Source organism: Streptomyces sp. NPDC034086, from assembly GCF_055575515.1.
Map to the genome: position 1 here is coordinate 1 of NZ_JBVISM010000008.1, position 114,170 is coordinate 114,170.

The window sequence follows — 114,170 nt, forward strand, 5'->3', positions numbered from 1 at the left end:
ACGCCCGGTTACATTCCGAACCCGGAAGCTAAGCCTTTCAGCGCCGATGGTACTGCAGGGGGGACCCTGTGGGAGAGTAGGACGCCGCCGAACAATCATTGTGGGAAAGCCCCGCACCTTCTGGTGCGGGGCTTTTCTGCGTTCAGGGCCCGTGTCGAGCGTCCAGCGGTCGGCGGTGACGACGTCGCGAAGGCATACGGCACCTTCTTGCGGTAGCGGATGCCGTCGGGTCCCTCCGAGGGCTCGCTGTGAACCGTCACGGTCTTCTTGTCTGGGGGGTGCCCGACCAGCCTGTCCAGCCGTGTCACCGAACACCACCGGAGGCTACAGGCGGCCGGCGGCCTTCAGGGCGAGGTAGGTGTCCGCCAGGGCGGGGGCGAGGGTGTCCGGGGTGGCGTCGACGACGTGGACGCCGTGGCGGGTGAGCTGCTCCGCCGTGCGGCGGCGCTGGGACTGGGTCCGGGTGGCGGCCGCGGCCTCGTAGACGGCGTCCAGGGAGCCGCGGGAGGCGGCCATCGCGGCGATGTGGGGGTCCGCCACCGAGGCCAGGACGACCGTGTGGCGCTGCGTGAGCCGGGGGAGGAGCGGCAGCAGGCCCTCCTCGACGGGGGCCGCGTCGAGGCTCGTCAGGAGGACCACCAGGGAACGGCGCGGGGCGCTGCGGAGGATGGTGGAGACCAGGGTGCGGGAGTCCGTCTCGACGAGCTCCGGTTCGAGGCCGGCCATGGCGTTCACGAAGGCCGGGAGGGTGTCGGCGGCGGAGCGTCCCTGGACCTGGGCGCGGGGCCGGCGGTCGTGGGCCAGCAGGTCGACGCGGTCGCCGGCGCGGGTCGCCAGCGCGGCCAGGAGCAGGGCGGCGTCCATGGCGGAGTCCAGGCGGGGTGCGTCGCCGACGCGTCCGGCCGAGGTGCGGCCGGTGTCGAGGCAGATCAGGATGTGGCGGTCGCGCTCGGGGCGCCAGGTGCGGACGGTGACCTCTCGCCGGCGGGCGGTGGCGCGCCAGTCGATGGAGCGGGTGTCGTCGCCGGGGACGTAGTCGCGCAGGCTGTCGAACTCGGTGCCCTCACCGCGGGTCAGCAGGCTCGTGCGGCCGTCGAGTTCGCGCAGGCGCGCGAGGCGGGACGGGAGGTGCTTGCGGCTGGTGAACGGCGGCAGGACGCGGACGGTCCAGGGGACGTCGTGGGAGCCCTGGCGGGCCCACAGTCCGAGCGGGCCGTACGAGCGGACGGTGACGAGCGCGGCCTTGCGGTCGCCGCGCCGGGTGGGGCGCAGGCGGGTCGTGAGGCGGCGGCGTTCCCCCGCGGGGACGGTCAGCGCGTGGCGGGAGGCGGTGGTTTCGGTGCCGGGGTGCCAGCTGCTGGGGGGCCAGGCATCGCGGAGCCGGGCGCGCAGCGGGCGGGTGCCGGGGTTGGTGACGGTGAGGTGGACGTCGGCGGTGTCGCCGAGGCGGACCGTGGTGGCACCCGTTCGGGTGAGCCGCAGGCGGCGTACGGGGGCGGCGAGGGCGCAGTCGACGGCGCAGGCCAGGCCGATGGTGCCGTTGACGGCGAGGAGGCCCGTCCAGCTCGGTTCGAGGATGCCGACGGGGAGGCTGCCGAGTGCCGCGAGCAGGGCGGCGCGTCCGGTGAGGGCCATCAGCGGGGGACGGGGACGTGGGTGAGGATCGCGGAGATGACCGCGTCGGGGGTGACGCCCTCCATCTCGGCTTCCGGGCGCAGCTGCACGCGGTGGCGCAGGGTGGGCAGGGCGAGGGCCTTCACGTCGTCGGGGGTGACGTAGTCGCGGCCGGTGAGCCAGGCCCAGGCGCGGGAGGTGGCCAGGAGGGCGGTCGCGCCGCGGGGGGACACGCCGAGGGTCAGGGAGGGCGATTCGCGGGTGGCGCGGCAGATGTCGACGACGTAGGCGGTGATCTCGGGGGAGACGGTGGTCTCCTCGACGGCCCTGCGGGCGGCTTCGAGCTCCTGGGCGCCGGCGACGGGGCGGATGCCCGCGGCGTGCAGGTCGCGCGGGTCGAAGCCGGCGGCGTGCCGGGTCAGGACGCCGATCTCGTCCTCGCGGGACGGCAGGGGGACGGTCAGTTTGAGGAGGAAGCGGTCCAGCTGGGCTTCCGGGAGGGGGTACGTGCCCTCGTACTCGACCGGGTTCATGGTGGCGGCGACGAGGAAGGGTTCGGGGAGCCGGCGCGGGGTGCCGTCGACGGTGACCTGGCGTTCTTCCATGGCCTCGAGGAGCGAGGACTGCGTCTTGGGAGGCGTGCGGTTGATCTCGTCGGCGAGGAGGAGGTTGGTGAAGACGGGGCCGTCCTGGAAGGAGAACCCGGCGGTGCGGGCGTCGTAGACGAGGGAGCCGGTGACGTCGCTCGGCATCAGGTCGGGGGTGAACTGGACGCGCTTGGTGTCGAGTGCCAGGGAGGCGGCGAGGGCGCGGACGAGGAGGGTCTTGGCGACGCCGGGGACGCCTTCGAGGAGGACGTGGCCGCGGCACAGGAGTGCGACGACGAGGCCGGTGACGGCGGAGTCCTGGCCGACCACGGCCTTCGCGATCTCGGTGCGGAGCGCTTCCAGGGAGGAGCGGGCGCTGTCCGTGGTGGCCGTCATGAGGTGCGGACCTCTCTTTCGAGGGCGTCGAGGTGGTCGGCGAGCGCGACGAGTGCCGCGTCGTCTGCGGGGGTGGTGCCGAAGAGGGTGGTGGCCGGGTCGGGTCCGGCCGTGCGGGTCAGGCGGGCGCCCACGGCAGGGACCAGGGCCGCCGGGTCGTGGGCCTGGGCGGGCGGTACGCCGACCAGCGCGGCGAGGCGTTCGCGGGCGGCGGCGCGGAGCACACTGGCGGCGCGGTCGCGGGCGGAGGCCTTGCGGTAGAGGCGGGCGCGGCCCTCGGTGGTCTCGGAGGCGCGGATGGCGACGGGCAGGTTCTCGGTGACGAGGGGGCCGAGGCGGCGGGCGCGCCAGAGCGCGGCGAGGACGGCGGCGACGAACAGCTGCAGCAGTGCCCAGAGCCAGCCGGAGGGGACGAGGTCGAGGAGGCTCTTCTCCTCGGCGGGGCCCTCGGCGGGCATGTCCGCGAGGGTGGGCAGGTACCAGACGAGGTCGGGGCGGGAGCCGAGGAGCTGGAGGGCGAGGGAGGCGTTGCCCTCGTCGGCGAGGTGCTGGTTGAGCAGGATCCGCTCGGAGCCGAGGAGGACGGTGTCGCCGCCCCGGGTGGTGCCGGGGAGCACGAGGAGGGTGGGGTGGCCGTTGCTGGGGTAGCAGGCGGTGGGTCCGGGCAGGCCGGTGCCGTAGCTGAGGCCGCCGCCGGTGCCGGCGCGGCCGGCGGTGGTGGCGGCGGGCAGGGCGCAGGCGGGGTCGAGGTCGTCGGCGTGGGCGGAGGACTCGGCGCGGGTGGCGGGGGCCAGGTCGGGGAGGCCGGCGCCGCTGGGGGCGATGAGGACGGTGCGGCCGCCGGAGAGGTCCATGGCGGAGCGGACGGCGCGTCGCTGGGGTTCGCCGAGCAGGTCGGGGTCGGCGATGAGCAGGGTGGTGCCGGGGCCGGCCGCGGCGGCGGCGTCGGCCGCGCTGGTGACCACGCGGGTGGTGACGCCGCGCTCCTCGAGGAGCTGGGCGATGGCGCGGCTGCCGTCGCGGTCGGCGGAGCGCGGGTCGAGGCGGCCGTGGTGGTCGCCGGCCTGGAGTCCGGCGAGGAGGACGGCGGCGGTGAGGAGGATGCCGAGGGCGAGGAGCGGTACGCGGGCGCGGGCCCAGAGCTGGGCGCCGCTGAGGGCGGTGGAGGTCCGCCCGTCGCCCCGGCCGGGCCCGTACGGGGTGGCGGGGGCCGGGGTGGGGCGCGTGGGGCCGGTCATGCGCTGGGTCCCGTCAGGAGCGGCTTGGCGCGTTCCAGGGCGAGGTCGAGGGTGCGCAGGCGGGCGTAGGTGTCGGGGCCGGCGGTGCGGCCGCCGTAGGTGACGTCGTCGAAGGCGCGTGCGGCGGAGCGCAGGGCGGCGGCGTGCTCGGGGAGGGAGAGCGCGGCTTCTGCGGCGGCTTCGTCGGCGGTGCGGCCGGGGCGGGGGTCGAGGAGGGTGCGTTCCTCGAGGGAGCGGACGACGGCGCGCATGCGTTCCTGGACGGCTTCGTTCCAGCGGCCGGCCGCGGCGTGGGCGTCGGCGGCGGCGCGGTGGTCGCGGGCGCCGCGCGGGCCTTCGTCGAAGAGGGTGCCGGGGCTGGTGGCGGTGCGGCGGGGGGTGCCGAGCCGCCACCAGAGGGCGGCGACGAGGAGGACGAGCACCACGGCGAGGGCGAGGAGGCCGGCCCGGCCGCCGGGGGTGACTCCGGAGGCGCCGTCGAGGAGGTCCCCGAGCCACTCCCAGAAGCGGTCCAGGGCGCGCTCGACCAGCCCGGGCTCCTCCTGGTGGTAGGCGGGCTCGGCCAGCTCGCGTTCGGCCGCCTCGCGGGCGGCTTCGCGCGGGGTGGTCAGCGGTGGTGTCTCGGCGGCCGGCGGCAGGACCGCGGTGCCGGTGGTGATGAGTCCCCCCGTGCTCATCGGCGGGTCAGCCTCCGGGCCGGTCGGCGGGGCCGGCGGCGCCGTAGCCCTCCAGACCGGCGGCGCGGGCGAGCTCCAGGTCGAGGGCCTCGCGGCGGATGCGCTGGTCGATGTAGAGGAGGGTGGTGACGCCGGTCTGCATGGGCACGGTGACGGCGGCGCCGACGACCGCGCCGATCGCGCTGATGATCAGGAAGGTCCAGCTGGGTGCGGCGGAGCCGTTGAAGAGGCTGGTGAGGCCTTCGGGGGCGGCGAGGAGGGCGACGCCCACGAAGGGCGTCACGATCACCATGGCGGTGATGGTGCGGATCAGCCAGATCAGCAGGCTGATGCCGAAGATCCGCCACCAGGCGCCCTTGACCAGCTTCGTGGACCGCTTGAGGGCGGCGACCGCCGAGCCGCGTTCCAGCATCAGCGCGGGCGGGGCCAGCGCGAAGGTCACGTAGAACCAGGCCAGCAGCACGAAGCCGAAGGGGACGCCGAGGGCGGTCAGCAGGGCGCTGCCCGCGAGGATGCCGGGGAGCGTCGGGAGCAGGACGGCGGCGACGGAGCCGAGGAGCAGCAGGCCGATCAGGGCGAGCATGCGGGGGGCGAGCGGGCGTACGGCCTTCAGGGTGCCGGAGAGGGTGGAGGCCTGGCCGAGGACGGCGCGGCTCACGACGGGTGCCAGCAGGGCGGTGATCAGGAGCAGGCCGAGGATCTCCAGGAAGTACTGGAGGGCGTAGAACAGGGCGGTGTTGCCCATGACCTCGGCGGCCTGGGACCGGGTGAGGTCCTCGTCGGCGACGGGGAGGCCGTCCAGCCAGGCGCGCTGGACGAGGAGCAGGACGATCTGGGTGAGGGCGGCGACGACCAGGCTGACGGAGAGCACGGGGCGCCAGTGGCCGCGCAGGGTGCTGACCGCGCCGTCCAGGATCTCGCCGAGGCCCAGGGGGCGCAGCGGGATCACGCCGGGCTTGGCGGCGGGCGGGGTGCTGTCCCAGCCGCCCGGGTACGGGTACGGGTTGCCGGTCCGCGAAGCCCAGCCGGGGTTCTGCGGCTGCTGGGGGGCCGGGGCGGGCTGCGGGGCGGGGCCGGGCGCGGGGCTCGACCACTGGCCGGGCGGCGGCTGGGTGGCGGACCACTTGCTGCCGGCGGCACTGCCCTCGCCGGGCGCGGTGCCCCCGCCGGCGCCGGTCCCGGACGGCTCAGCGGTGCCGGACGGCTGGGCGGCCGGCCGGTCGGCGTCGGAGCCCTGGCCGTCGGACGGGGATCCGGGCGCGGCCCAGCCCGGAGAGTCGTTCATCGTCGCTCCTTCACGTGCACCTGCCGTGGCGGGCGCGCTGGTCGGCTGCCATCGTGCCATGGGGGCGCTGCGCGGGGACCGGCCGTCCCCGGATCCCGCGCCGGCCGCCCTTCAATTGTCGCGCGGATCCGGGGCAGACTGGTCGCCCTGATCTCCACGCAGGTCCGGGGGGCGATTTCCAGCCCTTCTGGCTGTGGGACAGCTCACCGCCGGGTAACGATTAGCTAATGGGATGATGTCAACCATGAAGGGACGCGTCCTTGTCGTCGACGACGACACCGCGCTGGCCGAGATGCTCGGCATTGTGCTGCGTGGAGAAGGTTTTGAGCCGTCGTTCGTAGCGGACGGCGACAAGGCACTGGCTGCCTTCCGGGAGGCCAAGCCGGACCTCGTGCTGCTCGACCTCATGCTGCCCGGACGGGACGGCATAGAGGTGTGCAGGCTGATCCGGGCCGAATCGGGCGTGCCTATTGTCATGCTCACCGCCAAGAGTGACACGGTGGACGTGGTGGTCGGCCTGGAGTCCGGTGCCGACGACTACATCGTCAAGCCGTTCAAGCCGAAGGAGCTGGTGGCCCGTATCCGGGCGCGTCTGCGCCGGTCGGAGGAGCCCGCGCCCGAGCAGCTCGCCATCGGTGACCTGGTCATCGACGTGGCGGGGCACTCGGTCAAGCGCGACGGCGCCTCCATCGCGCTGACCCCGCTCGAGTTCGACCTGCTGGTCGCCCTCGCCCGCAAGCCCTGGCAGGTCTTCACCCGCGAGGTGCTGCTGGAGCAGGTCTGGGGTTACCGGCACGCGGCGGACACCCGCCTGGTCAACGTGCACGTGCAGCGCCTGCGCTCGAAGGTCGAGAAGGACCCGGAGCGCCCCGAGATCGTCGTGACGGTGCGCGGTGTCGGCTACAAGGCCGGACCCAGCTGACGTGCAGCCCGGCAAGGCCCGGGGCGGCTCCCGCTGGGGAGCCCTGCGGGGCGCCCGGCTGCTCCAGGACGGAGCACCCGGCGGCCCGCTCCTGCGGCTGTGCGTACGCCTCGTACGCCGGCCGCTGCTTCCGGCTGTCCGGATCTGGCGGCGCAACATCCAGCTCCGGGTGGTCGCCGCCACCCTGCTGATGTCGCTCGCCGTGGTCCTCGCGCTCGGCTTCGTCGTCATCGCCCAGGTCTCCAAGGGACTCCTCGACGCCAAGGAGGAGGCCGCCCAGAGCCAGGCCGCCGGAGGGTTCGCGGTCGCACAGGAGAAGGCCAACACCCCCTTCGCCGTCGACGGGCCCGACGCCACCGACAACAAGGTCGGCAGGGACGCCAGCACCTGGATGAACTCGCTCGTCAAACAGCTCGCCAGCGGCGGCCAGACCGCCTTCGAGGTGGTCGCGCTCGGCGCCGGCACCGGTGAGCAGGCCGCACCGGGCGCCCAGGGCGTCAAGGGCGCCCGCGCCTCCGGGAACGTCGACCCGACCGCGAGCGTCCCGCCGGCGCTGCGCCGCTCCGTCAACCACGCCACCGGCACTTTCAAGACGTTCTGGCAGATCCGCTACACCGCCGGGGCCGGGGAGAAGCCCCCGGCGCCCGCGCTGGTCATCGGCAAGCGGCTCACCGACATCAACGGGGACCCGTACGACCTGTACTACCTCTTCCCGCTGACCCAGGAGGAGGAGTCCCTCAACCTGGTCAAGGTCACCATCGCCACGGCCGGCGTGTTCGTCGTCGTGCTGCTCGGCGCCATCGCCTGGCTCGTGGTGCGCCAGGTCGTCACCCCGGTACGGATGGCCGCCGGGATCGCCGAGCGGCTCTCGGCCGGACGGCTCCAGGAACGGATGAAGGTCACCGGCGAGGACGACATCGCCCGCCTGGGCGAGGCCTTCAACAAGATGGCCCAGAACCTCCAGAACAAGATCCAGCAGCTGGAGGACCTGTCCCGGCTGCAGCGCCGCTTCGTCTCGGACGTCTCGCACGAGCTGCGCACCCCGCTCACGACGGTACGCATGGCCGCCGACGTCATCCACGACGCCCGGGTCGACTTCGACCCGGTCACCGCGCGCTCCGCCGAGCTGCTCGCCGGACAGCTCGACCGGTTCGAGTCACTGCTCTCCGACCTGCTGGAGATCAGCCGCTTCGACGCGGGCGCCGCCGACCTCCAGGCCGAGCCCATCGACCTGCGGGACGTCGTACGCCGCGTCATCGACGGCGCCGAACCGCTCGCGGAGCACAAGAACACCCGGATCCGGGTCCTCGGCGACACCCAGCCCGTCATCGCCGAGGCCGACCCCCGGCGCGTGGAGCGGGTGCTGCGCAACCTCGTGGTCAACGCCGTCGAGCACGGCGAGGGCCGCGACGTGGTGGTCCGGCTGGCCTCGGCCGGCGGGGCCGTCGCCGTCGCCGTCCGCGACTACGGGGTCGGGCTCAAGCCCGGCGAGGCCACCCGCGTCTTCAACCGCTTCTGGCGGGCCGACCCCGCGCGGGCGCGCACGACCGGCGGCACCGGCCTCGGCCTGTCCATCGCCGTCGAGGACGCCCGCCTGCACGGCGGCTGGCTCCAGGCCTGGGGCGAGCCCGGCGGCGGCTCCCAGTTCCGCCTGACCCTGCCCCGGACCGCCGACGAGCCCCTGCGCGGATCCCCGATCCCGCTGGAGCCCGAGGACTCCCGGGCCAACCGCGCCAAGGCCGCCGCCGGCGGCCCCGGACGCGCGGGCGGGCCCGGCACGCAGCCCGACGGGCGCGCCGAGCGCCCCGACCGCGACCCGATACCGCCCAGGCCGGCGGTCGCCACCGCCCAGCCGGTGCCCGCCGACCCCACGGCGCTGCCCGGCAACGGCTCCCGGGTCGTGGCCAGACCCGCAGATCAGAGCGCAGCACAGGAGGATGGATCCGGTGGAGGACGCTGAGCGCGCGTCGGCAGGCGTACGGGGCCGCGTACGGGGCGGGCGGGCCGGGACGGCCCGGCAGCACCGGGGCGCCCTGGTCGCGCTGGCCCTGGGGGCCGTCGGACTGCTCACCGGCGGCTGCGCCTCCATGCCCGACCGGGGCGAGATCCGCAGGGTGGAGGCCTCCCAGGGCGTCGACTCGCAGGTCCGCGTCTTCGGCGTGCCGCCGGCCGACAAGGCCAGCCCGGCCGAGATCGTCGACGGCTTCCTGGAGGCCATGACCAGCGACGACCCGCAGCTGGCGACCGCCCGCAAGTACCTCACCCAGGACGCGGCGGAGAACTGGCGTCCCGGCTCGGCCGTCACCGTGCTCTCCGCGGGTCTCAGCCGGCGCCCCGCCCCGGGGGACAAGGAGCCCGAGGAACCGCGCTGGAAGATCTACGGCAAGAAGCTGGCGACCGTGGACGAGCGCAGCGCGTACCAGCCGGAGACCGGCGGCGGAAGCTACGAGGAGTACCTCCAGCTGGTCCAGGTCAACAAGCAGTGGCGGATCGCGACCCCGCCCAGCGGCCTCGTCCTGAGCGAGTCCGACTTCCAGCGCATCTACAAGCCCGTCAACAAGTACTACTTCGCCGGGAACTCGCTCGTCACCGACCCGGTGTACGTGCGCCAGCGCACCGACCCCGACTCCCGCCGTGACCCGACCACGCAGACGGTCCAGTCCCTGCTGGCCGGGCCCTCCAAGTGGCTCGGCCCGGTCGTCTCCACCGCCTTCCCCACCGGCAGCGAACTGCGCGAGGGCACCAAGTCCCTCTCGTACGACGGCCAGAACACGCTGCGCGTCCCGCTCAACAGCATCGCCGCGAACGTCGCGCAGCCGCAGTGCCAGAAGATGGCCACCCAGATCCTCTACACCGTCCGGGACCTGACGAGCTCCAAGCTGGACCGGGTCGAACTGCTGCGCCCCGACGGCAAGGCGTCGGCGTGCTGGGTCACCGGCTCGGCGGCCGCCGGCATCGCCAACCGCCCGCCGGCGCCCGAGCACCAGTACTACGTCGACAAGGACGACAGGCTCGTGCGGCTCCTGCTCGTCGCCGACAGCGAGGAACAGCAGCAGGACAAGCCGGAGCCCGCCCCCGGCCCGCTGGCCACCGCCGCCGGTTTCAAGGTGGGGTCGGCGGCCGTGACGTACGACGAGAAGCGTGCCGCGGTCGTCTCCCGGGACGGGCACAACCTGTTCGTGGTGACCCTGACGACGGCGGGCCCCATGCCGCAGCAGCCGCTGCTGTCCAGCAGGTCCGGGAAGCTCACCGCGCCGAGCTGGGACGCGCGGGGCGACCTGTGGATCGCGGACCTGGACCCGCAGAGCCAGGGCCTGTGGCGGGTGCCGGGCGGTACCGGCACCCCGCAGAAGGTGGACGTCGCCGGGCTCGACGGCGGCCGGATCAGCGGGCTGAAGGCCTCCTCCGACGGGGTGCGCATCGCGCTGCTCGTGGAGAAGGAGGGCAGCCGCAAGAACCTGTTCATCGGGCGGATCGAGCGGCCCGAGGGCAAGGGGGACTCCTCGCGGGTCTCGGTGCGCGAGCTGCGCCCGGCCGCCCCCCAGATGGCGGAGGTGACGGCGATGAGCTGGGCGCCGCACGGCCGGTTGCTGGTGGTGGGCCGCGAGAGCGGCGGCGTCGACCAGGCCCGCTACATGCTGGCCGACGGGTCGATGGTCGCCGCGAGCCTGCCCGGGGCCACGGGACTGAGCGCGATCGCGGCCTCGGAGGACGAGGGCAGGCCCGTGGTCGCCGCCTCCAGCGAGGACGGCATCGTGTGGCTGCCGTCGGGCGCCCAGTGGCGCACCGTGGCGGCGGGCGCCCGGGCCCCGGTGTACCCGGGCTGACGTCCGGGGCGGCCCCCCGGCCCCCGGCCCCCGGCCGCCGCGGCGGCCGTCCACAGGGGTCGCGGGCCCGCGCGCGGCCCGTCAGGGTGGACGGGTGCGGGAGTGGTGGCGGGAGCTGGCCGGGCTGGTCCTGCCGGCGGAGTGCGCCGGCTGCGGGGCAGGGTGCGCGGTGCTGTGCGGGGCGTGCCGGTACGCCCTGAGCGGGCCGGACGCGGGGCCGGTGCGTCCGGCGGCGCGCCGGGAGGGCCCGGCGGGCCTGCCCCCGGTGTACGCGGCCGCCCGGTACGAGGGGGCCGTACGGGCGGTCGTACTGGCCCACAAGGAGCGCGGGGCGCTGCCCCTGGCGGGCCCCCTCGGGACCGCCCTCGCGGCCGCGGTGGCCCGTACGGGGGGCGGCGGGGCGGAGCTCGTCCTGGTGCCGGTGCCGTCGGCGCGGCGGGCGGTGCGGGCGCGCGGGCACGACCCGGCGCGGCGGATCGCCCTGGCCGCGTCCGCGCGGCTGCGCCGGGCGGGGGTGCCGGCGCGGGTGGCGCCCGTACTGCGGCTGCGGCGGGCCGTCGCCGACCAGGCGGGTCTGGGGGCGCGGGAGCGGCAGGAGAACCTGGCGGGCGCCCTGGAGGTCCGTCCGGGCGGGGCCGCGCTGACGGCCGGTGCTCGGATCGTCCTCGTGGACGACGTGATCACCACCGGAGCGACGCTCGCGGAGGCGGCCCGGGCGCTGCGCGCGGCGGGGCCGCGGGCGGACGCGGCGGCCGTGGTGGCGGCGCCCGCGCGGTCCTTCCCGGAGGGCGCGGGCGGCCGCGGCCCGGACGGCGACCCGGACAGAGCACAAACGCGTGAATAGATTTGGAACCCCTGGGGAATGCGCATCGTTGCAGGTAGTAAGAGGGAACACCCACCTGATCGGAGGTACGTTCCGGTAGCGGGTGCCGAGAACCGCCTTTGAGAGATATGTTCGGTTGTGAGGAACTGGCGATCCTTCGGCCCCGGGTATCGGAGCACCAGTCCGTCTGTTTATTGGAATCTTCGTGTCAGTACCTGCGAGGGGGGCTCTCTCTACTCCGAAGTCGGTGGGATGTAGATCTTGCCGACGGGGGAGTGAGGAGGTGAAAGTCGCCAAGTCCGAGGCTCCGGTGTTCACCGGAGCCTGGTGCGAAAGGGAGACGCTTCGCCGCTGGTGGCGGAGGTCTCCGGGAACGGAGTTCTGCGTGGACATCGTCGTCAAGGGCCGCAAGACCGAGGTGCCCGAGCGGTTCCGCAAGCACGTGGCCGAGAAGCTGAATCCGGAGCGGATCCAGAAGCTCGACGCCAAGGTGATCAGCTTGGACGTCGAGGTGTCCAAGGAGCACAACCCGCGCCAGGCCGACCGTTCCGACCGCGTGGAGATCACCCTGCACTCGCGGGGACCGGTGATCCGTGCCGAGGCCGCCGCCGCCGACCCGTACGCGGCGCTCGACCTGGCACAGGACAAGCTGGAGGCCCGGCTGCGCAAGCAGCACGACAAGCGCTTCACCCGCCGTGGCACCGGACGGCTCTCGGCGGCCGAGGTCGCCGACCGCGTGCCGGGCGTCGCCACCCTCAACAGCAACGGCGAGCCGGTCTACGAGGACATGGAGGAAGGGGTCCCGGTCAAGCGGATCGGCTCCCTCGAGGTCCAGGGCGAAGGCCCGCTCATCGTCCGGGAGAAGACCCACGCGGCCCGGCCGATGTCGCTCGACCAGGCCCTGTACGAAATGGAACTGGTCGGCCACGACTTCTATCTGTTCGTCGACTCCGAGACAAAGATGCCCAGCGTCGTCTACCGGCGTCACGCCTACGACTACGGCGTGATCCACGTCGACCCCGACGGCGCGTCGAGTTCGGAACCCTCCGGAGCGGGCGCGGGCGGCGCGCTCGGAGGCTGAAATCCATCCTTGCCCCCGCGGAACGCAGGGCGTTCCGCGGGGGCACCCGTATGACTCGTATGAGCCATACGGATTTCGCCAGAACCCCGACCCGCAGCGCGGGCATGGAATCATGTCGGGCAGTCAACCGGCGGCCGACCCCGCCGGGTTGGCCCAGCAGCTCAGCACATGCAGGGGGAGGAACGATGGCGGACAGCTTCGGGCCGGCGCGCGGTGACGACGACGGCGCCGGCTGCCGTGGCGCGCAGGACCCGGCCGGTGAGCCGATCCGGGTGCTCGTGGTCGACGACCACGCCCTCTTCCGGCGCGGACTGGAGATCGTCCTCGCCCAGGAGGAGGACATCCAGGTCGTCGGCGAGGCCGGGGACGGGGCGGAGGCCGTGGACAAGGCCGCCGACCTGCTGCCGGACATCGTGCTGATGGACGTGCGGATGCCGCGCCGCGGCGGGATCGAGGCCTGCACCTCGATCAAGGAGGTCGCCCCCTCCGCGAAGATCATCATGCTGACGATCAGCGACGAGGAGGCGGACCTCTACGACGCCATCAAGGCGGGCGCCACCGGCTACCTGCTCAAGGAGATCTCGACGGACGAGGTCGCCACGGCGATCCGGGCGGTCGCCGACGGGCAGTCGCAGATCAGCCCCTCCATGGCGTCGAAGCTGCTCACCGAGTTCAAGTCGATGATCCAGCGCACCGACGAACGGCGGCTGGTCCCGGCACCGCGGCTGACCGACCGGGAGCTGGAGGTCCTCAAGCTGGTGGCCACGGGGATGAACAACCGGGACATCGCCAAACAGCTGTTCATCTCCGAGAACACCGTGAAGAACCACGTGCGCAACATCCTGGAGAAGCTCCAGCTGCACTCCCGGATGGAGGCCGTCGTGTACGCGATGCGGGAGAAGATCCTCGAGATCCGCTAGCCGCTCGGGACGGCCGTCAGGGCCGCCGGGCGCTCAGTTCCGCCGAGACGGCCGCCGCCTCCCGGGCGTCCTGGGCGCGCTCCACCCGTACCTCCTCGCACCCCACCCACCGGGCCGCCTCCCACAGGGCCTCGGCCATCGCGCCCGCCGCCCCGGGCGTGGTCAGCGAGAGCTGCCGGGCCACCAGCGTGCGGCCCTCCCGGCCCGGGTCGACGCGCCCCTGGAGCCGGCCGCCGGCCAGCAGCGGCATCGCGAAGTACCCGTGTATCCGCTTCGGCTTGGGGACGTACGCCTCCAGGCGGTGGGTGAACCCGAAGATCCGCTCGGTGCGGGGGCGGTCCCACACCAGCGAGTCGAACGGGGACAGCAGCGTCGTACGGTGGCGGCCGCGCGGGACGGTGGCCAGCGCCGCGGGATCCGCCCAGGCGGGCCGGCCCCAGCCCTCCACCGTCACCGGCACCAGCCCCGAGTCCGCGATCACCGCGTCGACCTGCTCCCCCTTGAGGCGGTGGTAGTCCGCGATGTCGGCGCGGGTGCCCACCCCCAGGGACCGCCCGGCCAGCGCGACCAGGCGGCGCAGGCATTCGCGGTCGTCCAGGTCGTCATGGAAGAGGGCGTCCGGCACGGCCCGCTCGGCCAGGTCGTAGACACGCTTCCAGCCGCGCCGCTCGCAGCAGACCACCTCACCGGTGTCGAGCAGCCACTCCACGGCGATCTTGGTCTCGGACCACTCGAACCACTCGCCGCCGTTCTTCGCGCCGCCCAGCTCGGTGGAGGTCAGCGGGCCGTCGGTCTTCAGCCGGTCCAGGACCGCCCGCGTCGAGCGCTCCTTGTCCTGGAGCACGTGCCAGCGGTGGCCGCGCGCCCGCCGCGCCCGGCGGCGGAACGCGAAGTGCGGCCATTCCTCGATCGGCAGGACGCACGCCGCGTGCGACCAGTACTCGAAGGCGTGGCTGTCGCTCCAGTACGCCTTCTCCACCGCCTCCCGGCCCACCGCGCCCAGGCGCGCGTACGGGATCAGCTCGTGCGAGCGGGCCAGGACCGAGATGGTGTCCAGCTGCACGGCGCCCAGGTGGCGCAGCACCCCCCGGACGCCGCCCCGGCGGTCGGGCGCCCCGAGGAACCCCTGCGCGCGCAGGGCGATCCGGCGCGCCTCGTCAGCGGACAGCGAGAGCATCGTCATGCCGCGAGCCTAGGGGGCGGTACTGACAGCCGGCAGGTAGGGGAGGCGGGAGGGCAGGCCGAGGTCGCCGGGCAGCAGGGCGCCGACCCAGCAGTCGCGCAGGGTGCCGCGCAGGTCGAGCGCGGCGCGCAGGGTGCCCTCGACGCGGAAACCGGCCTTCTCCGCGACGGCCCGCGAGGCCGCGTTGCCCACGGCGGCGCGCCACTCCAGCCGGCCGGCGCCGACCTCGGTGAACAGCCAGCGGGCGACCCCGCCGAGCGCCTCGGTCATGTAGCCGCGGCCGCGGTGCTCCCGGGCGACCCAGTAGCCGACCTCGTACGCCTGGGGGCCGCGCACGTGCACGCCGACGGCGGCGACCAGCGGGCCCCGCGCCCCGAGCCGCACCGCGAAGCCGTACTCGCGGTCCTCGCGCCAGCCGCCGGGGGAGAGCTCGTCGACCCACGCCCGCGCATGCGCCCGCTCGTACGGGGACGGCACCACCGTCCAGCGCTGGATGTCGGGGTCCTGGCAGGCGGCGTACACCTCCTCCGCGTCGTCGGGGGCGAAGGGCCTCAGCAGGAGGCGTTCGGTGGTCAGCGTGACGGGCTCCATGAACGGAGTGTGGCGCAGCGGAGTAACCCGGGCGAGGGGTTTTCGTTCGCACCGGCACCGAATGCGGCCCCCGTACGTTCTCATTCCGGGCGCCCGTGCCCTGCGGACACGGCGGACCTCCCGACGCGACCACGTCCTCGCTTACGATGGCCGTTGCGGTGGGGCCCACCTGCCGTGCCCGGCTACGTAAAGTGCCCAGGCCCGACCGGCAAGGAGACCAGCCTCAGTGTCCGTCTTCAACAAGCTCATGCGTGCAGGCGAAGGCAAGATCCTGCGCAAACTGCACCGCATCGCGGACCAGGTCAACTCCATCGAAGAGGACTTCGTCAACCTCTCCGACGCCGAGTTGCGCGCACTCACGGACGAGTACAAGCAGCGCTACCAGGACGGCGAGAGCCTCGACGACCTGCTGCCGGAAGCCTTCGCGACGGTCCGCGAGGCCGCCAAGCGCGTCCTGGGCCAGCGGCACTACGACGTGCAGATCATGGGTGGCGCGGCGCTGCACCTCGGCTACGTCGCCGAGATGAAGACCGGTGAGGGCAAGACCCTCGTCGGCACCCTGCCCGCCTACCTCAACGCCCTCTCGGGCAAGGGCGTCCACCTGATCACGGTGAACGACTACCTCGCCGAGCGCGACTCCGAGATGATGGGCCGGGTCCACAAGTTCCTCGGTCTGAACGTCGGCTGCATCCTGGCCAACATGTCGCCGGCCCAGCGCCGCGAGCAGTACGACTGCGACATCACGTACGGCACGAACAACGAGTTCGGCTTCGACTACCTGCGCGACAACATGGCGTGGTCGAAGGACGAGCTGGTGCAGCGCGGCCACAACTTCGCCGTGGTCGACGAGGTCGACTCGATCCTCGTCGACGAGGCCCGCACCCCGCTGATCATCTCCGGCCCCGCCGACCAGGCCACCAAGTGGTACGCCGACTTCGCCAAGCTGGTCACCCGCCTGACCAAGGGCGAGGCGGGCAACCCGCTCAAGGGCATCGAGGAGACCGGCGACTACGAGGTCGACGAGAAGAAGCGCACCGTCGCCATCCACGAGGCCGGTGTCGCCAAGGTCGAGGACTGGCTCGGCATCGACAACCTCTACGAGTCGGTGAACACGCCGCTCGTCGGCTACCTCAACAACGCGATCAAGGCCAAGGAACTCTTCAAGGCCGACAAGGACTACGTCGTCATCGACGGCGAGGTCATGATCGTCGACGAGCACACCGGCCGCATCCTCGCCGGCCGCCGCTACAACGAGGGCATGCACCAGGCGATCGAGGCGAAGGAAGGGGTGGACATCAAGGACGAGAACCAGACCCTCGCCACGATCACCCTCCAGAACTTCTTCCGCCTCTACTCGAAGCTGTCCGGCATGACCGGTACGGCCATGACCGAGGCCGCCGAGTTCCACCAGATCTACAAGCTCGGCGTCGTCCCGATCCCCACCAACCGGTCGATGCAGCGCAAGGACCAGCCCGACCTCATCTACCGCACCGAGGTCGCCAAGTTCGCCGCCGTCGTCGACGACATCGCGGAGAAGCACGAGAAGGGGCAGCCGATCCTCGTCGGCACCACCTCGGTCGAGAAGTCCGAGTACCTCTCGCAGCAGCTCTCCAAGCGCGGCATCCCGCACGAGGTGCTCAACGCCAAGCAGCACGAGCGCGAGGCCCAGATCGTCGCCCAGGCCGGCCGCCGCGGCGCCGTCACGGTCGCCACGAACATGGCCGGCCGCGGTACCGACATCAAGCTCGGCGGCAACCCGGACGACCTCGCCGAGGCGGAGCTGCGCCAGCGCGGCCTCGACCCGGAGGAGCACATCGAGGAGTGGGCGCACGCCCTGCCCGAGGCGCTCGCCAGGGCCGAGGCGGCCGTGAAGGCCGAGTTCGAGGAGGTCAAGGAGCTCGGCGGGCTGTACGTGCTGGGCACCGAGCGCCACGAGTCGCGCCGCATCGACAACCAGCTCCGCGGCCGCTCCGGCCGCCAGGGCGACCCGGGCGAGTCCCGCTTCTACCTGTCGCTCGGCGACGACCTGATGCGCCTCTTCAAGGCGCAGATGGTCGAGCGCGTCATGTCCATGGCCAACGTGCCGGACGACGTCCCGATCGAGAACAAGATGGTGACGCGCGCGATCGCGTCCGCCCAGTCGCAGGTCGAGACCCAGAACTTCGAGACCCGCAAGAACGTCCTCAAGTACGACGAGGTCCTCAACAGCCAGCGCGAGGTCATCTACGGCGAGCGCCGCCGCGTCCTGGAGGGCGAGGACCTGCACGAGCAGGTGCGCTTCTTCATGGACGACACCATCGACGCGTACATCGCGGCCGAGACGGTCGAGGGCTTCGCCGAGGAGTGGGACCTGGACCGGCTGTGGGGCGCCTTCAAGCAGCTCTACCCGATCAAGGTCACGGTGGAGGAGCTGGAGGAGGCGGCCGGCGACCGTGCGGGCATCACCGCCGAGTTCATCGCCGAGTCCGTCAAGGACGACATCCACGAGCAGTACGAGGCCCGCGAGAAGACCCTCGGCTCCGAGGTCATGCGCGAGCTGGAGCGGCGCGTCGTGCTGTCGGTGCTCGACCGCAAGTGGCGCGAGCACCTCTACGAGATGGACTACCTGCAGGAAGGCATCGGCCTGCGGGCGATGGCCCAGAAGGACCCGCTGGTCGAGTACCAGCGGGAGGGCTTCGACATGTTCAACGCCATGATGGAAGGCATCAAGGAGGAGTCCGTCGGCTACCTGTTCAACCTGGAGGTCCAGGTCGAGCAGCAGGTCGAGGAGCTCCCGGTGCAGGCCGCGGCGCCGTCCATGGTGAAGGAGCCGGTCCCGGCGGCACGCCCGGAGATCCGCGCCAAGGGCCTGGAGGCCCCGCAGCGCCCGGACCGGCTGCACTTCTCCGCCCCGACGGTCGACGGCGAGGGCGGCGTGATCGAGGGCGACTTCGACGCGGACGCCGCGGGCGGCGACGGCATGACCCGCGCGGAGCGCCGCAAGGCCCAGAAGGCCTCGGGCGGCCGGCGGCGCAAGAAGTAGCCCCTTGGGGGGTAGGCCGGTCGGTAGGTCGGTCGGTAGCTAGGTAGCTAGGTAGGTAGGCAGCAGGCGGGGCCGGGCACCGGGGGTGTCCGGCCCCGGGTGCGTGTGGGGGGTGGGGGCGGGGGTTCGGGGGCGGGGTTTTGGCGGGGCGGTGTCAGGGCTGGTTTGGGGGTTTCCCGTCAGTCCCATCGTCCTTCCGTGTCGGGCCGGTCCCTCAAGGGCGCTCCTTCGTCGCGTCGCTACGCGATGGCCTTCGGCCACCCTTGACCGACCGTCCCGCCCCGGAAAGACAAGGACTGCCGAGAACCCCCCAAAGAAACGGGACGGTCCATGGGCAGGGGAGCCCCGTATCAGCGATGAGGCGGGGTGGGGCGGGCGTCGGTCCGCCGGGCATCCGGGCCCTCAGAGACCCTCCGGCGGTCCGCCCCCACGCGCCAGATCGCTACGTGCTCCCCATGGCTTAGCGTCCGGCGACCGTCCGGGGCTGATACCTGCACGGGATGTCGATCAGAGCCCCCTTGGGGGGGCGGTGGGCGCGTCAGATCGCTACGCGCTTCCCATTTCTCGGCGGCTGATGGCCGTCTGGGGCTGAGAGGCCTCGAGACGGGAGCCCGAGGGGTGCCAGGGGTGCTTTGAGGGAGAAATGCGGCTGTCCGGGGGCCTTTCGCGGGTCTTTCGACCGTCTGTCGGAGTGTGGCGTTGTCTTCTTCAACGGCAGATTCCGGCAGAGGCCCTTCAGGTCTCGCCCATGGCCACCAAAGAGGGGTAAAAGGGGCACTTCGCCTCCCTGGTGGACCGTATGCCCACAGGCGGGGCCGCAGACGCCTCCGCGACGGAAGCGCATGGCGATCTCACGCGCCCACCACCCAGCAGTGCGCTCTGATCGTCATGTGGCGCGGTTATTGACCCAGGACGGCGGGCGGACGCTAAGTCGAGAGGAGCGCGTAGCGATCAGACGCGCCCACCGCTCCCGAAAGGGGCTCTGATCGACATCGCGTGCAGCTATCAGCCCATGACGCGGGCCGGACGCTAAGCGATGGGGAGCGCGTAGCGATCTGGTGCGCCTACCGGCTCCCTGTGCTGCTCTGATGGGCGTGAGGTGCGGTAGCCGGTCCCGACCCCTCGTCTCGTCACTGAGGGAGCCGCCCCTCCCGTTCTTCCCCGTGACCGTTCTTTCGGGGGCTTCCCGGCAGTCTTTCGGCTTTCCGGGGCGGGTCGGTCGGTCAAGGGTGGCCGAAGGCCATCGCGTAGCGACGCGACGAAGGAGCGCCCTTGAGGGACCGGCCCGACACGGAAGGACGATGGGACTGACGGGAACCCCCGGACCTGCCCTGAGGCGGCCCCGCCGGAACCCCGCCCCCGGAACCCCGCCCGCCCCGCAGCCCCCCACCCCCGCCCCGCCCCCCTGCCGCCGCAAGGGTGACGGGCCGTACCCCATCGGGCGGCCCGCGCGGGGGGTTTCCGCGTCCACCCGGGGCCCTTTCCGGTGGGTGCTCGGGGCTTGGCGGGCGGGGGCCGTCGCTCGGATAGGTGAACCCGGGCGGGGTTGTCGCCGGGCCCTGCGGGCGGTTGCGGAGCGTGTTCGGCGGTCGTAGAAATCCCGCATCAAGTTACCGCCTGGTACCGCCGGGCTCGGTCTGATCGGGGGAATGGCCATGGACACCACCACGCGCGGCACGGCCGGCGGCGAGGGCAGCCGTAGCAGGCCCGGAGGGGCGAGCCGGATGCGGCCCGCCGGCCGCCGTGACCAGCGGCGTCCGGCGGGAGTGCCCCGGCAGGTGCGCCGGCTCGCCCCGCACGACTGGTTCGCGGAGCGGCTGCTGGCCGTGCTGAGCGGTCAGCGCCCCGTCCATTCGCTGCTCGGTCTCACCGTGGGCGAGGCGTACGAGCAGTTGGTCACCCTGGCGCCCGCCGGACCGCCGCGCGAGCGCCTGCGCCCGGTGCTGCGCCACTGCGGCCGTTTCCACCCCGGGCCCGGGGTGATCGAGGCCTTCGCCCGCATCGCGACGGGGGACCGGGTCTCCGCGATGGCCTTCCGGCTGGAGCAGGGCCCCGACCGCCGCTGGCGCTGCGCCGCCGTCGAGGTCCGCGGCCCGCGGCCGTAGCGTTCCCCGGGCCGGCCCTCGCCGGTACCCGCGGGCACCCCTCTCCGCCCGGGGCTCCGCCAGTCGTATCCTGAGGGCGTTTCCGACTACCGAAAGCAGCCGGCCATGCGCTTGTACGTCCCCCTGACCCTCCCCGGGCTCGCCGAGGCGCACAAGGCGGGACAGTTGGGGCCCGCCCCTGTCCGTGCGTACGCCGTGACCCCCGCGCTGCGGGAGTGGTACGTGTCGGACGACATCGAGGAGCTGGAGTACGCCGCCCTCGGCCGGGCCGCGCTCGCCTCGCTGCGGATGCTCGCCGCGGACCCGACCGCGCCGCGCAGGCGGGTCGTCGTCGCACTGGACGTCGAGGACAAGGCCGTCACCGCCGTGCCGGGGCTGGACGAGGCCACCCTCGGGCAGGTCACCCTCGCCGCCCCCGTTCGCCTCGCCGCGGCCGCGGCCGTGCACGTCGACGCCGATGACGCCGATGCCGACGTCGCCGCGGCCGCCGGCGCGCTGGAGGCCGCCGACGCCGGGGACGACGACGCGCGGTTCACCGTGGACGGCGCCGAGGACCACGAGCTGCTCTGGTTCGGGATCCAGGAGATCCCCGGGCTGCTGGCATGAGAGCCGGTACGGCCCACATCGTGTGGGACTGGAACGGGACGCTGCTGCACGACATCGACGCCGTCATGGCCGCCACCAACGCCTCCTTCGCGGAACTCGGCTTCCCCCCGATCACGCTGGAGCGCTACCGCGACCTGTACGTCGTCCCCGTGCCGAAGTTCTACGAGCGGCTGATGGGCAGGCTGCCCACCGACGCCGAATGGGTCGTCATGGACGAGGCGTTCCACCGCCACTACTGGACCGCTGCCGAGAGCGCGGCGCTCGCCGACGGGGCGCTGCAGCTGCTCCGGGACTGGCAGGCCGACGGGCTCACCCAGTCCCTGCTGTCCCTCGCGCCCCACGAGAAGCTGGTGCCCCTGGTCCGGGCGCACGGCATCCACGGGCACTTCCTGCGCGTCGACGGGCGTACCGGGCCCTCGCACACCTCCAAGGCGGGGCATCTCGTACGCCATATGGAGGCATTGGAAGCAGCCGGTGTGACCGTCGGCCGTACGGTCCTCGTGGGAGACGCCGTGGACGATGCGACGGCCGCGCAGCACGTAGGGGCGCACGCCGTCCTGTACACGGGGGGCTCGCACAGCCGGGCCAGCCTGGAGTCCGCCGGAGTGCCCGTCGTGGACAGCCTGGCCGAGGCCGTGGCCATGGCCCGTGAGCTGGCCGGATAGAGCCCGAGCGGGACGATCCGGCCACGCGGCTGGCCAGACTGTCCAGGTTTTGACCCCGGATTTGTACAGATGCAGTGAATGACGACCGGGGGGTGGGGCGAGATAGCCTTGACCCGTGATCAGCGCGATAGTCCTCGGGGGCACCGATGCCCCCGGCCCGCGCCCGGCGCGTTCTCGCGGCCGGGCCCTCGCCGATCCCCGCCGCCGGGACCTGTCGATCATGGTCGGAGCTTGTCCGGGCGGCCCCTCCGACGCCACGGCGTCACAACCGATCCGGACGGACATCCCGCCTCGAGGCGGTGTTTTGTCATTCCATCCTTCACACCTACGTCACGCAATGGCGCGTTGACAGGGAGCCAGAGGACATGCAGACCAAGCTGGACGAAGCAAAGGCCGAGCTGCTCGCGCGGGCGGCACGGGTAGCTGAGAACAGCCCGGCCGGGGGGCTACTTCCGACTGGGTCCGAGCAGGGGGAGCGTCCTGGCCAGGGCGCGACGCTCGCCTACCTCCAGCGCTACTACCTGCACACCGCCCCCGAGGACCTCGCCGACCGGGACCCGGTCGACGTGTTCGGCGCGGCGCTCTCCCACTACCGGCTCGCCGAGAACCGGCCGCAGGGCACCGCCAACGTCCGCGTGCACACGCCCACGGTCGAGGAGAACGGCTGGACCTCCAGCCACTCGGTCGTCGAAGTGGTCACCGACGACATGCCCTTCCTCGTGGACTCCGTGACGAACGAGCTGTCCCGCCAGGGCCGCGGCATCCACGTCGTGATCCACCCGCAGGTCGTCGTACGCCGTGACGTCACCGGCAGGCTGATCGAGATCCTGGGCCCGGACTGCGACGCCCACGGCCCCAGGACCGCGCGCCCCCACGACTCCCTCGTCGAGTCCTGGATCCACGTCGAGATCGACCGCGAGACCGACAAGGCCGACCTCAAGCAGATCACCGGCGATCTGCTGCGCGTCCTGTCCGACGTCCGCGAGGCCGTCGAGGACTGGGAGAAGATGCGCGACGCCGCGCTGCGCATCGCCGACGAGCTGCCGAACGAGCCCACCGCTCCCGACCTGCGCGAGTACGAACTCGAGGAGGCCCGCGAGCTGCTGCGCTGGCTGGCCGACGACCACTTCACCTTCCTCGGCTACCGCGAGTACGACCTCGTCGACGGTGACGCCCTGTCCGCCGTGCCCGGCACCGGCCTCGGCATCCTGCGCTCCGACCCGCACCACCACGGCCAGGAGGACGCGCACCCCGTCTCGCCGTCCTTCAACCGGCTGCCCGCCGACGCCCGCGCCAAGGCCCGCGAGCACCGTCTGCTGGTGCTGACCAAGGCGAACAGCCGCGCCACCGTGCACCGCCCCTCGTACCTCGACTACGTGGGCGTGAAGAAGTTCGACGCCAACGGCAACGTCGTCGGCGAGCGCCGCTTCCTCGGCCTGTTCTCCTCCGCCGCGTACACCGAGTCCGTGCGCCGCGTCCCCGTGATCCGCCGCAAGGTCAGCGAGGTCCTGGAGGGCGCCGGCTTCGCGCCGTCCAGCCACGACGGCCGCGACCTGCTCCAGATCCTGGAGACCTACCCGCGCGACGAGCTGTTCCAGACCCCGGTCGACAAGCTCCGCGAGATCGCCACCTCCGTGCTGTACCTGCAGGAGCGCCGCCGGCTGCGGCTGTACCTGCGCCAGGACGAGTACGGCCGCTACTACTCGGCGCTGGTCTACCTGCCGCGCGACCGCTTCACCACCGGTGTCCGGCTGCGCCTGATGGACATCCTGAAGGAGGAGCTCGGCGGCACCAGCGTCGACTTCACCGCCTGGAACACCGAGTCGATCCTCTCCCGCATCCACTTCGTCGTCCGCGTCCCGCAGGGCACCGAGCTGCCGCTGCTGACCGACGCCGACGTCGAACGCGTCGAGGCCCGCCTGGTCGAGGCCGCCCGCTCCTGGGCCGACGGCTTCGGCGAGGCGCTGACCGCCGAGCTGGGCGAGGAGCGCGCCGCCGAGCTGATGCGCAAGTACGGCACTTCCTTCCCGGAGGGCTACAAGGCCGACCACTCGCCGCGTGCGGCCGTGGCCGACCTGTGCCACCTGGAGAAGCTCTCCGCCAGCGACCGCCCCTTCGCGCTCTCCCTCTACGAGCCCGTCGGCGCGGGCCCCGGCGAGCGCCGCTTCAAGATCTACCGCACCGGGGAGCAGGTCTCCCTCTCCGCGGTCCTGCCGGTCCTCCAGCGCCTGGGCGTCGAGGTCACCGACGAGCGGCCGTACGAGCTGCGCCGCGCCGACCGGGTCAGCGCCTGGATCTACGACTTCGGCCTGCGGATGCCGCTGTCCACGGGCAACGGCGACGCGTACCTCGGCGACGACGCGCGCGAGCGGTTCCAGGAGGCCTTCGCGGCCGTGTGGACCGGCGAGGCGGAGAACGACAACTTCAACACGCTCGTCCTGAGCGCCGGCCTCACCTGGCGCCAGGCCGTGGTGCTGCGCGCGTACGCCAAGTACATGCGCCAGGCCAAGTCCACCTTCAGCCAGGACTACATGGAGGACACCCTCCGCAACAACGTCCACATCACCCGGCTGCTGGTCTCGCTCTTCGAGGCGCGGCTGTCGCCCGGCCGCCAGGCCGCGGGCACCGAGCTGATCGACGCGATGCTCGAGGAGCTGGACGGCGCCCTGGACCAGGTCGCCTCCCTCGACGAGGACCGCATCCTGCGCTCCTTCCTGACGCTGATCAAGGCGACCCTGCGGACCAACTTCTTCCAGCTGAACGAGGAGGGCCTGCAGCACCCGTACGTGTCGATGAAGTTCGACCCGCAGGCCATCCCCGACCTGCCGGCCCCGCGCCCCGCCTTCGAGATCTGGGTGTACTCCCCGCGCGTCGAGGGCGTCCACCTGCGCTTCGGCAAGGTCGCGCGCGGCGGTCTGCGCTGGTCCGACCGGCGCGAGGACTTCCGTACGGAGGTGCTCGGCCTGGTCAAGGCGCAGATGGTCAAGAACACCGTGATCGTGCCGGTCGGCGCCAAGGGCGGCTTCGTCGCCAAGAACCTGCCGGACCCGTCGGTGGACCGCGACGCGTGGCTCGCCGAGGGCATCGCCTCGTACAAGATCTTCATCTCGGCGCTGCTCGACATCACGGACAACATGGTCGGCGGCGAGGTCGTACCGCCGAAGGGCGTGGTCCGCCACGACGAGGACGACACCTACCTCGTCGTCGCCGCCGACAAGGGCACGGCGACCTTCTCCGACATCGCCAACGGCGTCGCGGAGTCGTACGGCTTCTGGCTGGGCGACGCCTTCGCGTCGGGCGGTTCGGCCGGTTACGACCACAAGGGCATGGGCATCACCGCCCGCGGTGCCTGGGAGTCCGTCAAGCGGCACTTCCGCGAGCTGGGGCACGACACCCAGACCCAGGACTTCACGGTCGTCGGCGTCGGCGACATGTCCGGTGACGTCTTCGGCAACGGCATGCTGCTCTCCGAGCACATCCGCCTGGTCGCCGCCTTCGACCACCGGCACATCTTCATCGACCCGACCCCGGACGCGGCCACCTCGTACGCGGAGCGCCGGCGCCTGTTCGAGCTGCCGCGCTCCTCGTGGGCGGACTACGACACCGCCCTGCTGTCGGCGGGCGGCGGCGTCCACCCGCGCAGCGCCAAGGCCATCCCGGTGAACGCGCAGATGCGCGAAGCCCTGGGCATCGAGGCGGGCGTCACCAAGATGACCCCGGCCGAGCTGATGCAGGCCATCCTCCAGGCCCCCGTGGACCTGCTGTGGAACGGCGGCATCGGCACGTATGTCAAGGCGAGCTCCGAGACGCACGCGGACGTCGGCGACAAGGCCAACGACGCGATCCGCGTCAACGGCTCCGAGGTGCGGGCCAAGGTCATCGGCGAGGGCGGCAACCTGGGCCTGACCCAGCTCGGCCGCATCGAGTTCGCCCGCATCGGCGCCGGCGGCGAGGGCGGCAAGGTCAACACCGACGCCATCGACAACAGCGCGGGCGTGGACACCTCCGACCACGAGGTGAACATCAAGATCCTGCTGAACGCGGTCGTCGCGGACGGCGACATGACCGTCAAGCAGCGCAACAAGCTGCTCGCGGAGATGACCGACGAGGTCGGCGTCCTGGTGCTGCGCAACAACTACGCGCAGAACACGGCCCTGGCCAACGGCTCCGCGCAGGCCCCGAGCCTGCTCCACGCCCAGCAGCGCTTCATGCGCCGCCTGGGCCGGGACGGGCTGCTGGACCGCCAGCTGGAGTTCCTGCCGAACGACCGGCAGATCCGGGAGCTGCTCAACGCCGGCAAGGGCCTGACCCAGCCGGAGCTGGCCGTGCTCTTCGCCTACACCAAGATCACGGTGGCGGACGAGCTCATCCACACCGAGCTGCCGGACGACCCGTACCTGCGCCGCCTGCTGCACGCGTACTTCCCGGCCGCCCTGCGCGCGAAGTTCCCCGAGCAGATCGACGGGCACGCGCTGCGCCGGGAGATCATCACCACCCTGCTCGTCAACGACACCGTCAACACCGGCGGTTCGACCTTCCTGCACCGTCTGCGGGAGGAGACCGGCGCCTCCACGGAGGAGATCGTGCGGGCGCAGCTCGCGGCCCGCGAGATCTTCGGCCTGGCCGAGGTGTGGGACGCGGTGGAGGCGCTGGACAACCAGGTCGCCGCCGACGTCCAGACCCGGGTGCGGCTGCACTCGCGGCGCCTGGTGGAGCGCGGTACGCGCTGGCTGCTGAACAACCGGCCGCAGCCGCTCCAGATCACCGAGACCATCGAGCTCTTCGGGGCCCGGGTGTCGGAGGTCTGGGCGCAGCTGCCGAAGCTGGTGCGCGGCGCGGACCTGGAGTGGTACCAGTCGATCATGGACGAGCTGACCGGTGAGGGCGTGCCGGAGGAGCTGGCGGCGAAGGTGGCCGGCTTCTCGTCCGCCTTCCCGACGCTGGACGTCGTCGCCATCGCGGACCGGACGGGCGTGGACCCGCTGTCCGTCGCCGAGGTGTACTACGACCTCGCGGACCGCCTGGACATCACGCAGCTGATGGACCGCATCATCGAGCTGCCGCGGTCCGACCGCTGGCAGTCGATGGCCCGCGCGTCCATCCGCGAGGACCTGTTCGCGGCGCACGCGGCGCTGACGGCCGACGTGCTGGCCGTGGGCGACGGTTCCTCCACTCCCGCGGAGCGCTTCAAGGCGTGGGAGGAGAAGAACGCGGCGATCCTCGGCCGGGCCCGGACGACCCTGGACGAGATCCGGGGCTCGGACGACTTCGACCTGGCGAACCTGTCGGTGGCGATGCGGACGATGCGCTCGCTGCTGCGCTCGCACGCGTAGTCGTCGCCGGCGCGGCCGGACACGGGCCGGGCCCGGAACCCCCTGGCGGGGTTCCGGGCCCGGCCCGTTCTCCTCGGGTGTCAGCCGCGGGTGTCAGCCGCGGGTGAAGGCCTCGTACGCGTCGCAGACCTGCTGGGAGGGGCCGTCCATGCGGAGCACGCCCGATTCCAGCCAGATGGCCCGGTCGCAGGTCTCGCGGACCGTGCCGATGCCGTGGCTGACGAGGAAGACCGTGCCGGCGCGGGCGCGGAGTTCCTCGATCCGCGCCTGGCTGCGGCGCTGGAAGGCGGCGTCGCCGGTGGCGAGCGCCTCGTCGATCATGAGGACGTCGTGGTCCTTGGCGGCGGCGATGGAGAACCGCAGCCGGGCGCCCATGCCGGAGGAGTACGTGCGCATGGGCAGGGAGATGAAGTCGCCCTTCTCGTTGATGCCGGAGAAGTCGACGATGTCCTGGTAGCGCTCGCGGACCTGCTGCCTGGTCATGCCCATGGCGAGCCCGCCGAGGACCACGTTGCGCTCGCCGGTGAGGTCGTTCATCAGGGCGGCGTTCACTCCGAGGAGGGACGGCTGGCCGTGCGAGTAGACCGCGCCCCGGGCCACCGGCTGGAGGCCGGCGATGGCCTTGAGGAGGGTGGACTTGCCCGAGCCGTTGGAGCCGATCAGTCCGATCGCCTCGCCCTTGTACGCGGTGAAGCTGACGCCCTTGACGGCGTGGACCTCGCGGACGCCGGGGGCCGGCCGGCGCGAGACGATCCGGCTGAGCGCGGCGGTGGCGCCGCCCTTGCGGCCGCTTCCGTGCACCTTGTAGACGACGTGGACGTCGTCCGCGATGACGGTGGGAACGCGGGTGTCGGTGTCAGCCACGGCCGTACTCCTCCTCTGCCTTCCAGAAGTAGACGAAGCCGCCGACGCCGGCGAGCAGCGCCCAGCCGATGGCGATCGGCCACACGTGGTGCGGGAGCGAGCCCGCGCTGAAGCTGTCGATGAGGGAGAAGCGCATCAGGTCGATGTAGACGGCCGCCGGGTTGGTCTTGAGCACCAGGGAGACCCACGGGGGCAGGTGGTCCGTCTTGAGCATGGAGTCGATGGACCACATCACGCCCGAGGAGTACATCCAGGTGCGCAGCACGAACGGCATGAGCTGGCTGACGTCCGGGTTCTTGCTGCCGATGCGGGCCATGACCATCGCGCAGCCCGTGCAGAACAGGGCCATCAGGAAGAGCACCGGGACGGCGATCAGCCAGGAGGCGGAGGGGGTCTGGCCGAAGGCCAGCAGCAGGACGACGAGGGCGGCCATGGTGACGAGCAGCTGCTGGAAGAGCTGGACCACCGAGGAGACGGGCAGGCTGGCGCGCGGGAAGTGCAGGGCGCGGACCAGGCCGAGGTTGCCGTGGACGGCGCGGGTGCCGGCGTTGACGGAGCTGCCGATGAAGTCCCAGACGAAGACGCCGGTGATCAGGAACGGCACGTAGTCCGGGACGTCGTGGCTGGCGCGCATCACGATGCCGAAGACGAAGTAGTAGACGGCCGCGTTGAGCAGCGGGGTCATCAGGTGCCAGACCTGGCCGAGTCTGGCGGTGCTGTACGTGGCGTGCATCCGGGCGGTCGCATACGCCGTCACGAAGTGGCGGCGGTCCCACAGCTGGGCGGCGTAGCGGGGGAGGGAGGGCCGGGCGCCGCTGACGGTCAGGCCGTGGGCTGCCGCCAGCTCGGCGGCGGAGGGCGGCGCGGGGTCCGCGAGGGTCACGGTGGTCACGGGATCGCTTTCGACGGGGGTCGGGGGCGTCACCGGCTGGGGCCTCCCAGCGGGGGCGACGACGGGACGGGTCCGTTTCGTCGTTACGCCGACAGTAGGGCGCGGCGCGTCGGAACGCAACCGTATCGTCGTGACGTACGGGTGGCTTCGTCGCCGCTATGCTCTGGGCATGACCAACGAGCCCGCCGCCGCTCCCGCCGCCCGCCGCGCCCCCGTCGGCGCCGCCGTCCTGCGCGAGGACGTCACCGAGGCGATCCGCGCGGCCGTGGTGGACGAGCTGGCGGCCGTGGGCTTCGCCCGGATGTCGATCGAGGGCATCGCGCGGCGCGCCGGCGTCGGCAAGACCGCCGTGTACCGGCGCTGGAAGTCGAAGCTGCACCTGGTGCTGGACCTGATCGGGGTGGTCGCCGCCGACGGCATCCCGGTGCCCGCCACCGGCTCCCTCTACGGGGACGTACGCGCCCTGCTGGAGGTCATGTCACACGTGCTGCGGCACCCGGTGGCCTCGGCGGTCGTCCCCGACCTGCTGGTGGAGGCCGCCCGGAACCCGGAGATCGCCGACGCGGTCCGCGGCGCGCTGCTGGACGGCCAGCGCCGGCTCGCCGAGGGCATCGTCTCCGAGGCCGTCGCCCGGGGCGAGCTGCCGCCGTCCGCCTCCCCCCAGCGGGCCCTCGACCTGGTGATCGGGCCGCTGTACTGGCGGCAGGTGGTGGTGCGGGACGCCGTCCCGGCCGGCTACCTCGACGAGCTCGCCCGCTCCGTCGTGGCCGGCCTGCGCGCCGGCTGACGCCCTGCGCGCCGGCTGACCTCCTGCGCGCCGGCTGACCTCCTGCGCCCGCCCCGCCTCAGGGCCACAGCCCCGCGGTCAACGGGGCCGGGTCCGGCGCCGACGCCGCCGGCGCGGGCCTGCGCTCCTCCAGCGGGACGACCGCCGGGACCGCGGCGGACTCGCCCAGGAAGACCCGGCGCACCACCCGCTCGGCGGCGTGGCCGTCGTCGTACGGGCAGAAGCGCGACCGGAACGCGGCGCGCAGCTGCGCCGAGCGGGAGCCCCGCCAGTGACCGGTGGCGAAGATGTCCACCAGCTCGTCCTCGGTGCGGGCGATCGCGCCCGGGGGACAGGAACGCAGGTCGAAGTAGGTGCCGCGGGCGGCCTCGTACGCCTCCCAGTCGTCCGCGTGGATCACGATCGGCCGGTCCAGCGCCGCGTAGTCGAACATCAGGGACGAGTAGTCGGTGACCAGCGCGTCCGAGGCCAGGCACAGCTCCTCCACCGAAGGGTGGTCCGAGACGTCCAGCAGGCGCGGGTGCGGCTCCCAGCCGCCGGGGCTGTCCGCGTACGTCAGGTGGGTGCGCGCGAGCAGCGTGAAACGCGGGCCCAGGTCCCGCAGCACCCGCTCGAAGTCCAGGTGCTCGGGCCGGCTGCGGCGGTAGTCCCGGTGCGTCGGGGCGTACAGGATCGCGAGGGTGCCCGGCGCGATGCCCAGGCGCTCGCGCAGCGCGAGGACCTCGGCCCGGCCGGCCCGGTGGAAGGCGTCGTTGCGGGGGTAGCCGTACTCCAGGGTGGTGTAGGAGGCGGGCACGGCCCTCTCCCACACCAGCGTGGAGTGCCGGTTGGAGGAGAGCAGGTAGTCCCACTGGTCCGCGCCGCGCAGCAGCCCCGCGAAGTCCGTGGTCGGCGTGGCCGCCGGACGGTCCCGGAGGTCCAGGCCGACCCGCTTGAGCGGGGTGCCGTGCTGCGTCTGGAGCAGGACCTGACCCGGCCGCTTGACCAGGCCGCGGTCGAAGTTGACGTTCGTCGTCAGGTACCCGGCCCGGGCCAGGGCGCTCCAGTACGCGGCCGAGCCGGGCCGCAGCGGGGTGGTCCCGGGCGGCAGGGTGGGGGCGTGCCGGGGGTCGCAGATCCACGCCGTGCGCATGTGCGGCGCCAGCTCCCGCAGCTTCGCCTCGATCGCCGCCGGGTTGCAGGCGTAGCCGCCGTGCCAGTACGCGGAGAACACCGCCAGCTCGGGCCGCAGCGGGAGCAGCCGCTGGATCCGGTAGTGCACGCGCAGGGCGCTCTCGCGCAGCCCCCGCCCAAGCGCCGGGCCCGTGCGGCCCGCCGACAGGGCGGCCGCGCGCAGGACGGAGCCCAGCCGGTACGAGCGCCGCAGCCCCAGCCGCATCAGGGCGTGCCGGAGCCGGTCCGTGCGGGTCGGGGACAGCGGCAGTGCCCCGGAGGCGCCCGGGACCCGGTGGCGGCGCAGCAGGGCCGAGGCGCGGGCGAAGAACTCGGCGCGGGCGGCACGCGGGAGGCGGCGCGGGTCCGCGTACACGGCGCAGAAGTGCTCGGCCATCCGCCGGTGCACCGCCGGGCGCCAGCGCTCCAGCTCGGGGCGGGCGGCGAGGTGGCCGAAGACCCGCTCGTACTGGTCGAAGACATCGAGGTGATGCCGGCTGGTGGTGGTCAGGATCGAGCCGGTGCGCCGCCGGCGGTAGTGGACGCAGACCCGGTCGAGGACGGCCACGGACTCGGCGGACAGCAGCGCCGGGTACGCCCAGGGGATGTCCTCGTAGAAGCCAGTCGGGAACGCGAGGCCCTCGCGCTCCACGTACTCACGGCGGTACGCCTTGTTCCACACCACCGTCGGCATGCCCAGCAGGGCCGGGCGGTCGGCCGGCCGGAAGCTGGCGGGGCCCTCCTCGGACAGCCGGTGCCCGAGGCGGTCGCGGACGGTCTCGCCCGTCCAGCAGGCGCGCGCGTGGCCGTACACCAGGACGTCGGGGGAGCCGGTGGCCTTGAGCCGGTCGGTGATGGCCTGGAGGGCGCCCGGAGCGAGGGTGTCGTCGCCGTCGAGGAAGACGAGGTAGTCGCCGCCCGCCCGGGCCAGGCCCGCGTTACGGGCCGGGCCCGGGCCCACGTTGTGCGCCAGGTGAACCGCGGTGACCCGGGGATCGCGGGCCGCGTACGCGTCGATGATCGAGCCGCACGCGTCCGGGGAGGCGTCGTCGACCGCGATCAGTTCCAGATCCGGGTACGACTGGGACAGGACCGAGTCCAGACCCTCCTGGAGGTACGCCTGAACCTTGTACGCGGGCACGATGACGCTGAACCGGGGCACGGCACATCCAGGGGTCGGCGCGGGCATATGGCCCAGGAACCCCGCGCCCGGCGATCGGGTTACGCGCCGTACGGCATTCGGGTCACGCGGCGTCAACGCCCCATGTCGGAGCGGGTGCCCCGGCCGGCCGTGGGTTACTTGACGGCTCCGGCCATCACCCCCGTCACGAACTGCCGCTGGAAGGCGAAGAAGACCAGCAGCGGCACCACCATCGACAGGAAGGCGCCGGGCGCCAGGACGTCGATGTTGTTCCCGAACTGCCGCACCTGCTGCTGGAGCGCCACCGTGACGGGAGGGTGCGCCGAGTCGGCGAAGACCAGCGCCACCAGCATGTCGTTCCACACCCACAGGAACTGGAAGATGCCGAGCGAGGCGATCGCCGGACCGCCCAGCGGCAGCACCACCCGCGCGAACAGGCGCAGTTCACCGGCGCCGTCGAGCCGGGCCGCCTCCAGCAGCTCGGCCGGGATCTCCGCGAAGAAGTTCCGCAGCAGGAACACCGCGAAGGGCAGCCCGAACGCGGTGTGGAACAGCACCACCCCCGCCGTCGTCTCGAACAGGCCGATGGAGCCGAAGAGTTCCGACACCGGGATCAGCGCCACCTGGACCGGGACCACCAGCAGTCCCACCACGACCAGGAACAGCCAGTCCCGGCCCGGGAACTCCAGCCAGGCGAAGGCGTACCCGGCGAACGCGCCCAGGACGAGGACGAGCAGGGTGGCGGGCACCGCGATCGCCGCCGTGCTCAGCAGGGAGCCGGTGATCGTGTCATCGGCCAGCAGCCGCGCGTAGTTCGACACCGTCAGCCGGGAGGGCTCGGTCAGCGCCCGCCACCATCCGCCCCGGCCCAGATCGGCCGGGGTCAGGAAGGAGGAGACCAGCAGGCCGAGCGTGGGCAGCAGCCAGAACAGCGCGGCCAGGAGCAGGAAGACGCGGACGGCGCCGGACGCGGCGCGCGCCGCGAGCCGGCCGGCGATCCGGCTCCCCGTACCGGCTCTCTTGGCACCGGTTCTCCCCGCACCGGCTCTCTTGGCGCCGGCCCTCCCCGCACCGGCTCTCTGCGCGCCGGCTTCTTGTGCGGGTGCTCTGTTCGCGTCGGCTCTCCTCTCGCCGGCTGCCTCCGCGCCGGTGTCCGGGGCGCTCATCGGGAGGCCTCCTTCCGGAGCCGGCGGATGTTGAGCAGCATCACGGGCACCACCAGCACCAGCAGCAGCACCGCGATGGCGCTGCCCAGCCCCGGATCGGCGTCCGTCCCGAAGGACGTGCGGTACAGCTGGAGCGCGAGCACGTTCGCGTCGTCCTGCACCGCCCCCGGCGCGATCACGAAGACCAGGTCGAAGATCTTCATCACGTTGATGACCAGCGTCACCAGGACCACCACCAGCACCGGTGCCAGCAGCGGCACCGTGATCCGGCGGAACACCTGCCACTCGCCCGCCCCGTCCACCCGCGCCGCCTCCAGCAGCTCGCGCGGCACCGCCGCCAGCCCGGCCGCGATCAGCACCATCGCGAACCCGGCCCACATCCACACGTACGCCCCGATCACCGCCGGGGTCACCAGCACCGGGCCGAGCCACTCGACCCCCGCGTACGCCGCCCGGAAGTTCGCCGCGGGCAGCCGCAGCAGCGCGCCGTCCGCCTCGCCGGGCAGCGTGAACGTGCCGTCCGGCGCGGCCTTCGCCGAAGCCACCACCCGGCCGTCCCTCACCGCCTCCACGCGCATCCCGGACAGGGCCGGCTCCGCCGGGTCGACCACGTTCACCCGACCGCCGCCGCCCCGGGCGAAGTCCTGCCAGACGGTCCCCGTCACCTTCCCCGGCACCGCCCCGGCGCTCCCCGCCGCCCCGGACCCCGCCGGCAGGGCCTCCGGCGCCACCCCGACCAGCGGCAGCAGCACCGGCACGCCCGCCCGTACCGGCCCGCGCGTCACCAGGTCCCCGCCCGCGGCGGGCTCCAGCGGGGAGTCCCGGCCCGGGCGGGCCCCCGGGAAGGCCGAGGACGGCGCGAACGTGTCGTGGACGCCCACCCACACCGCGTTGGCGACGCCCCGCTGCGGATCGTGGTCGTACACGAGCCGGAAGATGATGCCCGCCGCCAGCATCGAGATCGCCATCGGCATGAACACCAGCAGCTTGAACGCCGTCCCCCAGCGCACCCGCTCCGTCAGCACCGCGAAGACCAGCCCGAGGGCGGTCGCCGCGGCCGGGGCCAGCACCACCCACACCGCCGTGTTGCGCAGGGCCGTGACGATCACCGGGTCGTCCAGGATCCGCCGGTAGTTGTCCGCCCCGACGAAGGCGTCGCCGGAGCGGTCGAAGAGGCTGCGGTAGAGGGAGTAGCCGATGGGCTGCACCACGAGCGCGCCCAGCAGCACCAGGGCGGGCAGCAGGAACGCCGCGGCCACCAGCCGCCGGCGCGAGACGTCCTTGCGGCGGGCCCGTTCCCCCGCCCCGGCCGCGGCCCGGGGCCGCGCCGGCGTCTTCACCGTCACGGCGTCAGTTCCCGTACGCCCTGGCCGCCTCCGCCTCCAGCCTCTCCTGCACCGCCGCCACGTCCGACGGGTTCGCCAGGAAGTCCTGGAGCGCCTTCCACATACCGGCGCCCGGCGTCCCGCCGAAGGCCGCCGGAGCCCGGTCCGACAGGTCGAAGCGGAAGTCGTCGCCCGCCGCGATCAGCGCCTTGGCGATGCCCCGCTGGATGTCGTTCGGGTACACCGCGAAGTCCACCGCCTTGTTCGGCGACACGAACCCGCCCTCCCGGGCCTGGATCCGGGCCGCGTCCGCCGACGCCAGGAAGGTCAGCAGCGCCTGCGCGCCCTTCCCCGGCTTCAGGGCCACCGCCACGTCACCGCCCGACACCACCGGCGCCTTCGCTCCGACCGCCGGGAACGGGAAGACCAGGGCGTCCTCGCCGACCTTCGCCCCGGCCTGCGCGATGTTCACCCCCACGAAGTCCGCCTCGAAGACCATCGCCGCCGCCGGCCGGTCCCCGCCCGTGAAGGTCTGCGTCACCGACTTCGCGAACTCCGTCGACAGCGCCCCGCTCGGACCGCCCGCCAGGAAGTCCTTGCGGCCGAACAGCTCGCCGAGGGTGGTCAGCGCCTGCCGGACGCTGTCGTCCGTCCACTTGATCTCGTGCCGCGCCAGCCGGTCGTACTTCTCCGGACCCGCCTGCGAGAGGTACACGTTCTCGAACCAGTCCGTCAGCGTCCAGCCGTCCGCGCCCGCCACCGACACCGGCGCGGTGCCCGACGCGGACAGCGTGTCGGCCACCGAGAGGAACTCCTTCCAGGTCGCCGGGGGCTTCACGCCCGCCGCCTCGAAGGCCTTCGCGTTGTACCAGACCAGCGACTTGTTGGCCGCCTTGTAGTAGACGCCGTACTGGGTGCCGTCGACCGCGCCGAGCGTGCGCCAGCCCGGCGAGTAGTTCGCCTCCAGCTGCGCCGCCGCCTCCGGACCCACCGGCTGCGCCCACTTGTTGCGCACCGCCGACGCCAGCGCCCCGACCTGCGGCAGCAGCGCCACGTCCGGCGGCTGACCGCCGGCGATCTTGGTGCCGAGGAAGGTCACGATCGGGTCCTGTGCCGGGACGAAGGTGACGCTCGCCCCCGTGCGCTTCTCGAACTCCTTCAGCACCTTCGTGAAGTTCGCCTGCTCCGGTCCCGTCCAGACCGCCGCGACCGACAGCTTCTCGCCGCGCAGCTCCGGTAACTCGACCGTGCGCGCGTCCTGCCGGCCGTCCTGCGACGGCCCGCCCGTGCCGCCGCCGTCACCGCCCCCGCCGCCGCAGGCGGTGAGCGCCAGCGCGCCCGCCGCGGCCAGCGCCGTCCAGGCTCTGACGGCCGTACGTTTCGTGTGGCCGGTTCCGTGCTGTGCCCGCATGCTCTCGCCCCCGATGCCGTCGTGCTCGTGGTGTGCCGCGTGCCACAAGGTCTACGCCGACCCGCGCACCCCCGCAATACCGCGTGACGGGGGAGCCGCGGAGCGTCAGGGGGCCGGCGGGAACGGCACCGGTATCGCCGAGACCAGGTGGGAGGCCCGCTCCAGGGCGCTGGCCAGCAGCGCGAGGTCGGTCGGGCCGTTGCCCAGCTCGCGCACCGGGCGGCGGGCCGGAGGGTCTCCCATCCGCTCCCACTCCACCGGCACCACGGTCGGCCTCAGGGTCGCCGTGCGCGGGATCCGGCCGGTGACCCGGCCCGCCTGGAACGGCACCGCACGGCCGTCGGCGTACAGCAGCCGCCCCCGGCCCGGCCCCGGCTGGTCGGGGGCGTCCAGCTCCACCCGCAGCGTCGCCAGCCGGGCCGGCTCGGTGTCGGCGGTCCGCTCGGGGCGGGCGCTGGCCACCACCAGGTGCACCCCGAGCCGGGTGCCCTCGCGGGCCACGCCCTCCAGGATCCGCACCACCGAACCGGCGGCCTGTCGGCCCGGACTGCCCAGCGCCGGGGCCACCAGCGCGTCGAAGTCGTCCACCAGCACCACCAGCCGGGGCAGCGGCGTCGGCCCGCCCGCCGGCTCCGTACGGGTGGAGGCCGCCCGCAGCCGCAGGGTGCCGGTGCGCACGGGGTCCCCCCAGCCCGGACCGCCCAGGGAGGGGTCGAGGTCGCCGCGCAGCTCGCCCGGGGAGGGCCGGCGGGGCGAGACCATCCGCCCGGACAGCTCGCGCCGGGCGTGCCACTCGGTGAACGGCACGCCGTCCAGCAGCTCGTGGCGGCGCTTGAGCTCGGCACCGAGGGCCTGCGCGAACTCCCGCATGCGCAGCGGGTCGGAGGCCACGAGGTGGGCCGACACGTGCGGGAGTTCCGTGCACGGCTGGAGACCGTCGCCGCGCTCGCCGCCAGCGCCGTCGAGGAGGAGCAGGCCGAGGCGGTCGGGGCGGGCCGCGGCGGCCAGGGAGGCGGCGATCGAGCGCAGCAGCTCCGTCCGGCCGCTGCCGGCGGGGCCCTCCACCAGCAGGTGCGGGCCGTCGTGGACCAGCTCGGCACCGACCGCCCCGCGCCGGCCCGTGCCCAGGACGACCTCCGCGAGCCCGCCGACGCCCTGGCCCTGGTCGGTGGCCTCCGCCCAGCGGGCCATCAGTGACGCCGGGGTGGCGCGGGCCAGCCCGAGCTCGTCCAGGAGCCGGGAAGCCGCCGGGAGGGTGGCCGCGGCCGGGCGGGACGCGCCGCCCTCGGGCGGGGTGCCGTCCGCGCGCAGCGGGGCCAGGGCCCGGGCGAACCGCTCCGCCCAGGCCGCCGAGACGCCGTCGGCCACCGCCGTACGGCCCGCGGCGACCGGGTGGCCGCCGCTGACCGCGAAGCTCCGTACGGCCGTGGCGACATCGCCGCTGAGCAGGGCGATCCGGCCGCAGTCGCGGAACGCCGGGGTGGCCGCGCAGGCCGTCGCGTACGTCGCCGCCACCGGGGAGGCGGCGGTGGCGGCCGGGGTCTCGGCGAGCACCAGGAGGTGGATGCCCGCCGCGGTCCCGTGGGAGGCGAGCCGTCCGGTGAGGTCGCGCAGGGCCGCCGTGCCCGGGTCGCCGTCCAGCACCACGAGCGTGCGCGGGCCCTCGTACGCGGCGGCGGCCTGCCGCAGCGCGGCCGGGCCGGCGGTCGCCCAGCCGGTGCCGAGCGGGGTGTCGTCCAGCCGCCGGGTCAGCTCGGCGGTGCGGGCGGCCGCCTGGTCGCGGTCGTACGCCAGCAGCAGCCGGCAGTCCTGCCCGTGCGCCGGCCGTACGTGGGGCAGCCAGCCGAGCCAGCCCCAGTCGCGGCGGCGCTCGGCCAGGGGGCGGGCGCGGTCGGCGGCCAGCAGGACGATCTCCAGCCGGGTCGGGGCGTGCAGTCCCGCGAGCTGGGCGACCACCGACCGGGCCACCCCCGTCAGCCGTGCCCGGGGCCCGGCGATGCCCAGCGAGCCGCACTCGGGCAGGGCGACCCGGCAGCCCGCGCCGAGCCCCGCCTCCAGGAACCGGGGGTGCCCGGTGCCGCGCGACCAGAGCCGCCCGGTGGGCCCGAGCGCCGCCAGCAGCAGCGCCGCGGGGTCGTCCTCGTCCGGCGCGGCGGCCGCGGGGGCTTCCGGTCCGGCCGGCTGCCCGGGGGCTTCCTCCTCCCCGCGCACCCACTTGCGGGCCCAGGCGCCGATCCCGCCGCGCCGGCGGCGTGCGGCGCCGGGTTCCTCGCCGGGGACGCCGTCGCCGGGGAGGCCGTCGGAGTGCGGGGGCAGGCCCTCGCCGGAGCCGGCCCCGGCGCCTGCGGCCGCGGGGTGCTCCGCGGCTGCCCGGGGAGCGGGGGCCGGGGACGGGGCGGCGTCCCCGGCGGGGGAGGGGCCCGCCAGTCCGAGGTGGCCCTCGAGGTCCGGGACGACCGCCAGCGCCGGATCGCCGCCCCGCGGGGCGAGCCGGAGCGTGGACTCGCCGATCCGCAGCAGCGCGCCCGGGGCCAGCGGGACGGCGCCCGCCCCGACCTCGGTGCCGTCCAGCGTCGTGCCGTTGGTCGAGCCGAGGTCGGCCACGGTCACCCGGCCGTCCGGCAGCACGGTCACCGCGCAGTGCAGCCGCGACACGTCGGGGTCGTCCAGCGGCACGTCGGCGTCGGCCGAGCGCCCGATCCGCACGGCCCCGGGGTGCAGCAGGTGGACCCCGCCCGCGTCGGGTCCGGCCACCACGTGCAGCTGCGGTGTGCCGGGCCCGTCCCCGGCCGGGACGGCGGCGGTGTCCGGCCCGGGGGTGTGCAGGGCCAGCACGGCGCCGTCCACCAGGGGCGGCTCGCCGAGCACGGCGCGCTGGGGGTCGAGGCGGCGGGAACCGGCGTACAGCACCACGGTGCCGCCGGTGTCGGGGCCGCCCGCGGCCGCGGCGAGTCCGGAGGCCACCGCGGCCAGCGGGGTCCCGGCGGGCGCGGTGACGAGCACGTCACAGCCGGCGGGCGCGGTGGCGGCCTGGTGGCCGCCGCGCGACCCGAGGACGGTCAGCCGGATCTGCATCGCCGTCAGCGGTCCCTTCTGCGCGGAGCGCAGTGCGCGGTGCGTGCGTGCGCCCGGCAGGGGCAGCGGCGGACCTGCCCGCCCGATCGACACCCCCGCCCGGCACGGACGCCTCGTCCGTTCAGGTCTGCCGGAAGGCAGGGCTCCCGTCCCGGCCGTTCCGTACGGGTGCATCCTCGCACCTGTCGCCCGCAACACGCCCGGCACCCGCCGATAAATGATCTTGAGTGGGGGTGGTGCGGTTCACCCACCGGCGGGAACGCGCCACTCCGGCGGGGGAAACCCGGGGAAAAGCGCCCCCGGCATACCCCACAAAACTCACCCTTCGCACATATGTGCGGCAACCAACCTCCGCCGGCCCGCGTCTTCCCCCCGGACACCCCCTAGAGTTGGGCCGGAAACCCACTCGGTGGAATCAGCCGAAAGACGACAGCAGGGAGCGCGAGACGTGCGGCCAGTCGGCAGCAAGTACCTGCTCGAGGAGCCGCTCGGCCGCGGCGCCACGGGCACCGTCTGGCGTGCCCGCCAGCGGGAGACCGCCGGCGCGGAGGCCGCCGTCGCCGGCCAGCCCGGCGAGACCGTGGCCATCAAGGTCCTCAAGGAGGAGCTGGCCCAGGACGCGGACATCGTCATGCGCTTCCTGCGCGAGCGCTCCGTCCTGCTGCGCCTGACCCACCCCAACATCGTGCGCACCCGCGACCTCGTCGTCGAGGGCGATCTGCTCGCCCTGGTCATGGACCTCGTCGACGGTCCCGACCTGCACAAGTACATCCGCCAGAACGGCCCCTTCAGCCCGGTCGCCGCGAGCCTGCTGACCGCCCAGATCGCGGACGCGCTCGCCGCCAGCCACGCCGACGGCGTGGTCCACCGCGACCTGAAGCCCGCCAACGTGCTGCTGGACGAGCGCGGCGGCCAGATGAAGCCGATGCTCACCGACTTCGGCATCGCGCGCCTGGCCGACTCCCCGGGCCTGACCCGCACCCACGAGTTCGTCGGCACCCCCGCCTACGTGGCCCCCGAGTCCGCCGAGGGCCGCCCGCAGACCTCCGCCGTCGACATCTACGGCGCCGGCATCCTCCTCTACGAGCTGGTCACCGGCCGCCCGCCGTTCGCCGGCGGCAGCGCGCTCGAGGTCCTGCACCGCCACCTCAGCGAGGAACCGCAGCGGCCCCCCGCCGTGCCCGAGGCGCTGTGGATCGTCATCGAGCACTGCCTGCGCAAGGAGCCCGACGAGCGGCCCAGCGCCGAGAGCCTGGCCCGCGGCCTGCGCGTGGTCGCCGCTGGCATCCGCGTCCACTCCTCGCCCGACGAGGTCGAGGCCGCCCTCGGCGTCGCCGCCCTGCTCGCGCCCGACCCCTCGCCCGCCCCCGTCCCGGCCGGTCCCGGCAACCCCGGCAACGCCGACCCGACGCAGGTGCTGCCCGGCCGCGCGGCCGCCGCCCCCGCCGACGCGTACGACCCGAACGCCATGACGAGCGTGCTCCCGCCGGTCGGCGGGGCCGACGCCACCACCGTGCTGCCGGCCACCGGAGCGCCCGGCGGCCCCGGTGCTCCCGACCCGACCTCCGTCATGCCCCCGGTGCAGCAGCCCGACGCGCCGCACCCGTGGCAGTCGCAGATGCGGGCCGCGCGCGACCGCAACGAGCAGACGCAGATGCACTACCTCGACCCCGCCGAGGACCCGCTGCGCCGCCGTCCCCAGCGCCCGGCCCCGCAGATGCCGCCGCCCCCGCAGCAGCCGCCCCGGCAGCAGTACCGCCCGGCCCCGCCGCCGCAGCAGTACCAGCAGCAGCCCCCGCCGCAGCAGTACGCGCAGCAGCCGCCCCAGCACTACCAGCCCCAGCCGTACCAGCAGCCGCAGCCGCCCCAGCAGCAGCCGCAGTACCGCCAGCCCCAGCAGCAGCCGCCGCAGCCTCCGCCCGCGCGGCAGCAGCGCCGGCCGCAGCAGGAGGCCCCCCGCGAGCCCCGTCCGCCGCGCGAGCCGCGCCGCCGCAGCGCGAACCCGGTCCGGATCCCCGGCCTGGGCTGCCTCAAGGGCTGCCTGGTGATGATCCTGCTGCTCTTCGTGGGCGGCTGGCTGATCTGGGAGCTCACCCCGCTCCAGGAATGGGTGGGCACCGGCAAGGGATGGTGGGACCAGATCTGGAGCTGGGGCACCGAGGTCGCCGACTTCATCGGCTCCGTCGGAAGCTCGACGGACAACGGCGGCGGGACCTCCTGAGGCCCCCCGGACCCCGTCCGGTGGGGCCCCTGGAGCCGCTCCGTAGCGCCGACCTTGTTGATTTGTCGACATCCAGGACGTGATTTCGCCCGCAGAAGTGAAGGTCGCCGCGATCCGGCGACCCCAACCCCCATCCGGCCGCGTAGCTTTGGTCCGTTACGCCAGCCGCTGAGGGAGCAGTCGTGGCACGGAAGATCGGCAGCCGGTACACCGCCCACCAGATCCTGGGGCGCGGCAGCGCGGGCACGGTGTGGCTCGGCGAAGGGCCGGACGGCCCCGTCGCCGTCAAGCTGCTGCGCGAGGACCTCGCCTCCGACCAGGAACTGGTCGGACGCTTCGTCCAGGAACGCAGCGCGCTCCTCGGACTGGAGCACCCGCACGTCGTCTCCGTGCGCGACCTCGTCGTCGACGGCAACGACCTCGCCCTCGTCATGGACCTCGTCCGCGGAACGGACCTGCGCACCCGCCTCGACCGCGAGCGCCGGCTCGCTCCCGAGGCGGCCGTGGCCATCGTCGCGGACGTCGCCGACGCGCTCGCCGCCGCCCACGCGGCCGGTGTCGTCCACCGCGACGTCAAGCCGGAGAACGTCCTGCTCGACATGCAGGGACCGCTCGGCCCCGGCGGCGCGCACCCCGCGCTGCTCACCGACTTCGGCGTCGCCAAGCTCATCGACTCCCCGCGCCGGGCCACCGGCGGCCGCAGCGCCGCCCCCACCACCCGGATCATCGGAACACCCGACTATCTGGCCCCGGAGATAGTGGAGGGCCTGCCGCCGAGGGCGGCCGTCGACATATACGCCCTGGCCACGGTGCTGTACGAGCTGCTGGCCGGCTTCACCCCCTTCGGCGGCGGCCACCCCGGCGCGGTACTGCGCCGGCACGTCACGGAGACCGTGGTCCCGCTGCCCGGCATCCCCGACGAGCTGTGGCAGCTGATGGTCCAGTGCCTGGCCAAGGCCCCCGCCTCGCGGCTGCGCGCCTCCGAGCTGTCGGCCCGGCTGAGGGACCTGCTGCCGCTGCTCGCCGGGATGCCCCCGCTCGACGTGGACGAGCCGGACGACGCCGACCCGGAGCCCGAGCCCGAGCGGGAGCCCGACACCGCCGCCGACCCGGTGCGCAGGCGGGGCGTGGTCCCGCTGGTCCCGGGCTCCGCCACCGACTCCAACCGGGACACCCACACCTCGATGCGGGTCCCGGGCCCGGAGGAGCTGGCGGGCGGGGCGCGGGGCACCGCCCGCGTCCCCCGCCCCGCCGGCGGTCACCGCCCCGGCTCCGCCCGGCACCGGGCCGAGGCCGCCCGCAAGCGGCGGCTGGTGCTCTCGGCGTCGGCCCTGGCCCTGGTGACGGCGGTGGGCCTGGGGAGCTGGCTCGCCGTCTCGGGCGACGACCCGGCGCCCCCGCCGCAGGACGGCAAGGGCGGCCGGTCGGCCCCGCCCCACCCCCGGTAGGACGGGCCGCGCCCGGACTACACGGAGGTCAGGTCCGGGTGCCAGCGGCGGGCGACCTCCGGGTGGGCGCGGACCCAGCCCTTGAGCTCGTTGCGGCCGTACTCCGCGTGCAGCGGGTTCGACGCGTCGTGCGCGACGCCCGGCGCCGAGCGCAGGTACTCCCCGGGGACGGTCTCCACCACCGCGTCGAGCCGCGGGTTGTAGAAGAACGGCACCGAGAACCGCTCCACCGCCCCCGGCGGGCTGACCACCCGGTGGTCGGTGGCCCGCAGGTACCCCTCGGTGGCGATCTCCAGCAGCTCGCCCAGGTTGACCACGAACGCCCCCGGCCGAGGCGCGATGTCGACGTAGCCGCCGTCCCGGACGACCTGCAGCCCGCCCACCGAGTCCTGGAGCAGCAGCGTCAGGAAGCCGTAGTCCTTGTGCGCGCCGACACCCTGGTCGGTGCCCGACGGGGCGGACCCCGGGTAGCGGATCAGCTTCGTGTGCAGGTGGGGGCGGTCCGCGAAGGCCGCGTCGAAGAAGTCCGGCGGCGCGCCGATCGAGGCGAGCAGCTCCCGCAGCAGCCGGTGCGCCACCCCCGCCAGGCGCTCCTGCCAGCCCAGGACCGTCTCCTGCAGCTCCGGCAGCGCCGCCGGCCACTGGTTGGGGCCCTCCAGCCACAGGTACGCGGGGTCGGCCGGCCCCAGTACCGGCGCCGGCCGCTCCGCGCCCACGTCGAGCTGGTCGCGCCAGTCCGAGGCCCCGCCGGTCAGCTCGTGCCCGATGCGGGTGTAGCCCCGGAAGTGCGGGGAGTTCAGATTGCTCACGGCCAGCCGGTCGGCCTCCGGCAGCGCGAAGAAGGCCCTGGTGAGCTCCAGGATGCGGGAGGTCTCCGCCTCCGTTATGCCGTGGCCGGTCAGGTACAGGAAGCCGGTGTCCCGGGCCGCGGCGTGCAGCTGCTCCAGGAAGCCGGGCCGCTCGGCGGGGTCGTCCGCCCGCGAGAGGTCGATGACGGCGAGGGCGGGCGCGGCGGAGGTGGTGGTGGAAGATGAAGGGTGCGCGGACGGCATGACGGCTCCGTTTCGGATGTCACGGGGTCCTGTGCCCCGGAGATGGCGGGGCAGGCGGAGGGAGCACGCCGCCGGCAGGGGTGGCGCCGGGGCGGTGTGGCCGCGTACAGGACCTAAGTCGGATCGGGGTGGATCAGGCTCGTGCGGGGTCCGGCGGCAGACAGCTCGTCGTGGTCACACGCATGTGGTCCACATGGCGGCGCTTCACGAGGGGAACGGTCATACGAGGAGCGTACGCCCGTACCCACGCTCCTCTGTACGGTCCGATCCGGCCTGGCCGGACAGTGCCGTCCGAGGACCGGCTAGGCTTGACCCGTGGCAGTCGTCGATGTTTCCGAAGAGCTGAAGTCCCTCTCCTCGACCATGGGGTCGATCGAGGCCGTCCTGGACCTCGACAAGCTGAGGGCAGATATCGCCGTGCTCGAGGAGCAGGCCGCCGCGCCGTCCCTGTGGGACGACCCGGAGGCCGCCCAGAAGATCACGAGCAAGCTTTCGCACCTCCAGGCAGAGGTCCGCAAGACCGAGACCCTGCGCGGCCGCATCGACGACCTCGCCGTGCTGTTCGAGCTCGCCCAGGAGATGGACGACGCGGACACCCTCGCCGAGGCGGAGGCCGAGCTGGTGTCCGTGCGCAAGGCGCTGGACGAGATGGAGGTCCGGACCCTGCTCTCCGGCGAGTACGCCGAGCGCGAGGCCCTGGTCAACATCCGCGCCGAGGCCGGAGGCGTCGACGCCTCCGACTTCGCCGAGCGCCTCCAGCGCATGTACCTGCGCTGGGCGGAGCGCCACGGCTACCCGACGGAGATCTACGAGACCTCGTACGCGGAAGAGGCCGGCATCAAGTCGACCACCTTCGTGGTCAAGGCCCCGTACGCCTACGGCACCCTCTCCGTCGAGCAGGGCACCCACCGCCTCGTGCGCATCTCGCCCTTCGACAACCAGGGCCGCCGCCAGACCTCCTTCGCCGGTGTCGAGGTACTGCCGGTCGTCGAGACCAGCGACCACGTCGAGATCGACGAGTCCGAGCTGCGCGTGGACGTGTACCGCGCCTCCGGCCCCGGCGGCCAGGGCGTCAACACCACCGACTCCGCCGTGCGCATCACGCACATCCCGACCGGCATCGTCGTCTCCTGCCAGAACGAGCGCTCGCAGATCCAGAACAAGGCCAGCGCCATGAACGTCCTCCAGGCCAAGCTGCTCGAGCGGCGCCGCCAGGAGGAGCAGGCCGCGATGGACGCCCTCAAGGACGGCGGCAGCTCCTGGGGCAACCAGATGCGCTCCTACGTCCTGCACCCGTACCAGATGGTCAAGGACCTGCGCACGGAGTACGAGGTCGGCAACCCGCAGGCGGTGCTCGACGGCGACATCGACGGCTTCCTGGAGGCCGGCATCCGCTGGCGCAAGCAGCAGGAGCAGACCGCGTAGCAGGCGCGGCGCGTGAGGACGCGGAAGGGCCCGGACACCGACAGGTGTCCGGGCCCTTCCCCCTTACGTGTGATCCCACCCGCGTGAACCGCGCGCGGGTCGTCCGTCCGTGGCCGGTGATCCGCTGTGATCACCGGCGAGCGCCTCGATCGGGACGCGGCGCGCCCTACGCGGCCCGGGCCGCCAGCGCCAGCGCGGCCACCAGCACCACCAGAAGCGCTATGAGCGCCGCCGGGTTCATCCCGGCGAAGGGGCCCTCCTGCTGGAGGCGCTCCCGGTTCGCCCGGCACACCGGGCAGCGGCCCTGGCTGACGGGTGCGGCGCAGTTCGCGCACACGAGCCGGTCATATGTCATGCGCTCCTCCTCTCGTCCCCTCGTCAGGGTCAACGGCGCGGGGACGGAGTACGTTCCCCCTACCACTGTGCCAGCTCCACCGGCATTCGGCGCGGCCCGTCCGGGCAATCACGGTCGGGCTCCTTCCCCACCCGGGGATATATCGGGCAACTCCGGATGCCGGGTCCCCACCCGGCGTCCGGTCGCGTATGGTCACCGTCACCTACTCCCGGCGACCGTGGTGCTCCCGTGATCCGATTCGACAACGTCTCCAAGTCCTACCCGAAGCAGAACCGGCCCGCACTGAGAGATGTCTCCCTCGACATCGCCAAGGGCGAGTTCGTCTTCCTGGTCGGCTCCTCCGGCTCCGGCAAGTCCACCTTCCTGCGGCTGGTCCTGCGCGAGGAAAGGGCCACCCACGGCCAGGTGCACGTCCTGGGCAAGGACCTCGCGAAGCTCTCCAACTGGAAGGTCCCGCACATGCGGCGCCAGCTGGGGACCGTCTTCCAGGACTTCCGCCTCCTCCCCAACAAGACGGTCGCCGAGAACGTCGCCTTCGCCCAGGAAGTCATCGGCAAACCGCGCGGGGAGATCCGCAAGGCCGTCCCGCAGGTCCTGGAGCTCGTCGGGCTGGGCGGCAAGGAGGGGCGCATGCCGGGGGAACTGTCCGGCGGTGAGCAGCAGCGCGTGGCCATCGCCCGCGCCTTCGTCAACCGCCCCGCCCTGCTGATCGCCGACGAGCCGACGGGCAACCTCGACCCGCAGACCTCCGTCGGCATCATGAAGCTCCTGGACCGGATCAACCGGACCGGCACCACCGTCATCATGGCCACCCACGACCAGCAGATCGTGGACCAGATGCGCAAGCGCGTCATCGAACTCGAACAGGGCCGGCTCGTGCGCGACCAGTCGCGCGGCGTCTACGGCTACCAGCACTGAAAGGCCCTGAGACGTCATGCGCGCCCAGTTCGTCATGTCGGAGATCGGCGTCGGCCTCCGCCGCAATCTCACCATGACCTTCGCGGTCATCATCTCCGTGGCCCTGTCCCTGGCCCTGTTCGGCGGCTCCCTGCTCATGCGCGACCAGGTGAGCGCCATGAAGGGGTACTGGTACGACAAGGTCAACGTCACCGTCTACCTCTGCACCAAGAACGACGCCCTGGACGCGGCGGGCGCCGCCGCCCCGGTGGCGGCCGCCGGAGCCCCGGCCGCCACCGGCCGGCCCTGCTCCAAGGGGGCCGTCACCCCCGAGCAGAAGCAGGGCATCGAGTCCGAGCTCAAGAAGATGGACCTCGTCCAGACCGTCATGTACGAGTCGGCGGACGAGGCCTACAAGCACTACAAGGAGCGCTTCGGCCACACCGCCCTGGCCGCCGTGGTCACGCCCGACCAGATGCCCGACTCCTTCCGGGTCAAGCTGAAGAACCCCGAGAAGTACGAGGTCATCACCTCCGCCTTCGCCGGGCGCGACGGCGTCCAGTCGGTGGCCGACCAGAGCCAGGAGCTGGACAACCTCTTCGCCCTGCTCGGCACCCTCAACTGGGCGGCCCTCGGCATCATGCTGGTCATGCTGATCGTGGCGCTGCTGCTGATCGTCAACACGGTGCGCGTCTCCGCGTTCAGCCGTCGGCGCGAGACGGGGATCATGCGGCTGGTGGGCGCCTCCGGCTTCTACATCCAGGTGCCGTTCATCATGGAGGCCGCCGTCGCCGGTCTCATCGGCGCCGTCTTCGCCTGCCTGATGCTCGGCACGGGCCAGTACTTCGTGATCGACCACGGCATCGCGCTCCGTGAGAAGCTCGAACTGATCAATTTCATCGGCTGGGACGCGGTCCTCGCCAAGCTGCCGCTGGTGCTGGTCATCGGGCTGCTGATGCCCTCGCTCGCCGCGTTCGTCGCGCTGCGCAAGTACCTGAAGGTATGACGAACGCCTCCTGTGGCCTGCCGCCAACCCGCCTTGCCGCAGCCGGGCTTGTCCTAGACTCGGCGGCATGCCGGGTCTGCCCGCCCTCTGTCTCCGGCCCCGCGATCCGCGTCGCGGGGCCGTCCTGACGCTGGTCTTCCTCGTCTGCGTGGGCACCGCCGCCGGAGCGGGGTGCTGGGTGCCGCACGAAGCGGACGGGACGCGTACGGCCGCCGCCCTCACCGGCACCACCGGCCAGGACCCTCCCCCCGGTGCGGGTTCCGGCACCGCCGACCGGGAGGCCGTCGCCCGGGCCGCCGCCGAGGCCGTCGCCGAGGGCAAGTCGGGCAAGAAGGCCGCCCAGGAGGTGGTCAGCCGCAGCGGCGACCGCTGGGGCACCGTCTACGACCGGGGCGAGTACGCCGCCTTCGCCGAGGACCTCGACGGCCGCTGGACCGGGGTCGGCCTCTGGGCCGGGCGCCGCCGCGACGGCCGGATCGAGGTCGAACGCGTCCAGCCGGACGGCCCTGCCGACCGGGCCGGACTGCGCGCCGGGGACCGGCTGCTGAGCGTGGACGGCCGGAACGTCACCGGTCTGGCCGTGGACGACGTGGTGGCCCTGCTGCGCGGGAACGCGGGCACCCCGGTGGTGCTCGGCCTCGGCCGGGACGGCGCCGACCGCACCGTGACCGTCCGGCGCGAGCAGCTGCGGACCGAGCCGGTGACCGTACGCCGTCTCGCGGGCGGCGTCACCCTGATCAAGGTGGCCTCCTTCACCCGGGGCTCGGGGGAACGGGTCCGGGCGGCCGTCCGCGAGGCCCCGCCCGGCGGCGGGCTGATGCTGGACCTGCGCGGCAACCCCGGCGGGCTGGTCACCGAGGCGGTGACGGCGGCCTCCGCGTTCCTGGACGGCGGGCTCGTGGCGACGTACGACGTACGGGGCTCCGAGCGCGCCCTGTACGCCGACCCGGGCGGGGACACCGCCCGGCCCCTGGTGACGCTGGTCGACGGCGGCACGATGAGCGCGGCCGAGCTGGTGACCGGCGCCCTCCAGGACCGCGGCCGCGCGGTGACGGTCGGTACCCGCACCTTCGGCAAGGGCTCGGTGCAGATGCCGACCGAGCTGCCGGGCGGCGCGGTGGCGGAGCTGACCGTGGGCACCTACCGCACCCCGGCGGGCCGCAGCCTCGACGGCGACGGCATCACCCCGGACCTGCCGGCCGGCGACGGGGCGGAGGAGCGGGCCCGTACGGTATTGAGTGGCCTCGGGGTGGGTCCGTAGTGCGAAAATGACCGCACTATGGCTAAGGAAAAAGGGCGCAAGCTGATCGCCCAGAACAAGAAGGCCCGGCACGACTACACGATCGTCGACACCTACGAGTGCGGGATCGTCCTGACCGGCACCGAGGTCAAGTCCCTGCGCCAGGGCCGCGCCTCGCTGGTGGACGGCTTCGTGTCGGTGGAGGGCGGCGAGGTCTGGATGTACAACGTGCACGTGCCCGAGTACAGCCAGGGCACCTGGACCAACCACAGCGCCCGCCGCAAGCGCAAGCTCCTCATGCACCGCGAGGAGATCGACAAGCTGGGGCGCAAGTCGGAGGAGTCGGGCCACACGGTCGTCCCGCTGTCCCTGTACTTCAAGGACGGCCGCGCGAAGGTGGAGATCGCGCTGGCGAAGGGCAAGAAGGAGTACGACAAGCGGCAGACCCTGCGCGAGAAGCAGGACACGCGCGAGACGCAGCGGGCGATCTCGGCGGTGCGCCGCAAGCAGCGGGGCACGGTTTAATCGCCTGGCACGCGGGGGTCCCCTTCGCGTACCATGGCGTGAGCACCACCCCCCTCCGGGGGCGGCGCTGCTTGGAGCAGTACCAGCAGTACCCAACTGAACAGTGAACATGGGGATGATCGGTTTCGACAGCGGCTGTCGATGCAGGGGAAGCGAGCCGAGGAAGCGGCAATGATCTCGCTAACCACATGTCGCAAAAAATAATCGCCAACTCCAAGAGCGATAACTCCCGCTTCACCCTCGCTGCCTAATAACAGTGAGCTGAAGCCTCTGTGAGGAGCGTCAGCCCGGAAGTGGTCCCGGTCCGGATCCTGGCGTCAACTAGGGATCTAAACCTCTAGCCCCGGTCACGGGGGTTGGAGGGAAACCAAACAGTGACTGAGCCCGTCGGAGACTTGTCCGTGTGATCTCCGGGGCCGAGAAAGGCGCAGCGGACTGCGCTCGGAGAAGCCCTGCTTCTGCACCGTTGGACGCGGGTTCGATTCCCGCCATCTCCACTCATCCCATGTGGGCGAAGCCCCCGCAGCCGATCGGCTGCGGGGGCTTCGTCATGCCCGGCGGGTGTTTCCGTCAGCAGTACGGGACCTTGTTGAGGTTCAGGGCGTAGCGGGCGGGGATCCAGCCGCGGCCGTCGGCGAGCTTGTACCAGATCGCGTTGTCGCCCACGGTCTCCCCCTTGGCCTTGCACTGGAGGTTCACCACGGTGTTGGCCGGGATCTTGCCGGTCCTGGTGTGGTTCATGCCCGGGCCGGAGCGGATGCCGAGGCCCTTGGCGGAGGTGACGACGCGGGCCTTCGGGCTGCCGCCGCCCTTGCCGTGGTCGTCCTTGCCGTGGTCACCCTTGCCGTGGTGGTCCTTACCGTGGTGGTCCTTACCGTGGTCGCCCTTGCCGTGGTCGTTCTTGCCGTGGTGGCCGCCGCACTTCTTGCAGTGGCCGGGCTTGCCGGTGTCGCCCTTGGGTCCACGGGGTCCCTGGGGGCCCTGCGGGCCGGCCGGGCCGGTGTCGCCGCGCTCTCCCCGGTCGCCCTTGGGGCCCTGCGGGCCGCCGGCCGGGCCGGTGTCGCCCTTGGGGCCGGGGATGCCCTGGGGGCCGGGCTCGCCCTGCGGGCCCTGCGGGCCTGCCGGGCCGGTGTCGCCCTTCGGGCCCGGGACGCCGGGGGCGCCGGTGTCGCCGGTGTTGCCCCGGGGGCCGCGCTCACCGGTGTCGCCGCGTTCGCCCTGCGGGCCGCGGTCGCCCTGGTCGCCCTTGTCCCCCTTGTCGCCCTTGGGTCCCTGCGGGCCGCCGGCCGGGCCGGTGTCGCCCTTGGGGCCGGGGACGCCCTGGGGGCCGGGCTCGCCCTGCGGGCCGGCCGGGCCGGTGTCGCCCTTGGGGCCCGGGACGCCCTGCGGGCCGGCGTCCCCGCGGTCGCCCTTCGGGCCGCGCTCGCCTGTCTCGCCGCGTTCGCCGCGTTCGCCCCGGTCTCCCTTGTCGCCCTTGTCGCCCTTCGGGCCCGGGCGGCCCGGCTTGCCGTGGTGGCCGGGCATGCCGTCGTGGCCGTCGTGGCCCGGCCGTCCGTCGTGGCCCGGCCGCCCGTCGTCGCCCTTCGGGCCCTTCACCGGGGTCGCCACGGCGAACAGGGCCGGGGCGTCCTGGCCGTTGGCCCACTCGCCGCCGTCGAGCGTCGTTCCCTCGGGGGCGTGCGGGTCGACCCGGACGGTCACCGCCAGTCGCGTCTGGGTGTTCGCCGGGAAGGCGAAGCCGGCGCGGGTTCCGGCGTCGCAGGTCAGCAGGCGCGCGTCCGTGGAACGGGTGCACGAGCCCCCCGCCCGCTGGCCGTTCCAGTAGAAGCGGGCCTCGGGGAACGTGGTCCGCTCGGGGGCGGTGATCCGGAAGGTGCTGCTGCGGGCCGGGTCCTGGCCGTTCAGGGCCGCGATGACGACGCGGCCCGTCCTGCCCGGGGCGATGGAGGGGACGTACGGCTGGGAGAACCGCAGGGGGGACGCGTCGGCCAGGGCCGGTACGGCCGGCACCAGGCAGGACGCGGTGACGGCCGCGACGACGAGGGCCGAGGAGACGGAACGTGAAGCAGGCAAGGGGAGTTCCTCCGCGAAAGGAAGGGCGCTGGGGAAAGCACCCCCAGTTATGGGGGATCACGCGGAGGTGCGGTGCGTTACCACGCGGGTGTGTCACCCACCCGCCGGAACAATACGGATAAATCTGGAGATTGTGGCCGATACGGACAGTGCGAGCAGGGCGGCGGCTGCCGGGAGGGCGTAGGCCGCCGTGGAGCCCAGGCGGTCGACGGCCTGCCCGGCGCCGGCGGAGCCGACGGCGATCCCGGCCATGATCGCGGTGACGGCGAGGCTCATGCCCTCGTTGAGGCGGCCGGGCGGAGTGGCCCGCTGCACCAGCGCCATCGCGTTCACCATCACCGGCGCCGTGGCCATGCCGGCCAGCAGCAGCGCCACGGCCAGCGGCGGCAGGGACCCGGTGGCGGCCGCCGCCCAGGGCAGCGCCATCGCCGCGGCCAGCGCGAGCAGGCAGGTGCGCAGGCTCCGGGGGCGGCGGGTGCCGTACAGGAGGCCGGCGGCGCAGGAGCCGGCCGCCTGGAGGGCCAGCACCGCGCCCGAAGTGCCGCCGAGGCCCAGGGCGGCGAGGTGGGCGATGGAGGCGACCTCCATCGAGCCGAACACCGCCCCCGTGGCGAGGAGCAGGCCGAGCAGCGGGAGCAGGGCGCGCAGCGGGGACGGGCCGTGCGCGGCGGCCGGTGTGCCGGTGGCGGGGGGTTCGGTGGCCCGGTGCGCGGTGAACACCAGCATCCCAGTGAGCAGCAGGGCCGCCCCGGTCAGGGTGCCCGCCTCGGGGAAGGCGGCGGTGCACAGGAAGGCCGCGAGGACCGGCCCGAGCATGAAGCACAGCTCGTCGGCGGCCTGTTCGAGGGACATCGCGGTGTGGTGCTCGGCCGGGGGCAGCAGGTGGGTCCAGCGGGCCCGGGACATGCCGCCGATGTTGGGGGTCGTCGCGGTGGCCGCGTACGAGGCGAAGAGGGTCCAGGCGGGGGCCTGCGTACGCACGCACACGATCAGGGAGAGCGAGCCGAGAACGGCGATCACCGTGGCCGGTACGGCGATCCGCGCCTGCCCGTACCGGTCGATCAGCCGGGCCGTCCAGGGCGCGAGCAGCGCGGTGGCGGCCAGGCCGGTGGCGGTGACCGCGCCGGCGAGGGCGTACGAGCCCCGCTGCCCGGCGATCATCATCACGGCGCTGACCCCGAACATGCCCATGGGCAGCCGGGCCAGCAGGTTCCCGGCGGTGAAGCCGCGCGTACCGGGGCGGGTGAACAGGCGGGCGTACGGGCCGCGGGTGCGGGAGGCGGCCGCGCGGGCGGCGGCGGGGGCTTCCAGGGCGGGCGCGGCCGGGGCGCCGGGCGGGGGCGGGACGGCGGCGCGGGCGCGGGACGGCGTGGGCCCGGCGGGGGCGGGGGCGGGGGCGGCCAGGACTAGGGTGCTGCCCGTCACGGCCATGAGCGGGGATTCGTACGGCATGCCACGAGCCTGCGGCCCGTGCCCGGCGGCGGTCCAACACCTCTTCCGGAGCCATTCACGCCCTCCTGTTGTTAATCTCCGGGGATGACCGCCCGTGACGTCGACCCCCGGCTGCTGCGCGGCTTCCTCGCGGTCGCCGAGGAACTGCACTTCTCCCGCGCCGCCGCCCGCCTCTACACCGCCCAGCAGGCCCTCAGCCGCGACGTCCGCCGACTCGAACAGGTCCTGGGCACACCGCTGTTCCTGCGCACCACCCGCACGGTCGAGCTGACCGCCGACGGGGAGCGGCTGCTGCCCCACGCCCGCGACGTGCTGCGCGCCCACGAGGAACTCGCCGCCGCCTTCACCGGACCGCCCCGCGCCCTGCTCGTCGACACCAACACCGACGGCCCCAGCACCGGCCGGCGGGTCCTGGAACGGGCCCGCGAACTCGCCCCCGGCTGCGAGCTGATGGCCCGCTTCGAGAGCGGCCTCACCCATGCCGCCACCGAGATCGCCGCCGGGCGGCTCGACGTCTCCTTCGGGTACGCCGCCGGGCTCGCACCCGCGCTGCGCGCCCGGCTCGCCCACCGCCCCGTCCGCTACGAACCCCTCGCCGTGGTGCTCCCGGAGGACCACCCGCTGGCCGCGTCGGACGCCGTACCGCTGGCCGCGCTCGCCGGGGAGACCGTGTACGCCGGGGCGGGGAACCCGCGGACCCTGGAGTGGACCGGGCTGGCCCGCGAACTGTTCGCCGGGCGGGACATCGCCCTCGCCCCGCCCGCCCCCGTGGCCATGGGCAAGGAGGAGTTCCGCCGGGTCATGACCAAGACCCGCAACCCCGTCCTGGCGACCGTCGGCTTCCTCGACATGCCCGGGTGCGTGAAACGCCCGCTCGTGGACCCCGTACCGCTGTCCCCGCTGTCGATGGTGTGGCGCAAGGGCCTGCGCCACCCCGGCCTCGACGCCCTCGACCGCGCGGCCACCGAACTCCAGACCGCCGGCGGCTGGCTGGACGTCCCCCCGGACAGCTGGCTCCCGGCGGCGCTCACACCCGCCCCGGACGGCGGGTGAGTGCAAGGTTTCCCGCCGGTCATCCGGCGGGGACCGGGGCCGAAACGCGCCGTTCCTAGCCTCGTCCCCACGGACGCGACAGCTTGTGGAGGCGTGTGATGACCGGTACGACCGCACCGCGCAAGGGGGGCCGCTGGATCGAGCGGTGGGAGCCCGAGGACGAGACGTTCTGGCGGGAGACCGGGGAACGGATCGCCCGCCGCAACCTCCTCTACTCCGTGCTCTCCGAGCACATCGGCTTCTCCATCTGGTCGCTGTGGTCCGTGATGGTGCTCTTCATGGGCCCCCAGTACGGCATCGACCCGGCCGGAAAGTTCTTCCTCATCGGCACCGCCACCTTCGTCGGGGCCCTCGTACGCATCCCCTACACCTTCGCCGTCGCCCGCTTCGGCGGCCGCAACTGGACCGTCGTCAGCGCCCTGCTGCTCCTCGCGCCGACCGTCGCCGCGCTGGTCGTCATGGAGCCCGGCACCTCGTACGGCACCTTCCTGGCCGTGGCCGCCCTCACCGGCGTCGGCGGCGGCAACTTCGCCTCCTCGATGACGAACATCAACGCCTTCTTCCCGCTCCGCAAGAAGGGCTGGGCACTCGGCCTCAACGCGGGCGGCGGCAACATCGGCGTCCCCGTGGTCCAGCTCGTCGCCCTGCTGGTCATCAGCACCGCCGGAGCCGGACACCCCCGGCTGCTGCTCGGGATCTACCTCCCGCTGATCGTGGCCGCCGCCGCACTGGCCCTCGTACGCATGGACAACCTGGCGCCCGTACGGAACGACTCCGGCGCCGTCCTCGAAGCCGCCCGGGACGCCCACACCTGGATCATGGCCTTCCTGTACATCGGCACCTTCGGCTCCTTCATCGGCTACAGCTTCGCCTTCGGGCTGGTCCTCCAGACCCAGTTCGGCCGGACCCCGCTCCAGGCCGCCTCCCTCACCTTCATCGGCCCCCTCCTCGGATCCCTCGTCCGGCCCGTCGGCGGCGCGCTCGCCGACCGCTTCGGCGGCGCCCGGATCACCCTGGCCGCCTTCGTGGCGATGGCCGCCGCGACCGGAGTGGTGGTGCTGGCCTCCGTACGGGAGTCCCTGCCGGTCTTCCTCGTCGGATTCGTCGCCCTGTTCGCGCTCAGCGGGCTCGGCAACGGCTCCACCTACAAGATGATCCCCGGCATCTTCCAGGCCAAGGCCCTCGCCCGGGGCCTGGACGGCGAGGAGGCCGCCGCGCACGGACGGCGCCTGTCGGGGGCCTCCATGGGCCTGATCGGAGCCGTCGGCGCCCTCGGCGGCCTCGCCATCAACCTGGTCTTCCGCGAAGCCTTCACCAGCTCCGGCTCCGGCACCGCCGCCTTCACCACCTTCCTCGGCTTTTACGCGGTGTGCTGCGCGGTCACCTGGGCGGTATACCTTCGCCGCCCCGCGACCGCACCGTCCCCCGCAGCCGGGGACGAGGAGGGGCACGAGGAGGGGCAGGAGGAGAGGCACGAGGAGAGGCACGAGGAGGGGCACGAGGAGAAGGCACAGCTCACCCCCTCGGTGTGAGGCGGTGGCCAGGCCGGTTAACTGGCCTGAAATACGGTGGAACCGAGCCTGACACGACGCCTTGGCAGGCTCGGAACCTCCCCGACGCACGAACCCCCAGGGCAAGGCAGGTCACCACGATGGACGACGCTACGCACGGTCCCCTCGCCGGATTCACCGTCGGAGTCACCGCCGCCCGGCGCGCGGACGAACTGATCGCCCTGCTGCGCCGGCGTGGAGCCGCCGTCATCCACGCCCCGGCCCTGCGGATCGTGCCGCTCGCCGACGACACGGAACTGATGGCCGCCACCAAGGAACTCGTCGACAACCCGCCGGACGCCGTCGTCGCCACCACCGCCATCGGCTTCCGCGGCTGGATCGAGGCCGCCGACGGCTGGGGCGTCGGGGAGGAACTGCTGGAACGGCTCCGCGCCACCGAACTCCTGGCGCGCGGCCCCAAGGTCAAGGGAGCCGTACGGGCCGCCGGCCTCGTGGAGACCTGGTCCCCGCAGTCCGAATCCCTCGCCGAGGTACTGGACCGGCTGCTGTCCGGCGGCGTCGCCGGGCGGCGGATCGCGCTCCAGCTGCACGGCGAACCACTGCCCGGGTTCGTCGAGGCGCTGCGCGACGGAGGGGCCGAGGTGGTGCCGGTACCGGTGTACCGGTGGATGCCGCCCGAGGACCCCGCCCCGCTGGACCGGCTGCTGGACGCGGTGGCCGTCGGGGCGGTGGACGCCGTCAGCTTCACCTCGGCGCCGGCCGCGGCGTCCCTGCTGTCCCGGGCGGCGGAACGGGGCCTGCGCGAAGCCGTACTGGAGGCCCTGCGCGGGCCGGTCCTCGCGGCGTGCGTCGGGCCCGTCACGGCGCTGCCGCTCCAGGCCGAGGGGGTGGAGACCGTACAGCCGGAGCGGTTCCGGCTCGGGCCGCTGGTGCAGGTGCTGTGCAAGGAACTCCCCGGCCGGGCGCGGGTGCTGCCCGTCGCCGGACACCGGCTGGAGATCCGCGGGCACGCCGTCCTCGTCGACGACGGGCTGCGCCCGGTCCCGCCCGCCGGGATGGCCCTGCTCGCGGCACTCGCCCGGCGGCCCGGCTGGGTGGTGTCCCGGGCCGATCTGCTGCGGGCGCTGCCGGGGGCGGGCACCGACGAGCACGCCGTGGAGACCGCGATGGCCCGGCTGCGCGCGGCCCTGGGGATGCCGCGGCTGATCCAGACCGTGGTCAAGCGGGGGTACCGGCTCTCCCTCGACGCGGGGGAGGGCGAGGGCTGGAACCCGGGCGCGGGGGTCCGTTAGCGTGCCCGGATGATCATTGACGGGGTGGAGATGAGGGGGCTCGCGGCCGAGGACGCCGCCGGGCTGGCCGACGTACTGCTGCGCAGCCGCGCCCACATGGCGCCGTACGAGCCCTCGCGGCCCGAGGAGTACTACACCGAGGCGGGGCAGCGGGCCCGCATCGAGGGCATGCTCGAGGAGCGCGACGGGGGACGGCTCGTGCCGTACGTGCTCGTCGAGGTGGCGGGAGGCGCGGTCGTCGGCGCGATGAACCTCGGCGGCATCGCCCGGGGTCCCCTGTGCAGCGGCGGCGTCGGCTACTGGGTCGATCCCGGCTGGCACGGCAGGGGGCTGGCCACCGCCGCGCTGGAGGAACTCTGCCGCACCGCCCGTGACGAGCTCGGGCTGCACCGGATCGAGGCCCAGACGCTGGTCGACAACCACGCCTCCATGCGGGTCCTGGCCAAGGCCGGATTCACCGAGATCGGCCTCGCCCCCCGCTACCTCCACATCAACGGGGCCTGGCGCGACCACCGCCTGTTCCAGCGGGTGCTGCACGACGAGGCGCCGGGGAAGGCGTAGGGGGAGGGGGAGGGGGAGGGAGAGGGGAACGGGAAGGGGGGCCCGGGGGAAGGCCCACGGGGCCCCGCGCGGGGGCTTCCGCTTCACGGCCGCCGACGGCACTCTGGGGAGGCGACCCAGTCCCACGGCGACGAGGCGGTGACGGGCATGTGGTTCGACTCCGGGCGGGTCTGTCTCGACCTGCTGGCCACCCATACGCCCCCGACGGCCGGTTCCGGATGCCGGGAGGCCCTCCGTGACGGCGACGAGCTGCGCCTGTGGCTGGTCGGCGCCGGGCTGGTCCCCGACCGGACCCCGCTCGGCCGGCTCGGGCCCGACTGGGTGGAGGCCTTCCGCGCCCTGCGCCACGACGTGGCCACCCTGGTACGGGCCGAACTGTCCGGCACGGCCCCGGAGGAGGACGCCCTGGCCCGGGTGAACGCCGCCGCCGCCGGACCGCCGCCGGGCGTGTGCGCGGTACGGGACCCGGAGGGCCACCTCGTCCGGGAACTGTGCGGCGGGGTGGAGTGCGCCGGGATGCTGGCCACGGTGGCCCGGGACGCGGTGGAACTCCTCACCGACCCCGGCGACCTGGCCCTCCTGCGCACCTGCGAGGGCGACGGCTGCGCCCGCCTCTACCTGGATACCTCCCGCGGCCACCGCCGGCGGTGGTGCTCGAGCGAACTGTGCGGCAACCGCGAGCGCGTGGCCCGCCACCGGCGCCGGGTACGGGTGCGGGAGGTGGAGGTGGTGGAGGCGTAGGGGGGTGCGGGGGTGGGGGTGCGGGGGCGGGGGCGGGGTTTTGGCGGGGCGGTGTCAGGGCTGGTTTGGGGGTTTCCCGTCAGTCCCATCGTCCTTCCGTGTCGGGCCGGTCCCTCAAGGGCGCTCCTTCGTCGCGTCGCTACGCGATGGCCTTCGGCCACCCTTGACCGACCGTCCCGCCCCGGAAAGACAAGGACTGCCGAGAACCCCCCAAAGAAACGGGACGGTCCAGAGGGGAAGGACTCCCGCATCAGCGATGAGGCGGGGTGGGCGGGCCCTGCCCGTGTCCCGCATGCAAGCCCTCGGAGACGCCCGGCGGTCCACCCGGGCGCGTCAGATCGCTACGCGCTCCCCATGGCTTAGCGTCCGGCGACCGTCCGGGGCTGATACCTGCACGGAATGTCGATCAGAGCCCCATCCGGGAGCGGTGGGCGCGTCAGATCGCTACGCGTTGCTCTGGTCTCGGCGTCCGGTCGTCGGTTGGGGGCGGTCAAAGGCGGGCTGGATGTTGTCCACGGACGTGGTGAATTCACGGCCGGTCGCGTTGCGGATGTAGGCGAGTTCCATCCAGCGCTCGACGCCGGTGTCCGAGACGTTTTCGTTGATCACCGCCATCAGCTCACCTTCGGTACCGGAGGCGATGTCACGGACACGACGGCGGAGCAGGCGGTGGGGGACGTACTCGTAGCGTTCAGTCATCGGAGGACTCCTCGAGGGAGGCGACGAAGCGCTGCCAGCCGGACCGTGCGCGGTCGAGGAGGTCCTGGGTGGGCGCGAAGGCGGCCTCCAGCCCGAGCCGGGGATCGCTCGAAGTGTCGATCCCCCATACGCCGCGGGCGTAGACGTGAATGATTCGACTGGTCATGGGTCGCTCCCTGTGTCGCCAACTACCGTTCCGTCACCGGTCGGTGTGTAGAGGTAACCGCGAGAAGCGTCTGCGCGAGTACCGTTGGAGGGTCGGAGAAGCATGCAAGCCATGCACTTGTGGGAGTTGCTCATGGCGCGACGCGCACGCACACCCAACACCGGTCTCATGACGCTGCTTGAGCAGGCCGGATGGTCAAGAAGCCAGTTCGCCTCGATCGTCAACCGTGTGGGTGCCGAGGCCGGGCTCGCGCTCAAGTACGGTCAGCCCGCCGTGTCGCAGTGGGTGGCGGGGCACCAGCCCCGGCCGCAGGTCAGGGCGCTGATCATCGAGGCGTTCGAGCGGAAACTGGCGCGGCCGGTCACTTATGCCGAGGCGGGGCTCACGCCGCCGGGCGGTTCGGTGGGGGAGGACACTGTCCGGGACCTCGTGGACCTTGGAAGGGCAGACATGGATCCGTCCCGGCGGCGGGTGGTCGCGGCGGGTGTCTTCTCCGCCGCGCTCGCCATCCCCTTGTTCCCGGCCCTCGCGCGGGCCGACAGCCCTGATCCGGTGCGGCCGGGAAAGGCGACCACGCGGGTCGGGCCGGCACAGGTGGACGCGGTGGTGGCGATGACGGACCGGATCGCCGGCATCCTCGACGAGCTCGGCGCCGGCCATGCCAGGCCGATGGCGGCGGCGTTCCTCGTGAACACCGTGGGGCCGTGGCTCAAGGCCGAAGCGGCGGCTCCGGTGCGGCGGAGCCTGCTCGCCGCGGCTTCCGATCTCGTGTACCTCACCGGGTGGATGGCGATGTACGAGCGCCAGCACCGGCTCGGCCAGGAGTACTACGTGTCCGCGCTCAAGCTCGCCGGAGAGGCGGAGGAGCACGTCACGTACTGCCGGACCCTGCGCGGCATGTCGCTCCAGGCATCCAATCTCGGCTACGGCCGACGTGCCCTGGAACTCGCCGATTCGGCGGCGGAAGCGGCGCCTGCGGCCGGACCGCGGCTCGTGGCGTTCCTGCGCGGGCAGCAGGCGCACGGCGCGGCGATGGTGGGGGACAAGAGGCAGGCCTTCGTGCGGCTGCGGGAGGCCGAAGAGGCGCTCGCGCGGGCGGACGACCGGCGGGAGTCGATCGGCGGCTACGACCGGACCGCCTACCTGTTCCACGTCGCTCACGTCCTGAACGAGACCAAGGACGTGGCGGGCTCCGTACGGACCCTGCGGGAATCGATCCGGGTCCAGCCCGCGAACGAGCGGCAGGGGCGCCTGCACGCCTACGGGGTCCTCGCCCAGAGGCAGCTGTCGATCGGGCACGTCGAGGCCGCGTGCGAATCCTGGGGCCGTTTCCTGGACGAGTACGAGGCCCTCTCTTCCGCTCGGGGCGACGAGCACTTCGAGGTGATGAACCTCAGGCTGCGGCCGCACGGCGGTGTCCGGGCGGTCAGGGACCTGCGCGAGCGGGCGCAGGCCGTGGGCGCACAGAAGGGCTGACGCCTACTTCAGCCGCCGCAGCTGGCGAAGGGTTCGCCGGAGCCGCCGCCGCCTCGGTCCATGGGCTCCCTCGGGGGGCGGGTCAGTAGGCCGCTCTCCTCGGCGAACCTGGGGAGCTGGGCGCGGAGTGCCGGGGTGCCGAACAGGCCAATGCTCAAGAGTAGTCGGTCCGGCTCCCGCTCGGTCGCCCCGCGCGCGCCCGCGTGGTCGAGGCGCATCTTCGCGAGGAGCGCCGAGCCGCGCAGGGTGCGCCGGGGCCATACCCACAACGCCGCCGCGCCGAGAGCGGCGAGGAGGTCGAGCAGCAGCCACCCTTCCGCCCGCGAGCCGAACGGAACGGCGGCGAACACCGGGAGCAGCAGGAGGCGTACGCACCACACGCGTCTGCGGGACACCATCAGCCGCGCCCGCTCCAGCTCCGTCGACATGGTGCGGATGGCCTCCTGCACCCGCTCGCTGTCGCGCAGCAGGCGGCGCGGGTGCCGCGCCCCGTAGAGCGCGTGGTGCTGGGCGCGTGCCACCTCCGAACAGGGCAGGGGCAGAAGGGGCTTGGCCGGCCGGACGGTCTGCCGCCAGCCGGCCTCGATCGAACCGGCCAGATACAGCTCGACCATCCCCGTCTGCGCGGCAGCCCGCCCACCCCCGCGCAGCAGGGCCACCTCGGCGGGGGAGAGCCGACGGCCGAGCCGGTCGGGGCCGGGGCGAAGGCGCAGGGCGGCACCGGCCAGCAGGAGCAGCCACGCCACTCCGGTCATGATCTCGAACATACGGACCGCCCCCTCCCGCGCCGCTTCACCGGCTGCTGCCAGACCCTAGGCTTCAGCCGTGAACGACACCACACACGACATACGGATCCGACCGGGCGGCCCGGACGACGCGCCCGCCGTCCTCGGCATGCTCGACGGCGCCGTGGCCTGGATGAACGCCTGGGGCAACACCGAGCAGTGGGGGACCACTCCCTACTCGCAGAAGCCCGGTGGTGTGGAGCGCGTCGACCGGTACCTGACCGAAAACAGCCCGTACATCGCGGAGCTGGACGGGGTCCCCGTGGGCGCCATGGTCCTGGACTCCGGTCCCAGTCCGCAGATGCCGATCGCTCCGGCGGGGGAACCCGAGCGGTACGTCCGCCTGCTCGTCTCCGACCGCCGCCACGCGGGTCTGGGTGTGGGGGCGGTCCTGCTGGCGCACGCCGCCGACGAGACCCGCCGCGCCGGCCTCGACCTCCTCCGGGTCGACTGCTGGGCGGGCGGCGGGGGTGAACTGGTGGCCTTCTACGAGCGCAACGGTTTCACCCGCACCGACAGCTTCCTGTCCGGCGCCTGGCCGGGCCAGGTCCTCGCCCGCCGGCTCTGATCCCCGCCCTGATCGACATCAGGTGCGGGGAGCGGCCCCGGACGGCCGCCGGACGCCATGCCAGGGGGAGCGCGTAGCGATCTGACGCGCGAGGGTGGCCCGCCGAGGGGCTCCGGGGAGCCCGCATGCGGGACGCGGGCAGGGCCCGGCCCCCCGTCTCATCGCTGATACGGGGGTCCCTTCCCCTTCGGCCGTGCCGTTCTTTCGGGGGGTTCCCGGCAGTCCTCGTCTTTCCTGGCCGGCCCGACACGGAAGGACGAGGGGACTGACGGGAAACCCCCGTGCCCTCCTCGCCCCCGGTCCGGGGGACACGGCCCCTCCGCCCCCGTCCCGGGACCGGCGTGCGGAGAGGGGGCGGATTCGCGTACGGTTGACGGTCGCCCATGCACGTCAGAAGGGGGCCTTGGTGGCCGCGCAGAATGCCGCTGTCGACAGCACGGCGGATTCCGTCCGCGATCGGGAGATCGCGGTCGAGCAGACGCATCTCGATCAGGTGTACCGACGCCTTGAGGAGAAGATCCACGAGGCCGAGTTCCTCATGAACGACGCCGCCCAGCGCGGGCAGGTCGGCACGCCCGGCGCGCTCGCCGAGCGGGACGCGCAGGTCTTCCGCGCCGGGATCCACCTCAACCGGCTGAACAACGAGTTCGAGGACTTCCTCTTCGGCCGCATCGACCTCGTCCTCGGCAAGGACGGGGAGCGCGGCCCGGACGGGGCGTACACCTCCGTCGAACCCGCCGACGACGCGATCCGCGACGACCTCACCGCCGACATCGCCGAGACCCTGCACATCGGGCGCATCGGCGTGCTCGACTCCGACTACTCGCCGCTGGTGATCGACTGGCGCGCCCCGGCCGCCGCGCCGTTCTACCGGTCCACGCCCAAGGACCCCGGCCGCGTCATCCGCCGCCGCGTGATCCGCTCCAAGGGCCGCAAGGTGCTCGGCGTCGAGGACGACCTCATGCGCCCGGAGGTCACCGCCTCCCTCGACGGCCGGGAGCTGCCCGCCATCGGCGACGGCGCGCTGATGGCCGCGCTCGGGCGGGCCCGTACGCACACCATGCGGGACATCGTCTCCTCCATCCAGGCCGAGCAGGACCTGGTCATCCGGGCTCCCGCCGCCTCCGTCGCCGAGGTGGCCGGCGGGCCGGGCACCGGCAAGACCGCCGTCGCCCTGCACCGGGCCGCGTACCTCCTCTACCACGACCGGCGCCGCTACTCCGGCGGCATCCTGATCGTCTCCCCGACGCCCCTCCTGGTCGCCTACACGGAGGGCGTGCTGCCCTCGCTCGGCGAGGAGGGCCAGGTCGCCATCCGGGCGCTCGGTTCCCTCGTCGACGGGGCCGAGGCGAGCACGTACGACGAGCCGTCCGTGGCCCGGATCAAGGGCTCCTCCCGGATGCTCAAGGTGCTCCGCAAGGCCGTACGGGGCGCCCTGGAGCTCGGTGACGCGCCCGAGCGGCTGCGCGTGGTGGCCTTCGGCCGGCGCGTCGAGCTGGAGGCCCCGGAGCTGAACCGGATCCGGCAGAACGTGCTCGGCGGGACCGCCCCCGTGAACCTGCTGCGCCCGCGCGCCCGCAAGCTGCTGCTCGACGCCCTGTACGCGAAGACGGGCGCGTCCGGCCGGCACAGCGACCCGGAGCTGGCGGCCGAGCTGCGCAGCGCGTTCGACGAGGACGTCTCCACCGAGGACGACTTCCTCGGCTTCCTGAACGCCTGGTGGCCGGAGCTGACCCCGCGCCGGGTGCTGGCCGCCATGGCGGACGAACGACGGCTGGGCCGCTGGTCGCGCCGGGACCTGAACCCGCGCGAGACCCGCCAGCTGGCGCGTTCGCTGCGCCGGGTCGGCCCGGACGGCTCGGGCCCCCTCTCCGTGCACGACGTGGCGCTGCTGGACGAGCTCCAGCAGCTCCTGGGGGCGCCGGCACGGCCGAAGCGGAAGCGGGAGATGGACCCGCTGGACCAGCTCAGCGGGCTGGAGGAGCTGATGCCGACCCGCGAGGAGACCCAGTGGGAGCGGGCCGAGCGGATCGCGGCCGAGCGGACCGAGTACGCGCACGTGATCGTGGACGAGGCGCAGGACCTGACGCCGATGCAGTGGCGGATGGTGGGCCGGCGGGGCCGTACGGGCACCTGGACGGTGGTCGGCGACCCGGCGCAGTCCTCCTGGACCGACCCCGACGAGGCGGCCGCCGCCCGCGACGAGGCCCTGGGGAGCCGGCCGCGCCGGCGGTTCACGCTGACGGTGAACTACCGCAACCCGGCCGAGGTCGCCGAGGTCGCCGCCCGGGTGCTGGCGCGGGCGATGCCGGGCATGGAGCCGCCGACGGCGGTGCGTTCCACGGGCCTGGAGCCCCGCTTCACGGCGGCCGGCGAGGACCTGGGCGCCACGGTGCTGGAGGAGACCCGCCGGCTGCTGGCGCAGGTGGACGGGACCGTCGGCGTGGTCGTGGCCATGGACCGGCGCGCGGAGGCGGCGGGCTGGCTGGCGGACCTGGGCGAGCGGGCGGTGGCGCTGGGCAGCCTGGAGGCGAAGGGGCTGGAGTACGACGCCACCGTGGTCGTCTCCCCGGCGGAGATCGCCGAGGAGTCCCCGGCGGGCCTGCGGGTGCTGTACGTGGCGCTGACCCGCGCGACGCAGCAGCTGACGGTGGTCTCGGCGGCCGGCGACAAGCCGGACGCGGACGGGGTCCCGGAACTCCTGCGCCCGTAACGCCGGCGCGCCTCCAACGGCGGCCCGCCCCCCAACGGCGGCCCGTCCCGGAGGGGGCCCGCCCGCACCCCGTCCCCGCCTGGCCGCGGCCCGACCGCGGCCCGGCCTCCCCGTGACCGGATTCCGGCCTTCCCCGGACGGCCCGCGGCCAGGCGCGTGATCCGGGAGTCCAAGTCGCGGGAGGGGGACCGCTTCCGGCGATCCTTTGTTAGCCTGGTGAGGACACCGGCTCGATCCAAGCCCCCGGGCCCAACCTTCGTCGCTCAGAGCGACCACTTGCCGCGAGGCGAGCATGGCGGGTCGGTGTCTTAGTCCAGTTCAGGTCCGCGCTCCCCGCTGGGGGGCGCGGACCTGTTTTTGTGCCCACCCGCCATTCCACGCGCCCGTGATCTCTCGTATGGTGGAAGAGTCTTTCCGAAATTTGTAGCTGGTTACCTTGTACCGGCTGGTAGGTGGGACGATCGGACAACAGGCCTGCCGCAGGCCGCCCCCACCGGGCGGGACGCGCGGGCCCTGTAGGTACAGCGAAACCAGGGACAGAAGAGGAAACACGGCCATGGCAACGGCGCCCAGCGTCTCGTATTCGATGACGGTCCGCCTGGAAGTGCCCGCGAGCGGAACCGCGGTCTCCCAGCTCACCACCGCCGTGGAGTCTTCCGGAGGGTCGGTCACCGGCCTCGACGTCACCGCCTCGGGGCACGAGAAGCTCCGCATCGACGTCACCATCGCCGCCACCTCCACCGCGCACGCCGACGAGATCGTCGAGAAGCTCCGCGGCATCGAGGGCGTCAGCCTCGGCAAGGTCTCCGACCGCACCTTCCTGATGCACCTCGGCGGCAAGATCGAGATGTCGTCCAAGCACCCCATCCGCAACCGTGACGACCTGTCGATGATCTACACCCCGGGCGTGGCCCGCGTGTGCATGGCCATCGCCGAGAACCCCGAGGACGCGCGCCGCCTCACCATCAAGCGCAACTCCGTCGCAGTCGTGACCGACGGCTCCGCCGTCCTGGGCCTGGGCAACATCGGTCCGATGGCCGCGCTGCCCGTCATGGAGGGCAAGGCGGCCCTCTTCAAGCGCTTCGCCGGGATCGACGCCTGGCCGATCTGCCTCGACACCCAGGACGCCGACGAGATCGTCGCCATCGTCAAGGCGATGGCCCCGGGCTTCGCCGGCATCAACCTGGAGGACATCTCCGCGCCGCGCTGCTTCGAGATCGAGGCCCGCCTGCGCGAGGCCCTCGACATCCCCGTCTTCCACGACGACCAGCACGGCACCGCCATCGTCGTCCTCGCCGCCCTGACCAACGCGCTTCGCGTGGTGGGCAAGGCAGTTGGCGATGTGAAGGTCGTCATGTCGGGCGCCGGCGCGGCCGGTACGGCCATCCTCAAGCTGCTCCTCGCGGCGGGCGTCAAGAACGCCGTCAGCGCCGACATCCACGGCGTCGTGCACGCCGGCCGCCCCGACCTCGTCGACGCGGACGCCGACTCCCCGCTGCGCTGGATCGCCGACAACACCAACCCCGAGGGCTACACCGGCACCCTCAAGGAGGCCGTGGTCGGCGCCGACGTCTTCATCGGCGTCTCGGCCCCGAACGTGCTCTCCGGCGAGGACGTCGCCGCCATGGCGGAGGGCGCCATCGTGTTCGCTCTCGCGAACCCGGATCCGGAGGTGGATCCGGCCATCGCCCGCCAGACCGCCGCCGTCGTGGCCACCGGCCGCTCGGACTTCCCGAACCAGATCAACAACGTGCTGGTCTTCCCGGGCGTCTTCCGCGGTCTGCTCGACGCCCAGTCGCGCACCGTGAACACCGACATGATGCTGGCCGCCGCGGCCGCCCTCGCCGACGTCGTGGGCCAGGACGAGCTGAACGCGAACTACATCATCCCGTCCGTCTTCAACGACAAGGTCGCCGGAGCCGTCGCGGGCGCCGTCCGCAAGGCCGCCCAGGCCGCGCAGGCCCCCGCTGTGACGGGGCCCACGGTCTGATCCCGGCGCGTCGCGGGATGCGGGCCCGGCGGGGCGCCCATAGGGTTGCGGCGATGCCCGCGTGGCCCGCGGTCCGCATCCACCGGAGCCCCGGGTGCGGACGGAGCGTCACCGCGGCGTGACTGTGGCGCTTTTCGTGTGACCCTGGCGGGTGCCGGATTGGCTTTCCCGCCGCTGGTGGGGGCAGGATGCGTATCCGGGCGAGAGGGTCTGACGTTCAGACCCGGGTCCGGGGACTGTCCTAGGGCCCTGGCAGCATCGGCTTCGATCTCACGCCTCTAAGGCAAGTTGAACACGGGAGTACAACATGAACCGCAGTGAGCTGGTGGCCGCTCTGTCCGAGCGCGCCGAGGTGACCCGCAAGGACGCCGACGCCGTTCTGGCCGCGCTCGCCGAGACCGTCGGCGAGATCGTCGCCAAGGGCGACGAGAAGGTCACCATCCCCGGCTTCCTGACCTTCGAGCGCACCCACCGTGCCGCTCGCACCGCGCGCAACCCGCAGACCGGCGACCCCATCCAGATCCCGGCCGGCTACAGCGTGAAGGTCTCCGCGGGCTCCAAGCTCAAGGAAGCCGCCAAGGGCAAGTAGTACCGCCCTTGTGCCGAGGGCCGCACAGGCCCCCGGGACGGCAGTGGTACGTAGAACGGCCGAGGGCGGCCACCCCGTACGGGGTGGCCGCCCTCAGGCCTTTCCGGGGCCCCCGCGGGGCCCCGGAGGGGATGTCCGGACCGGTCCGTCAGACCAGGTCGCCGTTCGGCAGCTCGACCTTGGCGCCGAGCTCCACGAGCTTCTCCATGAAGTTCTCGTAGCCGCGGTTGATCAGGTCGATGCCGTGGACGCGCGAGGTGCCCTCGGCCGCCAGCGCCGCGATCAGGTACGAGAACCCGCCGCGCAGGTCGGGGATGACCAGGTCGGCGCCCTGCAGCTTGGTCGGGCCCGAAACGACCGCCGAGTGCAGGAAGTTGCGCTGGCCGAAGCGGCAGGCGCTGCCGCCCAGGCACTCGCGGTACAGCTGGATGTGCGCGCCCATCTGGTTGAGCGCGGAGGTGAAGCCCAGCCGCGACTCGTACACCGTCTCGTGCACGATCGACAGGCCCGTGGCCTGCGTCAGGGCGACGACCAGCGGCTGCTGCCAGTCGGTCTGGAAACCGGGGTGCACGTCCGTCTCCAGCGCGATCGCCTTCAGCGGGCCGCCCGGGTGCCAGAAGCGGATGCCCTCGTCGTCGATCTCGAAGGCGCCGCCGACCTTCCGGTACGTGTTCAGGAAGGTCATCATCGAGCGCTGCTGCGCCCCGCGGACGTAGATGTTGCCGCCGGTCGCCAGGGCCGCGGACGCCCACGAGGCGGCCTCGAGACGGTCCGGGAGCGCCTGGTGGTTGTAACCGCTCAGGCGGTCGACACCGGTGATCCGGATGGTCCGGTCGGTGTCCATGGAGATGATCGCGCCCATCTTCTGCAGTACGCAGATGAGGTCCTCGATCTCCGGTTCGACGGCGGCGTTGCTGAGCTCGGTCACGCCCTCGGCCAGGACGGCCGTCAGCAGGACCTGCTCGGTCGAGCCGACCGAGGGGTAGGGCAGGCGGATCTTGCATCCGCGCAGGCGCTGCGGCGCCTCCAGGTACTGGCCGCCTTCGCGCTTCTCGATGGTCGCGCCGAACTGGCGGAGCACGTCGAAGTGGAAGTCGATCGGCCGGCCGCCGATGTCGCAGCCGCCCAGGCCCGGGATGAAGGCGTGGCCGAGGCGGTGCAGCAGGGGGCCGCAGAAGAGGATCGGGATGCGGGAGGAGCCCGCGTGCGCGTCGATGTCGGCGACGTTCGCGCTCTCGACGTAGGTCGGGTCGAGGATCAGCTCGCCCGGCTCCTCGCCGGGGCGCACGGTCACACCGTGCAGCTGGAGCAGACCGCGCACGACCCGCACGTCACGGATGTCGGGAACATTGCGCAGCCGGCTCGGCTCGCTGCCGAGCAGGGCGGCCACCATGGCCTTCGGCACGAGGTTCTTCGCACCGCGGACACGGATCTCGCCCTCGAGCGGGGTTCCGCCGTGGACAAGCAGGACATCGTTGCCGGTCATGGATCTCGCGTTCCGGAGTGGATGGGCAGGGGACCAGACGTAAGGGTAAGGGCCACCACCCCCATGTTTGTATGGGTGACGGGGCCGTAGGACTGTCATGAATACGGCAGAGCACCCTGGGTGTCCGCCAGGTAGCGGAGCGTCGTGTTCCGGCGCGCGGGGCGGCGCGCGCTCCTCCCTGCCGCCGTGCGCCCTGAGCTGCGCGTGATCCGGTACCGCCGCCCGCTCCCCCCGGAGGGCGATTGTGCGGGATCATGTGCGCATGACCGAGGTGTCCTCCCTCACAGGGCGGCTGCTCGTGGCCACCCCCGCCCTCGCGGACCCGAATTTCGACCGCGCGGTGGTCCTGCTGCTCGACCACGACGAGCAGGGCTCCCTCGGCGTGGTCCTCAACCGGCCCACCCCCGTGGACGTCCGCGACATCCTGCTCCCCTGGGCCCCGCTGGCCGGCGACCCCGGAGTGGTGTTCCAGGGCGGGCCCGTCGCGCTCGACTCGGCCCTCGGGGTCGCGGTCATCCCCGGCGACGAGGGCCCGCTCGGCTGGCGCCGGGTGCACGGGGCGATCGGCCTCGTCGACCTGGAGACCCCGCCCGAACTGCTCGCCACCGCCCTCGGGGCCCTGCGCATCTTCGCCGGCTACTCCGGATGGGGCCCCGGCCAGCTGGAGGAGGAGCTGGCCCACGGCGCCTGGTACGTCGTCGACTCCGAACCGGGCGACGTCTCCCACCCCGACCCCGAACGGCTCTGGCGGGCGGTGCTGCGCCGCCAGCGCAGCGAGCTCGCCATGGTCGCCACCTATCTGGACGACCCGTCGCTGAACTGACCCCGGCGGCGTTCAGTACCCTGGATTTATGAGCACTCTTGAGCCCGAGCGCGGGACTGGTACGGGGACCCTCGTAGAACCGACGCCGCAGGTGTCCCACGGCGACGGCGACCACGAGCGCTTCGCCCACTACGTCCAGAAGGACAAGATCATGGCGAGCGCGCTCGACGGCACCCCCGTCGTCGCGCTGTGCGGCAAGGTGTGGGTCCCGGGCCGCGACCCGAAGAAGTACCCCGTCTGCCCCATGTGCAAGGAGATCTACGAGTCCATGGGCGCCGGCGGCGACAAGGACAAGGGCGGCAAGGACAAGTAGGACGGTTCCGGCCTCCGCCGACGAAGGCCCCCGGTGCGCGCGAGAGCGCCCGGGGGCCTTCGCCGTGCGCGCGGGCCGCGTTAGGGTCGGCGCGACGAGCGTCGCCCCGCGGAACGGGAATCGCGCGCGGCACGCCGGGCCGGCTGCCGCCGCCGTCCGGGGGCGACCGGCAGGCTGCCCCGGAGGGCTGACCCATGGACCTGATCCCGCTGCCCGCGAGCGCCGTTCCCGACCCGGACGGACGCCGCTACGCCTTCGGTCCCGAGCCGGTGCTCGGCACCGGGCCCGGCGCCGAGGGCGTCGCGCGCTGGCTGCGCCGGGAGGTCGGCGCCGCCACCGGATGGACGCTGCCGGCGCCCGCCCCCGGCGCGCGGGGCGACGTACGGCTGAGGATCGAAGCCGGGGGAGCACACGGGCTCGGCCCCGAGGCGTACCGGCTCGGCGTCGGCGCCGACGGGGTGGACCTGACCGGCGGGGACGCGGCCGGGCTGTTCTGGGGCGCCCAGACGCTGCGTCAGCTGCTCGGGCCCGACGCGTACCGCCGGGCGCCGCTGCGCCCCGGACGCGCGTGGAGCCTGCCGTACGCGGCGGTCACCGACGCCCCCCGCTTCGGCTGGCGCGGCATGATGCTCGACGTCGCCCGGCACTTCACGCCCAAGGGCGGCGTACTGCGCCACATCGACCTGCTCACCGCCCACAAGCTGAACGTCCTGCACCTGCACCTGACGGACGACCAGGGCTGGCGCGTCGAGATCAGGCGCCACCCCCGCCTCACCGGGACCGGCGCCTGGCGGGCGCGCAGCCGGTGGGGCCACCGGGCCTCCCCCCTGTGGAACGACACCCCGCACGGCGGCTTCTACACCCAGGACGACATCCGCGAGATCGTCGCGTACGCGGCGGAGCGGCACGTACGGGTCGTCCCCGAGATCGACGTCCCCGGGCACTCCCAGGCCGCGATCGCCGCCTACCCCTGGCTCGGCAACACCGACGTCGTGGACACCCGGACGCTCGGCGTGTGGGACGACTGGGGCATCAGCGAGAACGTCCTCGCCCCGACCGAGGACGTACTGCGCTTCTACGAAGGGGTCTTCGAGGAGCTGCTGGAGCTCTTCCCGGCCGAGGTCTCGCCGTTCGTGCACATCGGCGGCGACGAGTGCCCCAAGGCGCAGTGGCGGGCCTCGCCGGCCGCGCAGGCGCGCATCCGCGAGCTGGGCGTGGACGGGGAGGACGGCCTCCAGGCGTGGTTCGTCCGGCACTTCGACGGCTGGCTCGCGGCCCGCGGCCGCCGCCTCATCGGCTGGGACGAGATCCTGGAGGGCGGCCTCGCCGACGGCGCGGCCGTGTCCTCCTGGCGCGGCTACGCGGGCGGCGTCGCCGCCGCCGAGGCCGGACACGACGTGGTGATGTGTCCCGAGCAGCAGGTGTACCTGGACCACCGTCAGGCGCCGGGGCCCGACGAGCCGGTGCCCATCGGATACGTGCGCACGCTCGAGGACGTCTACCGCTTCGAGCCCGTGCCGCCGCACCTGTCACCGGAGGCCGCCGCACACGTGCTCGGCGCCCAGGCCAACGTGTGGACCGAGGTGATGGACAACCAGGCCCGCGTCGACTACCAGGTGTTCCCCCGGCTGGCCGCCTTCGCCGAGACGGTGTGGTCGCGGCTGCCGGAACCGGAATCCCGTGACTGGGCCGGCTTCGAGGCGCGCGCGACCGCCCACCTGGCGCGCCTGGACGCCCTCGGGGTCGGCTACCGGCCACCGGCCGGACCGCTGCCCTGGCAGCGGCGGCCCGGAGTGTCCGGACGCCCGATCGAAGGCGCGCCCCCGATCGTGTGAGCCGGGGGCACGGGGGGCGCTCCGCCCCCGCCCGTCCGGAAGCGGAACTCTTCGGGAACCACTGGAACTCTGCCTCAAAGAAGCCGTATACGGGGGAAAACGGACGTCATGGGTGGATGTGCGCGGGTGGGGCACGGCCCCGGCCGCACGCCGCGCCCCGGCTCCGCCCGGCCGGCGGCGGAGCGCGCGGCGGCGCCCCGTACGCGGGCGACCCTCGCGCCGGGCGTCCCCGAAGATGTGCCAGAGTTGCCACGTCCCGGCGGTGAGCACGTACCGTACGGCGGACAGGCGTGAGCGCCGGGACCGGGACATCGGGAAGGGGCAGCCGGGTTGACCACGCACGCACCGCACACACCGCATTCGGCTCAGGGGCCGCACGCACCGCATCCGGCTCAGGAGCCGCAGGCGCAGCGGGCGCAGTCCGTGACGCTGCCGGCCTCGCTCGACGAGGCCGTCGCGGCACTCGCCGCCATGCCCGCGGCCGTGCCCGTGGCGGGCGGCACCGACCTCATGGCCGCCGTCAACGCCGGGCTGCTGCGCCCCGCCGCCCTGGTCGGCCTCGGCCGGATCAACGAGATCCGCGGCTGGCAGTACCAGGACGGGCACGCGCTGCTCGGCGCCGGACTGACCCACGCCCGGATGGGACGGCCGGATTTCGCCGCCCTCATCCCGGCACTGGCCGCCGCCGCCCGGGCCGCGGGCCCCCCGCAGATCCGCAACGCCGGCACCCTCGGCGGCAACATCGCCTCGGCCGCGCCGACCGGCGACGCCCTGCCGGTGCTGGCCGCCCTGGAGGCGGAGCTGGTGATCGTCGGACCCGGCAGCCTCGGCGACTCCGGCAGCTCCCGGCGCGAGATCCCCGTCTCCCACCTGCTGGCCGGACGCGACATGCTGCGGCCGGGCGAACTGATCGGCTTCGTGCGCGTGCCGCTGCTGCACGCTCCGCAGGTGTTCCTGAAGGCCACGGGCCGCACGGGACCGGGGCGCGCGCTGGCGTCCGTCGGGCTCGTCCTGGACCCCGCGCGCCGGGGCGTGCGGTGCGCGATCGGCGCGGTGGCCCCCATGCCGCTGCGGCCGCTGGAGGCCGAGCAGTGGGTGGCCTCGCTGATCGACTGGGACGGGGACCGCGGCCTGGCCCCCGAGGCGCTGGAGGCCTTCGGCGAGTACGTCGCGGCCGCATGCGTGCCCGACCAGGGGGAACAGACGTCCTCCGGAGTACTCCATCTGCGCCGGACGGTGGCCGTGCTGGCGCGCAGGGCCCTGGGGAGGGCGCTGACCTCATGAGTGAGAACGAGAACGTGAGCGGAACGACGGGGAACGCTGCCGGGGCCGGCGCCGGGAACGGCTGGGGCTGGGAGCCGGTGCCACAGGGCGGCGAGTACGACCACGAGGCCACGGCCTTCGTGCAGCTGCCGCAGGACATGCTGGACGCGCTCGACAGCGGGGAACCGCTGGCGGCGCCCGGGCACGGCTTCGTGCCGCCGCCGATGATCCTGCCCCTCGGATCGGGCAGCGCGGACCCCTCCGCCACCGGTACCTGGACGATGCCGGTGCAGTGGCCGGACGCCGGTTCGGGGACGGGCCCCGGCGCGGGCGCCGGCCCGGGCGCCGGCCCTGGCCCGCAGGCGCCCGCCCGTGCGCCGATCCCGGCGTCGATCCCGCTCCCGGCGTCGGTGGCCGCCGCCTTCGCGGCGGCCGGGCCCGCCGGGGAACCCGACGCGGAACCGCAGGGCGGGACGGGCGCGGGGACGCACGCCGACGCGCACGGCGGGCCGCACGGCACGCTGGGCGGCGGGATGCGCGTGGACCCGCAGGGCGGGCCGCACGGCACGCTGGGCGGCGGGATGCGCGTGGACCCGCAGGGCGGGGCCGCGCAGGCCGATCCGTACGCGGACCCGTACGCCGAACCGCACGCCGGCCAGGATTCCGGCTCGACCGCCGAGTGGCACTTCCCCGAGGCGGTGCACCGCTCCGAGGACCCGACGGCCACCGGGCAGTGGACGCTGCCCGGCGGTGCGCACGACCCCGCCCTGGACGGCGGCTGGCGCCCGGACGCCCCGACGACGCTGCCCGGCGGCGCCTCCGCCCCCTGGACGCCGCCCGAGGCGGACCCCGGCGTGCTGCTGAGCTCCGGTGTCGTCCCCGGCGGGGCCGCGGGTGCGGCCACCGGCCCCGGCTCCCTCGGACGCGGGCCCAGGGTGCTGGGCGGCCCCGGTGTGGGCACCCCGCTGCCCGAGGGCCACCTCCAGACGGCCGGGCCGGAGCCCGAGGCCGTGCCCGCCGCCGCCCCGGACATCGAGGCCTCCCACGGCCCGGCGGAGATGCCGGTCGAGGGCGAGCGGCCGCGCCCGGCCGGGGACGCCGGCGCGGAGGCCACCGGACACGGCTTCGCACAGGCCCCGGCGGCGGATCCGGCGGCTTCGGCCGCGGCTCCGGAGGCTCCGGTGGGGGCTCCGGTGGAGGCTCCGGCCGCAGCGGAGGCCGCGCCCGTGCCGGGTGACGGCGGCGCCGACAGCGGTGTGACACCTCCGGGCGAGGGCGATGCCGGGGGTTTCCCGGTGCAGGAGACCGCGTACGGACAAGAGGGCGCCCCCGCCGTCGCCCACCACGAGCATCCGGCGGCTTCCTACGTCCTGCGCGTCAACGGCGCCGACCGGCCCGTCACCGGGGCGTGGATCGGCGAGTCCCTCCTCTACGTGCTGCGCGAGCGCCTCGGCCTGGCCGGCGCCAAGGACGGCTGCTCGCAGGGCGAGTGCGGGGCCTGCGCGGTCCAGGTCGACGGGCGGCTCGTCGCCTCCTGCCTGGTCCCTGCGGCGACGGCGGCCGGCAGCGAGGTGCGGACCGTCGAGGGCCTCGCGAGCGGTGGGGAACTCTCCGACGTGCAGCAGGCGTTGTGCCGGTCGGGCGGGGTGCAGTGCGGGTTCTGCGTGCCAGGCATGGCCATGACCATCCATGACCTGCTGGAGGGCAACCACGCCCCCAGCGACCTGGAGACCCGCCAGGCGCTGTGCGGCAACCTCTGCCGCTGCTCGGGCTACAAGGGCGTCATCGAGGCGGTCCGCGAGGTCGTCGCCGAGCGCGAGGCGAACGCCGCCCAGTCCGACGCGCTCATCCCGCACCAGGCCCAGCCCGGCGAGGGCGCGATCCACCCGGCGGCGCACACCACGGACGGCTTCGACCCCTTCGGCGCGAACCCGGGCTCCGGCGTGTTCGACAGCCAGGACGGCTACGACGCGACCGGCGGCTACGACGGCCAGGGCGGCCACGCCGGCCCGACCGGCGGCTACGACGGAACCGGCGGCCAGCCGGCCGGCTTCGACGGCCAGCCGGCCGGTTACGAAGGCCAGACGACCGGCTACGACGGCCAAGCCGGCTTCGACGGCCAGCCGACCGGATACGAAGGCCACTCGACCGGCCACGAAGGCCAGCCGACCGGCCCGGCCGGACCCAACGGCCCGACCGGACTCGACGGCGACCAGCACAACGGAGGCATGGCGTGAGCGGCCAGGACGCGGCCACGGCGACGGCCGGCACCACCACGACCACCACCATGGCGACGGTGAGCCTCGGCACCGACGGCGACACCGAACAGCCGCGCCCCGTACGCGGAATCGGCGTCTCCGTCCCCGCCGCCGACACCCGCGCCAAGGCCGAGGGCACCTTCCCCTACGCCGCCGACCTGTGGGCCGAAGGCCTGCTGTGGGCCGCCGTGCTGCGCTCCCCGCACGCCCACGCCCGCATCCGCTCCATCGACACCTCGGCCGCCGCCGAGATGCCCGGCGTGCGCGCCGTCATCACCCACGCCGACGTCCCCGGCGCGACCACCCACGGCCGGCGCATCGCCGACCGGCCGGTCTTCGCCCACGACGTCGTACGCCACCACGGCGAGGCCATCGCCGCCGTGGCCGCCGACCACCCCGACACGGCACGCCTCGCCGCCGCCGCCATCACGGTCGAGTACGAACTCCTGGACGCCGTCACCGACCCCGAGCAGTCCTTCGGCGCACCCCCGCTGCACCCCGACGGCAACCTGATCCGCCACATCCCGCTCCGCTACGGCGACCCCGAGGCGACGGGCGAGGTGGTCGTCGAGGGCCTCTACCGGATCGGCCGCCAGGACCCCGCGCCCATCGGCGCCGAGGCCGGTCTCGCCGTGCCCCGGCCCGACGGCGGCGTGGAGCTCTACACCGCCTCCACCGACCCGCACACCGACCGCGACCTCGCCGCCGCCTGCTTCGGCCTGGAACCGGACCGAGTACGGGTCGTCGTCACCGGCGTTCCCGGCGCCACCGCCGACCGCGAGGACGCCGCCTTCCAGCTGCCGCTCGGCCTGCTGGCCCTGCGCACGGGCTGCCCGGTGAAGCTGGCCGCCACCCGCGAGGAGTCCTTCCTCGGCCACGCCCACCGCCACCCGACCCTGCTGCGCTACCGCCACCACGCCGACGCCGAAGGCCGGCTGGTCAAGGTCGAGGCCCAGATCCTGATGGACGCCGGCGCCTACGCCGACGCCTCCGCCGAGTCCCTCGCGGCGGCCGTGGCCTTCGCCTGCGGCCCGTACGTCGTCCCGCACGCCTTCGTCGAGGGCTGGGCCGTCCGTACGAACAACCCGCCCTCCGGCCACGTCCGGGGCGAGGGCGCCATGCAGGTCTGCGCCGCCTACGAGGGCCAGATGGACAAACTCGCCGCCGCCCTCGGCATCGACGGCGCGGAACTGCGCATGCGCAACGTCCTGGCCACCGGCGACCTCCTCCCCACCGGCCAGACCGTCACCTGCCCCGCCCCCGTGGCCGAACTGCTGCGCGCCGTCCGCGACTACCCGCTGCCCGCCCTCCCCAAGGACACCCCGGAGGAGGAGTGGCTGCTGCCCGGCGGCCCCGAGGGCGCGGGCGAACCGGGCGCGGTGCGGCGCGGCGTCGGCTACGGCGTGGGCATGGTCCACATGCTCGGTGCCGAGGGCGCGGACGAGGTCTCCACGGCGACCGTGAAGGTGGTGAACGGCACGGCCACGGTCATCTGCGCGGCCGTCGACACCGGCCAGGGCTTCGCCACCCTCGCCCGCCAGATCGTCCAGGAAGTCCTGGGCATCGACGAGGTGTCGACGGCCCCGGTCGACACCGACCAGCCGCCGGCCGGGCCCTCCGCCCACGGCCGCCACACCTGGGTCTCGGGCGGCGCCGTCGAGCGGGCCGCCAAGATGGTCCGTACGCAGCTCCTCCAGCCCATGGCCCACAAGCTCGGCATGTCCACCGAGCTGCTCCAGATCGCGGACGGCCGGATCACGTCGTACGACGGCGCCTTCTCCATGACGGTCGCGGAGGCCATACAGGGCAAGGAGCTCTGGGCGACGGCCCAGTGCCGCCCCCACCCGACCGAACCGCTGGACGCGGACGGGCAGGGCGACGCCTTCGTCGGCCTCGCCTTCTGCGCCATCCGCGCCGTGGTCGACGTGGACATCGAACTCGGGTCGGTGCGCGTCGTGGAGCTGGCCGTGGCCCAGGACGTCGGCCGCGTCCTCAACCCCCGCCAGCTCGAGGCCCGTATCGAAGCGGGCGTCACCCAGGGCGTCGGCGCCGCCCTGACCGAGAACCTCCGCTCGGTCGCGGGCCTGGTACGCCACCCCGACCTGACCGGCTACGCCCTGCCGACGTCCCTGGACGCCCCGGCGGTCCGCATCGTCCGGCTGGTCGAGGAGCGGGACGTGGTGGCCCCGTTCGGCGCGAAGGCGGCGAGCGCCGTCCCGGTGGTCACCACCCCGGCGGCGGTGGCCTCGGCGGTCCGCGCGGCGACGGGCCGACCCGTGAACAGGATCCCCATCCGGCCGTCGGCCGCCGTGGTGGCGGGAACGCCCGGGGTGCCCGGAATATCCCACTCCTGACGGCTCGGGGCCCCTGCCGGCGCCGGTCGTCAGAGACGCGAGCGGGTGCGGACGCGGCGGGGACGGCCAACGGGGGAGGGCATCGTGGCGGTGGACGACGGTCAGGGGCTGCCGGCGGCGAACGTCGCCGGCAGCGTGGCGGACGCGGTGAGGGCCCAGGCGAAGGCGCTCGAGGTCGAGTACGAGTCGATGACCGCGTACAAGAACCGGGTCGACGCGCTGCTGGAGACCCTCGACGGCTCCGAGGCCGACGCCGGCAGACTCGCCCACGGCACCCTCCCGAGGGGCTCCCTGGGCGGGGGCTTCGCGGAGGCGGACGCGCTGTTCACGGCGTACACGACGGTCCACGCCGAACTGCGGAAGCTGTCCGAGGGCCTCGCGGGCCAGATCGAGGCACTGGGCATCGCCGTCCTGACGGCGGGCAAGGGCTACGGCGGCGTGGACGAGGAGACGCAGGCCCGCATGCGGGCCCTCATCAGGAGCTCGAAGGAAGCCTACGTCCAGGACCGCGACCCGCTGGCGCGGCAGGAGAAGGAAGCCACCCCGGCTCCGAGCAAGGGCACGATCTGATGGCGACGACGAACTTCGAGGGCCACACGCACGAGCAGCTGCTCGCGATGATCGCCTCCCTGGACCCGGAGACCGTCAGGGCGCGCGGCACGCAGCTGACGGAGGCGGCGGCCGCCATCAAGGAGATCGGCGAGAGCCTCAAACGGCACCGGGTCACGGGCTGGGAGGGCGAAGCGGCGCACGCCTTCCAGGACTGGGTGAGCCGGGCGGGCAGCGCGACGCTGAAGCTGGGCGCGTACAGCGAGACGGGCGGCAAGTGGATGACCGAGGCGGCCCAGACGATGGTGGAGGTCAGGGCCAACACCCCGGAGTACGACGCGTCGGCGGCGGAAAACCTGCAGTCGGCCCGCAAGCACCACAACGACCCGGACGCCGTGCAACTGGCCCGCACGGCCCACACGAAGCTGACCACGGACCACCAGCAGGCGGTGCAGCAACTGACGAAGCTGGCCCAGTCGTACGAGGCGTCGACAACCCACCTGACCAGAGCGGAACCCCCAACCTTCCCCCCGCCGCCGGGGGTGTTTGCACCCAACGAGTCGTTCCATGGGACCAGTGACCTCGGGCGTGCGAGTGACACTTCTGGAGGTTCGGGCAAAGACGACTCTGCTTATGCGCCGTCTGCTCCGGGAAACATGGCCTCGTCAGCTGAATACGACCTTCTAGCGGATCGGGAGCCTTCGCCTGGCAGCGCAATTCCCGCTGGTGCCGGGGCATCCATCAGCCCGCCCTCAGTCGTCCAGGACTGGAACGTGGACGTGCATCTCGACCACGTCGCTACGACGCCGGACAAGACGCTGCCTTCAACGTCTGGTCTGCCTGTCGGATCCGGACCGGGCGGGCCTGGCACGAATCCGCCCCACGCACCCCTACCTCCTTTGGTTCGTCCACCGATCAGTGGGCCGCCGATGTTGGGCGGTGACCCAATGCCCCTAACTCGGCCGCCAACCGCACCTCATGGCAAGGCCGGTGGCATCCAGGTGCCTCCGCTTCGCGACACCGGGGTCGTAGGTGGCCGACCGGTTCCCACTGGCGGACCCAGTGCAGGCATTCCCCGTGGCGTGGTCATCGGCGCGGATGGTCCGCATGAGGGCGGTCGAGTGATGCCCGGAGTGATGGGTGGCGGCTTCGGCTCCCCGCATGGCACGTCGAGTGGTCCGGTGGCTGGTCGTCGGCTCACCATGGAGCCGGGTGGCGTTGTAGGAGGACGTCCGGTTGCGCCCGGTGGTCAGCCGTTCACCCAAACCGGCATGGGCCTCACGCGCGGGTCGGGCGTGGGTGTAGTGGGCCCTTCGGGGATCACTTCCCAGGCTCCGAACAATCCGAGCAATAGGCGTGGAGGCTACCGTGGCAACCGCCTTCTGGTCGAGGATGAAGAGACCTGGGAAAGTAACCGTCGTGTTGTTCCGCCGGTAATCGACTAGTTGGACGGACCTGGCACGAGGTGCACATGCGGAAGGTGACTGCGGCCCTGGTGGGTCTGCTATTGACTGGAGTGGCTGCGGTTCCAGCCCATGCGGAGACAGTGCGATCTAGGCAGTGGCACCTTGACGCAATGAAGGTCGACGAAATGTGGAAACTCAGTACCGGCAAGGGCATCACCGTTGCAGTGATTGACACGGGCGTTGCCCGGATTCCGGAGCTTGAAGGTCGAGTTGTTCTTGGGAAGGACTTCACGTCAGATGTGATCGACGGCGACGAACGAGTCGACTATGGAAATCACGGCACATCCATGGCGGCGACTATCGCAGGGAGTGGAAGGGGTCCTGATGGTGTGGAGAGCGCCTATGGGCTCGCCCCCGATGCGAAAATCCAGCCTCTGCGCATCGACATGAACGGCAACGGGACCTCTTTGGCTGATGCCATCCGATACGCTGCGGACTCTGAAGCGAGGATCCTTAACGTCTCATTGGGTTGGGGCGACAGTGATGTTCTGAGGGATTCTGTGAAACACGCGTTGGTCAAAGGGAAGCTGCTTTTTGCTGCCGTCGGCAATGATGGCGACACCGAAGTGAATTATCCGGCTGGCATTCCCGGCGTAGTGGGTGTTGGGGCGGTTGACGCTGACGGCGCCGCGACCGAGGAATCCACGCACAATGCCTCCGTGGACATTTCTGCACCTGGCGTCGACATCATCAGCGGATGCAGCAACAAAACAGGCCTCTGCACAAGCCACGGCACCAGCGACGCCACCGCCCTGGCCTCCGCCTCCGCCGCCCTCCTCTGGTCCGCGCACCCCACCTGGACCAACAACCAGATCCTCCGCGTCCTCCTGAACACCGCCGGCAAGCCCGTCGACGGCGCCGAGCGCAACGACTACATCGGCTACGGCGTCGTCCGCCCCCGCGTCGCCCTCCCCACCCCCGGGGACCCCGGCCCGGCGGACGTGTTCCCGCTCCCCGATCTCGCCGCCGCATCGGCATCCGCATCGGCTTCCGCACAGGCCGACCCTCCCTCCCCCGGGGGAAAGATCACGTCATCCCCTGCACCCGGGGCCACGCCTGCGGTAGACAAGGGCGACGGCGACGACGACGGCCTGCCCTGGATCGCCCTCGGGCTGGGGGCCAGCGCACTCATCGGCGGGGCCGTCGCCGCAGTCTTCGTACGCCGGACCAGGCGCTGACCTGACCCGGCCCGCACGGGAGTGGAGCGCACCGGGTGTCCTTCGAAGAGGAATGGGCCGCCGCGCGCGCCACGGCCGCCGCCAACGCCTCCATGCGGCTCAACCAGGCTCCGCCCCCGGCGGCCCCCGGCGGCGGCGCCGACCTCGCGCTCAACCAGGACCACATCGGCGCCGTCGGCAGCGAGGCGTACAAGCTGCACTCCCGCCTCCAGACCGACGGCAAGCACGCCGCCACCGCCTCCGCCGAGGCAGCCGGTGCCCTCTCGAAGGCCGGCTTCGCCAGCGGCACCGCGCTCGCCAAGGCGAACACCCGCTGGGAGAGCCAGGTCAAAACGCTGGTCGCCGCCTGCGCGCAGATCTCCAACGGACTGAACTACTCGCTCCGCTCCCACGCCAGGGAAGAACAGCAGCTGTACGCCGAGTTCACGACGTCCAAGCTCGCCGAATACCTCAAGTAGGCGCCCGTGCTGACGTACGAGAACGTGCTGAACGCCCCGGTCGACAAGCTTTCCACCGCCGCCCGCGACTGGCGGGCCGTGGTCGCCAAGCTGGAGGAGCTGGCCGAGGCCGCCCGCAACGGCATGAAGGCCACGTCGGACAAGGCCGAGTGGAGCGGGGTCACGGCAGGGGTGGCGCGGTCCTTCGTGGACAAGACGGCCAAGGAGTTCGAGGACGCCGCCAAAGCGGCCAAGGGCATCCACCACGCCCTCACCCAGGCGCACGACACCTTCAAGGCCTCCCGGGACCGGCTGAGGAAGATCGCCGAGGAGGAGGCCCCGGCCGCGGGCTTCCGGGTCGACGCGAAGGGGAAGGTCGAGGCGTTACCCCTGACCACCGAGGCGGACCGCTACGCGGCCCGCCACGACCCCGACTACCAGGAGTCCCTCCGCGTCAACCGGCCGCTGTGGCAGGCCAAGATCGACGCCGCCGTCGACGCCTGCGACGACGTCGACCAGTCCCTGGCCCGGCTGCTGAACGCGAACGTCGCCGCGGACCACGACTTCAGCGCCCCGAAATACGCCGACCTCACCGCCGAACAGGCCGGCCGGGCGACCGACCTCGCCCGGAAGGGGCGGGGCCTCTCCCACGCCGAACTCACCGAACTCAACGAGCTGCTGGCCGACAACGCCAAACGGCCGGAGTTCTCCACCGCCTTCTACGGCAACCTCGGCCCGAAGGGCGCCCTCCAGTTCTTCGGGCAGATGGCGACCGACACAGGGGCTCGCGACTTCGACGAGCAGCGTCTGAAGGACATCCAGGACCTCCAGAAGAACCTGGGTCTCAACCTCGCGACCGCCACCGACCCGGACAACTCGCAGCACCTGCCGGACCGGTTCGCCCAGGACCTGCGCCGTCTGGGCACGGAGCGGATCGCGCTCTCGAAGTACGACGGCAATCCGCCCTTCGGGTACCAACTGCTCGGCGGCATCATGCGTTACGGGAACTACGACCCGCGCTTCCTGGTGCCCATCGCCGACCATGCCATTCAGGTTCAGGAGCAGGACAAGAACTTCTTCTTCCAGAACAAGCCGATCAACGGCTGGACGCAGACCCAGTTCAATCCCTCCGGTGGGAGTGGTGCCGGCTTCGACCCCGTGAACAGCTTCCTGGAGGCACTCGGGCACAGCCCGGAGGCCGCGACGGAGTTCTTCAGGCGCGACGGTTCGGATCTCGTGGCGTACAACCAGGACGGCACGGTCAAGGCAGGGGTGCCGCGGCTCGGCAAGGACGTCACGAACTACCTGGACTACTTCGCCCACGAGAAGTACGCGAGCCCGACCGACTCCAATGACCTGGATGCGAAAGGCGTGGCCGTAGCGAAGCAGTACATGCCCGATGCCCTGGGGCACGCGCTGGAAGCCGCGACGCTCGGCCATGCCTGGGACGATGCGGCACCACACCTGAAACGGACCGAGGGCACTGCGGAGGTCATGGAGGCGGTAGTCGCGAAGTACGGGGGCGACGCAGGGCTGCTCAAGCACCATGAGGCTCTCGCGGACAGCCTGGGCCGGATGACGGCCGGGTACATCGACGACGTCAACTGGGCCCTCAGCGAAGGCGATGAGGACGGAGTGTTCGCCCCTCCCAAGAACGCCCGGGACGGACATCTGGAGTTGGACCGGGAGGCCGCACGCGACCTGCTCAGCGCCCTCGGGCAGCATCCCGATTCGTATGCGACGGTGACCGCTGCGGAACGCGTTTACGGCGCCACGGTCCTGGAGTCACAGGGTTTCCACGACGGTCAGATCGACGAAGGGCGCGCCCGGTCCACGATCCGGGTGACGGCTGAGGTCCAGGGGATGCTCGACGACTCTCGCGCCGGGCAACTTGGCGCGGATACGGCGAAGAAGCACGAAGCGTTCGAGAAGGCAGTCGAGCAGCGCAGCGCGTGGATCGAATTCGGCACTTCGGCGGCCATCGGTGGGGCTGTCGCGCTCCTGCCGGCGACGCTTGCAGGTGCCGGAGTGGCTGCGGTGGCGGTGCCGATCGCCATCGATGTCGGTAGCGGTGCGGTGGAACAGGCGGCCTCTTCCGCGATCACCGAATGGTCGGACAAAACAGTTGAGAAGAGGAAGGGCGAACTCGACGAGGCCACGCATGCCACCACCAAGGCGTTGTACCAGGCCGGGGAACGTAGCGCCGAGACGCCGCTCAAGCAGTTCCAGGCGCGGCACGCGATCAGCGATACGAGCGTGCTCGGCAACAACCTCCACGACGCGATGGTGATCGGGTACGCCAAGGGCAATTCGCGGGCCGGCCAGCAGGGACATGAGGCAGAGACGGAAGAGACGTCGTGAGGCTCATACGCCCGGTCGTGGGAGTAGTGGGGCTGAGCCTGGCCATGGTCGCCTGTGTCGCCTTGCCGAAGGAGCGCGAGCTGGAACCGGAGGGGGTGGAGCCGAGGACGGTCTCCACCGCGCAGGTCTGCGGGGGGACCCTCTTCTCCCCGGAGGCCGGCCGGGCCTTGGAAAAGATCATGGATGGAACGGCATTCGTGATCCGCGAGCCCGAGGACGATCGCGGCGCTGCGGACATCGCGCGGGCCGTGGAGAACGCCTACCGCGCGGGGGCCGGTATCGAAAACATGCCGAACGGGACCTGCCGGATCAAGGGAGCACAGAAGCAGGGGACCGGGCGGGCGCCGAAGGCGAGCATGACCTTCATCGCCCGCAGCAAGCACGCAGGGCCGGCTGACCTGGTGGGCGCTGAGGGGACTGGCGTACGCGTTGACCGGGGAATCACGGACCATTCGGTCGTGTTCGACTGCGTCAGCTCCAGGGCCGGGTCCACGGCCGAAGTACCCGTGAGGATCACCGCCCGGTTCGACGGCAGATCGGCCGGTGAGAACCGCAAGGATCCGAGCAGAGCAGACGACTACCTCGTACTAGTCCACTCTGCAGCCCGCTCTGTCGCCGCTGAGCTGGGCTGCCTGGACGACGGCGGCCTGCCCGCGCAGTTCAAGGACCTCGAGCGGTACGTGGACGCCGAGTAGCCCGCTCCGGCCCGGAGACAGGCCGGAGGCCGTCCGGGTTTCGCTGCGGACGGCCTTCGGCTTCGGAAGCCGTGACCGGAATCGAACCGGCGTAACTCGCTTTGCAGGCGAGTCCCTCAACCACTCGGGCACACGGCTGGGGTGGGGTGCGAGTACGAACGTACGGGGTGCCGGGGGGTCGGGGAAGGCTGGTGCCGGGGTTGCAACGTGACTGCCATGCCGCGTTCACAGGGGACGCGGGACTAGGTCCGGCGGCTGAGGCGGGATCGGTCCAAATGACAGGGGCGAGAGTGGGCCGTGGACCTTACTCTGGGGCGATGAGCGCCGTTGAACCCGGGATATCCGAGACCGCCGATGCCGCCCCGCCGCCGCAGGGCGGCATTCTGGGGCCGGCGTACCGGACGCTCAGCGTCGGGGTGATCTCCGTGATCTTCCTGATCGCCTTCGAGGCCACCGCGGTGGGGACGGCCATGCCCGTCGCCGCGCGGGAGCTGGAGGGGATCGGGCTCTACGCCTTCGGGTTCTCCGCCTACTTCACCACCAGCCTCTTCGCCATGGTCCTGTCCGGCCAGTGGGCCGACAGGCAGGGTCCGCTGCGGCCGCTGACGGTGGGGATCGGGGCCTTCGCCGCCGGGCTGGTGTGTTCCGGGACCGCGCAGCTGATGGGCGTGTTCGTCGTGGGGCGGGCCGTGCAGGGGTTCGGGGGCGGGCTGGTGATCGTCGCCCTGTACGTGGTGATCAGCCGGGCCTACGAGGAGCGGCTGCGGCCCGCCATCATGGCCGCCTTCGCCGCGAGCTGGGTGGTGCCGTCGATCGTCGGGCCGCTGGCCGCGGGGACGGTCACCGAGCACCTGGGCTGGCGGTGGGTGTTCCTCGGGATCCCCGCGCTGGTCGTCGTCCCGCTGATGGTGGCGCTGCCGGCGATCCGGCGCACCGCCTCCGGCCCGGTGGACCCCGCGGCGCCCGCCGCGTTCGACCGGCGGCGGATCCGGCTGGCCCTCGGGATCTCGCTGGGCGCCGGGCTGCTCCAGTACGCCGCCCAGGACCTGCGGTGGCCGTCGCTGCTGCCCGGCGCCGTCGGCGCGGCGCTGCTGGTACCGGCGGTGCTGGGGCTGCTGCCGCGCGGCACCTACCGGGCGCGGCGCGGGCTGCCGTCGGTGGTGCTGCTGCGCGGGGTGGCGGCGGGGGCGTTCATCGGGGCCGAGAGCTTCGTGCCGCTGATGCTGGTCACCCAGCGCGGCCTGAGCCCGACCTGGGCCGGCTTCTCGCTCGCGCTCGGCGGGGTGACGTGGGCGGCGGGTTCCTGGGTGCAGTCGCAGGGGCGGACGGCGCCCTACCGGGAGCGGCTGATGGTGTCGGGGATGGTGATGGTGGCCCTGGCCATCGCCGCGGCCCCGGCGGTGCTGATCGAGGCGGTGCCGGTGTGGACGCTGGCCCTCGCCTGGGCCGTGGGCTCGCTCGGGATGGGCCTGGTGATCGGCTCGACCAGTGTGCTGCTGCTGAAGCTGTCCGCGCCGGAGGAGGCGGGCGCGAACTCGGCCGCGCTGCAGATCTCGGACGCGCTGGCCAACGTGGTGCTGCTCGCGGCCGGGGGTGCGGCGTTCGCCGCGCTGGGCGGGGGAGCGGTGGGCGCGGGGCACGTGGCGGCCTCGGCGGACGGGTCCGCCTCGCACCCGGCGGCGTTCCTGGCGGTGTTCCTGCCGATGGCCTGCGTGGCGCTGGTGGGGGCATGGGTGGCGACCCGCCTCGACCCGCCGCCGGCCGAGGACGAGGCCGCCGCCGCCTGAGGCCCGGCCGGTCCGGCCCCGCCCGCTGCAAGCCCCGCCCGCCCGCCTGCGAGCCCCGCCCGCCAGCCCGCCCCCCGCCCCGAAAACGGCGTGAGCGCGCCCGCCCCGCTGGCTAGGCTCCGGGGGTGACCGTGAACGAGCTGACCCTGCGCATGTCCCCCGCCGAGCACGCCGAGCTGGCCGACCTCGCCGACGCCACCGGTTCCACCGCCGAGGCGCTGGCGCGGGAAGCCGTACGCGCGCACCTGCGGCGGGAGCGCGAGCGCGTCGGGGCGCAGGCCGCGCGGCTGGCGCGGCGGCACGCCGGGCTGCTGAAGCGGCTCGGGGAGTGAGCGCCGCCGACCCGGTCCGGCACCTGACCCTCGCCGAGGTCCTCGACGTCGCCCGGCACGCCTGCCTGGCCCGGGACCAGTCCGTGGAGCTGCGTGCGCCCGGGCTGCTGGAGTCGGCGGTGCACCGGCCGCGGGCGCGGATGTACGGCACGCCGGCCTACGAGGACCCGTACGAACAGGCCGCCGCGCTGCTGCACGGCATCGCGGTGAACCATCCCCTGGTCGACGGGAACAAGCGCACCGCCTGGCTCGCCGCCGTGACCTTCCTCGCCGTGAACGGGGTCGATCCCGCGGCCGCCGACCAGGAGGCCGCGTACGGGCTGGTCGTCGCGGTGGCGTCCGGGGAGGAGGGCGAGGTGGCGGTGATCGCCGCCAGGCTGCGGGAGTTGCTGCCGGTGTGACGCTCGCCGCACCCGCCGAGGTCACGGGCCTGTCCCTCCTCGAGGGGCCGGCCGGCACCGGTAGGGTGGCCCGGTTGTCCTGCGTCCGACCACGGGTACCGGGGCGGCCAGGACGACCACGACTGCCACGACCGCCGAGAGCAACGAACCGGAGACCGTGACTACTACCGCCTCCCACCACCTCTCACCCGCCTTCCCCGGCCGTGCCCCGTGGGGTACCGCCAGCAAGCTGCGAGCCTGGCAGCAGGGAGCGCTGGACAAGTACATCCAGACCCAGCCGCGGGACTTCCTCGCGGTCGCCACCCCCGGCGCCGGCAAGACGACCTTCGCGCTCACCCTGGCCTCCTGGCTGCTGCACCACCACGTGGTCCAGCAGGTGACCGTCGTCGCGCCGACCGAGCACCTGAAGAAGCAGTGGGCCGAAGCGGCCGCCCGGATAGGCATCCGGCTCGACCCGGAGTACTCGGCCGGGCCGCTGAGCAAGGACTACCACGGGGTCGCCGTCACCTACGCGGGCGTCGGCGTGCGCCCGATGCTGCACCGCAACCGGTGCGAGCAGCGCAAGACCCTGGTGATCCTGGACGAGATCCACCACGCGGGCGACTCGAAGTCCTGGGGCGAGGCCTGCCTGGAGGCCTTCGACCCGGCGACCCGGCGCCTGGCGCTGACCGGTACGCCCTTCCGGTCCGACACCAACCCGATCCCCTTCGTCACGTACGAGGAGGGCAACGACGGGATCCGGCGGTCCTCCGCCGACTACACCTACGGTTACGGCAACGCCCTCGGCGACGGCGTCGTCCGGCCCGTGATCTTCCTGTCCTACAGCGGCAACATGCGCTGGCGCACCAAGGCGGGCGACGAGATCGAGGCCCGCCTCGGCGAGCCGATGACCAAGGACGCCATCTCGCAGGCCTGGCGCACGGCGCTGGACCCGCGCGGCGACTGGATGCCCAACGTGCTGCGCGCCGCCGACCAGCGGCTGACGGAGGTCCGCAAGGGCATCCCGGACGCGGGCGGTCTCGTCATCGCCGCCGATCAGGACGCGGCACGCGCGTACGCGAAGCTGCTCCGGGAGATCACCGGGACCAGGCCGACCGTCGTGCTCTCCGACGACACCGGTGCCTCGAAGAACATCGACACGTTCAGCGCGAGCGACGACCGCTGGATGGTCGCGGTCCGCATGGTGTCCGAGGGCGTCGACGTACCGCGCCTCGCGGTGGGCGTGTACGCGACGACGATCTCGACCCCGCTGTTCTTCGCGCAGGCGGTCGGCCGTTTCGTACGGTCGCGCAGGCGCGGTGAGACGGCCTCCGTGTTCCTTCCGACGATCCCCTACCTCCTCGGCTTCGCGAGCGAGATGGAGGTCGAGCGCGATCACGTCCTCGACCGGCCGAAGAAGGCGGGAGAGGACGAGGACCCGTACGCGCAGTCCGAGAAGGAGATGGAGGAGGCGAACCGGCAGGAGGACGAGGACACCGGCGAGGACGAGCAGATGTCCTTCGAGGCGCTGGAGTCCGACGCCGTCTTCGACCGGGTGCTGTACGACGGCGCCGAGTTCGGCATGCAGGCGCACCCGGGCAGCGAGGAGGAGCAGGACTACCTCGGCATCCCGGGGCTGCTGGAGCCGGACCAGGTGCAGCTGCTGCTGCAGAAGCGGCAGTCGCGGCAGATCGCGCACAGCCGGCGCCGGCCGGACGCGGAGGCGGACCTGCTGGAGCTGCCGGCCGAGCGGCGGCCGGTGGTCTCGCACAAGGAGCTGCTGGAGCTGCGGAAGTCGCTGAACACGATGGTGGGCGCGTACGTCCACCAGAGCGGCAAGCCGCACGGGGTGATCCACACGGAGCTGCGCCGGGTGTGCGGCGGGCCGCCGAGCGCGGAGGCGACGGCGGGGCAGCTGAAGGAGCGGATCAAGAAGGTGCAGGAGTGGGCGACGCGGATGCGGTGAGCCGCTCCTGAGCACGCGGAACGCGGAACGGGGTCCGCGCGCTGATGCGCGCGGACCCCGTTCGGTGTGCTGCGGGTCAGGCGGAGACGCGGCGGCGACGGCCGGTGCCGGCGACCAGGGCCGCACCCATGGCGAGCGCCACACCGCCGGCGCCGAGCGCCCAGCTGGTGGCGGCGTCGGCACCGGTCTCGGCGAGCTCGCCGCCGGTCTGGGTGCCGCCGGTGTTGCCGGAGCCGGTGTTGGTGTCGACGATCGGCGTGGTGCTGGTGCCGCCGTTCGGCTTGGTGCCGGTGTTGCCGCCACCGGTGTTGCCGCCGGTGTTGCCGCCGCCCTGGTTGGCGGGGGCCTTCAGCGTCGAGCGCGCGATGTGCGACTCGGAGAAGGACTCGTCACCCTCGGTGTTGCTCCAGCCGACGGTGGCGATGGCGAACTCGGTCGCCGGGGCGTCCTTGGAGAACTTCAGGCGGAGCTTGATGTCGAACTCGTCGCCCTTCTCGATCGAGCCGCGACCGAAGTCGAGGGCGAAGGCGTCTTCCTCGCCCTCCGCCTCGACCGGGTACCAGTGCCACTTGCCGTCCTCGTCCGGCAGGTACACCTCCATGGAGATGTAGCCGTCCTTGAACGTGGTGGTACGGGTCAGCAGGTTGAGACCGAGGGAGTAGTCCTCGTGGTCGTCGCCGCCCTTGTTGTCCACGTGGACCGTGAACTCCTGCCAGGTGCCACCGGGGGTGAAGGTGGACGGGAGGCCCTTGACGGTGACCTTCGGGCCGGTCGCCTGCCACTCCTCGTCACCGGACTCGTCCTGGACGGTCTCGGTGGCGGCGGGCTTCTCGGCGGCGGGCTTGGCCGGGGCCGGGGCGGGAGCCGGGGTCTCGGCGGCCGGGGCCTGCGGGGCGGGCTTGGCGGCGGGCGTCTCGGCGGCCGGGGTCTCGACCGCCGGGGTCTCGACGGCCGGCTTGGCGTCAGCGGCCGGGGTCTCGGCGGCGGGCGCCGCGTCGTCCTTCGGGGCCGCGTCCGGCGTGGTGACGGCCGTGTTCTGTGCCTCGTCCGCCATCGCGGGCGTGGCCATGAGGACCGTCGGGCCCACCACGGCGGCAGCGGCCACGATGGCCATGCGCTTCAGCTTCACTGTTGCTTCTCTCCCCTGATAAGCGTTCGAGGCATGCGTTGCCCGCTCCCCCCAACATCATTTTTGAACACGATCAGAGTAAGGCCCGTGTAAACCGGTTTTCGGTCGATCGACATTACGAATCGATACAGTCGCGCGAAGAAAACGGCTTAAACCGGCAGTAGGCGACCGGATTCTGGACGAGGCCTTTCGCTCAGCGGACTCGCTCGCTACTGTCCCCGCATCGAACGCCCCGTGGCAGCGCCGCCGCGGGAGCGCAGCCGGTGCCATGGCCGCTACCGGCGGCCTCTCCATGCGTCGCCGTGGGACCGGCAGCGCTGCACCGCATGAGAGTCACCGCCGCCCACCTAAAACAGAGGGAGAGGCGTCGTGACCGCGGAAACCTCCCAGACTCTCGACCGAGGGCTCAGGGTCCTCAAGCTGCTCGCCGACACCGACCACGGTCTGACCGTCACCGAGCTCTCCAACCGCCTCGGTGTCAACCGCACGGTGGTCTACCGTCTGCTCGCCACGCTCGAGCAGCACGCCCTGGTCCGCCGTGACCTCGGCGGCCGGGCCCGCGTCGGGCTCGGCGTGCTGCGCCTGGGCCGGCAGGTCCACCCGCTGGTGCGCGAGGCGGCCCTGCCCGCCCTGCGCTCGCTCGCCGAGGACATAGGGGCCACCGCGCACCTGACCCTCGTCGACGGCACCGAGGCGCTCGCCGTGGCCGTCGTCGAGCCCACCTGGACCGACTACCACGTCGCCTACCGGGCCGGCTTCCGCCACCCGCTGGACCGCGGCGCGGCCGGCCGGGCCATCCTGGCCGCCCGCCAGGGGTCGCTGATCGAGCCCGGCTACACCCTCACCCACGGGGAGCTGGAGGCGGGCGCCAGCGGTGCCGCCGCGCCGCTCGTCGGCATCACCGGGCTGGAGGGCAGCGTCGGCGTCGTGATGCTGGCCGACGCCGTGCCGGAGCGGGTCGGGCCCCGCGTGGTCGACGCGGCCCGTGAGGTCGCCGACGCCCTGCGCTGATCGGCGCGGACACGGGCGGCGCGGTCCGGGCGGTCCGGGTCGGTAGATTGACCGGGTGCTCTCACGCCTCACACGTCTGCCGCGTCCCGCCGCCCTGGCCGTCTGCGCCGCGCCCGTCCTCGGGCTGTTCGCCCTCGCGGCCCTCGCGCCGCTGCCCTTCGTGGTGGCCGTGCCCGGCCCCACGGCCGACGTGCTGGGCACCGACCAGGGCAAGCCGGTGATCACCGTCACCGGCGCCCCGGTGCGGGAGACCAGGGGTCAGCTCCGGATGACCACCATCCGGGCCACCGGCCCCTCCTCGACGGTGAGGCTGCCCGAGCTGATCGACCACTGGTTCAAGGGCGACGAGGCGGTCATGCCCAGGGAGTCCGTCTATCCCTCGGGAGGGAGCGACCGGCAGATCGAGGAGCACAACCGGGAGGAAATGGCACAGTCGCAGTCGGCCGCCGTGACCGCCGCCCTCGGCTACCTCCGCAAGGACCCCGAGGACGTCAAGGTCCGGCTCGACCTCGCCGACGTCGGCGGCCCCAGCGCCGGGCTCCTCTTCACCCTCGGCATCGTCGACAAGCTCGTCGGCGACGGCAGCGGCGGCGACCTCACCGGAGGCCGCAGCATCGCCGGGACGGGAACCATCAGCGCCGACGGCACGGTCGGCGCCGTCGGCGGAGTGGGCCTGAAGACGCAGGCCGCGCGGCGCGACGGGGCGACCGTCTTCCTCGTGCCGAAGGCCGAGTGCTCCGACGCGAAGTCCGAACTCCCCGACGGGCTCCGGCTGATCCCCGTCACTTCCCTGACGGACGCGGTGAACTCGCTGCGGGCGCTGAACCGGAGTGAGAACGTGCCGTCCTGCTGACGGACGGCTTCGCGTTCAGCCCGCGCCAGGCGGGGAAGAGCAGCGGGCTGACGGTCGCCAGGAGGTAGACGGCGGCGAACAGCAGCAGGGCCTTCGTCACCCCGAAGCCGTCGACCAGCAGGCCCGCCGCGAGACCGCCCATCGGCATGGCCAGCTCGCTGCCCGCCATGCTCACGCTGGAGACCCGGCTGCGCAGGTCCTCCGGTACGAGCTCGGACACGACGGTGGTCAGGATCGGGTTGAGTACGCCCGCGCCCAGGCCGGCCAGGGCCATGGTGACCGCGAGGGGCAGTGGGGTGTCGGTGACGGCGGCGACCACGTAGCGGACGGCCCCGGAGACGAGGAAGGCTCCCGCGAAGACGGCCCTGCGGGGGAAGCGTTCGCCCCAGGCGCCGTACAGGAGGGCGCCCAGCAGGGCGAAGCCGCCGAAGAGGGAGACCATCAGGCCGAGCGTGGTGGCGCCGCCGAGGTCCTCGCGGCCGTGGACCGGCAGCAGGACGGAGGACCAGCCCTGGTCCAGCCCGTTGGTCGTCATCACCATGAGGGTGATGCCCATCAGGAGCCGTGAGCGGACCAGGAACCGCCAGCCCTCGGCGAGCTCGGCGCGGTAGGCGGCGAAGGAGGGTCTCTCCGGGGTGCGCCGGGGTTCCGCGGCCGCGACGCCCCGCAGGAAGGCGGAGACGAGCAGGGCGGACGCGGCGAAGGTGGCCGCGTCCACGAGGAGGACGGTCTCGGCCCCGAACACCGAGATCAGTACGCCCGCCACCGCGGCGCCGATCATCCGGGCCCCGCGCGAGACGGCGTCGTAGGCGCTCGCGGCCCGGGCGATGGTGGTGCCCGCGTGCTCGGCCAGGCTGGGCAGCAGGACGTAGCGGGCGGTCAGGCCGGGGGTGTGCACGAGGCCGCCGACGGCCATCAGCGCGCACAGCATCCAGAAGTCGAGCAGGCCCGCGGAGTGGAGGAGGGGGATCGCGCCGACCGACACGGCGCAGATCAGGTCGGAGGCGGCGGAGACCCGGCGGCGGCCGATCCGGTCGATGACCGGGCCTCCGACGAGTGCGGCGATCACCACGGGCAGGGTGGCGCAGAAGGCGACGACGCCGGCCCGCCCGGCGCTGCCCGTGGTCTGGAGCACGAACCACGGGACGCCGATCAGGGTCAGGGAACTCCCCGCTATGGAGATCGTGTTGGCCGCCAGGACCGCCGCGAAGGGCCGCCGGCTCACGCGGTGTGCTGCCGGACGCGGTGGTGGACGTGGGCCGGCTGCATCAGGCGTATGCCGGCGGCGACCAGGGCCTCGCCGAGGCGGTTGCGCAGGGCGGGCAGCGAGGGCAGGGCGGGCAGGACGGGGGAGGGGGCGGGAGCGGCCTCCCGGGCGAGGCGCCAGGCGGCGGCCTCGGCGGCGAGGGCGGTGGTGCGGGCGGCGTGGATCCGGGCGTGGGTGAAGGCGTGCATGGCAGGACTCCTTCTGCGGATGCGGCGGAACGACGGGGAAGGGAGGAAGGGATGCGGGGGAGGAAGGGATGCGGGGGAGGGAGGGGCTAGTCGGTGGCGCGGCGGGGGAAGGCGTGGGTGTGGATGCGGACCGTTTCCACCTCCTCCGCGTCCCCGGCGGGCGGCAGGTCCCGGTAGCTGTTGATCAGGTCGTGGAGCTTGTGGACCAGTTCGTGGGTCTGCCCGGGGGTCAGGCGGAGGGTGAAGTCGCTCAGGTCGCTGGAACCGCGCCACGCCGGTGACCAGTCGACCGACTCGCCGAGCCATGAGGTCAGCTCCTGCGTGTGGATCTTCATGATCTCGGCCAGGAAGACCTCGGCCGCCCCGCGCGTCTCGGGGTTGTCGTCGAGGACCAGCGAGTCGTCGAGGCGCGTGCCGTCATGCGCGGCCTTCCACCAGCGCTCACGCCCCTTGCCGCGCTCGGGCGCCTCCTCGATGAAGCCGTGCGCGGCGAGCTGGCGCAGGTGGTAGCTGGTGGCCCCGCTGGACTCTCCGAGCCGCTCCGCCAGCTGCGAGGCGGTGGCCGGGCCGCTCATGCGCAGGGCGCGGAGCAGCCGCATGCGCAGGGGGTGGGCGAGGCCGCGCAGGGAGCGGGAGTCCAGCGTCCGGACCTTGGGCTCCGGGGGCCCGGGCGGGGTGCCGGGACCGCTTTCCGGTTCGGGACGGGGGTCGGGTGCGGCGTTCTTTTCGGGCATGCCTCCAGCGTAGAGTTGCAAAGACTCCTGTGCAAGGGTTTCTTTGCAACCACTTCTTTGGAACTCGGCCGTCAGAGGGTCAGCCGTCCGCCGCCGCCTGCTCCACCAGCGGGATGATCCGCAACGGGACCGGGTTCTCCATGACGATCGCCGTGGACGCGCGGACGATCCCCTCGAAGCCCACCACCCGGTCGATCACCCGCTGGAGGTCGGCGTTGGACCGGGCCACGAGCCGGCACAGCATGTCGCCGTGCCCCGTCGTCGTGTGCAGCTCCAGCACCTCGGGGACGCCCGACAGGTGGGCCCGTACGTCGGCCCCCTGCCCCTGCTTGATCTCCAGCGTGGCGAAGGCGGTCACCGGATACCCCAGCGCGGTCGGGTCCACCTGCGGCCCGAAGCCGCGGATCACCCCGTTGGACTGGAGCCGGTCCAGACGCGCCTGCACCGTGCCGCGCGCCACGCCGAGCCGGCGCGACGCCTCCAGCACCCCGATCCTGGGCTCGCGCGCCAGCAGGACGATGAGACGGCCGTCGAGCTCGTCGATACCCATGGGAACCCTTCCTTGACCGGCTGGGCATACTGCACAGATCCTGCAGTCATGCTGGGGCTCCACTGGGCAATCTGTACAGCAGAAAAGGAAACTATTGCGCAGCTTGTGGAAGGGCGGGAATCTGCGCCTATGACTGAGACCCTGGACACCACCCCGCAGACCGCGCGTGAGGCAGACCCCTTCCCGGTGAAGGGCATGGACGCGGTCGTCTTCGCCGTCGGCAACGCCAAGCAGGCCGCGCACTACTACTCCACCGCCTTCGGCATGAAGCTCGTGGCCTACTCCGGACCGGAGAACGGCAGCCGCGAGACCGCCAGCTACGTCCTGACCAACGGCTCCGCGCGGTTCGTCCTGACCTCGGTCATCAAGGCGACCACCGACCACGGCCGCTTCCTCGCCGAGCACGTCGCCGAGCACGGTGACGGCGTCATCGACCTCGCCATCGAGGTCCCCGACGCCCGCGCGGCCTACGCGTACGCCGTCGAACAGGGCGCGCGCGGCCTCGACGAGCCGTACGAGGTCAAGGACGAGCACGGCACCGTCGTGCTCGCCTCGATCGCCACGTACGGCCAGACCCGCCACACCCTCGTCGAGCGCGTCGACTACACCGGCCCCTACCTGCCGGGCTACGTGGCCGTGGAGCCGATGGTGGCCCCGCCCGCCAAGCGGACCTTCCAGGCGATCGACCACTGCGTCGGCAACGTCGAGCTGGGCCGCATGAACGAGTGGGTCTCGTTCTACAACAAGGTCATGGGCTTCACGAACATGAAGGAGTTCGTGGGCGACGACATCGCGACCGAGTACTCGGCGCTGATGTCGAAGGTGGTCGCTGACGGCACCAAGAAGGTGAAGTTCCCCATCAACGAGCCGGCGATCGCGAAGAAGAAGTCGCAGATCGACGAGTACCTGGAGTTCTACAACGGGCCGGGCGTCCAGCACATCGCGCTCGCCTCGAACGACATCGTCGCGACGGTGCGGAGCATGCGGGCCGCGGGTGTCCAGTTCCTGTCCGTGCCGGACACCTACTACGACACGCTCGGCGAGTGGGTCGGCGACACCCGCGTGCCGATCGACGAGCTGCGCGAGCTGAAGATCCTCGCCGACCGCGACGAGGACGGCTACCTGCTGCAGATCTTCACCAAGCCGGTCCAGGACCGCCCGACGGTGTTCTTCGAGATCATCGAGCGCCACGGGTCCATGGGCTTCGGCAAGGGCAACTTCAAGGCGCTGTTCGAGGCGATCGAGCGGGAGCAGGAGAAGCGCGGCAACCTGTAGGCCGCGCGGCCCCGGCGGAGTCGCTCCGCCGGGGGCCGGTGACCCGGTGCGCCATGAGGGCGGGGCGGGGGTGGCGCTGCGCGCGCCGCTCCCGCCCCGCCCTCCGCCCTTCCCCGCCCTCCGCCCTTCCCCGGGCCTCACCCCGGACCGCCCGTTCCCCGGGCCCGCCCCGCCCCGCCCGCCCGGCTCAGGCGGTGACCGGCCTGGGCTTGGGCCCGGCCGTCGCCGGCTTCGCCTTCGCCTTCGGCGGGTTCGGTTCCGGGAGGTCCGGGGCCACCCACGGGGTGCGGGGCTGCATGTTCTCCGGGCCGCCCGCCGGGGGCTCGCCGACGGCCGACAGGGCCTCCTTCGCCAGCGGGCCCCGCAGCGGGGAGAAGACCGGGTTCGTGCGCAGCGCCGTCTGCAGGCTCCGGCGGGCCGCCGCCTCGTCGCCCAGGGCGCGTTCGATCACCGCCCGGTGGTAGGAGAACTCCGCGCTCCGCAGCCCGGGGTCGGTCGCCTTCCTCGCGTACTCCAGGGCCTGCTCGTCCTCGCCGCTCCGGTGCAGCGCCCATCCCAGGGCGTCGGCCACCTGCACGCTCTTGTGCCGGGCCCATTCCGCCGACAGGCGGCGTACCGCCCGGGCCGGGTCGCCGTGGTCCGCCTCGTACAGGCCGAGGACCACCTCCTCGTTGACCCCGTTCGCCCCGCCCGCCGCCGCCAGCGCCGCCAGGGAACGGTACTGCGCCCGCGCCTCCTCCGGCCGCTCCAGCGACTCCAGCAGCTCGCCCAGCTCCAGCGCCAGCCGCGGCACCGGGGTGCGTCCCAGCGCCAGCCGGTAGTCGCGTACGGCCTCCCCGCCCCGCCCCAGCGCCGCCAGCGCCCTGGCCCGGCCGCCGAGCGCCTCGCCCTGCGCCGGGTCGGTGCGCAGCGCGGCCTCGTACTGGCGCAGCGCCTCGCCCGGGTCACCGCGCTCCCATGCCAGCTCCCCGAGCCGGAACAGTACGTACGCCTTCTCCGCCGGGGACTTCGCCTCCCCGCCCGCCGCCTCCAGCGCCACCACCGCGTCCTCGCGCCAGCCCCGGTCCCGGTACACCCGGGCGGCCCTCAGGTGCGCGGCGAAGCCCGGCCGGAGCTCCATCAGCCGGTCCATCGCCCGCTGCGCGGCCTTGTAGTCGCCGAGGCCCGTGTACGCGTCCACGAGGACCGGGTACGCCGTCCAGCGCCGCGGCGCCTGCGCCCGTACCAGCTCGCCCCACTTGCGCGCCGTCCCGAAGTCCCCCCGGGCGCCGGCCAGCGCGCCCATGCCCGTCATCGCGTCGAGGTTGCCCTTCTCGGCGGGGCGGACCTCCAGCGACCGCTTGAGCGCCTTCTCCGCCTTCGGGTACCACCCGGAATCGGCCGTCCGCCGCGCCCGTTCCAGGTACGCCGAGCCGAGCACCGCCCACGAAGCGTCGTCCCCCGGGTGCGCGGCGACCCACTTCTCCCGGTCCGCGACCAGCGCCGTCAGGTCCACCGCCGCCGCCGGCGCACCCATGCCCACCGCCGACGCGGCCCGTTCGCTCGGCCCCGGAGGGCGTGCGTCGTCACCGGTGCGCGCCGGGCGGATCAGCAGGGCCCCGGCGATGAGGACCACCGCTACCGCGGCCGCCACGACCGTCTTGCGGCCGGTGAAGTTCACGGGTGGCGCGGGCTGCTGGGATTGCTCGTCGAAACCGTGCATGCGCTCACTGTGCGTCAATATGAAGAGCGCGCCGAGGTGTCCGAAGCCGGTCGCGGCCGTGTTCACACCGATGGCCCCGGCTGCCACTGTGGCCCCATGGATGACGCTCTCACGGTCCGACTCGGTGAAGGACTCCCGCCCGAGGCGCTGCTGACCGACCCTCAGGTGACCGCCTCCTACGCCCGCGACACGGCAGGCTTCTGCGCCGCCGGCACCCCGGCCGCCGTCGTCCTGCCCCGGACCGTGGAGCAGGTCCGGCACGTCATGCGCACCGCCACCGCCCTACGCGTCCCCGTGGTCCCGCAGGGCGCCCGCACGGGCCTGTCGGGGGCCGCCAACGCCTCCGACGGCTGCATCGTGCTGTCCCTGGTGAAGATGGACCGGATCCTGGAGGTGTCCGCCGTCGACCGGATCGCCGTCGTCGAGCCGGGCGTGGTCAACGCGGTCCTCTCCCGGACCGTCGCAGAACAGGGCCTGTACTACCCGCCCGACCCCTCCAGCTGGGAGCAGTGCACCATCGGCGGCAACATCGGCACCGCGTCCGGCGGGCTGTGCTGCGTGAAGTACGGGGTCACCGCCGAGTACGTGCTCGGCCTCGACGTGGTGCTGGCCGACGGGCGGCTGCTGCGCACGGGACGGCGTACCGCCAAGGGCGTCGCCGGGTACGACCTGACGCGGCTGTTCGTCGGCTCCGAGGGCACGCTCGGCGTGGTGGTCGGGGCCGTCCTCGCACTGCGGCCGGCGCCGCCCCGGCAGCTGGCGCTCGCCGCCGAGTTCCCGTCGGCCGCGGCCGCCTGCGAGGCCGTCTGCGCCGTCATGGAGGCCGGCATGACGCCCTCGCTGCTGGAGCTGATGGACCGGACGACCGTCCGCGCCGTCAACGCCCTCCAGCGCGGGGCCCGCCCCCGTTCGAGCGGGACCGAGAGCTCGGGGGAAGGCCTGCCCGAGAGCACCGAGGCGTTGCTGCTCGCCGCCTTCGACACCCCGGACGCGCCCGCCGCCCTGGAGGCCGTGGGCGGGATCTGCGCCGCCGCCGGGGCGAGCGCCGTCGTACCCGCCGAGGACGAGGCGGAGACCGAACTGCTGCTCGGGGCACGCCGGATGTCCCTCACCGCCCTGGGGGCGCTGCGGCCCGCCACGATGATCGACGACGTGTGCGTCCCGCGGTCGCGGCTCGCCGAGATGATGGACGGGACGGCCGCCATCGCCGCGGAGCACGACCTCCTCATCGGCGTCTGCGCGCACGCGGGCGACGGCAACACCCACCCGGTGGTCTGCTTCGATCCCGCCGACGAGGACGAGACGCGGCGGGCCCGGGAGTCCTTCGACGCGATCATGGCCCTGGGGCTGTCCCTGGGGCTGTCCCTGGGCGGGACCATCACCGGGGAGCACGGCGTCGGAGTGCTGAAGAAGGAGTGGCTGGCACGGGAACTCGGGCCGGTGGGCCTGGAGATGCAGCGTGCCGTCAAGCGGGCCTTCGACCCGCTCGGGCTGCTGAACCCCGGCAAGCTCTTCTGACGGCCCGCCCGTGCGCGGCGGGACGCGGCGGGTCACAGTTCGCCGTCCGCGGGCTCGTCGGAGGGCCACGGGTCGCGCAGCCACAGCTCGTCGGCGGGGGTGGGGGTGAGCAGCGCGGCCAGGGCGTCGTCCAGGCCGAGCCGCTCCGCCTCCGTCCCCGGGGGGACCGTGCGCAGGGTGTGCTCCAGCCAGGCCGACACCGCACCGGCCGGGGCCTCCAGGAGGGCGTCGCCGTCGGGGGAGCTGAGCGCCATGCACAGGACGGACTCGCCGCCGGTCTTCGTGGGCCAGATCCGGACGTCCCCCTGGCCGCACGGGCGGAACACCCCCTCGACGAGCAGCTCGCGGGCGAAGGTCCAGTGGACCGGCATGCTGGAGCCGGAGTGGAAGGTGACGTGCACGGCGTAGGGGTCGTCGGTGAGGTACAGCAGCTTCGCGGGGACGGGGATGCTGCGCTCGGGAGACAGGACCAGCTTCAGTTCCAGTTCGCGCTCGACGACGGGGTGGTGGTGCATGACGGCCTCACTTCGGGCGTTCGCGGGCGGACGCGGGACGGTTCTCGCCCCGCACGAGGAGAGAGCACCCTCGTGCCCGGGTATGACGCGGGTTTCCGTGACGAATGTCAGGTTGGCCGGAATCTGTCGGCTGACCGAAACCGGTCGGCGGGGGCGAGGCCGGGGTGAGGTTCGCCCGAAGGCTTGGAATCTCCCGTTACCGGACCTGCCGGCAGGGGGTTCTTGGCTATGGTCCTCCCCTTGGTCCTCCCCTGCACAAGCCTCGAGCCACGATCGGAGTTGGGGACATTGACGGCCTCCCCTGGTGACGGAGAGCACGCGGCCCGCGAGGGCTACTACCCCGACCCGTCCGTCCCCGGCTACGTCCGGTACTGGAACGGCGCGTCCTGGGTCCCGGGTACGAGCCGTCCCGCCGCTCCCGCCGCCACGCGCGTGGAGGAGACGGGGCCGGTGTTCCTGGACGAGACCGCGATGACGGCGGCCCTGCGGGACCCGCGCCCCGCGGCGAACCGGCAGCCGCCGCCCCCGGTCGTCCGGGAGCCCGCTCCCGAGCCCGACGGCGAACGCGCGGGCACGGTACGGGCCGCCGCGGCGGAGCGGGCCCGGAGCACCGCCCCGGGCGGCGCGGGCCGTGCGGCCGGGGCCGGGTGGCCCGAACCGGAGCTGGACGCGGGGCCCGACGCGCGGCCCGACGCGCAGCCCGACGCGGGGTCCGGGCCGGCGGCGGGACGGGGGCAGGCGGGGTGGCAGGTCGACCCCGTCCACCAGGCGGGCTTCGGCGGTCCCCGCGACGCACGGGTCTCGTGGGGGGACCCGGCGGAGTCCGAGCCCGTCCGGCCCGCCGCCGGGATCTCCCTGGCCCGGCCCGCCGCGGCCGCGGCCGGCGCGCAGCGGCTCCCGGCGCAGGCCGTCGCCGCCGAGAGCGTCGGCATCCTCTCGGCCCGCCCGCCGGCCTGGCCCGACGCCCCGGGCGCCGGTGCCTCGGGCCTCACCTCCAGCTGGCCGGAGGCCCTGCCGGACGCCCCGCACCGGCGGCCGGAGCCGGAACCGGAGCGCCGGGTCCCGGCGACGCGCGGGGCCCCGGCCCCCGCCCGCCCCCGCCCCGCGGCCCCCGCCCCGGAGCCCACGGCCCCCGCGCCCGCGCCCGCGGCCCCCGTCGCGGTGGCCCCCGCCCCGGAGCCCGCCGCCGACGCGCCCGCCCCCGTACGGGAGGACGGCCGGGCCGTCTTCGAGCGGATGGCGGAGCGGGCGGCGCGGCCCGCCGGTCTGGGGCGCCGGGGGGCGGCCCGGACGGCGGACGCCCTCGTGCACGCCGCGGTCGCCGCGGCCGCGGCGCTGCCCCTCGTACCCCGGGTGACGGCCCATCTGGACGCGAAGGTGGAGGCGGCCCGGGCGAGCGGGCGCACCACCACCGTCTACCTGCTCGACGCCACCACCGCCGGGCACCTGGGCCTCGTGCTCGGTGCCGTCCTGCTCTTCGGCGTCCTCTACGAGGTCCTGCCCACCGCCCGTTGGGGCCGTACCCCGGGCAAGAAGCTGTTCGGCGTGCGCGTTCTGGCCACCGCCACCCTGCGCCCGCCCGGCTTCGGCGCGGCCCTGCGCCGCTGGCTCGTGTTCGCGTTGCTGGGGCTGCCGGGCAGCCTGTGGTGCCTGGTGGACCGGCAGCGCCGGCGGGCCTGGCACGACCGGGCGGCCGGGACGTACGTGACCCGCTGAGCGGTCCGGGCGGCGTGCCGGGGGGCCGTGCCCCGGACGGACGCGGCCGCGTTGCGCGGCGGGCGGTGCCGGGTTCGACTCGGGCCATGAGCACCGATCAGCCGCCGCCGGGCCAGCCGCCCGAGGACGACCCGTTCCTCAAGAAGCCCCAGGAACCGACGCCTCCGTCGGGCGGTTCGCCGTACGGTTCACCGCCCCCCGACGGCGGCGGCTACCCGCCGCCCCCGCCCCCCGGCGGATACCCCCCGCCCCCGCCCCCGTACGGCGGCGGCGGCGGACCGGGGGACCCGTACGGCGGAGGAGGCGGCTACGGCATGCCCGATCCGCTCGCGGGGATGCCCCCGCTCGCCGACTTCGGCAAGCGGCTCCTCGCGCGCGTGCTCGACGCGCTGATCATCGCGGTGCCGCTGTTCCTCATCCAGCTGCCCTTCGGCACCAGGCGCTACGTCGTGGACACCGAGGAGGGCGAGGACGTCACCGCCGTCATCTCCAAGTCGTACGGCGGCACGGGTCTGGTGTGGACGCTGATCGCGATCGTCGCGTACGTCGGCTACGACTGGTGGTTCACGCACAAGGGCGGCCGGACCCTGGGCAAGAAGGCGCTGGGCCTGCGCGTCGCGATGCTCAACGACGGCAGCGTGCCCCCGTCCGGCCCGGCGCTCGGCCGCGCGGTGGTGCTCTGGCTGCCGACGCTGGTGTGCTGCTTCTGCCTGTGGCCGCTCGCGCTGATCGTCTCGATGCTCGTGGACAAGCCGTACCGGCAGGGGCTCCACGACAAGGTGGCCAAGACGGTGGTGGTCAGCTCCTCCTGAGCCGGGCGGTACGAGGACGCGCGCGGGCGGCCGGCCCCACCGGGGGCGGCCGCCCGCGCCGGTGTCCCGTCAGTGGTGGACGCGGTGGTCCGCGGCGGCCGTGCGGGGCCCGGGCACCCGGGAGGCGTCCGCCCCCGCCGCCGGCCCGCCGGGCGCGGCCCCCCGTCCCGCGGACGTCACGGCCCCCCGCCCGCCGGTCCGCCGCGCCGCGTGCCGGCCGCGGCGCCGGGGGACCGGGACCGTGAGCGCGACCAGCAGCCCCAGGGCGAGCGCGGCGGCGGAGATGACCGCGACTCCGATCCCGGTGCTCGTCTGCGAGAGCAGCAGCATGGCGATCGTCGACACGACGACGGTGGCGGAGCCGTAGGCGAGCTGTGCGGCAGTCGGACGCGGCATGGCTTCTTCCGTCCTCGAGGCGTGGAGGGGGGAGTCGCCTCAACCGGTCGCGCACGCGTCAAGTGACTCTCCCAGGGCTTGCCCGGACGGAGTGACAGGTAAGCGTGAGCTTACCCACGGTGCCGGGGCACGGAGGGGCGCACGGCGTCGCACGCCTGGTCGCAATACCCGGAATGCCCGGGTCGGGGGGAGGTCTTCGCCCCGGATGGGGCCGTATGGCGACGGAACGTCCGAATAGCGGAACTGGCTGACCGCATAGTGCAGTTGTAAGGAAGAAGTCAAGGTCTGTCTTTTCTTTGGACTCTCCGGTCAAATGTCGTCACTTGAGACGCGCGCCGCGCGGAACCCCCCGCTCCTATGGAGACGTTCCGACCTACGTTGCGGCCGCGGGAGGGGAACGCATCAAGTGACCGGAAACTCCACCAGGCGTCGCGCGCTGCGCGCCGCCGCCGTCGGCGTGACCATGGCCGCCACCGCGGCCTCGGGCGCCTTCTTCACCACGGCCCAGGCCACCACCGCTTGGGGCAGCGCTCCGGCTGTCGACAAGCAGGACCCGAGCTCCCCCGCGAAGGAGCAGGTCGAGCACAACCTCGAAACCCCGTTCAGCAAGCAGAACGCGCAGGCGCGCGAGGCGGCCCTCGACCAGGTGCTGGCCGGCAAGAAGAACGTCGAGCAGCGCGGTGCCTCGAAGGTCGTCAAGCTCGACGACAAGAAGTACGTCGAGCTGGGCCGCGAGAAGACCGACAAGATCTTCACGATCCTCGTGGAGTTCGGCGACCAGGTCGACAGCACGACCATGCACGACCCCGACGGCCCGGAGGGCCCGAAGCCGGCCGAGCCGAAGTACGGCGGCACCCCCGGTCCGCTGCACAACACGATCGCGCAGCCCGACCGCGCGACCAACAACAGCACCGCCTGGCGCAAGGACTTCAGCCGCGAGTACTTCCAGGACCTGTACTTCGGTACGGGCCAGGGCAAGGAGTCGCTGAAGACCTACTACGAGAAGACCTCCTCGGGCCGCTACTCGGTCGAGGGCGAGGTCTCGGACTGGGTCAAGGTCCCGTACAACGAGGCCCGTTACGGCTCGAACTTCTGCGGCCAGTCCAACTGCTCCAACGTGTGGGACACCGTCCGCGACGGCGTCACCGCGTGGACGGAGGCCCAGAAGAAGGCTGGCAAGACCGACGCCCAGATCAAGGCCCAGCTGGCGCAGTACGACCAGTGGGACCGCAACGACTTCGACGGCGACGGCAACTTCAACGAGCCCGACGGCTACATCGACCACTTCCAGATCGTCCACGCGGGCGAGGACGAGTCGGCCGGCGGCGGCGCGCAGGGCAAGACCGCGCTGTGGGCGCACCGCTGGTACGCGTACGGCACGGACGTCGGCAAGACCGGCCCGGAGAACAACAAGGCCGGCGGTACCCAGATCGGTGACACCGGCATCTGGGTCGGCGACTACACGGTGCAGCCGGAGAACGGCGGCCTGGGCGTCTTCGCGCACGAGTACGCCCACGACCTCGGCCTGCCGGACCTGTACGACACCTCCGGCGGCGGCGAGAACTCGGTCGGCTTCTGGTCCCTGATGTCGGCGGGCTCCTGGCTCGGCCAGGGCAAGGACTCCATAGGCGACCTCCCGGGCGACATGACCGCCTGGGACAAGCTCCAGCTGGGCTGGCTGAACTACGACACGGCCAAGGCCGCGACGAAGTCCACCCACAAGCTGGGCGTGGCCGAGTACAACACCAAGGACAAGCAGGCGCTGGTCGTCGAGCTGCCGAAGAAGCAGGTCAAGACCGACATCGTCGCTCCCGCCGAGGGCTCCTCGCAGTGGTGGAGCCAGATGGGTGACGACCTCAAGAACACCCTGACCCGGTCGGTCGACCTGACCGGCAAGAAGTCCGCCGCCCTCTCCCTCAAGGGCTGGTGGGACATCGAGGCCGACTACGACTTCCTCTACACCGAGGTGTCCACGGACGGCGGCGCCACCTGGACCGCCCTGGCCGGCACCGCCGACGGTGCGGCCATCCCGGCCGACGCCTCCGGCAGCCCGTCGCTGACCGGCACCTCCGGCGCCTGGAAGGCGCTGAACTTCCCGCTGGCCGCCTACGCGGGCAAGAAGGTCGACCTCCGCTTCCGCTACCAGACGGACGGCGGCGCGGGCGGCAAGGGCTTCACGGCCGACGCCGTCACCCTGACCGCGGACGGCGCCGCGCTGTTCACCGACGGCGCCGAGAACGGCGACAACGGCTGGACCGGCAAGGGCTTCGAGCGGATCGGCGCGGGCTTCACCAAGGAGTACCCTCAGTACTACATCGCCGAGAACCGCCGCTACGTCTCGTACGACTCCACCCTCAAGGTGGGCCCGTACAACTTCGGCTGGGCCAACACCAAGCCGGGCTGGGTCGAGCACTACCCCTACCAGGACGGTCTGCTGATCTGGCTGTGGGACAAGTCCCAGAAGGACAACAACACCAGCCAGCACCCGGGCCAGGGCCTGATCCTGCCGGTGGACGCCAACGCCAAGCCGATGAAGTGGTCGGACGGCACCCTGCTGCGGAACAAGATCCAGCCGTACGACGCCACGTTCAGCGCGTACTCCACGGACGCGTTCACCCTGCACAAGAACGGCGAGTCGCTCTTCGTCAAGCCGAAGCCCGCGAACATGGTCTTCGACGACCACAAGGGCAAGTACTTCTACGACGAGAACCCGACCGGCTCGGTGAAGGTCGCTGACACCAACACCAAGATCAAGATCGCGAAGGAGACCTATGACGGCCTCCAGATGACGATCGAGGTCGGCCCCGCCGTCAAGTAACCCGGTAAAATCGCAGGTCAAAGCATGATCGGCCGTCGCCCTCTAGCGGGCGGCGGCCGATCGCGTTTAGATGCGTGGGCGACTGTTCTTATTGACGGGGGAGCTGAAGATCATGCCCGGTGGAGGTTTCGTCAGACTGCCAGGCGGCAGCGTGGTGGTCGCGCTCACGCTGCCGTGGCCGCCCTGCGCGGAGGGCGGTCACGACGGGAACGTACGCGTACTGGTGCACGCCGCGAACCGGGCCCGCGCCCTGACCAGGCTGCGGAACCTCGGCATGCGGGCCGTGTACCTGCGGGGCAACGCGCAGCCCCCCACCCCCGACGAGGTCACCGCCGTCCTCCACCACCCCGACGGCCTGCTGTGGCGCGGGGCCCCGGACCGCGCGCAGGAGCTCTGGCACCCGATCCGCGCCCTCCTGGGCGGCTGACCCGGCTCGGGCCGCCCCGGCCGGCTCAGCCGTTCTCGCCGCCGACCAGGGTCACGCCGGCCGCCCGGAGCTCCTCCAGCGCCTTGCCGGTGGTGTGCGGGGCCACGGCGGCCGTCAGGTCCAGCAGGACGCGGGTGGTGAAGCCGGCGCGGGCGGCGTCGAGGGCGGTGGCCTTCACGCAGTGGTCGGTGGCGATGCCGACCACGTCCACCTCGCTCACGTGCCGCTCCCGCAGCCACGCGGCGAGGCCCAGGCCGTTCTCGTCGCTGCCCTCGAAACCGCTGTACGCGGCCTCGTAGGCGCCCTTGTCGAAGACCGCGGCGACCGCCCCGGAGGCGACGGCGGGGGCGAAGTTCGGGTGGAAGCCGACGCCCTCGGTCCCGGCGACGCAGTGCACCGGCCAGGACGTCTCGTAGTCCGGTTCGGCCGGGGGCCGGGCGAAGTGCGACCCCGGGTCGACGTGGTGGTCCCGCGTCGCGACGACGTGCCGGTAGCCGGGCGTGGTCTGCCCGATCAGCTCGGTGATCGCGGCGGCGACGTCGGCCCCGCCGGTGACCGCGAGGCTGCCGCCCTCGCAGAAGTCGTTCTGTACGTCGACGACGATCAGTGCGCGGTGCATGTCGCGTGTCCTTCGGGTCGGTGTGTGTGGTCGTGCGGTGCGGCGGGCCCCGCGGGGGCTCTTGCCCCACCCCGCCCCTTCCCGAAACTGCGGGACCGACCCCCGGGGAACGCCGCGGGGCCGGGCGGGCGCCCCGCTCCGCGCGGCCGCCCCGCCGGGGCCGGGCCGCGCGCGGGCGGCCTCAGTACAGGGTCTCCGTCGGGATCACGGCCTCGCCCCGGGACAGCTGGGTCGCCGAGAGGGGCAGCCCCGCGCGGGCCGCGCGGTGGCGGTCGCGGGCGGCCTCCAGCGGCTCGCGGGCCACCACCTCGCCCCCCTTCACCAGCGGGACCAGCAGCTGCGCGTCGGCCAGCGCGGCCGGGACCGGTCCGGTACCGACGACCTCCGCCTCCGCGACCCCGTCGGAGTCCACCCGGCGCGCCGCCCACTTGCGACCGCCGACGGAGGTCTTGCCGCCCGAGGACTTCTTCGCCACCGGCACCAGCGGCGCCTTCGGGTCGGCCGACGCCGCCCGGGCGACCAGCTTGTAGACCATCGAGCAGGTCGGGTGCCCGCTGCCGGTCACCAGCTGGGTGCCCACCCCGTACGCGTCCACGGGCGCGGCCGCCAGCGAGGCGATGGCGTACTCGTCCAGGTCGGAGGTGACCACGATCCGGGTGTCCGTGGCGCCCAGCTCGTCCAGCTGCTGGCGCACCCGGTGCGCCACCAGCAGCAGGTCGCCCGAGTCGATGCGCACCGCGCCCAGGCCCGTCCCGGCGACGTCCACCGCCGTGCGGACCGCTTCCGCGACGTCGTACGTGTCCACCAGCAGGGTGGTCCCGCTCCCGAGCGAGGTGACCTGCGCGGTGAAGGCGTCCCGCTCGCTGTCGTGCACGAGGGTGAAGGCGTGCGCGCTGGTGCCCACCGTCGGGATCCCGTACCGGAAGCCGGCCGCCAGGTCCGAGGTGGAACCGAAGCCGCCCACGTACGCGGCCCGCGAGGCCGCGACCGCCGCCAGCTCGTGCGTCCGGCGCGCCCCCATCTCGATCAGCGGCCGGTCGCCGGCGGCCGAGGCCATCCGGGAGGCGGCCGCGGCGATGGCGGAGTCGTGGTTGAGGATCGAGAGGATCACCGTCTCCAGCAGGACGCACTCGGCGAAGCTGCCCTCGACCCGCAGGAGCGGCGACCCGGGGAAGTAGACCTCCCCCTCGGGGTAGCCCCAGATGTCACCCGAGAAGCGGTACGAGGCGAGCCAGTCGAGCGTCCGCATGTCGACGACGGCCCGGTCCCGCAGGAACTCCAGCACGGCGCTGTCGAACCGGAAGTTCTCGACGGCGTCCAGGACGCGCCCGGTGCCCGCCACCACCCCGTAGCGGCGCCCCTCGGGCAGCCGCCGGGTGAAGACCTCGAAGACCGAGCGGCGGTCGGCGGTGCCGTTCGCCAGGGCTGCCTGGAGCATCGTCAGCTCGTAGTGATCCGTGAAGAGCGCTGTCGACGGCACGTCCACCGGCAGGCCCAGGTCCGCAGGGTTCATGCCACGGATGCTAGCGCACATTTCGTCAAACTGACGAGATGTGGGGGTCCGTTTGTGCGACCGGCCCGCCACAGTGGCAGCATGGGACGAGTGAGTGTTGCTCCCATTGAGATCGAACGCACCGAATCCGCCGAGGAGACCTTCGCGGTCCCCGAACCGGACGTCCCGTGGGTGACCCTGGTGCACAACGACCCGGTCAACCTCATGAGCTACGTGACGTACGTGTTCCAGGCGTACTTCGGCTACCCCAAGGACAAGGCGACCAGGCTGATGCTCGACGTCCACAACAAGGGCAGGGCGGTCGTCTCGAGCGGCACCCGCGAGGAGATGGAGCGGGACGTGCAGGCCATGCACGGGTACGGGCTCTGGGCGACCCTCTCGCAGGACCGCGGCTGATGGGCGGCGTGTTCGAGCCGCTGAAGGGCGGCGGGGCCGCCGTGGCCCTGGACGAGATCGAGATCTCCATCCTGCGCTCGCTGGCCGTGCAGCTGCTGGAGCTGATCGGCCCCGGAGAGCCGGAGCCCGCCGAGGACGCCGACCCGCTGGCGGCGCTGTTCGCCTCCGACGGCCCCACCGAGCCCCCCTCCGACCCGGCGCTGGCGCGGCTCTTCCCCGACGCCTACGGGGGCCCCGACGGCCCGCGCCCGGGGCAGGACGCCGAGGAGCTGCGGGCCCGCTCGGCGGAGTTCCGCCGCTTCACCGAGAACGACCTGCGCACCCGCAAGCGGGAGGACGCGCTGGCCGTCGTGCGCAGCCTCGACGCCCTCACCCCGGCCGGCGACGGGGCGGCGGTGCTGGAGCTGACCGGCGAGCTGCCGCTGCGCTGGCTCGGCGCGCTCAACGACCTGCGGCTGACCATCGCGGCCCGGCTCGACATCTCCGAGGACGACGAGAGCGCGACGCTCTTCCGGCTCCCGGACGACGACCCGCGCAAGCCGATGGTGATGGCGTACCTCTGGCTGGGCGGGCTCCAGGAGACGCTCATCGAGACCCTCTGACCGCCCGCGGGCGGGCCGGGGGCCCGCGGCCGTACGTCATGGACGCCTTCGCGTTCGCTCAGCGGACGCTCAAATCCGGATAACGATCAGATCACCGCCATGCGGTGATCTGATCCATTTCAGGCCTTATGTCCCGGTATTGCCGTGCCGAAGGCCGCTTCCGCGCCCTTTTCCCACCCGTAAGCCCGTGATAAATCTTCACGACCGCCGACGGGACGCCACCCATGTCCCCCGGCCCGCTTGAACCGGCTGACCGCCGGCGTGCAACTCCATCCGTATCCGGGGGGATCGAGGACCCGATCCGCAGCCGTTCCAGGCGCGGGTCGGCGTGGAGAAAGGCGCACCAAGACATGACCTCTGTGCAGGTCGAGCAGCACGACAGGACGCCCGGCGAGGGCGGTCAGGGCGAGGGCGACGGGGAGGGTTACCACCGGGCGCTCGGAGCCCGCCAGATCCAGATGATCGCGATCGGCGGAGCCATCGGCACCGGCCTGTTCCTCGGGGCGGGCAAGGCGATCTCCAAAGCCGGACCGAGTCTGATCCTGGCCTACGCCATCGCCGGCCTGGTCATCTTCTTCATCATGCGGGCCCTGGGCGAACTGCTCATGTACCGCCCCGTCTCCGGCTCCTTCTCGGACTACGCCCGCGAGTTCCTGGGCCCGTTCTGGGGATACGCGACCGGCTGGACGTACTGGCTGTTCTGGGTGGTCACCGGCATCACCGAGGTCACCGCCGCCGCGAAGTACATGGCGTACTGGACGGACGACAGCTTCCCGCAGTGGGCGTACGCGCTGATCTTCACCGTGATCCTCTACGCCGCCAACCTGATCTCCGTGAAGCTCTTCGGCGAGCTGGAGTTCTGGTTCTCCATGGTCAAGGTCACCGCCATCGTCGGCATGATCCTGATCTGCGCCGGCATCCTCACCATCGGCTTCTCCGACGCCGCCGCCACCGCCTCCGTCTCCAACCTGTGGAGCGACCGCGGCTTCTTCCCCAACGGCATCGGCGAGACGCTGATGACCCTGCAGATCGTGATGTTCGCCTTCCTCGCGGTCGAACTGGTCGGCGTCACCGCCGGCGAGTCCAAGGACCCCGCGAAGACCCTGCCCAAGGCCATCAACACCGTGCCGTGGCGCATCGCCGTCTTCTACGTCGGCGCGCTCATCATGATCATGTCGGTCATCCCGTGGTCGAACTTCAAGGCCGGCGAGAGCCCCTTCGTCCTCGCCTTCGAGAAGATGGGCCTCGGCGTCGGCGCCGCGATCGTCAACTTCGTCGTGCTGACCGCCGCCCTGTCCTCCTGCAACTCGGGCATGTACTCCACCGGCCGCATGCTGCGCGACCTGGCGCTCAACGGCCAGGGCCCGAAGTTCTTCACCAGGCTCACGAAGAACGGCACCCCGCTGGCCGGCACCACCTTCTCCGCCGCCCTCATGCTGGTCGGCGTCTGGATCAACTACGTCGCCCCGGGCAAGGCCTTCGACTACGTCGTCTCCTTCGCCACCATCTCCGGCATGTGGGCCTGGGTCATGATCCTGGTCTGCCAGATCCGCTACCGCGCCAAGGCCGACCGCGGCGAGCTGCCGCAGTCCTCCTTCCGCGCCCCCGGCGCCCCCTGGACCAGCTGGTTCGCCCTGCTCTTCATCGGCATGGTCGTCGTGATGATGGGCGTCGACAAGGACTCCCGCGTCTCGCTCTACTGTGCCCCGCTGTGGGGTCTGCTCCTGGGTGTCTCCTACCTGGTCCTCAAGGCCCGCAACCCGAGCGGAGCCGCCTTCAACAAGGTCACCCGCTGACCCGCGGGACCTGAGCCCCCGGCCGCCCGGCACGGCCGGGACACGACGCCCCGGGCCCTGCGCCCGGGGCGTCGTGTCCACCATTCGGGCCCTCCCGTACCACTCCTCGGTACGGTAGGGCCCGTCTGCTTATCCTGTCGCTCATGCTGACCCTCACCCAGGCCCTGTACGACCAGATCGTCGAGCACGCCCGCAAGGACCACCCGGACGAGGCGTGCGGCGTGGTGGCCGGCCCGGCGGGCACCGGACGCCCCGAGCGGTTCATCCCGATGCTCAACGCGGCCCGCTCGCCCACGTTCTACGAGTTCGACTCCAAGGACCTGCTCAAGCTCTACCGCGAACTGGACGACCGGGACGAGGATCCCGTGATCGTCTACCACTCGCACACCGCCACCGAGGCCTACCCCTCGCGCACGGACGTCACGTACGCGAACGAGCCCGGCGCGCACTACGTCCTGGTCTCCACGGCCGACCAGGACGGCCTCGGCGAGTTCCAGTTCCGCTCCTACCGGATCGTCGACGGCGTCATCACGGAGGAAGAAGTGCAGGTCGTGGCCGCCTACTGACCACCATGTGAGCCTCCGGCGTCCACGATGCGGGATCACACTCCAAACGGGGGACCGGGAATCGTTAACATGACCGCATGGTTTCCCACGACGTGAGCATCGAGACGCCCGGCAGGCTGCTGCTCGTGGCGCGGCTGCACGTCGACCTGTGCCGCCTCGCCAGCGCCATCTGTCCTGCCGCCTGAGCACCCGGCCCCCTCCGCGCGGGGCAGCACGAACGCGCGCCCGCACACTCCTTCGCCCCTTTCACGACACTGGAGCCTGCCATGGCCATCGAGGTCCGCATCCCCACCATCCTCCGCACCTACACCGACGGCGAGAAGGCCGTCAACGGCGAGGGCGCCACCCTCTCCGAGCTGTTCGAGGACCTGGAGACCCGCCACAAGGGCATTCGGGAGCGACTCGTCGACCAGGACGCCGGCGGCCAGCTGCGCCGCTTCGTGAACGTCTACCTCAACGACGAGGACGTCCGCTTCATCGACGGCATCTCCACCGCCCTCAAGGACGGCGACAGCGTCACCATCCTCCCGGCCGTGGCCGGCGGCTCGAAGTAATGCGGTACGACTCCCCCCTCGCGGCGGTCGGCAACACCCCGCTGGTGCGCCTGCCGCGACTGTCCCCCTCGGCGGACGTCCGCATCTGGGCCAAGCTGGAGGACCGCAACCCGACCGGCTCGATCAAGGACCGCCCCGCGCTCCACATGGTCGAGCAGGCGGAGAAGGACGGCCGACTGTCGCCCGGCTGCACCATCCTGGAACCCACCTCCGGCAACACGGGCATCTCGCTCGCCATGGCCGCGAAGCTCAAGGGCTACCGGATCGTGTGCGTGATGCCGGAGAACACCTCGCAGGAGCGCCGCGACCTTCTCGCGATGTGGGGAGCCGAGATCATCTCGTCGCCGGCCGCGGGCGGTTCGAACACCGCGGTACGGGTGGCGAAGGAGCTGGCGGAGCAGAACCCCTCCTGGGTGATGCTCTACCAGTACGGGAACCCGGACAACGCGGGCGCCCACTACGCCACGACCGGCCCGGAGATCCTGGCCGACCTCCCCTCGATCACCCACTTCGTGGCGGGCCTCGGCACGACGGGCACCCTCATGGGCGTCGGCCGCTACCTCCGCGAGAACGTCCCCGGCGTGAGGATCGTCGCCGCCGAGCCGCGCTACGACGACCTCGTCTACGGCCTGCGCAACCTCGACGAGGGCTTCGTCCCCGAGCTGTACGACGCCTCGGTGCTCACCACCCGCTACTCGGTCGGCTCGGCCGACGCGGTGACCCGCACCCGGGAACTCCTCCAGCAGGAGGGCATCTTCGCCGGGGTCTCCACCGGGGCCGCGCTGCACGCGGCGATCGGCGTGGGCCGCAAGGCGGTCGCCGCCGGGGAGACCGCCGACATCGTCTTCGTCGTGGCCGACGGCGGCTGGAAGTACCTGTCGACCGGCGTCTACACGGCGGCGACCACGGAAGAGGCCATCGAGGTCCTCCAGGGCCAGCTCTGGGCCTGAGGCCCGTACGCACGGCCCGCACCGGCACGCACGGCCCGCACGCACGGCACGGCCCGAGGACGCCGCCGCGACCCGCGAGTACGCGGTCCCGGCGGCGTCCCGCGTCCCGGCCCGCGGCGGGCGGCGGAGGAGGGCGCCGGGGGCCGGGCCGGAGGCGGGACGCCGGGTCACCCGGCCGGCCCCCGCCGGGTCACCCGGCCGGCCCACCGCGCGCACGCTCGGTACCGACCGGTTCCCCCAGCAGGAAGGTGGCGACATGACCACCACCCCGGGCAGTACCTCCCCCTCGGCCCCCGCCGGCGCCGGCGCCCCAGGACCGGGCCGCGCCGACGCGTGGGCCACCGGCGGTGCCGCCTTCGCCGGTGTCCTGATGGCCGTCAGCGGCGTGTTCGGCGTCCTCGAGGGCATCGCCGCCCTCGCCCGGGACGAGGTGTACCTGCCGGTCGGCGACTACACCTTCAGGTTCGACCTCACCGCGTGGGGCTGGATCCACCTCGTCCTCGGCGCCGTCGTCCTCGTCGTCGGCGTCGGCATCCTCAAGGGCGCCCCGTGGGGCCGGACCGCCGGTGTCGTCCTGGCCGCCCTCTCGGTGGTCTTCCACTTCCTGTGGCTGCCCTACCAGCCCCTGTGGGCGCTCATCGCGATCGCCGTCGGGGTGTTCGTCATCTGGGCGCTGTGCACGGACAGGCCCGAGGCCCGCGTCTGACGCCGCGTCCGGCGGGCCGGCCGGCCCGCCCCTGCTCCGTACCGCACCCCCCGCGTGCCCGCGGGGGGTGCGGGGGTGCGGTACGCCGTCACGCCCCGCCGGCGCCGCCCAGCAGCTCGGCCAGCACCGCCGCGTGACTGCCGGCGGGGTCCTTGACCGCCGTCAGCAGGGTCAGCGGGCCCGCCGCCGCCAGCTCCCGCAGCCGGTCCAGTTCCGCCCGGGCCTCCGGGGCCGCCAGCTCCGCCTCGTACCGCCGGCGGAACTCCCCCGGCGAGCCGCCCGCGTGGAACCACGTGCGCAGCTCCGCCGACGGGGTCACCGCCCGCGGCCACTGGTCCACCGAGGCCGCCGCCTTCGACAGCCCCCGGGGCCACAGCCGGTCCACGAGGACCCGCACACCGTCGGCCCCCGGCTCGGGAGGATCGTAGACGCGCCGCAGCCGGATCATCCCGCACCGCCTCCCAGCCCCTTGGCCTCGTCCCACAGCACCGGGTCCAGTGTCCCCGCCAGGGTGCGGAACTCCCACAGCGACACCTCCTCGGGCCGGTCCGCCTCCAGGAACCCGCCCCGGCCGTGCGCGCCGGCCGTGCCCGGCGGCAGCGGGATCACCCCGGCGCGCCGGTCGTCGTACTTCCCGGCGACCCAGGCCACCCGCGCCCGGTGCGCCCGTACCGCCAGCACCAGGCAGGTCCGGCCGTCCGTCAGGCGCCACAGCTCGCCCGGCCGCACCCGCGGCGGCGGCGCCGCCGTTCCGCGGGGCGGGGGCGTCACCGTCACCGCCGTGCGCCGCCGGGGGAGCAGCACCACCACCGCCACGGCGACCGCCGCCAGCAGAGCGGGCCACCACGACGTGTCCATGTTCCGACCGTAGCCGCGCGGACGGCACCCGGCGCGGCAACGGCACGCGGCGGAACGACAACGCGCGTACCCCACGTCGCTCCCCCGGGTGACACGGCAGGTGATTCCCCCCACAACGGCCCGCCGCGGAGGAGCGACCGGAGGTTTCGCGCCTTACGCTCGACCCACGCACGGCCCGCATTCCGTCCACGGACCGTCCACGGAGGTTCACGCTCCATGAAGCTCACCGTCGTCGGCTGTTCGGGGTCCTTCCCGGCCGCGGATTCGGCATGTTCGAGCTATCTCGTCGAGGCCGACGGCTTCCGGCTGCTCCTCGACATGGGCAACGGTTCCCTCGGAGCGCTCCAGCGCCACTGCGGCCTCTACGACCTCGACGCGATCTTCCTGAGCCATCTGCACGCCGACCACTGCATCGACATGTGCGCGTACTTCGTCGCCCGCTACTACCGGCACGAGGGCGGCCGCTGCGGAACCATCCCCGTCTACGGCCCCGAGGGCACCGAGCAGCGCCTGACCACGGCGTACGAGGACGTCCCCGACGAGCGTTCGATGAGCGAGGTCTTCGACTTCCGCACGCTGAAGTCCGCCGTCTTCGAGATCGGCCCGTTCACGGTCCGCACGGAGAGGGTCTGCCACCCGGTCGAGTCGTACGGCATCCGCGTCGAGCACGGCGGGCGCGTCCTGGCGTAC

96 protein-coding genes, 1 tRNA gene, 1 rRNA gene and 1 other RNA gene (1 of these 99 running past the window's edge) are annotated in these 114,170 nt (G+C 73.1%); 64 read left to right on the forward strand and 35 right to left on the reverse strand.

The genetic code is table 11. The annotated features are described in order from the left end of the window. Nucleotides 1–93, forward strand: a 5S ribosomal RNA gene (gene rrf, locus ACZ514_RS19320); the annotation flags it as partial. A 231-nt stretch (nt 94–324) separates the two neighbouring features. On the opposite strand, the gene ACZ514_RS19325 is transcribed toward rrf, so the two are convergent. Genes ACZ514_RS19325 through ACZ514_RS19345 form a run of 5 tightly spaced genes read right to left on the reverse strand, consistent with a single transcriptional unit; the run spans nt 325 to nt 5,797 of the window. Next, entirely contained in the window at nt 325–1,635 is a 1,311-nt protein-coding gene (locus tag ACZ514_RS19325) for a DUF58 domain-containing protein (RefSeq protein ID WP_468171594.1), read from the reverse strand. Continuing rightward, complete coding sequence (locus ACZ514_RS19330; protein ID WP_468171597.1) at nt 1,635–2,597, reverse strand: AAA family ATPase; 963 nt, start codon at nt 2,595–2,597, stop codon at nt 1,635–1,637. Before ACZ514_RS19330 ends, ACZ514_RS19325 begins: the two co-directional genes overlap by 1 nt. Next, a complete protein-coding gene (locus tag ACZ514_RS19335; RefSeq protein ID WP_469125224.1) occupies nt 2,594–3,835 on the reverse strand; it encodes a DUF4350 domain-containing protein in 1,242 nt (413 codons plus the stop codon). Before ACZ514_RS19335 ends, ACZ514_RS19330 begins: the two co-directional genes overlap by 4 nt. After that, a complete protein-coding gene (locus tag ACZ514_RS19340) occupies nt 3,832–4,512 on the reverse strand; it encodes a DUF4129 domain-containing protein (RefSeq protein ID WP_469125225.1) in 681 nt (226 codons plus the stop codon). The genes ACZ514_RS19335 and ACZ514_RS19340 overlap by 4 nt, the downstream gene beginning before the upstream one ends. 7 nt (nt 4,513–4,519) lie before the next feature. After that, on the reverse strand, nt 4,520–5,797 hold the full coding sequence (locus tag ACZ514_RS19345; RefSeq protein WP_469125226.1) for a hypothetical protein: 1,278 nt from the start codon (nt 5,795–5,797) through the stop codon (nt 4,520–4,522). 232 nt (nt 5,798–6,029) lie between these two features. On the opposite strand from ACZ514_RS19345, the gene mtrA reads away from it, so the two are divergent. From mtrA to ACZ514_RS19375, 6 genes are all read left to right on the forward strand, one after another. Next, nucleotides 6,030–6,719, forward strand: coding sequence for a two-component system response regulator MtrA (gene mtrA / locus ACZ514_RS19350; protein WP_189747360.1), 690 nt, complete (start codon nt 6,030–6,032; stop codon nt 6,717–6,719). A 1-nt stretch (nt 6,720) separates the two neighbouring features. Then, a complete protein-coding gene (mtrB, locus tag ACZ514_RS19355) occupies nt 6,721–8,679 on the forward strand; it encodes an MtrAB system histidine kinase MtrB (RefSeq protein ID WP_468171609.1) in 1,959 nt (652 codons plus the stop codon). Continuing rightward, nucleotides 8,666–10,546, forward strand: a complete 1,881-nt coding sequence (locus tag ACZ514_RS19360) for an LpqB family beta-propeller domain-containing protein (protein WP_469125227.1) — start codon at nt 8,666–8,668, stop codon at nt 10,544–10,546. Before mtrB ends, ACZ514_RS19360 begins: the two co-directional genes overlap by 14 nt. Before the next feature lie 94 nt (nt 10,547–10,640). Then, nucleotides 10,641–11,390 (forward strand): ComF family protein, encoded by a 750-nt coding sequence (locus tag ACZ514_RS19365; protein ID WP_468702127.1) that lies wholly within the window; start codon nt 10,641–10,643, stop codon nt 11,388–11,390. Nucleotides 11,391–11,754: 364 nt separating this feature from the next. Further along, complete coding sequence (gene hpf / locus ACZ514_RS19370; protein ID WP_468171618.1) at nt 11,755–12,450, forward strand: ribosome hibernation-promoting factor, HPF/YfiA family; 696 nt, start codon at nt 11,755–11,757, stop codon at nt 12,448–12,450. A 185-nt stretch (nt 12,451–12,635) separates the two neighbouring features. Beyond that, a complete protein-coding gene (locus tag ACZ514_RS19375) occupies nt 12,636–13,370 on the forward strand; it encodes a response regulator (RefSeq protein ID WP_468171621.1) in 735 nt (244 codons plus the stop codon). A gap of 16 nt (nt 13,371–13,386) precedes the next feature. Here the strand turns inward: ACZ514_RS19375 and ACZ514_RS19380 are convergent, their stop codons facing one another. Together ACZ514_RS19380 and ACZ514_RS19385 are read right to left on the reverse strand one after the other, a co-directional pair. Continuing rightward, nucleotides 13,387–14,547: a winged helix-turn-helix domain-containing protein gene (locus ACZ514_RS19380; protein ID WP_468172066.1), complete on the reverse strand. Its 1,161-nt coding sequence runs from the start codon at nt 14,545–14,547 to the stop codon at nt 13,387–13,389. 15 nt (nt 14,548–14,562) lie between these two features. Next, nucleotides 14,563–15,144 (reverse strand): GNAT family N-acetyltransferase, encoded by a 582-nt coding sequence (locus ACZ514_RS19385; protein WP_468171624.1) that lies wholly within the window; start codon nt 15,142–15,144, stop codon nt 14,563–14,565. Between the two features lie 226 nt (nt 15,145–15,370). On the opposite strand from ACZ514_RS19385, the gene secA reads away from it, so the two are divergent. The 5 genes from secA (at nt 15,371) to ACZ514_RS19410 (ending at nt 26,875) form a co-directional block, all read left to right on the forward strand. Further along, complete coding sequence (gene secA / locus ACZ514_RS19390) at nt 15,371–18,166, forward strand: preprotein translocase subunit SecA (RefSeq protein ID WP_468171627.1); 2,796 nt, start codon at nt 15,371–15,373, stop codon at nt 18,164–18,166. Nucleotides 18,167–19,821: 1,655 nt separating this feature from the next. Next, nucleotides 19,822–20,271 (forward strand): Rv3235 family protein, encoded by a 450-nt coding sequence (locus ACZ514_RS19395; protein WP_468171630.1) that lies wholly within the window; start codon nt 19,822–19,824, stop codon nt 20,269–20,271. Between the two features lie 105 nt (nt 20,272–20,376). Continuing rightward, on the forward strand, nt 20,377–20,877 hold the full coding sequence (locus tag ACZ514_RS19400; protein ID WP_469125228.1) for a DUF6912 family protein: 501 nt from the start codon (nt 20,377–20,379) through the stop codon (nt 20,875–20,877). Further along, a complete protein-coding gene (locus ACZ514_RS19405; protein ID WP_468171636.1) occupies nt 20,874–21,542 on the forward strand; it encodes an HAD family hydrolase in 669 nt (222 codons plus the stop codon). Before ACZ514_RS19400 ends, ACZ514_RS19405 begins: the two co-directional genes overlap by 4 nt. Nucleotides 21,543–21,907: 365 nt before the next feature. Then, nucleotides 21,908–26,875, forward strand: a complete 4,968-nt coding sequence (locus ACZ514_RS19410) for an NAD-glutamate dehydrogenase (protein WP_469125229.1) — start codon at nt 21,908–21,910, stop codon at nt 26,873–26,875. Nucleotides 26,876–26,968: 93 nt separating this feature from the next. Here ACZ514_RS19410 and ACZ514_RS19415 read toward each other — a convergent pair whose 3' ends face one another. Beyond that, a complete protein-coding gene (locus tag ACZ514_RS19415; RefSeq protein WP_468171642.1) occupies nt 26,969–27,739 on the reverse strand; it encodes an ABC transporter ATP-binding protein in 771 nt (256 codons plus the stop codon). Next, nucleotides 27,732–28,631: an ABC transporter permease gene (locus tag ACZ514_RS19420; protein ID WP_469125230.1), complete on the reverse strand. Its 900-nt coding sequence runs from the start codon at nt 28,629–28,631 to the stop codon at nt 27,732–27,734. Before ACZ514_RS19420 ends, ACZ514_RS19415 begins: the two co-directional genes overlap by 8 nt. A gap of 169 nt (nt 28,632–28,800) precedes the next feature. Here ACZ514_RS19420 and ACZ514_RS19425 point away from each other — a divergent pair, with 169 nt between their 5' ends. Continuing rightward, entirely contained in the window at nt 28,801–29,418 is a 618-nt protein-coding gene (locus ACZ514_RS19425) for a TetR/AcrR family transcriptional regulator (protein ID WP_469125231.1), read from the forward strand. 58 nt (nt 29,419–29,476) lie between these two features. Here ACZ514_RS19425 and ACZ514_RS19430 read toward each other — a convergent pair whose 3' ends face one another. The 5 genes from ACZ514_RS19430 to ACZ514_RS19450 all read right to left on the reverse strand — a co-directional run bounded on the left by ACZ514_RS19430 (nt 29,477) and on the right by ACZ514_RS19450 (nt 38,688). Next, the gene (locus ACZ514_RS19430) at nt 29,477–31,759 is read right to left on the reverse strand and encodes a bifunctional glycosyltransferase/CDP-glycerol:glycerophosphate glycerophosphotransferase (protein WP_469125232.1); all 2,283 of its coding nucleotides are present in this window, start codon (nt 31,757–31,759) and stop codon (nt 29,477–29,479) included. A gap of 107 nt (nt 31,760–31,866) precedes the next feature. Next, nucleotides 31,867–32,877 (reverse strand): carbohydrate ABC transporter permease, encoded by a 1,011-nt coding sequence (locus ACZ514_RS19435; protein ID WP_469125233.1) that lies wholly within the window; start codon nt 32,875–32,877, stop codon nt 31,867–31,869. After that, on the reverse strand, nt 32,874–34,223 hold the full coding sequence (locus ACZ514_RS19440) for a carbohydrate ABC transporter permease (protein WP_468171658.1): 1,350 nt from the start codon (nt 34,221–34,223) through the stop codon (nt 32,874–32,876). The genes ACZ514_RS19435 and ACZ514_RS19440 overlap by 4 nt, the downstream gene beginning before the upstream one ends. Nucleotides 34,224–34,227: 4 nt before the next feature. Next, complete coding sequence (locus ACZ514_RS19445) at nt 34,228–35,613, reverse strand: ABC transporter substrate-binding protein (protein ID WP_468701271.1); 1,386 nt, start codon at nt 35,611–35,613, stop codon at nt 34,228–34,230. A 105-nt stretch (nt 35,614–35,718) separates the two neighbouring features. After that, the gene (locus ACZ514_RS19450) at nt 35,719–38,688 is read right to left on the reverse strand and encodes an FtsK/SpoIIIE domain-containing protein (protein WP_469125234.1); all 2,970 of its coding nucleotides are present in this window, start codon (nt 38,686–38,688) and stop codon (nt 35,719–35,721) included. A gap of 448 nt (nt 38,689–39,136) precedes the next feature. On the opposite strand from ACZ514_RS19450, the gene ACZ514_RS19455 reads away from it, so the two are divergent. Then, complete coding sequence (locus ACZ514_RS19455) at nt 39,137–40,909, forward strand: serine/threonine-protein kinase (RefSeq protein ID WP_469125235.1); 1,773 nt, start codon at nt 39,137–39,139, stop codon at nt 40,907–40,909. A gap of 182 nt (nt 40,910–41,091) precedes the next feature. After that, complete coding sequence (locus ACZ514_RS19460) at nt 41,092–42,357, forward strand: serine/threonine-protein kinase (RefSeq protein WP_468171670.1); 1,266 nt, start codon at nt 41,092–41,094, stop codon at nt 42,355–42,357. Between the two features lie 17 nt (nt 42,358–42,374). Here the strand turns inward: ACZ514_RS19460 and ACZ514_RS19465 are convergent, their stop codons facing one another. Next, on the reverse strand, nt 42,375–43,409 hold the full coding sequence (locus ACZ514_RS19465) for an isopenicillin N synthase family dioxygenase (protein WP_468701278.1): 1,035 nt from the start codon (nt 43,407–43,409) through the stop codon (nt 42,375–42,377). Nucleotides 43,410–43,724: 315 nt separating this feature from the next. Here ACZ514_RS19465 and prfB point away from each other — a divergent pair, with 315 nt between their 5' ends. Continuing rightward, entirely contained in the window at nt 43,725–44,834 is a 1,110-nt protein-coding gene (gene prfB, locus ACZ514_RS19470) for a peptide chain release factor 2 (protein ID WP_468171676.1), read from the forward strand. A 166-nt stretch (nt 44,835–45,000) separates the two neighbouring features. Here prfB and ACZ514_RS19475 read toward each other — a convergent pair whose 3' ends face one another. Beyond that, nucleotides 45,001–45,189, reverse strand: a complete 189-nt coding sequence (locus ACZ514_RS19475) for a hypothetical protein (RefSeq protein WP_468171679.1) — start codon at nt 45,187–45,189, stop codon at nt 45,001–45,003. Between the two features lie 228 nt (nt 45,190–45,417). Between ACZ514_RS19475 and ftsE the strand changes: the two genes are divergently transcribed. The 5 genes from ftsE (at nt 45,418) to ssrA (ending at nt 49,357) form a co-directional block, all read left to right on the forward strand. Next, a complete protein-coding gene (gene ftsE / locus ACZ514_RS19480; RefSeq protein WP_007264414.1) occupies nt 45,418–46,107 on the forward strand; it encodes a cell division ATP-binding protein FtsE in 690 nt (229 codons plus the stop codon). Nucleotides 46,108–46,123: 16 nt separating this feature from the next. Beyond that, on the forward strand, nt 46,124–47,092 hold the full coding sequence (gene ftsX / locus ACZ514_RS19485; RefSeq protein ID WP_469125236.1) for a permease-like cell division protein FtsX: 969 nt from the start codon (nt 46,124–46,126) through the stop codon (nt 47,090–47,092). A gap of 67 nt (nt 47,093–47,159) precedes the next feature. Then, nucleotides 47,160–48,353, forward strand: coding sequence for a S41 family peptidase (locus ACZ514_RS19490; protein WP_469125237.1), 1,194 nt, complete (start codon nt 47,160–47,162; stop codon nt 48,351–48,353). 18 nt (nt 48,354–48,371) lie between these two features. After that, nucleotides 48,372–48,857, forward strand: coding sequence for an SsrA-binding protein SmpB (smpB, locus tag ACZ514_RS19495; protein ID WP_468171685.1), 486 nt, complete (start codon nt 48,372–48,374; stop codon nt 48,855–48,857). Nucleotides 48,858–48,968: 111 nt separating this feature from the next. Next, nucleotides 48,969–49,357: a transfer-messenger RNA gene (ssrA, locus tag ACZ514_RS19500) on the forward strand. A 70-nt stretch (nt 49,358–49,427) separates the two neighbouring features. Here ssrA and ACZ514_RS19505 read toward each other — a convergent pair. Both ACZ514_RS19505 and ACZ514_RS19510 read right to left on the reverse strand, forming a co-directional pair. Then, nucleotides 49,428–50,930, reverse strand: coding sequence for an SH3 domain-containing protein (locus tag ACZ514_RS19505; protein WP_469125238.1), 1,503 nt, complete (start codon nt 50,928–50,930; stop codon nt 49,428–49,430). Between the two features lie 93 nt (nt 50,931–51,023). Further along, nucleotides 51,024–52,382 carry an MFS transporter gene (locus ACZ514_RS19510; protein WP_469125239.1) on the reverse strand — a complete coding sequence of 453 codons (1,359 nt, stop codon included), beginning with the start codon at nt 52,380–52,382 and terminating at the stop codon, nt 51,024–51,026. An 84-nt stretch (nt 52,383–52,466) separates the two neighbouring features. Between ACZ514_RS19510 and ACZ514_RS19515 the strand changes: the two genes are divergently transcribed. From ACZ514_RS19515 to ACZ514_RS19535, 5 genes are all read left to right on the forward strand, one after another. After that, the gene (locus ACZ514_RS19515; protein ID WP_468171694.1) at nt 52,467–53,435 is read left to right on the forward strand and encodes a LysR family transcriptional regulator; all 969 of its coding nucleotides are present in this window, start codon (nt 52,467–52,469) and stop codon (nt 53,433–53,435) included. A gap of 98 nt (nt 53,436–53,533) precedes the next feature. Beyond that, complete coding sequence (locus tag ACZ514_RS19520; RefSeq protein WP_469125240.1) at nt 53,534–54,967, forward strand: nitrate/nitrite transporter; 1,434 nt, start codon at nt 53,534–53,536, stop codon at nt 54,965–54,967. 119 nt (nt 54,968–55,086) lie between these two features. Next, complete coding sequence (locus ACZ514_RS19525; protein ID WP_468171700.1) at nt 55,087–56,238, forward strand: uroporphyrinogen-III synthase; 1,152 nt, start codon at nt 55,087–55,089, stop codon at nt 56,236–56,238. Between the two features lie 9 nt (nt 56,239–56,247). Continuing rightward, nucleotides 56,248–56,799 (forward strand): GNAT family N-acetyltransferase, encoded by a 552-nt coding sequence (locus ACZ514_RS19530; RefSeq protein ID WP_468701293.1) that lies wholly within the window; start codon nt 56,248–56,250, stop codon nt 56,797–56,799. 147 nt (nt 56,800–56,946) lie between these two features. Next, entirely contained in the window at nt 56,947–57,540 is a 594-nt protein-coding gene (locus tag ACZ514_RS19535) for a CGNR zinc finger domain-containing protein (RefSeq protein ID WP_468171706.1), read from the forward strand. A gap of 444 nt (nt 57,541–57,984) precedes the next feature. Here ACZ514_RS19535 and ACZ514_RS19540 read toward each other — a convergent pair whose 3' ends face one another. Continuing rightward, entirely contained in the window at nt 57,985–58,239 is a 255-nt protein-coding gene (locus ACZ514_RS19540) for a hypothetical protein (RefSeq protein WP_469125241.1), read from the reverse strand. After that, nucleotides 58,232–58,405 carry a hypothetical protein gene (locus ACZ514_RS19545; RefSeq protein ID WP_468171712.1) on the reverse strand — a complete coding sequence of 58 codons (174 nt, stop codon included), beginning with the start codon at nt 58,403–58,405 and terminating at the stop codon, nt 58,232–58,234. Before ACZ514_RS19545 ends, ACZ514_RS19540 begins: the two co-directional genes overlap by 8 nt. Nucleotides 58,406–58,537: 132 nt before the next feature. On the opposite strand from ACZ514_RS19545, the gene ACZ514_RS19550 reads away from it, so the two are divergent. Further along, nucleotides 58,538–59,881, forward strand: a complete 1,344-nt coding sequence (locus ACZ514_RS19550) for a hypothetical protein (protein WP_468701298.1) — start codon at nt 58,538–58,540, stop codon at nt 59,879–59,881. An 8-nt stretch (nt 59,882–59,889) separates the two neighbouring features. Here ACZ514_RS19550 and ACZ514_RS19555 read toward each other — a convergent pair whose 3' ends face one another. Next, nucleotides 59,890–60,636 (reverse strand): TIGR04222 domain-containing membrane protein, encoded by a 747-nt coding sequence (locus ACZ514_RS19555; protein ID WP_469125242.1) that lies wholly within the window; start codon nt 60,634–60,636, stop codon nt 59,890–59,892. Between the two features lie 70 nt (nt 60,637–60,706). Here ACZ514_RS19555 and ACZ514_RS19560 point away from each other — a divergent pair, with 70 nt between their 5' ends. The 4 genes from ACZ514_RS19560 to ACZ514_RS19575 all read left to right on the forward strand — a co-directional run bounded on the left by ACZ514_RS19560 (nt 60,707) and on the right by ACZ514_RS19575 (nt 66,526). Further along, a complete protein-coding gene (locus tag ACZ514_RS19560; RefSeq protein WP_469125243.1) occupies nt 60,707–61,234 on the forward strand; it encodes a GNAT family N-acetyltransferase in 528 nt (175 codons plus the stop codon). Between the two features lie 406 nt (nt 61,235–61,640). Then, nucleotides 61,641–63,947, forward strand: coding sequence for a HelD family protein (locus tag ACZ514_RS19565; RefSeq protein WP_468171724.1), 2,307 nt, complete (start codon nt 61,641–61,643; stop codon nt 63,945–63,947). Nucleotides 63,948–64,503: 556 nt separating this feature from the next. Then, complete coding sequence (locus ACZ514_RS19570) at nt 64,504–65,937, forward strand: NAD-dependent malic enzyme (protein ID WP_467894520.1); 1,434 nt, start codon at nt 64,504–64,506, stop codon at nt 65,935–65,937. A gap of 307 nt (nt 65,938–66,244) precedes the next feature. Further along, on the forward strand, nt 66,245–66,526 hold the full coding sequence (locus ACZ514_RS19575; RefSeq protein ID WP_007264399.1) for an HU family DNA-binding protein: 282 nt from the start codon (nt 66,245–66,247) through the stop codon (nt 66,524–66,526). A 148-nt stretch (nt 66,527–66,674) separates the two neighbouring features. Here ACZ514_RS19575 and murA read toward each other — a convergent pair whose 3' ends face one another. Then, nucleotides 66,675–68,012: a UDP-N-acetylglucosamine 1-carboxyvinyltransferase gene (gene murA / locus ACZ514_RS19580; protein ID WP_388940874.1), complete on the reverse strand. Its 1,338-nt coding sequence runs from the start codon at nt 68,010–68,012 to the stop codon at nt 66,675–66,677. Nucleotides 68,013–68,274: 262 nt separating this feature from the next. On the opposite strand from murA, the gene ACZ514_RS19585 reads away from it, so the two are divergent. The 12 genes from ACZ514_RS19585 (at nt 68,275) to ACZ514_RS19640 (ending at nt 83,544) form a co-directional block, all read left to right on the forward strand. Then, nucleotides 68,275–68,835 (forward strand): YqgE/AlgH family protein, encoded by a 561-nt coding sequence (locus ACZ514_RS19585; protein WP_468171728.1) that lies wholly within the window; start codon nt 68,275–68,277, stop codon nt 68,833–68,835. 28 nt (nt 68,836–68,863) lie between these two features. Continuing rightward, nucleotides 68,864–69,148, forward strand: coding sequence for a DUF3039 domain-containing protein (locus ACZ514_RS19590; RefSeq protein ID WP_007264396.1), 285 nt, complete (start codon nt 68,864–68,866; stop codon nt 69,146–69,148). Nucleotides 69,149–69,342: 194 nt separating this feature from the next. Continuing rightward, entirely contained in the window at nt 69,343–70,983 is a 1,641-nt protein-coding gene (locus ACZ514_RS19595; RefSeq protein ID WP_469125244.1) for a beta-N-acetylhexosaminidase, read from the forward strand. Between the two features lie 423 nt (nt 70,984–71,406). Then, nucleotides 71,407–72,267 (forward strand): FAD binding domain-containing protein, encoded by an 861-nt coding sequence (locus ACZ514_RS19600; protein WP_468171733.1) that lies wholly within the window; start codon nt 71,407–71,409, stop codon nt 72,265–72,267. Then, on the forward strand, nt 72,264–74,483 hold the full coding sequence (locus ACZ514_RS19605; protein WP_469125245.1) for a (2Fe-2S)-binding protein: 2,220 nt from the start codon (nt 72,264–72,266) through the stop codon (nt 74,481–74,483). Before ACZ514_RS19600 ends, ACZ514_RS19605 begins: the two co-directional genes overlap by 4 nt. A 50-nt stretch (nt 74,484–74,533) precedes the next feature. Beyond that, nucleotides 74,534–76,858 carry a xanthine dehydrogenase family protein molybdopterin-binding subunit gene (locus ACZ514_RS19610; RefSeq protein WP_469125325.1) on the forward strand — a complete coding sequence of 775 codons (2,325 nt, stop codon included), beginning with the start codon at nt 74,534–74,536 and terminating at the stop codon, nt 76,856–76,858. Between the two features lie 84 nt (nt 76,859–76,942). Then, entirely contained in the window at nt 76,943–77,428 is a 486-nt protein-coding gene (locus tag ACZ514_RS19615) for a DUF2563 family protein (RefSeq protein WP_469125246.1), read from the forward strand. Beyond that, entirely contained in the window at nt 77,428–78,852 is a 1,425-nt protein-coding gene (locus ACZ514_RS19620) for a WXG100 family type VII secretion target (protein ID WP_469125247.1), read from the forward strand. The genes ACZ514_RS19615 and ACZ514_RS19620 overlap by 1 nt, the downstream gene beginning before the upstream one ends. A 131-nt stretch (nt 78,853–78,983) precedes the next feature. Continuing rightward, nucleotides 78,984–80,051 (forward strand): S8 family serine peptidase, encoded by a 1,068-nt coding sequence (locus ACZ514_RS19625; RefSeq protein ID WP_469125248.1) that lies wholly within the window; start codon nt 78,984–78,986, stop codon nt 80,049–80,051. A gap of 35 nt (nt 80,052–80,086) precedes the next feature. Then, nucleotides 80,087–80,509 (forward strand): hypothetical protein, encoded by a 423-nt coding sequence (locus ACZ514_RS19630; RefSeq protein ID WP_469125249.1) that lies wholly within the window; start codon nt 80,087–80,089, stop codon nt 80,507–80,509. A 6-nt stretch (nt 80,510–80,515) separates the two neighbouring features. Next, the gene (locus tag ACZ514_RS19635; protein ID WP_469125250.1) at nt 80,516–82,849 is read left to right on the forward strand and encodes a hypothetical protein; all 2,334 of its coding nucleotides are present in this window, start codon (nt 80,516–80,518) and stop codon (nt 82,847–82,849) included. After that, entirely contained in the window at nt 82,846–83,544 is a 699-nt protein-coding gene (locus ACZ514_RS19640; protein WP_469125251.1) for a hypothetical protein, read from the forward strand. The genes ACZ514_RS19635 and ACZ514_RS19640 overlap by 4 nt, the downstream gene beginning before the upstream one ends. A 66-nt stretch (nt 83,545–83,610) precedes the next feature. Here the strand turns inward: ACZ514_RS19640 and ACZ514_RS19645 are convergent. Then, nucleotides 83,611–83,682: transfer RNA gene (locus tag ACZ514_RS19645), tRNA-Cys, on the reverse strand. Between the two features lie 179 nt (nt 83,683–83,861). On the opposite strand from ACZ514_RS19645, the gene ACZ514_RS19650 reads away from it, so the two are divergent. From ACZ514_RS19650 to ACZ514_RS19665, 4 genes are all read left to right on the forward strand, one after another. Then, complete coding sequence (locus ACZ514_RS19650; protein ID WP_468171757.1) at nt 83,862–85,331, forward strand: MFS transporter; 1,470 nt, start codon at nt 83,862–83,864, stop codon at nt 85,329–85,331. A gap of 125 nt (nt 85,332–85,456) precedes the next feature. After that, nucleotides 85,457–85,663 carry a hypothetical protein gene (locus ACZ514_RS19655; protein WP_468171760.1) on the forward strand — a complete coding sequence of 69 codons (207 nt, stop codon included), beginning with the start codon at nt 85,457–85,459 and terminating at the stop codon, nt 85,661–85,663. Continuing rightward, on the forward strand, nt 85,660–86,064 hold the full coding sequence (locus ACZ514_RS19660) for a type II toxin-antitoxin system death-on-curing family toxin (RefSeq protein WP_468171763.1): 405 nt from the start codon (nt 85,660–85,662) through the stop codon (nt 86,062–86,064). Before ACZ514_RS19655 ends, ACZ514_RS19660 begins: the two co-directional genes overlap by 4 nt. A 157-nt stretch (nt 86,065–86,221) precedes the next feature. Beyond that, nucleotides 86,222–88,009, forward strand: coding sequence for a DEAD/DEAH box helicase (locus tag ACZ514_RS19665; RefSeq protein WP_468171766.1), 1,788 nt, complete (start codon nt 86,222–86,224; stop codon nt 88,007–88,009). Between the two features lie 76 nt (nt 88,010–88,085). Here ACZ514_RS19665 and ACZ514_RS19670 read toward each other — a convergent pair whose 3' ends face one another. Then, nucleotides 88,086–89,138 (reverse strand): hypothetical protein, encoded by a 1,053-nt coding sequence (locus ACZ514_RS19670; protein WP_468171769.1) that lies wholly within the window; start codon nt 89,136–89,138, stop codon nt 88,086–88,088. 369 nt (nt 89,139–89,507) lie between these two features. On the opposite strand from ACZ514_RS19670, the gene ACZ514_RS19675 reads away from it, so the two are divergent. Both ACZ514_RS19675 and ACZ514_RS19680 read left to right on the forward strand, forming a co-directional pair. After that, nucleotides 89,508–90,149, forward strand: coding sequence for an IclR family transcriptional regulator (locus tag ACZ514_RS19675; RefSeq protein WP_007264382.1), 642 nt, complete (start codon nt 89,508–89,510; stop codon nt 90,147–90,149). A gap of 55 nt (nt 90,150–90,204) precedes the next feature. Continuing rightward, a complete protein-coding gene (locus tag ACZ514_RS19680) occupies nt 90,205–91,002 on the forward strand; it encodes a S16 family serine protease (protein ID WP_468171772.1) in 798 nt (265 codons plus the stop codon). On the opposite strand, the gene ACZ514_RS19685 is transcribed toward ACZ514_RS19680, so the two are convergent. From ACZ514_RS19685 to ACZ514_RS19700, 4 genes are all read right to left on the reverse strand, one after another. Further along, the gene (locus ACZ514_RS19685) at nt 90,932–92,227 is read right to left on the reverse strand and encodes an MFS transporter (protein WP_469125252.1); all 1,296 of its coding nucleotides are present in this window, start codon (nt 92,225–92,227) and stop codon (nt 90,932–90,934) included. The genes ACZ514_RS19680 and ACZ514_RS19685 overlap by 71 nt on opposite strands. Beyond that, nucleotides 92,224–92,457 (reverse strand): hypothetical protein, encoded by a 234-nt coding sequence (locus tag ACZ514_RS19690; RefSeq protein ID WP_468171778.1) that lies wholly within the window; start codon nt 92,455–92,457, stop codon nt 92,224–92,226. Before ACZ514_RS19690 ends, ACZ514_RS19685 begins: the two co-directional genes overlap by 4 nt. Before the next feature lie 86 nt (nt 92,458–92,543). After that, a complete protein-coding gene (locus ACZ514_RS19695) occupies nt 92,544–93,191 on the reverse strand; it encodes a helix-turn-helix domain-containing protein (protein ID WP_469125253.1) in 648 nt (215 codons plus the stop codon). 79 nt (nt 93,192–93,270) lie between these two features. Beyond that, nucleotides 93,271–93,741 (reverse strand): Lrp/AsnC family transcriptional regulator, encoded by a 471-nt coding sequence (locus ACZ514_RS19700; RefSeq protein WP_125816769.1) that lies wholly within the window; start codon nt 93,739–93,741, stop codon nt 93,271–93,273. 129 nt (nt 93,742–93,870) lie between these two features. Between ACZ514_RS19700 and hppD the strand changes: the two genes are divergently transcribed. Further along, a complete protein-coding gene (gene hppD, locus ACZ514_RS19705) occupies nt 93,871–95,016 on the forward strand; it encodes a 4-hydroxyphenylpyruvate dioxygenase (protein WP_468171784.1) in 1,146 nt (381 codons plus the stop codon). Nucleotides 95,017–95,203: 187 nt separating this feature from the next. Here hppD and ACZ514_RS19710 read toward each other — a convergent pair whose 3' ends face one another. Further along, nucleotides 95,204–96,718 carry a tetratricopeptide repeat protein gene (locus ACZ514_RS19710; protein ID WP_469125254.1) on the reverse strand — a complete coding sequence of 505 codons (1,515 nt, stop codon included), beginning with the start codon at nt 96,716–96,718 and terminating at the stop codon, nt 95,204–95,206. Between the two features lie 96 nt (nt 96,719–96,814). On the opposite strand from ACZ514_RS19710, the gene ACZ514_RS19715 reads away from it, so the two are divergent. After that, a complete protein-coding gene (locus ACZ514_RS19715) occupies nt 96,815–98,236 on the forward strand; it encodes an FAD-binding oxidoreductase (RefSeq protein ID WP_469125255.1) in 1,422 nt (473 codons plus the stop codon). Nucleotides 98,237–98,268: 32 nt separating this feature from the next. Here ACZ514_RS19715 and ACZ514_RS19720 read toward each other — a convergent pair whose 3' ends face one another. Continuing rightward, the gene (locus tag ACZ514_RS19720) at nt 98,269–98,751 is read right to left on the reverse strand and encodes an SsgA family sporulation/cell division regulator (protein WP_468171795.1); all 483 of its coding nucleotides are present in this window, start codon (nt 98,749–98,751) and stop codon (nt 98,269–98,271) included. 288 nt (nt 98,752–99,039) lie between these two features. Here ACZ514_RS19720 and ACZ514_RS19725 point away from each other — a divergent pair, with 288 nt between their 5' ends. Together ACZ514_RS19725 and ACZ514_RS19730 are read left to right on the forward strand one after the other, a co-directional pair. Next, on the forward strand, nt 99,040–100,467 hold the full coding sequence (locus tag ACZ514_RS19725) for an RDD family protein (RefSeq protein WP_469125256.1): 1,428 nt from the start codon (nt 99,040–99,042) through the stop codon (nt 100,465–100,467). An 86-nt stretch (nt 100,468–100,553) separates the two neighbouring features. After that, complete coding sequence (locus tag ACZ514_RS19730; protein ID WP_469125257.1) at nt 100,554–101,279, forward strand: RDD family protein; 726 nt, start codon at nt 100,554–100,556, stop codon at nt 101,277–101,279. Nucleotides 101,280–101,348: 69 nt separating this feature from the next. Here the strand turns inward: ACZ514_RS19730 and ACZ514_RS19735 are convergent, their stop codons facing one another. Next, nucleotides 101,349–101,675 (reverse strand): hypothetical protein, encoded by a 327-nt coding sequence (locus ACZ514_RS19735; RefSeq protein WP_469125258.1) that lies wholly within the window; start codon nt 101,673–101,675, stop codon nt 101,349–101,351. Between the two features lie 463 nt (nt 101,676–102,138). Here ACZ514_RS19735 and ACZ514_RS19740 point away from each other — a divergent pair, with 463 nt between their 5' ends. Together ACZ514_RS19740 and ACZ514_RS19745 are read left to right on the forward strand one after the other, a co-directional pair. Then, a complete protein-coding gene (locus ACZ514_RS19740) occupies nt 102,139–104,493 on the forward strand; it encodes an immune inhibitor A domain-containing protein (RefSeq protein WP_469125326.1) in 2,355 nt (784 codons plus the stop codon). Between the two features lie 70 nt (nt 104,494–104,563). Next, nucleotides 104,564–104,920 (forward strand): hypothetical protein, encoded by a 357-nt coding sequence (locus tag ACZ514_RS19745; protein WP_469125259.1) that lies wholly within the window; start codon nt 104,564–104,566, stop codon nt 104,918–104,920. Nucleotides 104,921–104,945: 25 nt separating this feature from the next. Here the strand turns inward: ACZ514_RS19745 and ACZ514_RS19750 are convergent, their stop codons facing one another. After that, the gene (locus ACZ514_RS19750) at nt 104,946–105,539 is read right to left on the reverse strand and encodes a nicotinamidase (protein ID WP_468171807.1); all 594 of its coding nucleotides are present in this window, start codon (nt 105,537–105,539) and stop codon (nt 104,946–104,948) included. A gap of 181 nt (nt 105,540–105,720) precedes the next feature. Further along, nucleotides 105,721–107,052: a nicotinate phosphoribosyltransferase gene (locus ACZ514_RS19755; protein ID WP_468171810.1), complete on the reverse strand. Its 1,332-nt coding sequence runs from the start codon at nt 107,050–107,052 to the stop codon at nt 105,721–105,723. Nucleotides 107,053–107,133: 81 nt separating this feature from the next. Between ACZ514_RS19755 and clpS the strand changes: the two genes are divergently transcribed. The 8 genes from clpS to ACZ514_RS19795 all read left to right on the forward strand — a co-directional run bounded on the left by clpS (nt 107,134) and on the right by ACZ514_RS19795 (nt 112,622). After that, nucleotides 107,134–107,448 carry an ATP-dependent Clp protease adapter ClpS gene (gene clpS / locus ACZ514_RS19760; protein ID WP_388940960.1) on the forward strand — a complete coding sequence of 105 codons (315 nt, stop codon included), beginning with the start codon at nt 107,134–107,136 and terminating at the stop codon, nt 107,446–107,448. Further along, the gene (locus tag ACZ514_RS19765; protein WP_469125260.1) at nt 107,448–108,050 is read left to right on the forward strand and encodes a DUF2017 domain-containing protein; all 603 of its coding nucleotides are present in this window, start codon (nt 107,448–107,450) and stop codon (nt 108,048–108,050) included. Before clpS ends, ACZ514_RS19765 begins: the two co-directional genes overlap by 1 nt. A gap of 350 nt (nt 108,051–108,400) precedes the next feature. After that, nucleotides 108,401–109,846: an amino acid permease gene (locus ACZ514_RS19770; RefSeq protein ID WP_468699645.1), complete on the forward strand. Its 1,446-nt coding sequence runs from the start codon at nt 108,401–108,403 to the stop codon at nt 109,844–109,846. 143 nt (nt 109,847–109,989) lie between these two features. Beyond that, entirely contained in the window at nt 109,990–110,412 is a 423-nt protein-coding gene (locus ACZ514_RS19775; RefSeq protein ID WP_388940968.1) for a M67 family metallopeptidase, read from the forward strand. 77 nt (nt 110,413–110,489) lie between these two features. Further along, nucleotides 110,490–110,597 carry a putative leader peptide gene (locus ACZ514_RS19780; protein ID WP_311736929.1) on the forward strand — a complete coding sequence of 36 codons (108 nt, stop codon included), beginning with the start codon at nt 110,490–110,492 and terminating at the stop codon, nt 110,595–110,597. 81 nt (nt 110,598–110,678) lie between these two features. Continuing rightward, complete coding sequence (locus ACZ514_RS19785; protein WP_469125261.1) at nt 110,679–110,966, forward strand: MoaD/ThiS family protein; 288 nt, start codon at nt 110,679–110,681, stop codon at nt 110,964–110,966. Next, entirely contained in the window at nt 110,966–111,916 is a 951-nt protein-coding gene (locus tag ACZ514_RS19790; RefSeq protein ID WP_469125262.1) for a PLP-dependent cysteine synthase family protein, read from the forward strand. Before ACZ514_RS19785 ends, ACZ514_RS19790 begins: the two co-directional genes overlap by 1 nt. A gap of 256 nt (nt 111,917–112,172) precedes the next feature. Beyond that, nucleotides 112,173–112,622: a DUF7144 family membrane protein gene (locus ACZ514_RS19795; protein ID WP_469125263.1), complete on the forward strand. Its 450-nt coding sequence runs from the start codon at nt 112,173–112,175 to the stop codon at nt 112,620–112,622. An 88-nt stretch (nt 112,623–112,710) separates the two neighbouring features. On the opposite strand, the gene ACZ514_RS19800 is transcribed toward ACZ514_RS19795, so the two are convergent. Then, nucleotides 112,711–113,070 carry a DUF488 domain-containing protein gene (locus ACZ514_RS19800; RefSeq protein ID WP_468171822.1) on the reverse strand — a complete coding sequence of 120 codons (360 nt, stop codon included), beginning with the start codon at nt 113,068–113,070 and terminating at the stop codon, nt 112,711–112,713. Next, on the reverse strand, nt 113,067–113,480 hold the full coding sequence (locus ACZ514_RS19805) for a hypothetical protein (RefSeq protein ID WP_469125264.1): 414 nt from the start codon (nt 113,478–113,480) through the stop codon (nt 113,067–113,069). The genes ACZ514_RS19800 and ACZ514_RS19805 overlap by 4 nt, the downstream gene beginning before the upstream one ends. Nucleotides 113,481–113,696: 216 nt before the next feature. On the opposite strand from ACZ514_RS19805, the gene ACZ514_RS19810 reads away from it, so the two are divergent. Continuing rightward, nucleotides 113,697–114,170: the 5' portion of an MBL fold metallo-hydrolase gene (locus ACZ514_RS19810; protein WP_468171828.1), read on the forward strand. 279 nt of this gene lie beyond the right edge of the window; 474 of the gene's 753 nt are visible here — the first part of the coding sequence; its start codon is at nt 113,697–113,699; its stop codon lies beyond the right edge, outside the window.

Coding starts and splice junctions, on each gene's coding strand:
- ACZ514_RS19730 (WP_469125257.1), top strand. CDS start 100,554: ATGAGCACCGATCAGCCGCCGCCGGGCCAGCCGCCCGAGGACGACCCG.
- ACZ514_RS19540 (WP_469125241.1), bottom strand. CDS start 58,239: ATGACTGAACGCTACGAGTACGTCCCCCACCGCCTGCTCCGCCGTCGT.
- ACZ514_RS19585 (WP_468171728.1), top strand. CDS start 68,275: ATGACCGAGGTGTCCTCCCTCACAGGGCGGCTGCTCGTGGCCACCCCC.
- ACZ514_RS19590 (WP_007264396.1), top strand. CDS start 68,864: ATGAGCACTCTTGAGCCCGAGCGCGGGACTGGTACGGGGACCCTCGTA.
- ACZ514_RS19805 (WP_469125264.1), bottom strand. CDS start 113,480: ATGGACACGTCGTGGTGGCCCGCTCTGCTGGCGGCGGTCGCCGTGGCG.
- ACZ514_RS19795 (WP_469125263.1), top strand. CDS start 112,173: ATGACCACCACCCCGGGCAGTACCTCCCCCTCGGCCCCCGCCGGCGCC.
- ACZ514_RS19435 (WP_469125233.1), bottom strand. CDS start 32,877: ATGAGCGCCCCGGACACCGGCGCGGAGGCAGCCGGCGAGAGGAGAGCC.
- ACZ514_RS19385 (WP_468171624.1), bottom strand. CDS start 15,144: ATGGAGCCCGTCACGCTGACCACCGAACGCCTCCTGCTGAGGCCCTTC.
- ACZ514_RS19345 (WP_469125226.1), bottom strand. CDS start 5,797: ATGAACGACTCTCCGGGCTGGGCCGCGCCCGGATCCCCGTCCGACGGC.
- clpS (WP_388940960.1), top strand. CDS start 107,134: ATGGGACGAGTGAGTGTTGCTCCCATTGAGATCGAACGCACCGAATCC.
- ACZ514_RS19605 (WP_469125245.1), top strand. CDS start 72,264: ATGAGTGAGAACGAGAACGTGAGCGGAACGACGGGGAACGCTGCCGGG.
- ACZ514_RS19545 (WP_468171712.1), bottom strand. CDS start 58,405: ATGACCAGTCGAATCATTCACGTCTACGCCCGCGGCGTATGGGGGATC.
- ACZ514_RS19530 (WP_468701293.1), top strand. CDS start 56,248: ATGATCATTGACGGGGTGGAGATGAGGGGGCTCGCGGCCGAGGACGCC.
- ACZ514_RS19520 (WP_469125240.1), top strand. CDS start 53,534: ATGACCGGTACGACCGCACCGCGCAAGGGGGGCCGCTGGATCGAGCGG.
- ACZ514_RS19490 (WP_469125237.1), top strand. CDS start 47,160: ATGCCGGGTCTGCCCGCCCTCTGTCTCCGGCCCCGCGATCCGCGTCGC.
- murA (WP_388940874.1), bottom strand. CDS start 68,012: ATGACCGGCAACGATGTCCTGCTTGTCCACGGCGGAACCCCGCTCGAG.
- ACZ514_RS19405 (WP_468171636.1), top strand. CDS start 20,874: ATGAGAGCCGGTACGGCCCACATCGTGTGGGACTGGAACGGGACGCTG.
- hppD (WP_468171784.1), top strand. CDS start 93,871: ATGACTGAGACCCTGGACACCACCCCGCAGACCGCGCGTGAGGCAGAC.
- ACZ514_RS19450 (WP_469125234.1), bottom strand. CDS start 38,688: ATGCAGATCCGGCTGACCGTCCTCGGGTCGCGCGGCGGCCACCAGGCC.
- ACZ514_RS19785 (WP_469125261.1), top strand. CDS start 110,679: ATGGCCATCGAGGTCCGCATCCCCACCATCCTCCGCACCTACACCGAC.
- ACZ514_RS19695 (WP_469125253.1), bottom strand. CDS start 93,191: ATGCCCGAAAAGAACGCCGCACCCGACCCCCGTCCCGAACCGGAAAGC.
- ACZ514_RS19610 (WP_469125325.1), top strand. CDS start 74,534: ATGGCGACGGTGAGCCTCGGCACCGACGGCGACACCGAACAGCCGCGC.
- mtrA (WP_189747360.1), top strand. CDS start 6,030: ATGATGTCAACCATGAAGGGACGCGTCCTTGTCGTCGACGACGACACC.
- ACZ514_RS19625 (WP_469125248.1), top strand. CDS start 78,984: ATGAAGGTCGACGAAATGTGGAAACTCAGTACCGGCAAGGGCATCACC.
- ACZ514_RS19465 (WP_468701278.1), bottom strand. CDS start 43,409: ATGCCGTCCGCGCACCCTTCATCTTCCACCACCACCTCCGCCGCGCCC.
- ACZ514_RS19380 (WP_468172066.1), bottom strand. CDS start 14,547: ATGCTCTCGCTGTCCGCTGACGAGGCGCGCCGGATCGCCCTGCGCGCG.
- ACZ514_RS19740 (WP_469125326.1), top strand. CDS start 102,139: ATGGCCGCCACCGCGGCCTCGGGCGCCTTCTTCACCACGGCCCAGGCC.
- ACZ514_RS19375 (WP_468171621.1), top strand. CDS start 12,636: ATGGCGGACAGCTTCGGGCCGGCGCGCGGTGACGACGACGGCGCCGGC.
- ACZ514_RS19700 (WP_125816769.1), bottom strand. CDS start 93,741: ATGGGTATCGACGAGCTCGACGGCCGTCTCATCGTCCTGCTGGCGCGC.
- ACZ514_RS19445 (WP_468701271.1), bottom strand. CDS start 35,613: ATGCGGGCACAGCACGGAACCGGCCACACGAAACGTACGGCCGTCAGA.
- ACZ514_RS19555 (WP_469125242.1), bottom strand. CDS start 60,636: ATGACCGGAGTGGCGTGGCTGCTCCTGCTGGCCGGTGCCGCCCTGCGC.
- ACZ514_RS19525 (WP_468171700.1), top strand. CDS start 55,087: ATGGACGACGCTACGCACGGTCCCCTCGCCGGATTCACCGTCGGAGTC.
- ACZ514_RS19340 (WP_469125225.1), bottom strand. CDS start 4,512: ATGAGCACGGGGGGACTCATCACCACCGGCACCGCGGTCCTGCCGCCG.
- ACZ514_RS19510 (WP_469125239.1), bottom strand. CDS start 52,382: ATGCCGTACGAATCCCCGCTCATGGCCGTGACGGGCAGCACCCTAGTC.
- ACZ514_RS19715 (WP_469125255.1), top strand. CDS start 96,815: ATGGATGACGCTCTCACGGTCCGACTCGGTGAAGGACTCCCGCCCGAG.
- ACZ514_RS19430 (WP_469125232.1), bottom strand. CDS start 31,759: ATGCCCGCGCCGACCCCTGGATGTGCCGTGCCCCGGTTCAGCGTCATC.
- ACZ514_RS19770 (WP_468699645.1), top strand. CDS start 108,401: ATGACCTCTGTGCAGGTCGAGCAGCACGACAGGACGCCCGGCGAGGGC.
- ACZ514_RS19620 (WP_469125247.1), top strand. CDS start 77,428: ATGGCGACGACGAACTTCGAGGGCCACACGCACGAGCAGCTGCTCGCG.
- ACZ514_RS19710 (WP_469125254.1), bottom strand. CDS start 96,718: ATGCACGGTTTCGACGAGCAATCCCAGCAGCCCGCGCCACCCGTGAAC.
- ACZ514_RS19720 (WP_468171795.1), bottom strand. CDS start 98,751: ATGCACCACCACCCCGTCGTCGAGCGCGAACTGGAACTGAAGCTGGTC.
- ACZ514_RS19800 (WP_468171822.1), bottom strand. CDS start 113,070: ATGATCCGGCTGCGGCGCGTCTACGATCCTCCCGAGCCGGGGGCCGAC.
- ACZ514_RS19780 (WP_311736929.1), top strand. CDS start 110,490: ATGGTTTCCCACGACGTGAGCATCGAGACGCCCGGCAGGCTGCTGCTC.
- ACZ514_RS19395 (WP_468171630.1), top strand. CDS start 19,822: ATGGACACCACCACGCGCGGCACGGCCGGCGGCGAGGGCAGCCGTAGC.
- ACZ514_RS19475 (WP_468171679.1), bottom strand. CDS start 45,189: ATGACATATGACCGGCTCGTGTGCGCGAACTGCGCCGCACCCGTCAGC.
- ACZ514_RS19550 (WP_468701298.1), top strand. CDS start 58,538: ATGGCGCGACGCGCACGCACACCCAACACCGGTCTCATGACGCTGCTT.
- ACZ514_RS19575 (WP_007264399.1), top strand. CDS start 66,245: ATGAACCGCAGTGAGCTGGTGGCCGCTCTGTCCGAGCGCGCCGAGGTG.
- ACZ514_RS19745 (WP_469125259.1), top strand. CDS start 104,564: ATGCGTGGGCGACTGTTCTTATTGACGGGGGAGCTGAAGATCATGCCC.
- ACZ514_RS19325 (WP_468171594.1), bottom strand. CDS start 1,635: ATGGCCCTCACCGGACGCGCCGCCCTGCTCGCGGCACTCGGCAGCCTC.
- ftsX (WP_469125236.1), top strand. CDS start 46,124: ATGCGCGCCCAGTTCGTCATGTCGGAGATCGGCGTCGGCCTCCGCCGC.
- ACZ514_RS19790 (WP_469125262.1), top strand. CDS start 110,966: ATGCGGTACGACTCCCCCCTCGCGGCGGTCGGCAACACCCCGCTGGTG.
- ACZ514_RS19750 (WP_468171807.1), bottom strand. CDS start 105,539: ATGCACCGCGCACTGATCGTCGTCGACGTACAGAACGACTTCTGCGAG.
- ACZ514_RS19755 (WP_468171810.1), bottom strand. CDS start 107,052: ATGAACCCTGCGGACCTGGGCCTGCCGGTGGACGTGCCGTCGACAGCG.
- smpB (WP_468171685.1), top strand. CDS start 48,372: ATGGCTAAGGAAAAAGGGCGCAAGCTGATCGCCCAGAACAAGAAGGCC.
- ACZ514_RS19515 (WP_468171694.1), top strand. CDS start 52,467: ATGACCGCCCGTGACGTCGACCCCCGGCTGCTGCGCGGCTTCCTCGCG.
- ACZ514_RS19650 (WP_468171757.1), top strand. CDS start 83,862: ATGAGCGCCGTTGAACCCGGGATATCCGAGACCGCCGATGCCGCCCCG.
- ACZ514_RS19335 (WP_469125224.1), bottom strand. CDS start 3,835: ATGACCGGCCCCACGCGCCCCACCCCGGCCCCCGCCACCCCGTACGGG.
- ACZ514_RS19425 (WP_469125231.1), top strand. CDS start 28,801: ATGACCAACGAGCCCGCCGCCGCTCCCGCCGCCCGCCGCGCCCCCGTC.
- ACZ514_RS19535 (WP_468171706.1), top strand. CDS start 56,947: ATGTGGTTCGACTCCGGGCGGGTCTGTCTCGACCTGCTGGCCACCCAT.
- ACZ514_RS19570 (WP_467894520.1), top strand. CDS start 64,504: ATGGCAACGGCGCCCAGCGTCTCGTATTCGATGACGGTCCGCCTGGAA.
- ACZ514_RS19775 (WP_388940968.1), top strand. CDS start 109,990: ATGCTGACCCTCACCCAGGCCCTGTACGACCAGATCGTCGAGCACGCC.
- ACZ514_RS19690 (WP_468171778.1), bottom strand. CDS start 92,457: ATGCACGCCTTCACCCACGCCCGGATCCACGCCGCCCGCACCACCGCC.
- ACZ514_RS19765 (WP_469125260.1), top strand. CDS start 107,448: ATGGGCGGCGTGTTCGAGCCGCTGAAGGGCGGCGGGGCCGCCGTGGCC.
- ACZ514_RS19410 (WP_469125229.1), top strand. CDS start 21,908: ATGCAGACCAAGCTGGACGAAGCAAAGGCCGAGCTGCTCGCGCGGGCG.
- ACZ514_RS19400 (WP_469125228.1), top strand. CDS start 20,377: ATGCGCTTGTACGTCCCCCTGACCCTCCCCGGGCTCGCCGAGGCGCAC.
- ACZ514_RS19595 (WP_469125244.1), top strand. CDS start 69,343: ATGGACCTGATCCCGCTGCCCGCGAGCGCCGTTCCCGACCCGGACGGA.
- ACZ514_RS19330 (WP_468171597.1), bottom strand. CDS start 2,597: ATGACGGCCACCACGGACAGCGCCCGCTCCTCCCTGGAAGCGCTCCGC.
- ACZ514_RS19735 (WP_469125258.1), bottom strand. CDS start 101,675: ATGCCGCGTCCGACTGCCGCACAGCTCGCCTACGGCTCCGCCACCGTC.